Here is a 111,956-nt window from a genome sequence, read left to right on the forward strand (position 1 = left end):
CTCCTATCACTTGATCCGCATCGCCAACGAGCAGAACAAGACGAGTGAGGGCGCGTCGATCTCCTATCTGATGCTGTTCATGGTGATCGTTCTCACCAACCTCTACCTGTACCTCGCAAACCGCCGTACGCAGGGAGCCTAACCCGTGACCGAATCGATATTGGGAAAGCTCGGCTTCCGCAGGGCCAGCGGAGTAGACGAGGCCGGCTGGGGGCGGACGCTCGCCGTGGCCGTCGTCGCCTTTATCTATTTTCTGCCGGTGCTGTTCATCATATTCACCGCCTTCAAACCGCAGGGCGACGCGCTTCTGGTGCCTCCGACGCTGTCGCCCACGTCGCTGTTCGGCTTGATTCCGGATCATTTTGTGTTCAAGCCCACGCTCGAAAATTTTGGGTCCGTCTTTTCTCGCTCGATGACGTCGGGCGGTGCCCCGGAAGCGACAGGATTCGACCGTTATTTCTTCAACTCGATCTTCATCGCCTCGGCTTCGGTGCTGCTGGCGCTGGTCATCGGCACCCTGGCGGCCTTCGGCTTCTCGCGCTATCCGCTGAAAGGCAATGACACCTACCTGTTCATCATCCTGACCACGCGCATGCTGCCGGCGATTGTGGTGATCATTCCGGTGATCCTGATGTTCCGCGTAGTGGGCCTGTCGGGCTCGTATCTCGGCATCATCATGCTCTACACCGCCTTCAACCTGGCCTTCACCATCTGGATGATGAAGAGCTTCTTCGATGAATTGTCGCCAGACGTCGAGGATGCCGCCCGCCTCGACGGATCGTCCGGAATGCGGGTGTTCTTCAAGATTTGCCTGCCCCAGGTCATTGCCGGGCTCGCCGCCACGTTCGTGTTCGGCCTGATCCTCACCTGGAACGAGTTCCTCTTCGCCCTCTTGCTCTCGGGGCCCGACACGAGGACGGTCCCGGTCGCCATGAACCAGGCCGTGTCGTCGGGTGGACGCGGCACCGACTGGACTTTGCTTGCCGCCATCGAAACCCTGTTCCTCGTCCCAGTCTTCCTGGTCACCTTCTTCTTGCAAAACCATCTGTTGCGCGGTGTTACCTTCGGCACGGTGAAGCGCTGAGATGTCAACCATCGAACTCCGCAAAGTCACCAAGCGCTTCGGCTCCTTCACCGCGGTCAAGGACGTTGACCTGTCGGTGGCCGCCGGTGAGGTCGTCTGCCTTCTCGGCCCGTCCGGCTGTGGCAAGACTACGACCTTACGCGTCATCGCCGGGCTGGAAAGCGTCACTGACGGCGAGGTCGTCGTCGCCGGCAAGGTGATGAACAAACTGCCGCCCGAAAAGCGCGACATCGCCATGGTGTTCCAGTTCTACGCGCTCTACCCGTCGGCATCGATCGCCGAGAACATCGCCTTCCCGCTCTATCATGACGGCATTTCCGGGGCTGAGCGGACTGCCCGCGTCAACCGCGTCGCCGCGATCCTTCACTTGGAGCACGTTCTCGACCGGCTGCCGAACCAGATATCCGAGGGCGAAAAGCAGCGCGCCGCCATGGCCCGCGCCATCGTCCGCGACCCCAATTGCTTCCTCTTCGACGAGCCCTTGTCGCGTCTCGATGTCGAACTGCGCCAAACCATGCGTGGCCAGATCAAGGAAGTGCTGCAGGGCCTCTCCAAAGCGACCGTGATCGTGACCCATGACCAGCTCGAAGCGCTCACCATGGCCAACCGCATCGCCATCATGAAGGACGGCCTGATCGAGCAAGTCGGCTCACCGCACGAGGTATTTGCCAAGCCCGCCAATGCTTTCGTGGCGAGCTTCATCGGCACGCCGCAGATGAATCTTCTCGAGGCCGACCTCAAGGCCTTCGCCGATGGCACGGCGGACATGACCGTGGCCGGCATTAGTCTGGCGATCCGCACGGACGCGGCGGTCGCGCGCCTGCAGCCCGGCAAGGTGACGATCGGTGTCCGCCCCCGTGCTTTCACCGTGACCGATACGGGGGACCGTGGCACCATCTCCGCCAGAGCCGAGCTCATCGAGCCCATGGGCGCCGAAACCCTTATTCATGCCCGCACGGCGGCAGGCGCCGACATCCGCGTCGTGGTGACGAGAAGCCAGTGGGTCAAGGTCGGCGAGGCGCTGAATCTACGCCCCGATCCCAGGCAAACCCATGTCTTCGATGGCGCCGGAAAGGCGGTGCGGTCATGAGCGACAGTTCTTCCGGCATGAGCCGCGCCGGCGCGTTCCGCCTCGAGCTCTTCATCATTGGCCTCGGCGTCTTGGCGCTGGTGCTGATCTTTCAACCCTTTTCCATCGGCCTGTACGCGGTCGGCAGCGGTCTCGTGGTGCTTGCCGGGCTCATCAACAACCTGCTGCCGTTGGCCCAGCCGGGCGTCAAGGCGCGCAGTGTGGTGACCGTAGCGCTGGTCGTGGCGCTGGTCTTCTGCATTGCGCTGCTGGTATCGACCACGGCGGCGCATCTCTACGGCGTCTTCTTCCTCAATCCACCGGACCCCAACACTCTCGCCGGCAAGGCGCAGCTCGCCACGCCGCCTTTCTACAAGCAGGCTTTCGTGTGGGAAATCGCCGCCGCGGCGGTGATTCTCGCGCTGATCGTCACCGCTCTCAACAAGACAGCGCGATGATCAGCAGCTGACGCTATCCGGCAGGTCGCGCTCGCGCCCGTCCGCGACGGTCGGTGTGCGTCGCCCTCTCAACTCTCACGCCGTCATCCTCCGGCTTGACCGGAGGACCCGACGCCGAGATCAAGGATCGTGTCGACCGCGCCGCCAAAACACTCAGGATCGAACATCTGCTCGACCGCAAGACCGATCGTCTGTCCGGCGGCGAAATGCAGCGCGTTTCGATCGGCCGCGCCATCGTGCGCAAGCCGCGCGTGTTCCTGATGGACGAACCGCTGTCGGCGCTCGACGCCAAACTGCGCGAGGCGCTACGCACGGAACTGAAGAACCTGCAGATCCAGCTCGGCGCCAACTTCCTGTTCGTCACCCACGACCAGATCGAGGCGATGTCGATGGGCGACAAGGTGGGCGTGCTCAACCATGGCCGCATCATCCAGACCGGCACGCCGCACGAGATCTACAACAATCCGCGCGATACCTACGTGGCCAGCTTCGTCGGCTCGCCGCCGATGAACCTGATCGATGGCAAGCTGGTCAACGGCCGCGCGGTGATGGCGCCGCTGAATTTCGAACTGCCTTTCTCTGGGGGTGCCAAGGCGGGCGGTGCGACCGACGGTCGCCCGCTCGTCTTCGGTATTCGACCTGAGGATGTGTATCTTGAAAGCGGTGCGCCGGTCGAGGCACGCGTCCACGATGTCGAGAACCATGGCGTGGAAAAGATCCTGACTCTGCGGGTCGGCGACACGACGCTGCGCGCCACGGTGCCGGCCAGAACCGATGTCCACATCGAGCAGCCGGTGCGCTTTGCCTGGAATCAGGACAAGGTGGTGCTGTTCGACAAGGGCAGCGGCGTGAGCTTGCGGCACGCCAGCTAGTTGCGGTCGAACGACGGCGCCGCCTGACTATTTCTGGAAGTAGGTCTCGTAAGGCGTATCGTTGATCAGCAGGATCACGCACTCCGTCTCCGAGAGGCAGGCGTCGTCGTGCATCTCGTTGGCCTTCTGGGTCCAGTAGGATCCCGGCGGCAATTCGACCTTCGTCGCTTCGCCGCCGTCCATTTGCCAATGCGCCCACAGTCCCTTGATGACCACCGCGCGATAGTCGGCGGTGTGCGCATGAACCGGCGCGCGCCAGTTGCCGGGAACTTTCAGCAAGGTGCCCGCCGGGCCTTTGGCCCGGTCACCCCACAACGGGCCAAGGCGATGCGGCTGGTCTGGCACTTCGGCGACATAGGGGATCTTGTCGGCCGGGAGATAGCTGTCCTCGAGGGCAAAGGCGCGAGCGGGAAAGACGCAAGACGGCGAGCGCCAGAAACGCGCCGTCTTCGGCGGCCTGGTGGTCGACAATGCCGGTGTGGCCAGCGCCTTCGCCTATTGTGGCGCTGCGACCTTGCTGGCGGCGATCGTTGTGTTCGCGCGCGGCCCTAAGCGCGTCGAATAGCCGATAGCCATCCTTGGCTAAAGCAGCGGGCCCGAGAACTATCAAGGTTTTCGGGGCGTTGCTTTTGTGGTGAGAGGCCACCGTAGGGTCAGACCGCGCGGCCGTCGAAGTCGAAGACCGGCAGGCCGGTGGGATCGAAATCGGCGACGCAGTTGAGGTTGACGTAGGCGCTGCGTTCGCTGCCCTGACTGACATCCTCGGCAAAGGGATGGATGCCGCAGGTCCGGCAGAAGCGATGCGCCATTGCATGATTGCCGAATGTGTAGGTGCCGAGATCGTCGCCCCACGCCAGCACCGTCAGGCTGTCATGCGGGATGGCGGCCAACAGCGCGCCCTTGCGCGAGCAGATCGAACAATTGCACCTCACGGCGCCGGTCAGCTGCGCCTTGAATTCGAACGCAACCTTGCCGCAGTGGCAGCTGCCTTTGTACAGCATCAGTCCCTTCCTATCGCTGGCAGGTGCAAAGGCACGCTGTCCGGGCTATTCCTTCCGCTGACCTAGCGGCCCATATGCCTTAAAGACGCTCCACCTTGACGGAATCCGACATCGACATGCAATCAATCCGCGATCGTCTCGAGATCATCCTGTCACGTCTTGCCAGTTGCGCGGCAGGCGAGAAGGTGTTCACCAAACTCTATGCCGAGGCGGCGCGCGCAGCGGCCGAGGCCACCGATGCGCGCAAGAAGGCCGGCGTATCGCTCGGGCCGCTCGACGGCACCATCGTGTCGATCAAGGATCTGTTCGATGTCGCCGGCGAGCCGACCACGGCCGGGTCGCTGATGCTGAGGGACACCGCGCCCCGTCGGCACGACGCTGCGGTCGTCAGCCGTCTGCGCCAGGCCGGCGCCGTCATCATCGGCAAGACCAACATGACCGAATTCGCCTTCACCGCTATCGGCGACAACATGCACTACGGCACACCGGGCAATGCCGCCGACACCAGCCGCATTCCAGGCGGTTCGTCGTCGGGCGCCGCCGTGTCCGTTGGCGAGGGGACGAGCGACATTTCCATCGGCTCCGACACCGGCGGTTCGGTGCGCATCCCGGCATCGCTGAACGGCGTCGTCGGTTTCAAGCCGACGGCGCGGCGCGTGCCGCTGACTGGTGCCTATCCCCTTTCCGCGACGCTGGATTCGATCGGGCCGCTGGCGCTGAGTGTTGCTGCGTGTGCCCTGGCTGACGCCGCGATGACGGGCGAGCAGATGCCGCAACTGCACCTGCCGTTAGCGCTTGCCGGGCTTCGTGTCGGCATTCCGCGCGGCCTGCTTTTCGAAGACACGGAAACGGAGATTGCCGCCGCGTTCGATCGCAGCCTTGCCGGGATCGAGCAGGCAGGCGCGTGGCTCACGGACATTTCGATCGACGACCTCATTGCCGATCTGCGCCTGGCCACCAAACGCGGCTCGATCGCGGCCATGGAAGGTGCTGAAATCCATGCCGACTGGCTGGCGACGGGCGCATCGGTGCCGGTCGATCCCCATGTCAGCGGGCCGCTGTCGCGGGCGGCGGCCATACCGACGCCGGTTTATATCAGGGCAATGCGTCGTCGCGCGGCACTGTGCATAGCCATGGACGAGCGGTTGGGTTCGGTCGATGTGCTGGCTCTGCCGACCACGCCGGTGACAGCGCCGACTATCGTTTCGATGGCCGAGGATACGGCTCTGCGTGAACGCACCGAAGGTCTGCTGCTGCGCAACACCCAGGTCGCCAACCAGTTCGACCTCTGCGCGATCTCGCTGCCGATGCCCGGCATGACGCTGCCGGCCGGGCTGATGCTGGTGGCGCGCAATGGCCACGACCACCATCTGCTGCGCATCGCGGCTGAAATCGAGCGGCTGCTTGGTCGGTAATAGTCAACCCGACGAGCAGTGCTTGCGTTCGCTGTCCTTGGCGGTGCGCAGGATGCCCGTCGCGAACAATGTCGGCACGTCGTGCTGCTTGCCGTTGAAGCTGTGTGGCCGGTTCTCGATTGTTCCTGTGACAACGAGCTTGCCGGCATAGAGCTTGTCGGAAAGGTCAAGCGCCTTGTCCTGCTGCGGCAAGCCGTCGATGTCGACCCACACACCCTTGACGACCTTTCCGGTGGCGAGGTCGAGCGCGCTGGTAGAAGGGCAGGGCGCCATCACGCAGCGCAGGCCGTTGTCGCAAGGCACGTAGCTGCTTTCGGCCTGAGCCTTGGCTGTCCCTACGCTTGTACCGGCAATCAGAAGAAGAACTCTCACGACGCTCTTGACCATATCGGCGAAGGTCGCCGCCAAATCCGCGAAAATTGAGGCGGCTTGCAGAAACGTCAGTCGGCAGGAAACCGTCTGCGGTAATGCTCGACCACGTCGGGATTGCGCAGATTGACAGGCAGCCGGTTGGCCAGCACCAGCAAGGTCTCGCCGGCCGCGCCCACGCCCATGCGCATCATCGATTGCTCGGTGATCCCCGCCATATGCGGGGTGACGATGACATTGTCGAAACCGAAATAGGGATGGTTTGCCGGCAGCGGCTGGGTGGCAAAGACGTCGAGTGCGGCGCCGCCGATCCGGTCTTGGCGCAAGGCCTCGATCAGCGCCTCGTCATCGATCACCGGCCCGCGCGAAATGTTGATCAAAAGCGCTTCCGGCTTCATGCGGGCAATGCGTTCGCGGCTGATCAGTCCGCGCGTTTCCGGCGTCAGCGGGCAGCAGAGCACGATGATGTCGCTCTGTTCGACCAGCGCATCGATCGACAGGAAGCCGATCCTGTCGGGTGCCGGCTGCATGCTGCGGGTCGTCGCCACGACGTCGAGGCCGAAGCCGTGCGCGGCGATATGGGCGACCGCCTGACCGATGGCGCCGAAGCCGATGATGCCGATGGTCTTGCCGGCAAGCTCGCTGGCATGGCTGGCGTGGTCGCGGCCGGCATTCCAGCCCTTGGCGCGCAAGTCGCGGTCGACCGAACGGAAGCGCCGAAGCAGGGCAAGGGCCGCGAACATCACATATTCGGCGACCGAACGCGCATTGACCGCCGGCACGTTGGCGACCAGCACGCCGGCCGCGGCCGCGGCCTCCATGGGCACCATGTCGAGCCCGGCACCGTGGCGGACCGCTGCTCTGAGTTTCGTGGCGTTTTCGAACAGCGACGGCGGCAGCGGTGCGCGAACGATGATGACGTCGGCATGCTTCGCCTCGGCGGTCAGCGTTGCCGCATCGAGCGCTGAGGCGACGACGAGTTCGCCGGCGCCCGCCAGCATGGCGGAGGCACGCGGGTGCAGCGTGTGCGTCGACAGGATTCTGGGCATGGGGCTCTCGCTAGTCGCAATTCTCAAAGGAAAGCGCCGCGCGCTTTTCCCAGAAAAACCGTTTCACACCTTTCCTGGAATTGCACTAGACCTTCTCAAGTGCCAGGCTTTGCGCTTGCGCCTCCCGGCCCTCGATGATCCCCTTCCAGTAGCTTTCCGCGCCTTGCAGGTGGGCGCTCATCAGCGCCTGGGCGAGATTGCCGTCGCGACGCAGCAGCGCCTCGTAGATCTGGATATGCTCGGCATGCGAGCGCACTGAGCGCTCGGGATCGTTGAAGTAGATCGGCAGCCGCTGCTCGCCCATCAGGTAATAGACACTGCAGATATTGTGGAAGACGCCGTTCTTGGTCGCCCGCACGATTTCGAGGTGGAATTCGCGGTCTTCCTTGGCGAGGCCTTCGCCGGCGGCGATGCACTCCTCCGAGGCTTTCAGGATCTCCCGCAGGCGTTCGAAATTCTCTTCGGTGGCACGCGAACAGGCAAGTTCGGCGGCCTTGATCTCGTGGATCTTGCGCAGTTCGACGGTTTCGTAGATCTGCACCGGATCGAGCGGCAGGCCCGCGCGGGCGAAAAGAGCCAAGGCTTCTACACTGGCCTGCCTGGTGTCGACATAGATGCCGGATTTGGCGCGGCGCTCGACGATGCGCATGGCCTCCAGAATGGCCAGCGCTTCGCGGATCTGGCCGCGGCTGACGACGAAATGCTCCGCCAGTTCGCGCTCCGAAGGCGTGCGGCCGGTCTCCTTGTCCGAATGGGCGAAGAGATAGGCGGCGAGCTCGGCGAGAAGGTTCTTTTCTTTCATCGTCAACCGCGTTGCGCGTGCGCCTCCAGGAACCGCTCCGAAATGGTGAATCCCAGACCCGGCTTTTCAGGGATCGCTATCATACCGTCCCTTGCTTCGACAGTCTCTTCGATAAGATCGTGGATCATCGGGTTGGCGCCGAGCGAATATTCGACGGTAAAACTGGCAGGCGAGGCCGCACAAACATGCAGGCCGGCGAAGAAGCATGGCGCGCCGGCCCACAGATGCGGGGCAAAGCGCAGATTGAAGGCACTGGCGATGGTGCCGATCTTCATCGCCTCGCTGATACCGCCGCAAAAGGCCGGATCCGGCTGGAAGATGTCGGCGGATTTCAGCACCGCGAGATCGCGGAAGGCGTAGCGCGTCGCTTCGCTTTCGCCGGTGGCGATCGGGATCGAGCCCGAGGCGCGCACCTCGGCCATACCAGCCTTGTCGTCGGCGATAACAGGCTCCTCGAACCAGGCGAGGTCGAGATCGCTGGCCAGGCTGATGAAGCGCTTGGCCTCGGCCACCGTATAGGTGCCATGCGCGTCGACCATCAACTCGACGTCAGGACCGAGCGCCTGCCGTGCGGCGCGGACGCGGGCGGCGGAAATGTGCGGGGCGCCGTCCATGGCGCCGACGCGCATCTTCAGCGCCTTGAAGCCGCCTTTGGCGATGTAGGATTTGAGCTGCTCGCCGATAGCCTCGGCGGCAGCCCAGCCGCCGGAGGCGTAGGCCGGCATGCGGTCGAGCTTGCGGCCGCCGATGAGCCGCCACACCGGCTGTCCCAACGACTTGCCCAGAATATCCCAGAGCGCGATATCGACGGCGCTGATTGCCGCAATGCTCATGCCGCGCCGCGCCAGCTGCGGCATGGCATGGCCGGCGCGCGCGGCACTGTCATGGCGCACGCCGTTGTAGAGCATCTCCCAGATCATGCCGATGTCGGCGGGGTCGCGGCCGATCAGCTGCGGCCCGACCTCGTGATTCAGCATGTAGACCAGCGCACCATAGCTGCCGGCGCTGCCGGCGGCGTTCTTGCCCTCGCCCCAGCCGATCAGCCCGTCGTCAGTCTCAATGCGCAGGATGGCGGCGTCGAACGTCGTCACCTGGCCAAAGTCGCTGCGATGCTGCTTCGCGGCCTCAATCGGCACGCGGACCCACCACGCCTGGACCGTTTTGATGCGCATCCCGATCGGCTACTTGATTAGCGGCAGCAGCGTTTCGGCCGTGATGCGCATCTGGTCGGTGTAGAATTTCTCCGTCAGCACGCTGGAGCCGTGATCCTGGATGAACTTCAGCTGTTCGGGAGAAATGTCGACCGGATTGCGCTCGACCATGTCGGGATAGGGCGCGGCTGGTGTGCGGTCGACTGGCGCGACGAATTCGTTCGTCAGCGCGCCGTCATAGCCGACTTCCTTCAGCGTCTGCACGATCCGTGGCCAATCGATCTGGCCAAGGCCGGCGGCAAAGCGGTTGTTGTCGGCGACGTGGAAGTCGAACAGCCGTTTGCCGACCTGACGGATCGCGTCATGGACGTTAAATTCTTCCATATGGATGTGATAGGCGTCGAGGCAGACGCCGCATTCGGGGCTGACCGCATCGGCCAGGGCCAACGCCTGCGCGCCGCGGTTGAACAGATAGGTCTCGAAGCGGTTGAGCGGCTCGACCGCGATCTTGACGCCGACCTTCTTGGCATGGGTGAAGCATTCGCGGGTGGCGTCGACCACCCACTTCCATTCCTCTTCCTCGGTGCCGTCCGGTACCACTTTGCCGACGGTCGCGGGCACCAGCGTTATGATCTCGCCATCAAGTTCGCTGACCATGGTCAGCACGTCCTTGACGTACTGCACCGAGCGTTCGCGCTGGCCCTGGTCCCTGGCGGCAAGGTTGCGTTCGCCCAGCATCAGCGTCACCGACCCCCAGCAGCGGATGCCGTATTCTTTCAGCAGCGCGCGGGTCTCCTTGGTCTTGTATTGCTCGGGCTCGCCGGAAATCTCGATCGACTCGTAGCCGAATTTCTTGATGCGCTTCAGCGTCACCTCCAACGGTTCCGCGCGCATCCAGTTGTGCGTCGAAAGATGCATGGTCTATCCTTCCCAGAATTCGTCTGTGCCAGTTCGCCTGCGATGCGCCCCACAAGGCGCGTCGCGTGTTTCCTCCCCAAGGCGCTCCAGCGTTTTTGCGCAACTGGTTCGACCAATTGGGCCCTAATGGAGGTCTACAGCAATTTTTGTCGCGCGGCAAGAACCGCCGCGATGCGATATCGGCATCTGTGTACCGTATTGATTATGCTGGTATATATCGCCAAAAATGGAATGCCCCGGCAGCTTTGCGCGTGAGTCAAATGGCTTGACCCATTTCCGGTATTTGGTAATACCAGAATGCCATACGAGAATGCACATCACAAGAGACCAAAGAGGCTGGCCCTGCTTTCATCAGGCGCTATGCTTGGTCCTTGGAAAAATGAATTGGGAGGATGCCGATGCCGTCGACAATGAAGGGTCCGGGGCTGTTTCTGGCGCAGTTCGCGGGGGATACCGCGCCGTTCAATTCGCTGGCCTCGATCACCAAATGGGCGGCCGGTCTCGGTTACAAGGGCGTGCAGATCCCGACCTGGGATGCACGCCTGTTCGACCTCAAGAAGGCGGCGTCTTCCAAGACCTATTGCGACGAGGTGAAAGGCGTCTGCACTGATGCCGGCGTCGAGATCACCGAGCTGTCGACGCATCTTCAAGGGCAGCTGGTGGCGGTGCACCCGGCCTATGATGCCCAGTTCGACGGCTTTGCACCGCCTGCGGTGCACAACAACCCCAAGGCCAGGCAGAAATGGGCGGTCGAACAGATGGAGTTCGGCGCCAAGGCCTCGAAGAATCTTGGCCTGAAAACCTCGGTGACGTTTTCCGGCGCTCTGGCCTTCCCGTATCTCTATCCCTGGCCACAGCGGCCGGCCGGGCTGATCGAGGAGGCCTTTGCCGAACTCGGCAAGCGCTGGAAGCCGATCCTCGACGTCTATGACGAGAACGGCGTCGACGTCGGCTATGAGATCCATCCCGGCGAGGACATCTTCGACGGCGCAACCTTCGAGATGTTCCTAGATGCGGTTGGCGGTCACAAGCGCTGCAACATCAACTACGACCCGTCGCATTTCCTTTTGCAGCAGCTCGACTATCTCGAATTCATCGACATCTATCACGAGCGGATCAAGGCCTTCCATGCCAAGGATGCCGAGTTCAATCCGACGGGGCGGCAAGGCGTCTATTCCGGCTATCAGAGCTGGACCAATCGCGCCGGCCGCTTCCGCTCGCTTGGCGACGGGCAGGTCGATTTCGGCGGCATCTTCTCCAAGCTTACCCAGTATGGCTACGATTCCTGGGCGGTGCTGGAATGGGAGTGTTGCCTCAAGCATCCGGAGGACGGCGCGGCCGAAGGCGCGCCCTTCATCCAGCACCACATTATCCGGGTGACGGAAAAGGCCTTTGATGATTTCGCCGGCGGCACCACCGACAAGAAGATGCTGCGCGCCATGATGGGTATTTGACACAAGCAGGAGAAAGACATGGTCGGCGCATCGAAGTCGGAAGCGGGGGGCGGCCCGATCCGCTATGGTATGGTCGGCGGCGGCCAAGGCGCCTTCATCGGCGCGGTGCACCGGATCGCGGCGCGCATGGACAATGACTTCGTGCTGGTGGCCGGCGCCCTGTCGGCCAATCCCGAGCGCGCCAAGGCTTCCGCCGCCGAACTCGGTCTCGACCCGGCGCGCAGCTACGCCTCCTATGCCGAGATGGCCAAGGCCGAGGCCAAGCGCCCGGACGGCATCGAGGCGGTGGCGATCGTCACCCCCAACAATGTGCACGTGCCGGCGGCCAAGGTCTTCCTCGAGGCGGGCATCCACGTCATCTGCGACAAGCCGCTGGCGACGACTTTGGCCGAGGCCAAGAAGCTCGCGGCCGTGGTTGAAAAGACCGGCAAGGTGTTCGTGCTGACGCACAATTACACTGCCTATCCGATGATCCGGCAGGCGCGCGAGATGGTGGCCAAGGGCCAGCTTGGCGACATCCGCATCGTGCAGTCCGAGTACCCGCAGGACTGGCTGACCGAAGATCTTGCCGCCACCGGCCAGAAGCAGGCGGCGTGGCGCTCCGACCCCAAGCAGGCGGGCGCGGGCGGCGCGCTCGGCGACATCGGCACGCACGCCTACAATCTGGCGCGCTTCGTCTCGGGTCTGGAGCTCGGTTCGCTGTCGGCCGATCTCGACGCTTTCGTGCCGGGGCGGCTGCTCGACGACAATGTCAATGTCATGCTGCGCTTCAAGCCGGTCGGCAAGGTGCATCCGGCCAAGGGCATGATCTGGGCGAGCCAGGTGGCGCCGGGCCACGAGAACGGGCTGAAGCTGCGCATCTATGGCTCTAAAGGCGGGCTGGAATGGGTGCAGGCCGATCCGAACTATCTCTGGTACACGCCGTTTGGCCAGCCCAAGCAGCTGCTCACCCGCAACGGCGCCGGCGCGCTGCCGGTTGCGGGACGCGTCAGCCGCGTTCCGTCTGGCCATCCGGAAGGCTATCTCGAAGGCTTCGCCAACATCTACCAGGAGGCGGCGCGCGCGATCCGCGCGGCACGCAAGAAGGGCGGCAAGCCGGGCAAGGACGTGGTGTTCCCGACCATCCAGGACGGCGTCGAAGGTATGGCGTTCATCGAGGCCTGCGTGAAGTCGTCGAAGAAGAACGGGGCGTGGACGAAACTTTAGGTAGCGCCGGCGCCAAGTCTCTTCTCCCTTCGGGGAGAAGGTGGCCGCTAAGCGGCCGAATGAGGGCGCATGGTGCGAGGTGCGAAAGAAACCAGCGCGCCGTCAAATGGGGAGGGGCTGTCGATGAAAATCGGCATGTGCATGTTTTTGTGGACGACTTCCGTGTCTAAGAAACACGAGCCGTTGCTGCGCGACATCAAGGCGACCGGCTTCGACGGCGTCGAGATACCGATCTTCTCAGGCACGCCAGAGGACTACAAGAAGCTTGGCGATTTGCTCGACCGCATCGGGTTGGAGCGCACGGCTGTTACGGCGATGGGCGACCCGGCGATGAATCTGATTTCGCCGGATGCCGCGACCCGCAAGGCCGGCATCGGCTACATGAAATGGGCGATCGATTGCGCCCAGGCGCTCGGCGCGAGTACGCTGAGCGGGCCGCTGCATTCGACGCTCGGCGCCTTCTCCGGCAGCGGGCCGACCGCTGCCGAGAAGAAGCGCTCGATCGCCTCGCAGCGCGCCATTGGCGATCATGCCGGCAAGCGGAACGTTACCATCGGGTTGGAGGCGCTCAACCGTTTCGAGTGCTATCTGCTGAACACGATGGCCGATCTGTCCGAGCACGTCGATGCCATCGACCGGCCGCACATCAAGGCGATGTACGACACCTTCCACGCCAATATCGAGGAAGCCGACCCGATCGGCGCCTATACGAAGCACCGCAGGAATGTCGTGCACATCCACATTTCGGAGAACGATCGCGGCGTGCCGGGACGCGGGAACATTCCGTGGAAAGAGACTTTCGCGGCCATCCGCAAGAGCGGCTATGACGACTGGCTGACGATCGAGGCGTTTGGCAGGTCGCTGAAGGATCTGGCGGCGGCGACCAAGGTGTGGCGGGATTTTTCCGAGACGCCGGAAGCGGTTTATCGCGAGGGATACAGGCATATCAGGGATGGGTGGAAGCGGGCGGCTTAGCCGCTCACTTCCTCATCCACGGGCGGAGCGGGAGCGCAGCGGACGCGGCGCAGACCCGAGGACCCATGCCGCGACTGTCGCGCGCCGCAGCGGTGCAGGTAGGAGATGCGAATGGACGCCTCTTTTGCACCGCTGGATTCTAGCGCAGACGTCACCGAATGAATCCTCGGGTCTGCGCCGCGTCGCTTCGCTCCTTGCTCCGCCCGTGGATGAGGAAGCGACGGGCCTTTTCGCAAATCGCCGAGGTATGCGATCTGCCTTAACTCGGCACTTATCGCTCCACCAAATTTTTCGGATGTCTTACCCCACCTCGATCACAGCCTTGATCAACCCCGATTTCTCATGCGCCCAGCGGGTGAGATCATCCGGCGTGCCGGCCAGCGTGGTGCGGTGGGTGACGAGTTTTGCCAGCGGCACGGCGCCGTTGCGGATCGAGGCGGCGACGTGGTCGAAATCGACTTTCAGCGCGTTGCGGCTGCCGATCAATGTCATTTCGCGCTTGTGGAATTCCGGGTCGGAAAAGACGATGTCGTCCTTGACGACACTGACCAGCACGAGCGTGCCACCATGCGCGACATGGGCGAAGGCCGACTGCACCGAGGCGGTGTTGCCGGTGGCGTCGAAGACGATGTCGAACCCTTCGCCGCCGGTTGCCTCGCGCACCAGTTCGGCTGCCGCTTTTTGTGAGCCGTCGAGCGTGGCGAAGCCGAGTTCGCCTTTTGCAAAATCCAGCCGCTCCGTGCTCATGTCGAGCAGGCTGACATCGAGCCCGGCGATGCGCGCAAACAGCGCTGCGCCAAGGCCGATCGGCCCGGCGCCGATGACCAGCGTGCGGGCGCCTGGTTCGGCGCGGGCACGCCGTACGGCATGCGCGCCGATGGCGAGGAATTCCACCGCCGCCGCGTCGGCCAGAGATAGGCCGTTTGACGGATAAAGATTCTCTGCCGGCACCAGGATCTGCTCGGCCATGGCGCCGTCGCGATGCACGCCAAGCACTTCGATCCTGACGCAGCAATTCGGCTTGCCGTGCCGGCAGGCGATGCATTTTCCGCAAGCGAGATAGGGATTGATGATGACGGGCTCGCCCACGGCAAGGTCGACATCTTCGCCGGTCTCGACGACGGTGCCCGACACTTCGTGGCCCATGATGCGGGGATAGGCGAGGAACGGGTGCTTGCCTTCGAAGATGTGGTAGTCGGTGCCGCAGATGCCGACATGGCTGACGGCGACCAGCGCCCAGCCGGCAAGCGGCGCTCCTGGCGCCGGCCGGTCTTCCAGGACAAGCTCGCCGGGCGAGCGGCAGACAACAGCTTTCATTCGGCAATTCCAGTGTTCAAAAAGGCGCCGGTCCGTTGTTGAGCGGACCGACACGGAAGGTCAGGGAGGATTACTTGCCGCGACGGCGCAGGCCGTCGAAATAGACGATGATGATGATCAACGCTCCGGTGATGATGCGCTGCCAGAACGAGTTGACGTTGAGCAGATTGGCGCCGTTGTTGATGGTGGCCAGGATGAAGGCGCCGAGCAGCGGGCCATGCACCGAGCCGACGGCGCCGAACAGCGAAGTGCCGCCGATCACCGATGAGGCGATCGCCTGCAACTCCCAACCTTCCGCCTGGGTCGGGTTGCCGATGCCGATGCGCGCCGCCAGCAGCACGCCGACGAAGGCCGCGCACAGGCCCGACAGCGTGTAGGCCATGTAGATGGTGCGCTGGACATTGACGCCCGAGAGGCGCGAGGCCTCGGCATTGGATCCCACAGAGAAGAGATAGCGGCCCCAGCGGCTGTGGTGCAGGAAGATGTAGGCCGGGATACCGACCAGGATCACCATCCAGAACAGATTGGGGATGCCGACAAAGGAACTGCGCGAGAAGGCCGTGAAGCTGTCGCTGTTGATGTTGATCGAATTGCCGTTGGTCATCAACAGGCCGATGCCGCGCAACGAGGTCAGCGTCGCCAGCGTGATGATGAAGGGCGGCAGGCCCATCTTGACGATGCCGAAGCCATGGAACAGGCCGATGGCAACGCCGACCAGCAGCGTCACCAGAATGGCGACCCAGATCGGGAAGCCGGCATTGATCATCATGGCGACAATGACGGTGGCGAAGCCGACCACGGCGCCGACCGAGAGGTCGATGCCGCCGGTGATGATGACGAAGGTCTGGCCGACCGCCATGATGGCGATCATCGAGCCCTGCCGCAAAAGATTGGCGATGTTGTTGGAGGAGGCGAAGCTCGGCGTCGCCACCGACAGCACGATCCAGAGCAGAACCAGCAACGCCAGAAGCGTCAGCCCGAACAGGACGTTGTAGTTCCGTTTCGGTTTTTCGATCGCGACGGTTTCGATGCTCATGGTTCCTCCCGTTTCTTGTTTTGTCAGCCGATCGCCTGCGTCAGCACGTCTTCGTGGCTGGCGGCGCGAAAGCCATGGCTGGCGACCAGTTTGCCGCGCCGGAACACGTGCAGCGTATCGGCGAGCTCGTAAACCTCGGGCAGATAGGACGAGATCAGGATGATGCCGGCGCCCTTGGACAACAGTTCCCCGAACAGGCGGTAGATCTCGGCCTTGGTGCCGACATCGACGCCGACCGTAGGCTCGTCGAAGATGAACAGCTTAGCGCCGTGCGCCAGCCATTTGCCGATAACGATCTTCTGCTGGTTGCCGCCGGACAGGCTGGAGGCCAGTGCGCCGCGTGTTGGCGTTTTGATGCGGAGGCCGGCGATCTGGCGATCGGCTTCAGCCTTTTCCTTCGTGTTCGAAATCAGCAGGTTGTTGGAGATGCGCTTGTAGATCGGCAGGTTGAGGTTGAGGCCGACCGGCAGGTTCAGGCACAGGCCCTGGTCGCGGCGGCTTTCTGGCGCCAGCGCCATGCCGAGCTTGATCGCGTCGTGCTCGGAATTGATGTGGACCGGCTTGCCTTGCCAAAGGACCTGTCCGGCCGACTTCTTGTGGCGGCCATAGAGCGTGGTGACGAACTCGCTCCGCCCTGCGCCGATCAGGCCATAGAGCCCGACGATCTCGCCGGCGCGCACCGACATCGAGACATTTTCGAAACCCTTGCCCGACAGGTTTTTCGCTTCAATGATCACGGCACCGGGGGTGAAATGCTCCTTGTGGTAGACTTGCTCGATCGAGCGGTTGATCATCATCTTGACCAGCTCGGCGTCATTGGTCTCGGCAATGTTGCGGGTGCCGACCAGCGTGCCGTCGCGCAGCACCGAGACGCGATCGGCGAGTTCGAACACCTCTTCCATGCGATGGCTGATGTAGATGATGGTGACGCCTTCGCCCTTGAGCCTGCGGATCAGCGTGAACAGCTGGTCGGCTTCCTTGCGGGTGAGATAGGCGGTCGGCTCGTCGAAGATCAGGAATTTGGTGCCGCGCACGGTGGCGCGGGCGGCGGCGATCAGCTGCTGCTGGCCGATGGTGAGGTCACCCAGCATGACATGCGCCGGCAGGTCGAAGCCGAGACCGTCGATGATCTTCTGCGCTTCCTTGACCATGGCGCGCTGCTGCAGGATGCCGAAGCGCGAATTCTCCTCGCCGAGGAACATGTTGGCGGCGACGGTGAGATGGCGACAGAGCACGACCTCCTGATGCACGGCGTTGATGCCCAGCGCCATTGCCTCGTGCGGGGTTGCCAGCGCTGCCGGCTTGCCCTCCCAGATGACATCGCCGGAGGTGCGCGGCATGACGCCGGTCAGAAGCTTGATCAAGGTGGATTTGCCGGCGCCGTTCTCGCCGACGATGGCGTGGATCTCACCTGCCTTGAAGGCAAGGTGAACGGGCTTCAGCGCATGCGTGCCGGGATAGCGCTTTTCCAGCCCGTGCAGTTCGAGGATCGTCCTGCCGGGCGCTAGCGTTGGGGCCGGGTGCAGTTCCTGCGCCATGGGCGTCATGACAATCCTCCCAGATTGGCCTTTACGATTGGCACGTCGCGATGCAGTCAAGCCGCATTGTCGAGGTGATTCAAGCCGGTGGATATTCAAGCTTGTATCCGGTGTTTCCGGGGCGCGAGGCCCCGGAAAGGATTTTTGGTCGACGGGCTCAGAGCTTCGGGTTGAGCAGGGCGTCGATCTTGGGGTCTTTCATGTTTGCCTTGGTCACCAGGTTGGCGCCTGTGTCGACATTGGCCTCGACCTTCTCGCCCTTCGAGGCGGCGAGCGCGGTCTTGATGCCGTCATAGCCCATCCGGTACGGATCCTGGACGACGAGCGCGGAAATGACGCCGTCATTGAGGAACTTGATCAGCTTCTCGTCGCTGTCGAAGCCGACCAGCGCCAGCTTGCCGCCAAGGTTGTTCTCGGCGACTGCCTGACCGACGCCCTGCGCCATGATCAGGTTGGACGCGAAGATGCCCTTGAGGTTCGGGTTGGCGGTGATCAGGTCGGTGGCGATGTTGAGACCGGTCGTTGCCTGGCCGTCGGCATATTTGTCGGCGACGAGCTTCAGCCCCGGATATTTCGCGGCCAGCTGCTCGGTGAAGCCCTGCTTGCGCTGCTCCAGCGAACCGGCGCCCGGCGCGTTGGTGATCAGGGCGACGTCGCCCTCGATCTTGCCGCCATTGGCTTCGCCGATGGCTGCTGCAAGACCGTCAGCGGCTACGCGTCCGCCCTGCACATTGTCGGTGGTCAGGAACGAGGTGAACGCCTTGGAGTCGGCGCCGGAGTCGATGCCGATGACCTTGACCTTGCTGGCCGCTTCATCGATCGGCTTGCCGAGCGCCTTGAATTCGGTCGGCGCGATGACGATCGCGGCCGGGTTGCCGGCGACGGCATTCTCGAGGATCGAAACCTGGCCGTTGACGTCGGTTTCAGCCTGGGCGCCGAGTTCGGGTACGTTGACGCCGAGATCCTTGCCGGCCTTGCGGGCACCGGCCAGGACGATCTGCCAGTAGAAGGATGTGGTGTCCTTGACGATGATCGGAATGGTCACGTCCGCCGCCGAAGCGGGCGCCGTGTGCAGCGTGCCTGCAAGCATCGAGGCGGCAGCAAGTGCCACCAGTGAACGGCGGTTGAGAATGCTGGTCACGAATTTCATTAGGAATCCTCCCTAGATCGCCCGGTGAAGGTTGCGGAAGCTCCATTTGGATAGGCGCGGCCCAAACAGAACTTTATCAATAAAAAACAGTTGCCGCTTTTTGATAGTGCATCGGTCCGGCCGACGCAAGCGGTGTTTCATATCGGCCTGCGCATGGCTTGGCGGGGAAACCTCCCTGCCGATCCTCAGTGCCACGTCCAGACGCTCCCGATCCTCCTTGATCATCATGGAATATTAATTCCACCGTCGAGTCAATATGGAATATTCATTCCTTCTTGAGAGCCGTGATCGTGGCGTTTCGTCAGCCGAGCTCCTGCACGATGGTATAGGGAGCGTAGCGGGCGAATTCCGCTTGCGGCACCTGGACGTCGAACAGGTCGAGGTTGCGCGTCAGGTTGGCGGGCTTGGCCGTTCCGGTCAGCACGCTGGCCACGACAGGCTCCTGCAGCGGAAACTGCAATGCAGCCGCCGCCAGCGGATATCCGCCCTCATCAGCGATTTTCTCCATCGCGCCGACACGCTCGAGTATGTCCTGCGTCGCCGGCAGATAGTCGAAATGCGCACCGTGCACCGGTCCGGTCGCCAGGATGCCGGAGTTGAAGACGCCGCCGATGATGAGCGAAGTCTGTCGCTCACGACACAGCGGCAGCAACTCGGCTTCAGCCGAGCGGTCGAGCAGCGAATAGCGGCTGGCCAGCAGGATGCAGTCGAGCGGTGCTTCGCGCAATACGTCGAGGCAGATCTGCACCTCGTTGACGCCGAGCCCATAGGCGGAAATCACGCCGGACGTTTTAAGCTCTTCCAGCGCCTTCAACCCGCCGTCCACCAGCTGGCGAAAGTGCAGCTTCGTCTTCTCGACGCCATGTGTGTAGGTGCCGATGTCGTGCACAAACAGGATGTCTATCCGGTTCAGCCCGAGCCGCGCATAGGAGAACTCGACCGAGCGCATGATGCCGTCATACGAGTAGTCGTAGTCGAGCGCGAAGGGCAGCGGGTCGACATAGGAATGATCGGGAACCTGGTCTTCCGGCACCGGGCGGAACAGCCGTCCGACCTTGGTCGACAGCACATAGGAATCCCGCGGCTTGTAGCGCAGGAAATCGCCGGTCCGCCGTTCCGACAGGCCGAAGCCATAGAAGGGCGCGGTGTCGAAATAGCGCAGGCCGGCATCCCAGGCTGTCTGCAGCGTCTCCATCGCCGCTTCGCGCGGACAGGCACGGTAGAGCCCGCCGATTGCCGCCCCGCCGAAGCTTATCTCGGTGACCTCGAGCGCAGTCGTGCCGATGCGGCGTTTGTCCATCCACAGCCTCCCCTTGTGAGCCGTCTTTGCAGCCCGCTTTTTTCGTCGGTGGTTACAGCGTCGCGCCGAGGTGCCACGGCACGAACTCGTTGTCGCCGTAGCCGAACGCCTCGCTCTTGGTCTTGCGGCCCGATGCCGTCTCGACGATGAGCTCGAAGAGCTCCCGGCCCATGCCGGCGATGGTCTTTTCACCCGAAGCGATGACGCCGCAATTGACGTCCATGTCCTCTTCCATCTGGTGGTACATGGTCGAGTTGGTGGCGACCTTGATCGACGGCGTGGGCCGGCAGCCGAAGCAGGAGCCGCGGCCGGTGGTGAAGACGATGATGTTGGCGCCGCCCGCCACCTGACCGGTCGCCGAGACCGGGTCGTAACCGGGCGTGTCCATGAACACCAGGCCACTGCCGGTGACCTTTTCGGCATAACCGAAGACGCCGTTGAGCGGAGTCTGGCCGCCTTTGGCCACGGCGCCCAGCGACTTTTCCAGGATGGTGGTCAGGCCACCGCGCTTGTTGCCGGGCGAGGGGTTGTTGTCGATCGAGGCGCCGTGCTTGGCGACATGGTCCTCCCACCATTTGACGAAACCGTCGAGCTTCTTGGCGATCTCCGGCGTTGCCGCGCGATAGGCGAGCAGATGTTCGGCGCCATAGATCTCCGTCGTCTCCGACAGGATACCGATGCCGCCGACGCCGGCCAGGATGTCGACCGCCGCTCCCAGCGCGGGATTGGCGGTGATGCCCGACATGCCGTCGGAACCGCCGCATTGCAGGCCGACGACGATCTCCGAGACCGGGATCGGCTCGCGCTGATACTGGCCGACTTCCTCGGCGATTTCGGCGAGCACGCCCATCGCCTTTGCGACCGATTTGCGCGAACCGCCGGCGTCCTGGATGTTGAAATGGCGTTTTCCCGCCGCCGCACCCTTCTGGCCGTAAAGGGTGAGCTGGTTGACCTCGCAGCCGAGGCCGACCATCAACGCGCCGCCGAAATTCGGATGGCGGGTGTAACCGGCGAGCGTGCGGTGCAGCACCATCATGCCGTCGCCGGTGCCGCTCATGCCGCAGCCCTGGCCATGGACGATCGGGACGAAGCCGTCGATCCCCGGATATTTCGGCAACAGCACGCGGTTGGCCTCGTCGGCAATGGCGTGGCAGACGGTGGCCGAGCAATTGACGCTGGCGATGATGCCGATGAAGTTGCGCGTGCCGGCACGGCCATCGGCGCGACGATAGCCCATGAATGTCCGGGCGCGGTCAGCTTCGGTGGCATGCTCCGCTTCGCTCGGCGGCACGACCGGCAGACGGCCGGACTCGAAGACCAGATTGTGCGAATGGACGTGGTCGCCGGGCGCGATGTCCTGGGTGGCGCGGCCGATGGCCTGGGCATACTTGACCACCGCCTCGCCGGCGGCGATAGGCTTGATCGCCACCTTGTGGCCGGGCTCGATCAAGGCCGTGGCGACGGCGCCGCCGGGCAGAGGGGTGCCGATCTCGATGCGGCCATTGGCGACCGCGACATTGTCGGCGGGGGACAGAAGAATGCTGTTCGAGGCGTTCACGGGCAGTTTCCTGGGTCTGTTCCTGGGGATGCGCGGATTGACACGCGTCTGTTTACATATAATGTCTTTTATCGTGAAAAAACATTTGTGCGTCAATTGTTTTTTCAGGAGGAGACCATGCGTCCGATGGACGCTTGGCTTGTGGGGAGCGGCGTCTGACACGCAGAGCGTTTTGCTTTGCCGGGTGAGCGCCAGGACATATGTGATATCGCGCTTCAAGCCAGCCACAGCAAGCGCCGGCGCGCAACGGGGCAGGGATGTCGAAGAGCAACAACGTCTACAAGGACGCTTACAACAGGGGTCTGCGGCTGCTCGATGAAACGCAGAGCCTGCCGTCGGAGCCGGAACTGGGCACTTTGCTCGGCGTCAGCCGGACCACCGTGCGCACCATTCTGGCGCGCATGGAAGAGACCGGGCTGATCGCGTGGAACAAACGCAGCAAGACAGTGCTCAGGGCGCCGAAGCCGGATGATTTCTTCCCCGAGGAGGAGACAGACACACTGGCCCAGATCATCGAGCGGTCGTTTATGCGCAGATTGCTGGCTGGCGGCGCCGAGGCCGGCATGCAGATCAACGAGCTCGAACTGGCGCGCGAGATCGGCGTCGGCACCACCAGCGTGCGCGAGTTCCTCATCCGCTTCTCCCGCTTCGGCCTGATCGAGAAGCGGCGCAACAGCCACTGGGTGCTGAAGGGGTTTACGCGAGCCTTCGCGCTCGAACTCACTGAAATCCGCGAGATGTTCGAGATACGCTCGGCGGCGGCCTTTGCCGCCTTGCCTGGGGATAGTCCGGTCTGGGCGGATCTCGACCGGCTGGAAGACGAGCACCGGCTTCTGGCCAGCGAAATCGCCATCCGCTTCAACGAATTCTCGGAGCTAGACGAGCGCTTCCACCGGCTGATCCACCGGGCGTCGCACAACCGCTTCATCGTCGATTTCTACGACGTCATCGCCATGATCTTTCACTACCACTACCAGTGGAACAAGGCGCAGGAGCGCGAGCGCAACGAAGTCGCGGTGAGCGAGCATCTCGCCTACATCGCGGCGCTGAAATCGCGCGATCTCGGCAAGGTCGACGCCGCCTGCCGCAAGCATCTGAAGTCGGCACGCCACACGCTGTTGACGTCGATCCCGGAAATCGGCGGCCGCCCGGCTTCCTGAGCGCGACGTCCGAAGGGACGTTATGCGCACAAGATCTCTGCCTCATGCCGTTATCCCAAACCGCTGCGCACTTTTGTGCGACATGGATCGAACGCGCCGCGTTGCCGCAGCGATGATTTGGCGATTTTCCGCCGACATGCCGCGTGCTAGATATCCACGCGTTGCTGCGTGAAGAGGCAGGTCTTTGGACTTCCGGCGTAAGAGATGGAGCATGACGGCCGCCTTTGTCGCGGCCTGTGTGCTGCTGCTCCAGTCGACGCTCGGCGTGCTTGCTTTCGGCATTGCGCCGGATGCCTCGCAACTCGACGCTTTCGGCAACGTCATCTGCAGCCATGATGGGGCGGTCCAGCTTCCCGGCGGCGATCCGCACCAGCAGCATATGCCCGCGTGCTGCATGCTCGGCTGCAGCATGGCCTCCGTCGCCTATGCGCCGCCAGCAGGCGTCGGCGTGGCGCCGGTGAGCCTGTCTTTTGAAACAGTCGCGTTTCTCCCGCCGGCAGTCAGGCATCCCGACGTCACGCGTGAGCGCTCTCCGGCCAATCCGCGCGCGCCGCCGCTTGCGGGCTGAAAAACCGCCGCTCGCTTCGCGTAACCTGCGCAGGCGATAATCATCCAATGATAAACACGTTCGCAGCCGGACAAAGGCGCGACCTCATATTCATGGAGCCTACCCATGTTCCTTTTTCTTCGTGCCGGCGCGTTGCGCCGCAGTGCCCCTTTCTCCATCACTATCGAGCAGCGTCTCGGCAGCGCCCTCTTCGCCTTTGCACTGTTGTTCGCCGGCCCCCATTCCGTCCTTGCGCATGAGTTCAAGGCCGGTGACATCGAGATCGAGCATCCCTGGTCGCGCGCCACGCCGGCCGGCGCCAAGGTTGCCGGCGGCTATTTCACCATCGTCAACAAGGGCAGCGCAGCGGACCGGCTGCTGTCGATTTCCTCCGACATTTCGGGGAAGGCCGAACTGCATGAAATGGGGGTGAAGGATGGCGTCATGACCATGCGCCCGGTCAGTGGCGGCCTGGACATTCCGGCGGGCGGCAAGATCACGCTGGGTCCCGGCGCCTACCACGTGATGTTCATGGATTTGAAGCAGCCCCCTAAAGAAGGCCAGATGTTTGCCGCTAAGCTGACTTTCGAGAGGGCCGGAACCGTGACCGTCGAGTTTGCCGTGCAAGCCATAGGCAGCGCGCCACCCCTGGAAGACAACGACTGACCAATTATTGCCAATCAATTTTTTCGAGAGGGACCCATCATGAACAAGCATCATTTGCCGGCCGCTGCATTCCTCGTCCTGGGGACAAGTGCCGCCTTCGCCCATATCACGCTCGAAACACAGGAGGTTGCGGTCGGTTCGACCTACAAGGCCGTGCTGCGCGTGCCGCATGGCTGCGACGGCAAGGCGACGATTGCCGTGCGCGTGCAGATCCCGGAAGGGGTGATCGGGGTGAAGCCGATGCCCAAGCCCGGCTGGACGCTGCAGGTCAAGAAAGGCAAGTACGAGAAATCCTACCAGCTCTATGGCGAGGCGGTGACCTCGGGCGTCAAGGAAGTCGACTGGAGCGGCGGCAGCCTGCCGGATGAATTTTATGACGAGTTCGTCTTCCGCGGCACGTTGGCCGCCGATCTGCCGGCCGGGCAAAAACTCTATTTTCCGGTGGTGCAGGAATGCGATGGGGCCACCACGCGTTGGATAGAGATTCCGGCGGCTGGTCAGGATGAGGATGCGCTGGAAGATCCGGCGCCCGGCCTCAACCTGCTGCCGAAGAAATGATGCATTGGCGGCGCGCTGCTTCGAAGCGGCGCGCCACTGTTTTGGTGGATGGCATGAACGTGGCCTGTTTTCAGCGGATAGAACGGACAGCCGGCAGGTGCTTCGGCCTGCTGGCCGCGATCCTGCTGCTTGCCGTCCTTGCCACGCCAAACCAGGCCTTTGCCCATGCGGCGCTGATCAAGGCCGAGCCTGCCGACGGCGCGGTTCTGGAGCGAGCGCCGACGCAATTTTCGCTGACCTTCAGCGAGCCTGTGTCGCCGCTGGTGCTGACCTTGGTGCGGCCCGACGGTACGCCTGTCGCTTTGACCTCGTTTCGGTTGAGCGACCAAACGGTTGAGATCGACAATCCACAAAAGCTCGGGCCGGGCACCCATGTCTTGAGCTGGCGGGTGATTTCCGCCGATGGCCATCCGGTCGGCGGCTCGGTGCTGTTTTCCGTTGGCGCGCCAAGTGCGGCGCCGGCGGTGGGGGAAGCTGTCGATATAGATTTGCGGTCAGCGATCTGGACCGGCAAGGTTCTTCTCTACATCGGGCTTTTCCTCGGCATTGGCGGCGCCTTCGCGCTGACATGGCTGGCGCAAGGCCAGCGCTCAGGCCAGCGCTTCGTCATTGCCGCCATCCTGTGCGGGCTGGTCGCAGCACCCCTGTCGCTCGGGTTCCAGGGGCTGGACGCGCTGGGCGCGCCACTCGCCCGGCTGGCGCAACCGGTGGTCTGGCGGACGGCGCTTGGCACCAGCTTCGGCTGGACGGTGCTGATTTCGCTGGCGGCGCTCGGGCTTGGCCTGCTGTCGTTGGTCGGATCGCGTGCTGGCGCCAGGCCGTTGGCGCTCGCCGGGCTGGCCGGTGTGGGTGCAGCCCTTGCCGCCAGCGGCCATGCCAGTGCAGCCGAACCGCAATGGCTGACGCGGCCTATGGTGTTCCTGCATGGCGCCGGCATCGCTTTCTGGGCTGGAGCATTGCTGCCGCTCGGCCTGGCGTTGAGCAGCCAATCGGTGGAAACCGGGGCGTTCCTGCGGCGGTTTTCGCGCGCGATAATGCCCGTGGTGGTAGTGCTTGCCGCCGCCGGTGTGGTGCTCGCCATCATCCAGGTGCAGACACCGGCGGCACTGGTCAACACCGCCTATGGCCGGCTGCTGCTGATCAAGCTGGCGCTGCTGGTGTTTCTGTTCACGCTGGCGGCGGTCAATCGATGGCGGCTCACCGCCTTGGCCGAGGCCGGAGCGACGGAAGTGCGGCGACGGCTTAGCCGCTCGATCTCAGTCGAAATGCTGATCGTGCTCCTGATCTTCGGCGTTGCCGCCGGCTGGCGCTTCACGCCGCCGCCACGGGCCCTGGCAATCGCCGCGGCACAACCGACGTCGACCCATATCCACACTATGAAGGCGATGGCCGACATCGACATCACGCCCGGCCATACCGGGGAGGTCACCGCCTCCATCGTCATCATGGATGGCGATTTCGGCCCGCTCGACGCCAAGGAAGTGACGCTGGTGCTGTCCAAGCCCGATTCGGGGATCGAGCCGATCAAGCGTCCGGCGACCAAGCCAGGCGACGGCACCTGGCGGGTCGATAATCTCGTCATTCCGATTCCAGGCCGCTGGACGGCGCGGCTCGATATTCTGGTTTCGGATTTCGAAGTGATAAAGATCGAAGCGCCGATCGATATCCGCGCCGAGTGATATTCAGCCCGCCCGCGAAGGACGCTCAGCCGAGTTCCTGGGCTAACCCGATGAGATGCCCTTCCGGCCCGCGGATGTAGCAGAGCCGATACACGTCCTCGTAACGGACGACTTCACCGACCAGCTGCGCGCCACGCTTGCGGAGCCTTTCAAGCGTGTCGTCGATGTCGTCCACGGTAAACATGACTCGCAGGTAGCCCAAGGCATTGACCGGGGCGTTGCGGTGATCGGCAACGACAGGCGGCGTGAGGAAGCGGGAGAGCTCGAGCCGGCTATGACCGTCCGGTGTGCGCATCATGGCAATCTCGACGTGCTGATCGCCGAGCCCGGTGACACGTCCGGCCCACTCGCCTTCGATCGTCGCCCGCCCTTCCAGTTCGAGGCCGAGCTCGCGAAAGAAAGCAACTGTCTCGTCGAGGTCCTCGACGACGATTCCGACATTGTCCATCCGTTTGACTGCCATATGTCCAACCTATCGCCATATGTTCGATCGGCAAGGCGTCGCCTGGTCACCAACTGACCCTTCTTGACTCGGTCTGACACAACGCAGACGCAACACAATTCGGCGAGGCGGTTGACGTGGCGCGAAAGGCCCGTCAATCATCTCGCCGAAAAGTGGGCATCCCGAAAAACGCGGCCTCAACAAAATCCGAAAGCAGGGAAGAAACGATGGAAAAAGCCGAAATAGGCCTGATCGGCCTTGGCACAATGGGCTCCAACCTCGCGCTCAACATTGCCGAGCACGGGCACCGCATCGCCGTCTTCAACCGCACCAAGGCGCGCACCGATGCCTTCCTCGAAGGCGCCGGTTCGCTCAGGGACATGGTGGTGCCCTGCTACAGCCTGGAGGAACTGGCAGCTGCGATCAAGCCGCCACGCCCGGTCATCATCATGGTGCTGGCCGGCAAGCCGGTCGACGAACAGATCGAAGCGCTGCGCGGCGTGTTGTCTGACAACGATATCGTCATCGATGCCGGCAACGCCAATTTCCGCGATACGATGCGGCGCTTTTCGGAACTGTCGGGCTCAGGTCTCACCTTCATCGGCATGGGCGTATCCGGCGGCGAGGAAGGCGCGCGCCATGGACCGTCGATCATGGTCGGCGGCACCGAAGACTCCTGGAAGCGCGTCGAACGCGTGCTGACCGCGATCTCGGCCAAGTTCAAGGATGAACCGTGCGCTGCCTGGCTTGGCACAGACGGCGCCGGGCATTTCGTGAAAACCATCCACAACGGCATCGAATATGCCGACATGCAGATGATCGCCGAGATCTACGGCATCCTGCGTGACGGTCTCGGCATGGGGCCGAAGGAGATCGGCAAGGTCTTCGAGGACTGGAACAAGGGCCGGCTCGATTCGTATCTGATCGAGATCACCGCCAAGGTGCTGGCCGCCGACGATGCAAAGACCGGCAAGCCGGTGGTTGACATCATCCTCGACCGTGCCGGCCAGAAGGGCACCGGCAAATGGTCTGTCATCGAGGCGCAGCAGCTCGGCATTCCGGCGACGGCCATCGAGGCGGCGGTGGCGGCCCGCGTGCTGTCCTCGATCAAGGATGAGCGGCAGGCGGCCGAAAAAGCCTATGGCAATATCGGCGTCACCAAGATCTCTGGCGACAAGGCGGCACTTCTGAAAGACCTGGAGCTGGCGCTGCTCGCCGGCAAGATCGCCGCCTATGCACAAGGTTTCGCGGTGATGAGCGCCGCCTCGAAGGAGTTCAACTGGAACTTGCCGATGCCGACCATCGCCAAGATCTGGCGTGCCGGCTGTATTATCCGCTCGCAGATGCTCGACACCATGGCGGAAGCCTTCGGCTCGGGCGGCGCGTCCACCAACCTTTTGATGGCGCCGGCTTTCACCACCATGATGCAGGAGGCGCATCCGTCGCTTAGGCGCACCGTTGCCAAGGCATCAGAAGCAGGCTCGCCGGTGCCTGCACTGGCGTCGGCACTTGCCTATTTCGACAGCTACCGCCAGGGCCGCGGCACCTCGAACCTGATCCAGGCGCAGCGCGACTTCTTCGGCGCGCATGGCTTCGAGCGCATCGGCGAGCAGGGCGCTTTCCATGGGCCATGGGGAAGTGGAGCGGCCGGATAGGGTCAGGTGAGGCGGACCTCTCAGGTCGTGCCAGTCAGCCCTGATACGCGACGACGTCGCCTGGCTTGACCACAGTCTGCAAAGAGCCAGGTGCCGCGCCGCCTATCCAGCCCAGCACGGCGCGGGCAAGCTCGGTGCCGGCGAGGCGGAAATCTTCGTTGACGATCAGCAACTCCCGGCGGAACAGATGCAGCAGTTCCGACGATTGCTTGGACACGACATCGACGTCGCGGCCGAGTTTCAGGCCGGCATCCTCGATGCCGGCGACGATGGCCAGCGTTGCTGCGGCGGCGCTGCTGACGAAACCGTCCGGCCTGACGTCGCGGCGCATCAACTGCGCGGTCCGCGTCCTGATCTGATCGATCGACTGGTCGATCGAAACAGCGTTGAACGGCACTTCGCTGGCGTCGACCTCGCTCAGTGCGTCGGCAAAGCCATTGACCGTGTGGTCGTAATAGGTGAGCCCGACCGGCGGCGCTACCAGCGCCAGCCGGCGCCGGCCGACGCTGGCCAGATGGCGCACCGCTTCGGCGGCGAAGGCGTAATTGTCGAAGTCGTGATAGGGGTGGACAAGCCCCATATCGGTGCGGCCATGTGTGGCAAAGGGTATGCCACGCTCCAGCATGTAGCGGGCGCGCGGATCGTTGGGCTGCGTGCGTGAGATGATGACGCCATCGGCCGAGCCGGACTCGACCAGATACTTTACCGGGTCCAGCGGATCCTGCGAGCGCGAGTAGGGCGTGACGATCAGGTGATAGGGTGTGTCGGCAATGACCTCCGAGACGCCGTAGATGATGTCCGAGACAAAGCTCATGATCTCGCGCTCGGTATTGAGCACGAGGCTGATAACATTGGTCTTGCCGGTCCGCAGGCGCACGCCGGCGCGGTTCGGCCGGTAGCCGATCTGCCTCGCGACGAGTTGAACCCGCCGCCTGGTCTCGGCGCCGATCTCGGGTGCATCCTTGAGCGCGCGCGAGACGGTGGTGACGCCGAGCCCGGTCATGAAGGCAAGCGTCTTCAGCGTCGGCCGCTCATGCGCCGACGCCTCGTCGTCCTTGTCCGTCTGGTCCCTGTCCATTCGTCCCGCCCCGTCAGGCGCATAGCAGCCGCCGGACCAGCCGACAATCGCTTCGATGACGATGTGGCACGGTTCTTCGCAGTCAGGCCTCAATATACTGAAACGTTACAGATTTCCAACATCGCAGCGCGTGGGCCTCTCAAGCCATGGTTTTGGCAGGGTTTTGGCGGCCAGAAACGTAGCGCGACAATCAGGTTCGAGACGGTTTTCTTGCGCTGCAGCATGATTTTGCAGCGCAGCACCCGGTTTTGCGCGCAGTTTGCCGGTTCGCACGCAACGAATTTGTTCGCGCCTCGAAAAAACATTCGAGCGCGTTTATCTCAGGGGTTGCACGCACCGCATAATTGCCGTATCGAAAATCTGTAACGTTTCAGATTCTGGGAGGAACCGAAATGCGCTATAGACTTTTGACCGCTGCCCTTGCCGCGACGGCCGCGCTTCAGCTTGCCGGCCCGGCGGCCGCCACCGACCTGGAAGTGACCCATTGGTGGACATCGGGCGGCGAGGCGGCGGCGGTTGCGGAATTCGCGAAGGCTTTTGACGCGACCGGCAATCACTGGGTCGACGGCGCCATTGCCGGATCCGGCGGCACGGCACGGCCGATCATGATCAGCCGCATCACCGGCGGCGATCCGATGGGCGCCACCCAGTTCAATCACGGCCGGCAGGCCGAAGAACTGGTGCAGGCCGGCCTGATGCGCGACCTCACCGATGTCGCCACCAAGGGCAAGTGGACGGAAATCGTGCGGCCGAAGAGCCTGCTCGACAGCTGCACCATCGACGGCAAGATCTATTGCGTGCCGGTCAATATCCACTCCTGGCAGTGGTTGTGGCTGTCGAACGAAGCCTTCGAGAAGGCCGGCGTGCCGCTGCCGAAGGACTGGAATGAATTCGTGGCGGCAGCGCCCGCCCTGGAAAAGGCGGGCATCATCCCGCTCGCTGTCGGCGGACAGGCCTGGCAATCTTCCGGCGCCTTCGACGTGCTGCTGGCGGCGGTCGGCGGCACCGACGCGTTCCTTAAGGTCTACAAGGACAAGGATGCCAAGTTCGCCGCCGGGCCCGAGATCGCCAAGGTCTTCAAGGCCGCCGACGATGCCCGCAAGATGGCGAAGAACACCAATGTGCAGGACTGGAACCAGGCAACCAATCTCGTCATCACCGGCAAGGCCGGTGGCCAGATCATGGGTGACTGGGCGCAAGGCGAGTTCCAGGTTGCCGGCAAGGTCGCCGGCAAGGACTATGCCTGCCTGCCGGGCCTCGGTCTGAACGAAGTTATCGCCACCGGCGGCGACGCCTTCTATTTCCCGCTGCTCAAGGATGCCGACAAGTCCAAGGCGCAGGAGGTGTTGGCAGAGACGCTGCTCGACCCTAAGACTCAGGTCGCCTTCAATCTCAAGAAGGGCTCGCTGCCGGTGCGCGGTGACGTCGATCTCAATGCGGCGAACGACTGCATGAAGAAGGGTCTGGCCATCCTCGCCAAGGGCGCCGTCATCCCGTGGACGGACCAACTGCTTTCGCAGGATACCCAGAAGCAGAAGGAAGATCTCTTCGCCGAATTCTTCGCCAAGCCGGACCTGACCATCGAAGACGCGCAGAAGCGCTTCGCCGACCTCATCGCTTCGGCAGACTGACGTTGGAGGCAATACACCTCGCTCCCGGCCTTGCGAAAGCAGGGCCGGGATCGCACCGCCCTTACCCAGCCGGCTGACGAGATGAGCAAGAGCGAACGCCCCAACCCGCTGTTCCGCAACATCAATGCGAAGGTCGCCTCGATCCCGATGATCCTCACCGCGTCGGTGGTTTTCGTCGGCGGCACCGTCTGGACGGTGTTCTATTCCTTTACCAATTCGAAGCTGCTGCCACGGCTGAATTTCGCCGGGCTCGACCAGTATTACCGGCTTTGGGCGACGCCGCGCTGGCTGATCTCGATCGAGAACCTTTTGATCTACGGCGCGATCTCGCTGGTGTTCTCACTGGTCATCGGCTTCCTGCTTGCAGCGCTTCTCGACCAGAAGATCCGTTTCGAGGACACGTTCCGCACCATCTTCCTCTATCCGTTCGCGCTTTCCTTCATCGTCACCGGCCTGGTCTGGCAGTGGCTGCTCAATCCGGATTTCGGCATCCAGCATGTGGTGCGGGACCTCGGCTGGACGAGCTTCAACTTCGACCCGCTCTACAATTCCAGCATCGTCATCTACGGCATTTCGATTGCGGCGCTGTGGCAAGGCACCGGGCTCATCATGTGCTTGATGCTGGCCGGCCTGCGCGGCATCGACGAGGACATCTGGAAGGCGGCGCGGGTAGACGGGATCCCGATGTGGAAGACCTATCTGTTCATCGTCATCCCGATGATGCGGCCGGTTTTCATCACCACGCTGGTCATCATCGCGTCGGGCATCGTCAAGGTCTACGACCTCGTTGTCGCCCAGACCAGCGGCGGCCCCGGAATCGCCTCCGAAGTGCCGGCCAAATATGTCTATGACTACATGTTCTTCGCACAGAATCTTGGCCAGGGCTTTGCCGCCTCGACCATGATGCTGCTCTCGGTGGTGATCGTCGTCGTGCCGTGGGCCTACCTTGAATTTGGAGGCAGGAAGCGTGGCTGACCCGGCCGTCCCTTTGCCCGCCAGCGCGGGTGCCGCCGAGCGCGAAGCCTCCGGGCCGCGCGGGCCGAAGCCGCGGCATGTCTTCTCGCGCCGCAATATCTTCCTCTATGGCACGCTGATCGTTGTGGCGGTCTACTATCTGCTGCCGCTCTACGTGATGGTCGTAACCTCGCTCAAGGGCATGCCCGAGATACGGATGGGCAATATCTTCTCGCCGCCGCTCGAAATCACGTTCGAACCGTGGGTGAAGGCGTGGGCGACCGCCTGCACCGGCCTCAATTGCGACGGGCTTTCGCGGGGCTTCTGGAATTCGGTGCGCATCACTGTGCCGTCAGTGCTGCTGTCGATCGCGATCGCCTCGGTGAACGGCTATGCGCTGGCCAACTGGCGCTTCAAGGGCGCCGACACATTCTTCGTCATCCTGATCGTCGGCGCCTTCATCCCTTATCAGGTGATGATCTATCCGATCGTCATCATCCTGCGCGAGATCGGCCTCTACGGCAGCCTCAGCGGCCTGGTGATCGTCCATTCCATATTCGGCATGCCGATCCTCACGCTTTTGTTCCGCAACTATTTTGCCTCGATGCCGGAAGAGCTGTTCAGGGCGGCACGGGTCGACGGCGCCGGCTTCTGGGGCATCTTCCTGCGGATCATGGCGCCGATGTCGCTGCCGATCTTCGTCGTCGCCATCATCCTGCAGGTGACCGGCATCTGGAACGACTTCCTGTTCGGCGTCGTCTACACCCGCCCCGACACCTATCCGATGACGGTGCAGCTCAACAACATCGTCAATTCGGTGCAAGGCGTGAAGGAGTACAACGTCAACATGGCCGCCACCATCCTGACCGGCCTTGTGCCACTCATCGTATACTTCATTTCCGGCAAGCTTTTCGTGCGCGGCATCGCCGCCGGTGCGGTGAAAGGGTGATGGCGATGACGGCAGCCAACGGCACCAGCGTTTCGATCCAGGACCTGTCCCTAAATTTCGGCTCTGTATCGGTGCTGCAGACCCTCAATCTCGAGGTCGCAGAGGGCGAGTTCATCGTGCTGCTCGGTCCCTCGGGCTGCGGCAAGTCGACCTTGCTCAACTGCATCGCCGGGCTGCTCGATATTTCCGAAGGCCGCATCTTCATCAAGGGCAAGAACGTCACCTGGGAGGAGCCCAAGGATCGCGGCATCGGCATGGTGTTCCAGTCCTATGCGCTTTATCCGCAAATGACGGTGGAGAAGAACCTGTCGTTCGGCCTGCGCGTTGCCGGCGTGCCCAGGGATGAGATCGCCAAGCGCATCGCACGCGCCGCCGAGATCCTGCAGATCGAGCCGCTTTTGCAGCGCAAGCCCGCGGCCTTGTCCGGCGGCCAACGCCAGCGCGTGGCGATCGGGCGGGCGCTGGTGCGCGACGTCGATGTCTTCCTGTTCGACGAGCCACTATCCAATCTCGACGCCAAGCTGCGCTCGGAACTGCGCGTCGAAATCAAGCTTCTGCATCGCAAGCTGCAGAACACCATGATCTACGTCACCCACGACCAGATCGAGGCGATGACGCTGGCCGACCGTATCGCGGTCATGCGCGGCGGCGTCATCCAGCAGCTCGACGCGCCGCAGACGATCTACAACCGGCCGGTCAACCGTTTTGTCGCGGGCTTCCTCGGCTCGCCGGCGATGAATTTCCTCGAAGGGGAGCTGGAAGCCGGTGCTGCTCCGGCGTTCAGGACCGACGGTGTTTCGGTGCCGCTCGACCGCTATACCTTTGACGGCACGGAGCGCCCGGCCGGCGCTTGCGTGCTGGGCATCCGGCCTGAACACATCGCTTTCGGTGACGCTGCAAAGTCGATGCCGTTTTCCGCCGGCGGTTCGGTCGAGATCGTTGAGCCGATGGGTTCCGACACGCTGGTGTGGACCAAGCTTGCCGGCCGCAACTTCTCCTTCCGCGTCGAAGCGGAACGGACGCTGCGCAGCGGCGATCCGATCCAGTTCGGTTTCGATCCGGCGCGCGCCTCGCTGTTCGACGCTGCGACCGGCAATCGCCTGTGACCCTCTAGAATCATCCGCAAACCATCCTCCCAAGAACGACCGAAACGATCCCCCGAAAACATCCCCAAGCCTTAACCACCCAAGAAACGGACAGAGACGATGAACTGGTCATTCCAACTCTACAGCGCCCGCAATTTCCAGCCGTGGGACGGCATCCTGAAAATGCTCGGCAAGCTCGGCTACAAGGAAGTCGAAGGTTTCGGCGGCGTCTATGACGACCCCACGGCGTTCCGCGCCGAACTCGACAAGAACGGGCTTTCGATGCCGACCGGACATTTCTCGATCGATGCGCTGGAGAATGATTTCGACGGGGTACGCAAAACAGCCGACGCACTCGGCATCACGCTCGTCATCTGTCCCTATCTGCTGGCCGAGCAGCGGCCGGCCGACGCTGCCGGCTGGCGCGGCTTTGGCGAGCGTCTGGCCAAGGTCGGCGAGACCGCAAAAAAAGCCGGCTACGGCTTTGCCTGGCACAACCATGATTTCGAGTTCAAGACACTCGCCGACGGCTCGGTGCCGCAGGATCACATCCTGTCGGCTGCGCCCGACATCGGCTGGGAGATGGACGTCGCCTGGGTAGTCCGCGGTGGCGTTGATCCGCTGCCGTGGATCGAAAAGCACGGCAAGCGCATCAGCGCCGTCCATGTCAAGGACATGGCCAAGTCAGGCGAAGGCCTTGACGAGGACGGCTGGGCGGATGTCGGCCACGGCACCATCGACTGGGCCGGCCTGATCAAGACACTTCGGGCGAAGAGCGCGGCCAAATATTACGTCATGGAACAGGACAACCCCAACGATATCGAGCGCTTCGCCAGCCGCTCGCTCGCATCCGTCAAGGCTTACTAGGAACAATCATCATGGCAAAGAAACTGGGTATCGGCGTCATCGGCTGCGGCAACATCTCGAAAGCGTATTTCTCGCTGGCGCCGCTGTTTCGCGGCATTGAGATGCGCGCCTGCGCCGACATCAACATGGACGCGGCCAAGGCACGGGCGAAGGAGTTCAAGCTGCGCGCCGAGACCGTCGAAGAACTGCTCAAGGATGACGAGATCGACATCGTCGTCAACCTCACCATCCCGGCGGTGCACTACGGGGTGTCGAAGCAGATCCTCGATGCCGGCAAGCACGTCTATTCGGAAAAGCCGTTCGTGCTGTCGGTCAAGGAAGGCCTCGACCTCAAGAGCCGGGCCGAGAAGAAAGGGCTGCGCATCGGTTCGGCTCCGGACACTTTCCTCGGCGGCGCGCACCAGCTGGTGCGCAACCTCATCGACACCGGCGCGCTCGGCAAGATCACCAGCGGCACCTGTCATGTGATGGGCCACGGCATGGAGCACTGGCACCCCAATCCCGATTTCTTCTTCCAGCCGGGCGCCGGGCCGGTGCTCGACATCGGGCCCTACTACATCACCAACCTGATCCAGCTGATCGGGCCGGTGAAGCAGGTGGCGGCCTTCGCGACGACGCCTGCCAAGGAACGCACGATCTCGTCGAAACCGCGCGCGGGCGAAAAAATCCCGGTGAACACGCCGACGACGATCCACGGCCTGCTGGAGTTCGAGAACGGCGCCGTGATCACGCTCAACACCAGCTGGGACGTCTGGGCGCATGGTCACGCGCCGATGGAACTCTATGGCGAGACGGGCACGGTGTTCGTGCCGGATCCGAATTTCTTCGGTGGCGACGTGCGCATAACCAAGGCGGCAAAACCGGTGAAGAAACTGCCGAAATGGCAGCATCCGTTCGGCGTGCCCAACGAAATGCACGGCCAGGGCATGATGGCCAACTACCGCACCGCAGGCCTTGCCGACATGGCGCTGGCGATCGCCGAGGGCCGGCCGCATCGTTGCTCGATGGAGCTCGCGCTGCATGCCGTCGATGTCATGACCGGCCTGTTGCGGTCGGGCGAGACCGGCAAGTTCGTCGCCATGCAGACCAGCTGCGAGCGGCCGGCTGCACTCGGCGTCAAGGACGCAAAAGGACTGTTGGCGAAGCAGAAATGAGGTAGAAGGGTGTGGGGGCGCGCGCGCCGACACCCATACAATCCAGGATCTGTACCCATGCGCTGGCAGCCGGCTGAACACCGCTATGAGAAAATGCTCTACAACAGATGTGGGCGATCCGGCCTGAAACTGCCGGCGATCTCGCTCGGCCTGTGGCACAATTTCGGCAACGACACGCCGCACAACACCAAGCAGGCGATCGCGCGCAAGGCCTTCGATCTCGGCATCACCCATTTCGATCTCGCCAACAATTACGGCCCGCCGCCCGGCTCGGCCGAGATCGCCTTCGGCGAGATATTGCGCACCGACTTCGCCGGCTATCGGGACGAGCTGATCATCTCGACCAAGGCGGGCTATGAGATGTGGGCAGGGCCTTATGGCGAATGGGGCAGCCGCAAATATGTGCTGGCGAGCCTCGACCAGAGCCTGAAGCGGATGGGGCTCGACTATGTCGACATCTTCTATTCGCACCGCTTCGATCCGGATACGCCGCTTGAGGAAACGATGGGCGCTCTCGACCATGCGGTGCGTTCCGGCAAGGCGCTCTATGCCGGCATCTCGTCCTACAATTCGCAGCGCACGCGCGAGGCCGCCGACATATTGAAGCAGCTCGGTACGCCCTGCATCATCCATCAGCCGAGCTATTCGATGCTCAACCGCTGGGTCGAAGAGGACGGACTGCTCGATACGCTGGAAGGGCTCGGTGTCGGATCGATCGTGTTCTCGCCGCTGGCGCAAGGCATGCTGACCGACAAATATCTCGGCGGCATCCCCGAGGGTAGCCGCGCCAGCCAAGGCAAGTCGCTGCGGCCCGCCTTCATCAACGAAAAGACCATCGCTAACATCCAGGCGCTGAACGCGATCGCCGGCAAGCGTGGCCAGACGCTGGCGCAGATGGCGCTAGCCTGGGTGCTGCGCAAGGGCCGGGTCACCTCGGCGCTGATCGGCGCCAGCCGGCCCGAACAGGTCGAGGACTGCGTCGGCGCGCTCAAGGTGCTCGAGTTCAGCGATGCCGAGCTCGCCGAAATCGACACTTACGCACGCGAGTCCGACATCAATCTGTGGGCGGCGTCGGCCGAGCGCAAAGGCCCGCCGCGGAAGTAAGCGGAACAGCCGGCACCGGACATGAATCAAAACGGCGGGAAAGATCCCGCCGTTTTGCGTTTATCAAGCTTCGGGCCCGTTCAGGGCTTCTTGGCCGTGCCGAGACCGGCCTTGGGCGCCGCCGCGGCTGCGGGAGCCGGGGTCTTCATCTTGGCTTCGATCCAACCCGTATAGTTGGCCAATCGCGTGTAGATGCCATAGGCATTCTTGTGGCCGCAAGCGGCGGTGCCGTCGGACGGACCTTCGCCCCAGGAGACGACGCCGACCTGGACCGGACCGTTGGCGCCGGTCATGAACAGCGGACCGCCGCTGTCGCCGTTGCAGGCGTCGCGTTCGCCGCTGTCGGTGCCGGCGCAGATCATGTTCTTGGTCAGCGGATCCGACATATCGGCGGCGATCGCATTGGCGGCGGCATCGATGCCCTTTTCCGAATAACGCATCCGATGCGAGAGATCGCCAAGTGCCGCCTTCAGGTCATGCGCATAGATCGACTTGATGCCGCTGTTGCAGGCAGCGCTCGGCTCGAGATCGAGATCGGCCACCATCAGCGCGGTCGGGAAGGTGCCGTCCTGCATCTTGCCCCAGCCGATGACCGTGGTCTTGCCGCTGTCTGGCGTCGGCTCATTGGTGATCTTGATGACCGGCGCATCGGCGGGCTCCGCCAGCCGGAGCAGGCCGAGATCATTGTCCAGCGTCTGTTCGCTGTAGCCCTCGTTGACGATGACCTCGACCACCTTGTAGCGCTTGCCTTCGGTAAGATCGGTGGCGCCGGTCAGCACGGTCACCGTGTCGGGCGAAATCGGCCGGCCCTTGTCGTTGAGGCAGTGCGCCGCCGTCAGCACCCATTGCGGAGCAATCAGGCTGCCGCCGCAGAATTGCGCGTTCGGCTGCGAGGCCGGGCTGGGGTCCAGCCGGGCGCTGGTCAGCAGCGCCACCTGGAACGGATAGGCCCCTTTGTCGGCTTCCTTGCCGCCATAGACGCGGTCGGCCCCGTCGGGATTCTCGGCCTTGGCCTTGTCCCGGGATTCGGCGACGCGCTGCATCGGCGAGACCGCCGCTTCCGGCCTGGCGGCGTCGTCGGCTGCATAGAGCGCGTTGACGGCGGGGAAAGCGGCCGCGATGCCCAGCAGCGATGCAGCGGCAAGCGGCCTGAACCGATGGATAATGTTCACCTTGAAACCCTCCTGAGATGAAAAATGCCGAGCCATGCCGCCATGACGCATAACCAACAGAAGCGGTACCGGTACCTCGATCGCCTTCTGCCAGAACGAACGACATCCGCGCGGTCATAAAACCGAAATACGACTTTTGCTAATCGTGCCCCATCGGGCAGAGCCCACCCAAACCCTATAGCCCCCCACGGGCTACGTGGAAGCGATTTGTCATTGCCAATGTTGGATTATTTTAGGCAGTATATCGACGCGGGTGCGTTTGGCGGAGGGCTTTAACGAGGCCGCCCGGACCGATGATCCGATACGGGCGGGTAACCAAACTAATTTTTTAACTCCACCACGATCTCGACAATATTTCTGTATTTTGCTCCACTCCTTGCTGACTTTTGGGAGAGTCTCACCATGACGAAACTGACAAGCACTATCATTGCGTCCGCACTGCTATCCACCGCACTGTGGACGATGCCTGCCTTCGCCGCCGATCCCGGCTCAGCGAATGCCGGCAATGGCGAAAGCATGCGCGATCTCGGAACGGGCGACTACCAGCCCGGCCGTGCAAAGCCGATCGCGCCGCCGAAACTGACCGAAGATGAAGCCAGCCGGGCAGCGCCGCTGACCGACGAGGGCACGGCGGTCAAATCCTATGGCATCGTCGGACGTTCCGCCGATGGCAAGGACATCAAGATCGATGCCGGCGAGACGCTGAAGGACCTTGTCATCAAGGAACTGAATGCGCCCGCTAACGCACCAGCGGCCAACAAGACCGGGCTGACGGGCGGCGACGAAGCCGGCCGCCAGGTGTTCGGGGCCGACGACCGCGAGCAGATCAAGAACACCAAGACGTACCCGTTCACCGCGATCGGCTATATCGAAGGCAAAGCCAAGAGCGGTTACGGCAGCTGCTCGGGAACCCTGATCGGTCCGCGCACGGTGCTCACCGCGGCGCATTGCCTCTACAGCAATGAAGACAAGGCTTGGCTCGACGACGTCATCTTCGTGCCGTCGCTCAACGGCAACACCGCCGACGATGCACCGTTTGGCGCTTTCAGCTACGAGAGCGTCTATATCTTGCAGGGCTTCATCGACAATTATCAGGGTTACTACGGCTCGGTCATTCCGTGGGATCTCGGCATCATCACGCTGAAGCAGGATGTCGGCACCAATCTCGGCTGGCTGGGTTATGCCAACTATGAGAACCTCGGCGATTTCACCGCAAACATCGTTGGCTACCCCGGCGACAAGCCGATGGGAACGATGTGGAAGGCGACCTGCGAAGTGAAAGCCGAAAACGTCGGCGCGGAGTATTTCCAGTACGACTGCGACACCTATCCGGGGTCGAGCGGCAGCTCGGTCTACGCCTACGACAATGGCGCCAAGCAGCGCGTCGTCACCGGCGTGAACGTGGCCGAAAGCCCCAACGCCAACACTGCGGTGCGCCTGAACGCCGCCAACGTGGCGTGGATCAACAGCCTGTACAAATAAGGCTGAATGATCTTTCGCCGGCAAACAGCGGCGATAACCAGCACTACCAAACCGGCGGCGGGACGTTCCTGCCGCCGGTTTTTTTTGTATCGAAACACCTCTCTTGCACTGTGTTGCAGCGGTGCTTACGCTAGGCGATCCAAGGGGTTGGGTAAGATGGCGCGGGCAAGAATGATCTTCGGGGTCAAAGCGATGGCGGCTGCATCCATGCTGGCCGCACTGACATGCTTTTCCGCTATGGCCGATCAAGGCGGTGCCGCACCCGATGGCGCCTGGGCCGAGCGGGTGCAAATCCTCTATCAAAGCGAAACACGTTCGGTGCTGCGCAAGAATGTACGGGTCTGGGATTCCCACCCGGAATTGGGTCTTGATTTCACCTGGGAGCCGGCAGCCGGCGTGTCGCCGGACCGCACCGTCGCAGCCGACGGCACCGTCAACGGCAAGGGCAGGCTGGTCTGGCGCGTACGCGGCTCGGCGAGCTACGACCCCAAGACGATCTATTCCAGCTATTTCGGCGAGATCAGGAATGGCCGCCCCGAAGGACAAGGCCGGCTGGAGCTGCGTTCGGGCGAGATTCTCGACGGCCATTGGGTCGCCGGCCAGCTCGACGGCCATGCGATCCATGTCGATGCCGACGGCAATCGCTATGAAGGGCAATTCAGGGCCGGTGTGCCGAATGGCGAGGGCAGGCTGGAGACGAAGACAGGCAAGATATTCGTCGGCTCTTTTGCCGATGGGCTGAAGGATGGCAAGGGCCGCACCCGGTTGCCCGGCGGCACCGTCTACTGGTCGCAATGGGCGATGGGCAAGGAGATCGGCGGTGCGCGCCCCGACGTGCTGGCCGATGCCAGAGTGGGCGGGTTGCTCAAGGCGCAGACCGGCGGCGGTTCCGCCGACAAGGTCGAGATCGGCATTGCCGTCGACCAGCGCATGACGCAGCAGGCCGACATGCAGTACCAGCATCTGGTGCGCGACGAAGACATCGCGATCTATCCGGTGTCGGACCAGTACAATGATGCCTGGAACGGCACCGGAGAGATTCGTACCGGCAATGTCTATGAAGGCATGGACTGGGAGACGGCGCCGGCCTTCGCCGAAGTCGACCTCAAGACCACCGACCAGTCGAGGGTCAAGATCGACAGCCTGGAAATGAAGGTGGCCGCGAGCGAGGCCTACCGCAAGCCGATGCTGTCGATCAGCGAGCATTATGGCTGCGTCGGCTTCCGCCCCGACTTCTCGATCGTCAACAATGGCTGGGGCGACGTGAAAGACATGAAGATGTCGATCCAGTTCACCAGGACCGACGAGGAGGACAACGCGACCGGCGAGCCGAGCCGCACGTTCACGAAGGACATCGGCACTTTCGGCGACGGCGTCGACGTCTCGATCAAGAACGTGCTGATTGAAGCCGGCGTCGACACAACCACGCTCGAGACCGAGCGCTTCACTTGCCCGTCAAGGGACAGCCTGGATGTCTGCCGCGCCCAGGTGGCCAACAAGGTCAAGTTCGGCGACGTTGCCGATTACATCAGCGGCAGCGTCGAGAAAATGAGCGTGATCGGGATTGGCAAGCTCGATTATTCCTGGGCGGACGAACAGGGCGCTATCTACCAACAGAGCGAGCCGTTTCGCGTCATCGTCTCGCTGGTCAGCATCGAGGTTCCAGAATCGCTCGCCGAATGCGGCGATGGCGGCGGCGCGTCGCCCGAAGCGCTGCGCTACCAGAACATCGAATTTCCGATCGGCAAGACCGATTACAGCATCCCCATGCCGGTGCGCGGCAATAAGCATCTCAGCGCCTACACGGCACGGCTGAAAATGTGGTCGTCAATGTCGTCGATCCATCGCTTCAGCATCGCCGCCCATTTCGCCGATGGCAGCACACGGGAGAGCAAGCCGGCCACGTTCTTCTATTTCAGGCCGAAGCAGTCGCTGTTTGAAACCAGCACCAAGCCGGCGGTCTGCTATCTGCCGGAAGATATGCAAGGCTGTTGAGGTCCTGTCACGTCCTTTCGGGAATCGCGTTATTTCGAGCCCATCTCGAAATAATTGGGCAGCGGGATCAGCCTGGCAAAGATCGTGCCCTGGCTGAACACCCTGAGTTCCAGCATCGACCCGGACGATCGTTCGGCCTTCTGGTCGAACAGGAAATTGCCGAGCGAATAGATCTCCGCAACATCGCCGCCGCCGAGCGGAAGGATCGCCTCGCTCGATACATGCGGATGGCCGCCGACGATTGCCGTGACGCCGCGCAGCCGCATCTGGTCGGCAAGCATCTCCTCGCGCGGCGACGGCTCCGTCTTGTACTCGCGGCCCCAATGGACGAAGGCAATCACCGGCCGCTCGGCATTGTCGTGCAGCAGCCGGTCGAGCAAAGCAGGCGTCAGAAGGTCGGTGTTCCTGGAGCCGTTGGTATCAATGTCGGTCAGCCCGACCAGGTCGAGATCGGCAAGCGCCAGCGTCTCGCCCTGGCCGAAATGGGCGATGCCGGCGGCGTCCAGAGCGGCCAGCGTCTCGGCATAGCCTGACGGGCCGAGGTCATAGGCGTGATTGTTGGCAAGGCTGACAGCGGCGACATGCAATTTCTTCAGCATGCCGATGGCGAGATCGGTTGGCATCGCCAGCGTCATGTCGTCGATCGCTTCAGGGACGTTGGGCAGGATGACGCCTTCGAGATTGACGATCAGCGGCCGCGAGCGGGTCAGGGCCAGCACGCTGTCGACGATCTTCTCGGCAACACCGTCGCGGACCAGGATCCTCATCATGGCGCGACCGAAATTCACGTCGCCGGCGAAATAATAGAGCTTGTCGTCGGGACGGGCAGGATTGTTCAAGCCGGGGCCGAAGGCGCCGAACAGCGCCACGACATAGCTGGTGGTGCGCTCGACATAGTCGCCCGAATGCGCCTGCGAGTTCTCGTTGGCGACGACCAGGGGCGCAGCACCGAACAGTTCGCGCTGCAGCCTGGTCTGGATATAGAGCGCACCGACCGAATCGGCGTGATCCGGCTGGCGCAGCGCCGCGATGCCGTCGAGCGAACCGGCGGCGAGCATGTTCAGCGTCTGCTGGTCGAAACGCCTGGCTTCGTGCTGCGGCAGATAATGCGAGAAATCGGTGGATTCGACGATCAGCGTGTCCTTGTCGACGATCGCTTTCAGCGCCTGCGCCAGCCGGTCCCAGTCGCCGCGCTTCGCCTTGACCGACATCGCCACCGGCACGATGGTTGCCTCGGGAAAATAATGGTGCAGGAAGGGCAGCATGGCTTGAACGCCGTGCTCCTTGGCGAAGAGGCAGGAGTCCTCGACCATGTCGCTGTTCGCCTGGAGAAGGTGCAGGGCTGCCGTGTCGGCCAGGACCGGGCCAAGCACGGTGTCGAAGCCGCGCGTCGTGGTGGCGAAGAGTTTCTGCGTCTCGTGGAAATGGTCCGGCGACAGGATGACGATGCGCTTGTAGCGGAAGCCGGACGCGGCGTGGAAACCGAGTGCGACGAGATCTGCGACGAGCAGGTGGTGGGGGACTGTGATGCCGGTGAGGCGTTGGTTGGACGGCTCGATTCTGGCGACGGCGGCGATGGCGTCGGTGAAGAGTGTGGGGTCGGAGTAGAAGGACGGGAAGTTTGTGTCGCCGGGCGGGCAGGTGATGGGGGCGGCAGACGCTTGAAGCACTGAGAGGATAAGCAAGGCGGTGGCAAAGACCAGAATGCTGGTCCGTGCCCAGGCACCCCCCGCTGTCCTGCCGGACATCTCCCCCGCAAGGGGGGAGATTGGATGTCGCCTCGACTTTCGCCAATCATCAACCTTGAAAATAGATCTCCAACAATGAAGAGACCGATCTCCCCCCTTGAGGGGGAGATGTCCGGCAGGCGAGAGGGGGGTGCCTGGGTGCCGACCTCTCACGGCTCAGCCAGCACAATGTTCTCCACGCCGCCGACATAGTAGAACGGCTTCTGCTTGGACGCGGTCAGCCGCAGTACTTCGCGCGATATGTAGTCGGCGAGGCCGAACAGCGTCACGCCGCCGTCGGAGGTCTTGGCCCGGCCGCGCAGGCCTTCGAGGATCGAATAGGTGAAGACGCCATGGCCGAGGTCGGGCAGTTCGGCGGCGGTGTTGTTGGCAGCGGTGGCCGAGAAGACGACGATGCGTGCGTCCTGCGCGTCTTTTTCCAAGCGCGGGTTGAAGGCGTTGGCGGCGTGGCAGGTGTCGAGCAGCATGAAGCGCATGCCCTTGGCCCGCTCAACCGATTTCTGGATGTCGCCCCAGTCGACCAGCGAGGAGCGCTTCCAGCGGTCGGGATCCTGTTTGCGGCCGTCCGTGGGGATGAAATAATAGTCTTCGTCGATGTTGATGCCGTGACCGGCGACGAAAATGATGGTGGTGTCGTTCTCGCCGGGTCTGTCGAGGAAATCGGCGAGCTGGTCGTCGATGGTGTCGGAATCCGGCTCCAGGATGCTGTCGGCGCTGGCGACCTTGAACACGTCCTTGCCGGCATCGGGCGCCTCATCCAGCGCTTCGCGGTTGACCAGAACCAGCGTCTCCATCGCCGAGAACAAGGGCGCGGATTTCTGCGAGATCACCTTGAGGAATTCGGTAGCGTCGTCGACGGGATAGCGCAGATCGCAGGCGTGGCCGGCGCATGCATCGGTGAGGAAGGGATATTTGTCGACGCCGATCACGGCGACGTAGAGCTTGCCCTTGTTGGCGGGCTTTTCGGTTTTCCTGCCAAGTGCTGTGACACTGCGCTCGGTCAGATAGCCGAACTCGTTGGTGCCGGTGATGCGAATGGTATTTTCGCCATTCTCGACCGGCACTTCGACGATGATGCTCTTGCCGCCATCGGCCGAGCGTGCGGTGACATCGCCGACATTGCGGCTGTTCGACAGGATCGAAAATCCGGCGACATCGGCGCCGGCTTCCTGCACGCCCGAAATCTCGACGGCGACATAGCCCTCGCGGACGTTGCTCTGGTCGGCGGCAAGCTTGATGCCGAATTCCGGCGATTTGCGCTCGAGCAGCTTTTCCAGCTCGCGGTCGACGCCGGGGCGCATTTCCTGGACCGCCTGTTCGGCGCTGCGCAGGATGATGGCCCGGCGCACCATTTCCGGGCTCCAGAGATATTTCTTCAGCTGGCCGGCGCTGATGAAACGCCCTTCGTGGTCGCGACCCTGATTGACGTGCCAGCCTATCAACTTGTCGCCGTCGGCGGAGGAATAATAGTAGCCCTGCGGCATCCAGGCGATCCATTCGGAACCGGCGAAGAACATCGACACGATCAGTTTGTGGCTCTTCAAATTCCACAACCGCACGGTCTGGTCGGCGCTGCCGGTGACCAACAGCCCTTCCTTCTCGGCGGCAACCATGGCGTTGATCTCGCCGGTGTGGCCGGTGAATTCACCCGATACATCGGCGGTCGCGGTTTTGTATTCCAACAGCGTGCCGTCGCTGCCGCCGGTGATCAGGCCAAGCCCATTGCCGATCAGCGTGTAAGCCGAATGGACGAAGCCATCGGTGGCGGCATTCTCGATGCTGTGCATCACCTTTCCGCCGCTCGCGATTTCGAGCACGGCATTCTCCAGGCCGTCCTTGCCGCCGGGGGCAGCACGGAGCGACCACTCACCCTGTGCGAGTGCCGCGCGGGCATAGGCGCCCTGTTCCGCCAACGCCACCGGGTCTTCGAAGAACCGCTCGGCCGTCGGTAGTGCCAGTACCTTGTCCAGCGTGCCCTGCAGCTCGGGACAGGACACGCGTTCAGGGCAGGGGTTGGTGTTGCCCCAAGCGATGGAGCTGCTCGCCGCATCGATCCCGATCGCCGTCACCGGTTCGCCGACCCCTTGCAGCAGCGCCTTGCGCTCGCCGGTCATGGGGTTCCAGACCTGGATGGCGTTGCGGGTGCCGCCGGCTGTCGCCACCAGCGAGCCGTCGGCATTGCCGGCGCCAGCAAAGACCGTGCCGTCATGGCCGTTATAGTCGAGCAGTTGCTCGCCGCTGTCGGTATTCCAGACCACCGAGCGATGCTTGTCGGCGCAGTGGTAGCTGCAGGCCGCGACAAGCCGCGAACCCGTGGCGAAGCTCAGAGCGCCGATCTGGAAATCCTGCTTCGGCATGGCGCGGACGAATTTGCCCGTGCTGGCCTGCCAGAGCTGGACGTCGCCGTCCTTGCTGCCGGTGGCAAACAGGCTGCCATCCAATGACACGGCGAGTGCGGCGACGCCGACATCGCGCAGCGGTTCGGCCTCGGCGGGCAAGGCGATCTCCTCAGCCTTGGCGACATCCCAGAGCCTTATGCCATTGTCGGTGGTCGCTGCCGCCAGCCGGGTTCCCGCAGCGGCGAAGGCGAGCTTTTCCACACGCCAGGAATCGGCATCGAGTTTTTCCGCCAGCGTCCAGCCCGACGCGGATTTGTCGTCCGCCCGCCAGAGGTAGACGAAACCATCGCCACCGCCGGCGGCGAGCGTGTTTCCGTGGGGTGAAAAGGCGACATCATAGATGGCATAGTCGGCGGCCTTGAGCACGGTTTTGATCTTGCCGGTGGCGAAATCGAACAGCCTGATATCGCCATAAGGGGGCTTGTCGCCGATGCCGGCGCCGAAATAACCGCCGGCGGCGATCGTCTTGCCGTCCGGCGACACGGCAATCGCAAAGACCTTGCCGTCATTGCCATTGCCAAGATAGCCGCGAATGGTGCGGAGCGTCACCCCGCTCTGCCAGTCCCAGATGCGGATGGTCTTGTCGTCAGATGCGGAGACCAGTTCCTCGCCGTCCGGCGTGAAGGCAAGGTCGGTGACCCTGGCGCTGTGGCCGCCGGTGTTGAGATCGAGATGGAAATCGAGGTCCTCGGCACGGGCGACCGACGCCAGCGCCAGAAGACCGAGCATGACCAGCCACCGGAAAGCACGCAGGGCATGGGAGCTGACCGGCACCTTGTTGCGCCGCTATTTGGAGTCGGCGGACGGCGGCGACCCGTGACGCACATAATTCTCGATCGCCTGGGCATAATTGGCGGAACCGGCCTTGCGTTCTTTTTCGATGTAGCCGGCAAAATAGCTCCAGAACGACACCGCATAGTCGCGGAAATAGGCATCGGCGACATCGCGCGAACAGAGCTTGCCCTCGACGCAGATGGAGAGACGATTGAGGAAATAGACGATGCGGTCGAAATTGTCGTTGAAATCGGCGATCGGCATGGTGCCGCCGCCGGCAGTCATCGCCTCGATGCCGATGCGTTGCCGGAAAACCTGTTCCTCGGTTGGCGACGGCGTGGCGCTGAGCAGATTGTCGTATTTGGCGTTGAGCGACGAGAGGCGCTCCTTGAGCGCGCGCTGCGCCTGCTGAAAATCCTTGCTTTCCCAAAGCTCGACCAGCGACATCGTCTGCTCGACGCGCTTCTGTTCCTGGTTTGCGAGAAACTGGAAGACCGAGAAGGCCAAGGTGAAGACGATCGCCAGGCGCACGGCGAGACCCGACCAGGCGTAGATCAGCATGCGCCAGTCGCGGTCGGTGAAGGGGTTGGCTTCCTTCTTGATCTCGTGACTGCTCGGCCACGGAAAGCCTTCGGTGGTTTCGGGCAAGGTCGCCGGCTTCTTGGCCGGCGGAGGCGCCGATGTGGCCGGCGATTTCTGCGTTGCAGCGCCCCCCGGCTTTTTCATCCGCAGCTGTCCAGTTGGATGATGGCGGTGGGATCGAGCACGATGCCGGGTGTCTCCAGCTTCTTTTTCAGGCAATCGAGCTGCGTGCGCGAAATCATGAACTGCACGTCCGGTTCGGCAGCCGCCTTGCTGGGTGACGGCAAGGGCTCGACCACGCCGCGCGAGGCGCAGCTGGAGAGATCGACGACAACGGCCGTGTTGCCGGTCTTGGCGATCTGGTCGTACTGGTCGAGAAAGCAGGTGGCGAGCTCGGAATTGGTGACGATCTGCTTGGCGCACAGGCCGCAATTCTCGTCCGCCGAGGCGCTGGCAACCAGCAACAGGCTGCCGGCAAGGCCGACCGTCGCTGCACGCCAGGAGAGCACGGGGATAGTCACTGATGTCCTCATCTGTTGCATCCAGCCGCGGCGCATAGAGGTGTCGCGAGCCGGGAATGTTCATATATCACGCCTACAAGAGCCGGCGAAGCAATGTCAGGTCAGGCGCGGGGCACCGTCTCCATCGGGAAGATCATCACCGCGCCTTTGGGACCGCTCTTGTCGGCAAGCCGCATCACGGAGCGCGTTGCCGGTGCCATGCCGATGTCGGCCAGCATGTCGGAAAAACCAGGCGTTCCCGATGCGGCACGCGTCACGGCGCGCACGCCTTCCTGGGCAAGAAAGCTCAGATCCTCTTTCTCGCTTTGCGGCGGCGCCTCGGTCAGCACGGCAATCATGCGCTCCATGCCGAAGCTGGTGTCGGTGAAGGCGAGCAGCCCTTCCTTCAGGCCCTGGTCGGCCTGCTGGTTGATCGGCGCCAGCCGCTCGGCGACGATGTGGGCGATCGAATAGTCGCTGCCGATATACAGCACGTTGATGTCGACGAACTCGTCGGACCCGTTCTTGGCCGCAATGTGTACCTGATCGCCCGGCGAAACGCGCGGCACCGTTGACGATTCGATCGGCTCCAGCGCATCGCTGTCCTGGCGCTTGATCAGGAACTGGACGCTGACCTCGTCCGGCCGGTAGTCGGACGCCGCGGCGAGCCGCGACAGGCCGGTGGCGCGGAAGATCGTGGTCAGGGTCTTGGCTGTGTTTTCCGCAAGCTTGTCGCGGCCATCCTGATGGATGACGATGCGCGGCGGCTTGCTGCCGTCCTTCAGGCTGATGTCGCCGGACGCCGGCAGGAACCACAGCGCCGGTTCGTCGCTGGCGTTGGCGGCAGCGCCGTCCATGGATTTTTCGCGCAGCACCGCAAGCCGCAGATCGGCGCTCTTGCCAGGCTCGACCAGCGCGATGTGGAAGCCGGACTTCGGCTTCGCCACCAATTCGTCCAGAACCGAATTGACCAGCTCGGTTTCTTTTTCGAGCCCTGCGGTCGGCGCCGGCTTTGCCACCAGCAGCTTGTAGTCGACGGCGAGTTCGGCAACGCGCGCATAGGCGCCGGCGGGCACCGCCGTCGGCGCAAGCGCCGGCTTGCCGTCGAATTCGACCGGTGCGAGCTGGCTTTCGAGGTTTTTTGCCGATTTCACTTCGAGATAGCCGACGGCGTCGGAGAGCTTCGACAGCGCCGAAGGCAAAATGGCGAGCTTGCTGCCGGGGGTCAGACCCTGCAGCAGCCCGGCGCCGATCGCGACATCGCCGTCCTTGACGGCAATCGGCCATTGCATGACGGCGTCGGTCTTGTCGGTGCCGAACACGCGGGCGTCCAGTTCGCCCTCGAACAGGGGCGTCGGCCTTGTGCGGCCGTCGGCCGAATATTGCTGCAGCACGGCCTGGCCGAGCTGGCGATAGGTGACGTTGGGGTTCTCGGCCAATTTCGACAGGATGGTGAAGGTGAACAGGCCGAAGCGCGGCGCGTCGGGCGTGCCCTTGGGCAGCGGCATTTCCGGCGTCGTCTCGACCGTCTGCGCGGCATAGAAGGCGACCAGCTTGCCCCTGGCGATCGGCTCTGCGCCGGTCGGCGTCAGGTTGAAGGCCGGCTTGCGGCCGCCATTCTCGTCGAAACCGCGCGATGCGCTTGCCGAGATGTCGTCATAGGCCTTCACCGCGGCTGCTCTCGCCGCGTCGTCGCCGCCGACGAGGTCGGCGAACTCGACCTTGCGCTCCAGTTCGTCATCGACTTCCGCGGCGCGCGTCGCGGTGCCGGAATGGCAGCAGTCGAACACCACCCAGACAAAGGCGCCCTTGTCGCGGATGGCGTCGAGTGCGGCGCCGACCTCGTTGTCGACCAGCGCGTTCGGCACGCCCTCTTCGCGGTTGATCCATTTGTCGATATCGGACGGCAGGAAAATCTCGTCGAGGCCGTCGGTCTCGTCACCGGCCTTGGCTTGCGGCTGCTGGGCGCCGTGGCCCGACAGATGCAGATAGACGAAATCGTCGCGTTGCACCTTGCCGGCGAGGTCGGCAAGAGCGGCCTTGATCGCCGCATGCGTCGGCGGGCCGTTGGCGCCTTCGACGTCCTTGGCGAGCAGGATCACGTTCTCGGCCGAGAACTTCACCGGATCGGGCGTGTTCTTCAGGAGATAGTCGCGCACTAGGCCGGCATCGTTCTTCGGCCCGATCAGCCAGTTCTTCTGCGGCAGGTTCGGATAGTCGGTGCAGGCAACCAGCAGCGCGTGATAGGTGCGCGAGGCGGCGAGGGCGCGGAACGAGACCGTACCGGCAGCCACAAGCGCCGACGTGCCGACGAGCAGCGTCCGTCGTGTCAGTTTGATCATAATTGCTTCCCCAAGCCCGATCGAATTTGCAAGTGCGGCACCTTTCGTCGCGAATTTTGTCAGTATTTTGAATGTGGTCGGTGCCGTCAATCGGCGGTGGTGGTCATGGTGTCGATGGCGATAACGGAAACAGTGGCAAAAAGCCCGCTTCATCGCTATCTCAAGGGAATTGAGACCGTCGCATGGCAGAAATGATTTGCGAGCGGCGCTGGATCAAACAGATAGAACATGATGTCGTCCGAGAACCGCTCCACACTTTTCGGCATCATGCTCTAAACGATCGGAAAACGGGATCATGGCGGCAAGGGATGTGCTGACGAAGAATCAGCTGAGCGTGCTCGAAAAGCTCGAGGCCGCCAGCGGACCGCTCAGCGCCTATACGCTTCTCGACCAGCTGCGCGAGCGCGGTTTCCGCGCGCCGCTACAGGTTTACCGGGCGCTCGACAGCCTGGTGAAGTCAGGCTTCGTGCACCGGTTGGAAAGCCTCAACTCCTTCGTCGCCTGCGCCGAACCGCACGACCATACGCATTCGATGACAGCCTTCGCTATCTGCGACACATGCGGGCAGGTGATGGAGATGTCCGACCATGACGTCGACCATCGGCTGGACGAATGGGTGCGCTCGACCGGGTTTGCTGCGAAGAAGGCGGTGATCGAGTTTCGAGGGACGTGTGCCAAGTGCCTGGCTGAGGCTGCCTAACGTTTCGACGCTGGCGGGACAGCACCCCCCTCTGTCCTGCCGGACATCTCCCCCGCAAGGGGGGAGATTGGCAGTTCAAGCGCTGCGCCCATTGCAGCAACGTCGGAGATTGGCGAAACCGGAAGTGGCGGCTGATCTCCCCCCTTGCGGGGGAGATGCCCGGCAGGGCAGAGGGGGGTGTGAAGGATCGCGGCGTATCCGGCGCTAATGCGCCTCGTCCCAGTTGTTCGCTGCGCGGGCATCGACATGCAGCGGCACCGACATCGAGATGGCCGGCATCGGCGCGTTCTCCATCACCCTGCGCACCACGGGGATCGTCGCCTCGACTTCCGCTTCAACCGTCTCGAAGATCAATTCGTCATGCACCTGCAAGAGCATGCGGGCGGACAGGCCGGTCTTTTCCAGCGCCTCGTCCATATGCACCATGGCGCGGCGGATGATATCGGCAGCGGTGCCTTGCAGCCTGGCGTTGATCGAGGCGCGCTCGTTGAAGGCACGGATCGACGGGTTTGACGACCGGATCTCAGGATAGTGGATGCGGCGGCCGAAGATGGTTTCGACGAAGCCATGCTCGCGGGCATAGGCTTTTGTTGCCTCGATATAGTCGCGGATGCCGGGGAAACGCTCGAAGTATTTCTTGATGTAGGCGCCGGCCTCCTCGCGCGGGATCGACAGCTGGTTGGCCAGCCCAAAGGCCGAGATGCCGTAGATGATGCCGAAATTGATCGCCTTGGCGCGGCGGCGCACTTCGGAAGGCATGCCTTCGACCGGCACGTTGAACATTTCCGAGGCGGTGATGGCGTGGATGTCGGCGCCATTGGCGAAGGCCTGCTTCAACTGCGGGATCTCGGCGACGTGGGCAAGCACGCGCAGTTCGATCTGGCTGTAGTCGGCCGAGACCAGTTTCTGGCCCTTGTCGGCGATGAAGGCCGTCCTGATCTTGCGTCCCTCCGCGGTGCGCACCGGGATGTTCTGCAGATTGGGATCGGAGGAGGACAGCCGGCCCGTCGTCGTTGCGGCCAGCGCATACGATGTGTGCACGCGCCTGGTGTCGGGATGGATGAAGCCGGGCAGCGCGTCGGTGTAGGTCGATTTCAGCTTGGTCAGCTGGCGCCAGTCGACGATCTTGCGCGGCAGTTCGTGGCCTTCGGCGGCGAGGTCTTCCAGAAGCTGCGCGGAGGTCGACCATTGCCCGGTCTTGGTCTTGGAGCCGCCGGGCAGGCCCATGCGGCCGAACAGGATGTCGCCGAGTTGCTTTGGCGACCCGATGTTGATGCGCTCGCCGACAAGGCCGTAGATCTCCTCCTCCAGCCGTGCAGCGCCTTGCGCCAGCTCGCCGGAGAGCCGCGACAGGATCTGGCGGTCGACCGAGATGCCGCGCTGTTCCATCCGCGCCAGCACCGGCACCAGCGGCCGTTCCAGCCGCTCATAGACCGAAACCAGGCCCTTGGCGGCAAGTCGCGGCTTCAGCACCTGCCATAGCCGCAGCGCTACGTCGGCATGGCCGGCGGCGTAGGCGGTCGCCCGGTCGATGTCGACCTGCTCGAACCCGACCGAGCTTCTGCCGGAACCGGCGAGATCCTTGAGCGGCGTCGTGGCATGGCCGAGCCATTTGTCGGCAAGCGAGGACAAAGTGTGGTGGCCGGTGCCGGCGTCGAGCACATAGGAAATCAACATCGTGTCGTCGAAGGGTGCGATATCGATGCCGTGGCGGCTCATGACGACGATGTCGTATTTGGCGTCCTGGGCGATCTTGAGCACCGATTTGTCTTCCAGCAACGGCTTCAGCAGCGCCAGCGCCTCGCGGACCGGAATCTGGTTCTCCAGCGTGCCGCCGCCGAGCAGGTCGCCAGCGCCGCTCTTGTGGGCGAGCGGCACATAGGCGGCGCGGCCGGGGCCGATCGCCAGGGAGAAACCGATGAGGTCGGCCAGCATCGGATCGGAAGACGTGGTTTCGGTGTCGAAGGCGACGGTTCCGGTCTCCTTGGCTTGGGCCAGCCAGGTCTTGAGCGTTGCCGTGTCGCGGATGGCGACATAGGCGGCAGGATCGATTTTGGCCGCGGCGGCCGTTTCCAGGCGAAGTGCGGCAAGCAGCGAAGGCGCGTCCCCGGCCCTTGCGGTTTCGGATTTGGCTTCATCCTGTGTTGCCGCAGGCACCGGTGTGCCGGAGCCGACATCGGGGCCGTGCGCGGTGTCGGCGCGCTCGACGGTGACGGCGACAGCCTGCACATCGCCGGCTTCGGTGCTGGTCGCCTCGGCCACACGGCGGGTCAGCGAGGTGAATTCCATGGTTTTGAGAAAGCCGATCAGCTTCGGCCCATCCGGCGCATGCAGCACGAAATCGTCGAGCCCGTCGGTCACCGGCACGTCGTTCTTCAGCGTCACCAGCTGGCGCGATATGCGCGCCTTGTCGGCATTGGCGATGATGGATTCGCGCCTCTTGTCCTGCTTGATCTCGCTGGCCCGGGCGAGCAGCCCGTCAAGGTCGCCGAACTGTTCCAGAAGCTGCGCCGCCGTTTTCGGCCCGATGCCGGGTACGCCCGGCACATTGTCGACGGAGTCGCCGGTCAGCGCCTGCAGGTCTATCATCTTTTCCGGCGGCACGCCCCATTTCTCGATGACTTCGGGGATGCCGATCTGGCGGTCCTTCATCGGGTCGTACATGCCGACCGTGGGTCCGACCAGCTGCATCAGATCCTTGTCAGAGGAGATGATAGTGGTGTCGCCGCCGGCCTCGCACGCCAGCCTGGCATAAGTGGCGATGAGGTCGTCGGCCTCGTAGCCTTCGATCTCGATGCAAGGCAGGTTGAAGGCCACGGTTGCCTGGCGGATCAGACCGAATTGCGGGATCAGGTCTTCGGGCGGTGCGTTGCGGTTGGCCTTGTATTCCGGGTAAAGATCATTGCGGAAGGTTTTCGACGAATAATCGAAAATGACCGCTAAATGCGTCGGCACGATGCCTACATCGGTGTTGCGGGCGTCCTGCATCAGCTTCCACAACATGTTGCAGAAGCCGGAGACCGCGCCGACCGGCAGCCCATCGGATTTGCGGGTCAGCGGCGGCAGCGCATGATAGGCGCGAAAGATGTAGCCGGAGCCGTCGATAAGGAAGAGATGGTCGCCTTTTTTCATGCCGGCAGGGATAGCGCGGCAGGACGGCGCGGTCCATGGCAAAGGCGGGCTTCCAACAGGTGTTGCGGCGACATGCTGACAGAGCCTGCCTGCCGATAGGTCCTGCTGCTGTTTGCCTCGGCGCTCACGGCTATGTTACAAAAGTGTAATTTTTGTGCCCTTGAAACGCCACGATCCGAGACACAAATAAAGGTCATCGGCAGTTTTCGCCGAGTCCGGAGCAAGGCCCGTCCCCCGCCTATCCCGGACAATTGCGGCAGCCTATCCCCCCTCTCCGGGCTGCCGCATCGTTTCGAGTAAAAGACCGCCGTGGTTCCCCTCCACCACGGCGGTTCTTTTTTGCCTTCTGACAAGTGTTTACGGTCCGTGGTCCAACGATCGCGGGCTTTTCGTTTTGATGCGCTGCCTTTACGGTCCCGGCACCGAAAAGAAAGGCCCGCAGTAATGTCCACCATTTCCTCCGTCCTCGACCGTCTCGACAAAAATCTCGACCAGAGCCTGGAGCGCCTGTTCGGCCTGCTCCGCATCAAGTCGATCTCCACCGAATCAGACTATGCCGCCGACTGCCGCAAGGCCGCCGAATGGCTGGTGGCGGACCTCAAGCTGATCGGCTTCGACGCTTCGGTGCGCGACACGCCGGGACACCCGATGGTGGTTGCGCACCATGAAGGCCCCGCCGGTTCGCCGCATGTGCTGTTTTACGGCCATTACGACGTGCAGCCGGTCGATCCGATCGAGCTTTGGGAGAACGACCCGTTTGCGCCGGCGGTCAATGAGATCGAGCCCGGTCACAAGGTAATCACCGGCCGTGGCTCGGCCGACGACAAGGGGCAGCTGATGACCTTCGTCGAGGCCTGCCGCGCCTGGAAGCAGGTGCATGGCAATCTGCCCTGCCGCATCACCATCCTGTTCGAGGGCGAGGAGGAGTCCGGTTCGCCGTCGCTCAAGCCGTTCCTCGAGGCCAATGCCGAGGAACTCAAGGCCGATTTCGCTCTGGTCTGCGACACCGGCATGTGGGACCGCGAAACGCCGTCGATCTGCGTTTCGCTGCGCGGAATGGTCGGCGAGGAGGTCACGGTCAAGGCTGCCGATCGCGACCTGCATTCGGGCCTCTATGGCGGCGCCGCCGCCAACCCGATCCGCATCCTGGCGAAAATCCTCGCCGACATCCATGACGAGAACGGCCACATCACCATTCCCGGCTTCTATGACGGGGTCGAGGAAACGCCGTCGCAGATCCTGAAATCATGGGAAACTCTGGGCGAGACCGCCGAAACCTTCCTCGGACCGATCGGCCTCTCGATCCCGTCGGGCGAAAAAGGCCGCTCGGTGATGGAACTGACCTGGGCGCGGCCGACGGCCGAGTTCAACGGCATCATCGGCGGCTATACCGGCAAGGGGTTCAAGACGGTGATCGCGGCGGAAGCGTCGTCCAAAATCTCCTTCCGCCTCGTCCACAAGCAGGACCCCGAGAAGATCCGCGCCGCTTTCCGGAAATTCGTCAAGGCGCGCATTCCCGGGGACTGTTCGGTCGAATTCCACCCGCATGGCGGCGGGCCGGCAATTCAGCTTTCCTACGACTCGCCATTCCTGGCCAAGGCCAAGACTGCGCTGTCGGATGAATGGCCGAAGCCAGCGGTGACGACGGGCAGCGGCGGCTCGATACCGGTGGTCGGCGACTTCCAGACCTATCTCGGCATGGAATCGCTGCTGGTCGGGTTCGGCCTCGACGACGACCGCATCCACTCGCCCAACGAGAAATACGAGCTGACCTCCTTCCACAAGGGCCAGCGCTCCTGGGCGCGCATTCTCGATGCGCTGACGCGCTGAGGAGGCTGGGAAGTTTTCTTGTTGATTTTTCAGCGGATCGCGGCGAGGACGAGTTACGCCGCGATCCGGAGAAAACCATGCCCGACATCCGCTTCCACAAGAACGATCTGCCCGACCTCGCCCACTACAATGTCGACGCGGTGGCCATCGATACCGAGACGCTGGGGTTGAACCCGCACCGCGACCGGCTGTGCGTGGTGCAGATCTCGCCCGGCGATGGCTCGGCCGACGTGATCCAGATCGCGCCCGGCCAGAAGAAAGCGCCGAACCTCGTCAGCCTGCTCCGCAACCGCGGCATATCGAAACTGTTCCACTACGGCCGTTTCGACCTCGCCGTGCTCTACAACGCCTTCGGCGTCATGCCGGAGCCGGTGTTCTGCACCAAGATCGCCTCGCGGCTGACCCGCACTTATACCGACCGGCACGGCTTGAAGGACATCTGCTTCGAACTGCTTGGCGTCGGCCTGTCGAAGGCGCAGCAATCGTCGGACTGGGCGGCCGAGACCCTGTCGCCCGAACAGCTCGAATATGCCGCTTCCGACGTTCTCTATCTGCACCGTCTGCGCGAGGTGCTGGCTGGACGCCTGGCGCGGGACGGGCGCACCAAGGAAGCCGACGCCTGCTTCCGCTTCCTGCCGACGCGTGCCAAGCTCGATTTGATGGGTTGGGACGAAGAGGATATTTTTGCCCACAGCTGATGGCCTTCGGATAACGCTTCCGGCAGCCTTGCAACCAGACACGCGTCGTGGCGTTCTGTCGACTCAATGAGGGGGATGACGTGGCAGACCGCAAACCGATAGCGACCGCCCCGACGGATGGATCCAAGGTCACTGTTCTGTGGAAGGACGGCGCCGGCGTCGTCAGCGAATCCGTCGGGCAATATCGCGACGGCGCCTGGTGGGTCTACACCGACAGCGATACCCAGAAAAAGGTCGACCCGACCGGCTGGCGGCCAGTCTCCAGCGACGATGACGACGATCAATGAGCGCCGCTGGCGGGTGCAACTGCTTTCGCATACCCTGAAGTCGTTGATATCGAGGCCGATTCGGGGCCTTCCGCTCCGTAGCCTCTCTTCCTGGAGGAACGCGTCATGGGCATCGAAAGCCTTCTCATCTTCATCATAATCGGCGCCATTGCCGGCTGGCTCGCCGGCCTCATCGTCTCGGGCTTCGGCTTCGGCCTCATCGGCAACATCATCGTCGGGGTTATCGGCGCCCTGATCGCCGGCTGGCTGTTTCCAAGGCTCGGCTTCGCTATCGGCGGCGGCATTCTGGCTGCCATCATCAACGCAACGATCGGCGCCGTCATCCTGCTGGTGCTGGTCAAGGTTCTGAAGCGAGCTTGACGCTCTAAGTTTTCATTCAACGCAATTCCTCAGGAGAAAGCCTGTGCTTTCCTGGAATTGCTGCCAAAGGAGCGCGCCGTGAAACAGAACACTCTCTATCTCCTTGTCGGCGCGCTCGTTGTCGTGGTCATCGCGCTCGGTGCATATGTCTATCACGAACAGACCAAGCCCAAGGGCGTAGAACTGAAGATCGACGACAAGGGCATCTCGATCCAGCAGAATTGAAATATTCGGGTAGCCAGGGCCTCTGCCTTTTGCGGCAGACAGGCCGCGAGGATGCGGCTTTCGGACCCAGTTGGCGGCAGCGGATTTAGAAATTCTTAAGGAATTTCAGAAGGGTGCATAAACCCTGCTTTAACGCGCCCTTAACACTAAGCCGTTGAATTTGTTTGAAGTCGTTACCGTTGGTTCCGATCGTTCGGGGCGTTGGGGAGAGAAATGCAATGGAAAACTACAATCCAATGGAATCCGCGATGGAGCGCGCTGTGCGAAATGAACTCAAGAGCGAGGCGAGCTATTCGCGACCAACCGAGGGGCGGGATTGTCGTGTTGGCACAACCAAAACTTACGTTGAGACTTTGAACGGGATAACTGTAGGGTCATTCGGTGCGAGGTTCCGAGCAGCTGAAACCACCCCTTTTACGTCGCCAGCGTGAAGAACATCGATTGGTCTTTGTTCCTTAAGCAGAACGTTTGGGGATATGAGCCATTCCCATGCTTGACGTGGACTACCAACGACCGAGATTACCTCAGCGATGCCAGGAACGGGCCGTCCATCAGCAAACTGCCTTAAAGGGAATACGGGCTTGCTGCTGCTCCTGGTATTTAGAGCGACGGCTTCATTTCGTTTCTGCCAACGATATAATGTGGAGCGCGGAATTCCGAAGAAACGCTCGATCTCCGTTGGGCCAGCCACCGGGCCGGCCCAATCGTCCGCCAGTTTCAGAGTTGCTGTCTGTTCGGAACGGCTGGCTTTGAGACGAACGAGGCGCCTAGAAACTTGTCCCAAGGCGATCTGTGTCAACTCGGTCGCAAACTCAGTCGCGTAATTCGGAACGTCTTCCTCAATGGTTTTGAAGGCCCTCTGAATAGCGTCTGGCTGACATACTATCTGGGATACGATGATGGCCGCTATCTCAGCCGCAGCCCTCATCGCCGGCAGGCGAATCTTCGGTCCATCCGTTTGGAGCACGCTTTCAATGGCTAGATAGAGGGTCTCCTGCAGGCCTTCGCGGCTTTCAAGCTTTTCCCTGTGCCGCAGTTTGGAAAAACGTCTTCTGGTTGTCATTGCGCTCTCGATTCTGTTGTTAGGCAAGGCATCCCACCGCCATACAAAGATCATAAAAGCGGGCCGAGCAACGCCAATTCGTTACCAAATTGTTGCTCGCAGGGCGAAAACGTGACGTTTCTGCAACACGCGCCGCGGATAGCGGTAAGAGGCGTCCTTCGAATTGACGATCTGGGTTGATCATCAAAACCTCATGGATAATGTTGACTTCGAAGGAGCGGCGCGGTGCGCACTTTTTCGGTAGTGGGGATGGGGCAGGGAACGCTGTCCTTCAGCAAAGAATACCCAGACCCGTTTTTTAACTTTTGACTGGAGGTCAGAAAATGAACATTAAGAGCCTTCTTCTCGGCTCCGCTGCGGCCCTGATCGCAGTTTCCGGTGCGCGCGCCGCCGACGCCGTCGTCGTCGCCGAGCCGGAACCGGCTGAATACGTCAAGATTTGCGACGTTTACGGCTCGGGCTACTTCTACATCCCCGGCACCGAAACCTGCCTGCGCATCGGCGGCTATGTCCGTTACGACATCGGCGTGGGTGATGTCGGTTCGTTCGACGGTGCGACGTCCGCCGACGTTGAGGACGGCGGCAGCAATGACACCTACTTCAAGAAGGCCCGCTTCTCGCTGAAGACCTGGACCGGCCAGGAAACCGAGCTCGGCACCTTGAAGACCTACACCGAGACCCGCTTCAACTTCCAGAACAACAACCGTGATGCGGGCGCGCTTGGTGACGTAAATCCTGCCGGCAACACCGGTGCTTCGCTGAACTTCGCCTGGATCCAGCTTGGTGGCCTGCGCGTCGGTAAGGACGAATCGGCGTTCAACACGTTCATCGGCTACGCCGGCAACGTCATCCAGGATACGCTCGTTCCCTACGGTGATTTCGACACCAACGTCATCCAGTACTACTTCGACGCAGGCAACGGCTTCTCGGCCGTGATCTCGCTCGAAGAAGGTTCGGGCGGCGGCACGGTAGACCTTGCCGGCAACGGCGTCTACGGCGTGGGCACTATCGACAGCTACGTTCCGCATGTCGTCGGCGGTCTGAAGTACACGCAGGGCTGGGGCGCCATCACCGGCGTGCTCGCTTATGACAGCAACTATGAAGAAGTCTCCGGCAAGGTTCGTTTGGACATCACCCCGATGCAGAACCTGTCGCTCTTCATCATGGGCGGCTACGGCACCGACGACAACCTGACGGATACCACCTATGCGTTCCCGGCCGGCGGCCGCGGCTTCTACAAGCCGTGGGATGGCAACTGGGCAGTCTGGGGCGGTGGCACTTACACCATCAACGAGAAGACCTCGTTCAACGCCCAGGTCTCGTATGACGAAGGTAAGAACCTCGGCATCGCCGCGAACATTGCCTACGACGTTGTCCCGGGCTTCACGGTCACGGCCGAAGTCGACTACGTCAATGCAGGCAGCATCGGTGAAGACGGTGGCACCCTGAACCACAACTGGACCGGTATCACTGATGGCGACGACGCCATCGGCGGCATGCTCCGCTTCCAGCGCTCGTTCTGATAGCGCGCTTGATTGGAAAATGGAACCCGGCGGGCAACCGCCGGGTTTTCATTTTGTCAGACCTTACCCACGTCCCATTGGGTGCAGAAGTCGCTGTAGCTTGCGGCGTTATGGAGAGGTGGCCGAGTGGTCGAAGGCGCTCCCCTGCTAAGGGAGTAGAGGTCAAAAGCTTCTCGTGGGTTCGAATCCCATCCTCTCCGCCAATTGCCCTTCTGAGAGACGTTTTGTCCGGGCTAATGCCCGGTCTCGCGCACCTCTCGCCGCAGCATCCCTCTAAGAGCAGTTCGAAGAGGCTTTCGACCTCGCCAGCGATTTCATGAGGGGCGATGCCGGCCTTCTCTGCCGCTGTTATCAACTGGATGGCCTTGGCTTCCCACGGGCTCGCTGAACTGAATACGCCCGCCGGGCGCGATATAGCGCGGCCTCGTTCAGTCAGCCAAGCCGGCGTCGCGGTGCACGATAGCACCGAGAATCGCGGCGTACACGCTGCCGACTTCCTCTGCGCAGGATATGCCCAGCTTGTCCGCGCGGTCTTCCTTCGCTTGCTCGGCCAGGTCGCTGATGCCAAGCGCGATTGTCTGCTGCGGATGGAAGGACGCTGACTGTAAAAGCCGGCCCAACCTTTCGGCGGGCGGGCTTGCACTGTCGGAACTGGAGAGTGTCATGTCGACAGCCCCGACAGGTCGGAAAGGGGTCGCTGGTTAACGGCGCGAGATCAGCAGGCAAGCCGGCGCAGGTCACGATCATAGGTATCTTCGTTGCTAAGCACTTCGACGCAGCGCTTCTTCATCCGAGTGACCTGGGCGTTCGACATATCGCCGACAACGCTAGCCAGATTCGGGTTGCTCGGAGCGGTCGGGTTGCTGGGGTTGGCGGCTGGATTGGTTCCAACGCCGACATTTACTTCGGTACCGACCCCGGTGACGACACCGTCATTGGCGCCGCCGGTGCCGATGGAAGCAGTCGCTCCGCCATGACTGCCGCTTTTGGTGCGATGTCTTTCACCAACTGAGAAGACCAAACTGACGGAACTTTTGCCGTGGAATCGTGTTCGTTCGAGCATGACGAGAATAGCCGACCTCGGACCGCCTAAGCCCGGTAAGCCACATGATCCTCACTTGCAAGAGCATTTCCATGTCTGCCCCATCTGCGGCCAGCAGGTCGACCGGCGCGACTTCCGCCAGGTCATGTGGCACCAGCAACCAGATCACGAGCCCCTGGAGTTCGACCAATGAGCGCCAGCCGCCCGCGGCTCATTGATTGCCGCGTCGATGCGTTTGCCGAAAATGTCGGCCATAGAACGTGAATAGGTGGCGGTGAGGTGGTCACCGTCACGCCAGACATATACGTTGCCGATAACAGCGGCGCAGATGTTGCCTGGGCATACGATGTCGCTGAAGTCGACGAGGGGCACATGCGGGTAGTGGCGCTGAGCAACGACCAGCGGATCACGATCACGCTCCGATTTATATGGAACGGAGCAGCGGCGGTCCCGAGCCATGCATCGCTCCGGGTTCGTTCCCCAAGCTGGTGTGTCGGCTATTACCACCACCTTAATGCCCAATGCCTCGATGTTGCGCCATAGCTGCACCAACGTATCGCTCACGGGCACCTGGCTTCCGTCGTCGGGATAAGCACGTAAAACGTCTCTCTGCCCGAAAATGATGATGTCTGGCCTTTGTTGTTGAATAATTCTCAGCATATGCTGACCCCAGGTCAGGCAATCTGGAAACGGACGGTCGCTGTCAGACACCATGATCATGGCCGGGAACAGCGGGCAACCGGGCTTGGTAAAACTCTCCCCATTCCACCCTCGATCCGACGCGGTCACCTGAAACGCCGGAAGCCAGTGTTCTGCGTGCGAATCGCCAACCAGGAACACCTTGAGCCGCCCATTTGGATCGCCAACCTGGCAACCGACAGGTTCGCTGTTTTCGCGAGGCGGGCGGCAGCTGTCCGTTTGTGGCTTATCCTGCTTTATTGTCGGTAGCGCAGGAGCATAGGCCGCTACGGTCGGCACCGGCTTGTTCGAGAACAATGACCTAGCCCCTGGATAGTCGTCGGGGTTGTTCGAGATCAACGCTTCTTGCCGGGCAATTTCTATCGAGACAGCGCAAAATGCGATTAGAGGCACCAGGGGAACCGGGGCGAAAACGGCCAGCCACTCGACCAGTCTGGGGCGTGATGGCAACGATGCGCGGGAGCGGAAACGGTCCTCGACCTGAACCTTTGTGACGGCGGCCAGACCGGCGCTTGCCGTAAGGATGGCCACGCCTCCCCAAAGGCCGATCGTGTCGCCACTTTGCTGTGTGAAAAAAACGATGATTGCCCAATGCCAAAGATAGAGCGAGTAAGAGATGTCGCCGAGGAATTGGAACGGTCGTGCCTTGAGCAAAGCAAAGGCGCTGAACGACGACTGGCTTTGACCAGAGACGATGACGAACGCGGTCCCAACGGTCGGGAACAGGGCCGCGTAGCCGGGGAAGGGTGTCTTGGCCGAGAACAGAAAGGCGGCTGCGAGAATCGAGCCGACGCCGGCAAACCCAAGCAACCGCCGCGCTCGTTCCCCGATCCATGTGTCGGCTGACCTCGGCACGATGAGACACAGCAGAGCGCCGAGGGCCAGCTCCCAGATGCGGGTGTGGGTGACAAAATACGCCCGCGCCGGGTCGACAAGCGTGAGCCATACTGAGGCGGCAAGGGAAAGGATGAAGATTGCGCCTAGCACGGCGACCAGCAAGGGCCGCCAAGGCCTGCGGACCTTTCGTGAAAGCCACAGGACGCCGATGATCAGCCCCGGCCAGACAACGTAGAACTGTTCTTCGATCGACAGCGACCAGTAATGTTGGACCGGGCTCGGCGCGCTCGTCATCGCCAGGTAATCAATCGCCTTCGCTGCGAGCCGCCAGTTCTCCAATTGGAAGGCGCTGTGCACCAGTTCATTGGTGCCGTCCCTCCACAGCGCAGAGGGTAGATAGAGCGGGGTCGCCAAGCCCACCAGCAGAAGCACAAGCATCGCGGCAGGCAAGAGGCGCCGCGCCCGGCGAATATAGAAACCAAGTAGGCCAATTCTTCCGGTGTCCTCCACCTCCCGCAGCAAGACGCCGGTGATCAAGAACCCAGAAATGACAAAAAACACGTCAACGCCGACATAGCCGCCGGGACTAGCCAGGGCCAGACGTGGAACACAGCGACTGAGGAGACAGCGATAGCACGCAGCCCCTGAATCTCAGGCCGGAAATTGGACTTGCTCAAATACTTTCTGCCGGTTGCTGCTAGGCTCGCGCTTATACAGAATGAAACGAATGGAACAAGTAGCCCTCAATAACAAGCTCAGCACTCAATTTGGCATCGGCTGGGACCAGAAAAGCGAAAAGCCCCGGACACGGTGAGGCGCCGGGGCGAAATCGGATAGTTGGTTTCATATCGTCGTCAGGGCGGTGGCACCCGATGCTCGGCCCGGTCCAGCCGTTCGAGGATATCGCGGATCACATCCCGTTGGTTGTAGACGCTGGCGGTCGCGGCCTTGATCTCATCGATCTGACGTTGCTCGTCAGCGAAGCGTTGGTCGAAATTCGCCCAGACCCGCTCATGCTCGGCGCGAGGCACCAGGCTGGCGCGTATGTCGGCTATGTCGGCTACTGTCCGGGTTCGGTCTTCCTGCCCTCTGTCGGTGCGCCATTTCATCTCGGCTTGCGTCACCATCTTGTCGGCGATCACGGTCAACGCGTCCTTCACGTCGCTGACGTTTTCGCGAATGGGCGACAGGGCTTGCGTGCCGGCCGCTACCAGGATCGTGAACGCAACGCCTACCGCCGTCAGCAGGACCGGCCATTGTGTCTTGCTCGAGCCGCGCAGCTCGCTTGCAAGCGAATTGACCAGGCTCTCGATATTCCGAAAGCCGGTGTTCATGTTGGAGCGGAGGTCTACGATGTCGCGGCCTTGGTTCTCCACCCGCTCGCTTATCCGGGCGTATTGGGTTGCCGGGTCGAAAGTGCCGTTGGTCTGGTTTGCCATGTCAATATCCGCCATCGCCTCGACGCCTAATGTGTTTGCTATTTCAATTCAGCCCGGCGCGCAGCGCTCGCCTTGGTGTGCACGTCGCATTCCCCGCGCGTGTAGAGATTCACAGCGCAGCCCGGCGCCATGGTGCGATCGATCTTGTTCTGGTCGGCCACGGTCTTGCCCTGTGCCCCGGCGAGGCTGTTACCGAGGGCCAAGCGTAGCGCTGGCACACCGCTGACGCCCGAAGTCGTACACGCCGCCAGCGTCAAGACACTCATCGAGAGACATGCGCGCATCAATGCCTTCGTGGATCGCATCGGTGTTGTCCTTTTCGATTTTGGCGCGCAGTTCGTCGGCGCCCTGGTGTTTGATGAATTCGTAGACGCCGAGCGCGGCCCCGCTGACGACCAAGGCGACGGCCGCCCAAGCCATGACGGCGGCGAGCGGGCGAGGAACGCCAACAGCGCCGGCAATGAGACCGATGAGCCAGGTCACAGGAAGATGTACCAGACAGCCGCGGCGCCGACCGGAACGCCCATCAGGAAGCCGGCGATCGCCGGCAACGCCTTGGTGAGCCAGATTTCAAACAGCTCTCGCATGATTAAAATCCTGCCGTGCCGAGGGCTTCAGCGAGGTGCTTTGCCTTCCGGTTGGTCCACCAACGATAGGCGCCGCCACCGATGACCAGCAGCGCGCTGACGAGAGCGAGAACGACGACAATCTTGGTGATCCACTCGCTGGCATAGGAGAGCGGCGAGAGCTGGTCCCGAAGGCCTTCCAGAACGCCGGTGACGCCGAGGCCGCTGCCGCCGGCGCCAATGGCGGCGTCTGCCGGTGCGGTCGATGGAGCGGTCTTGGCGTCTTCGGCAAATGCCTTGGCGTCGGCGCCGTCAACAAAGTTCGCAGCTTGCGGAGTTTCGCCGGTCGCCCAGGAGATGCCGATCGCGCGGACTTCGCGAACACGCGCGCTCCAGCCTTTGCCGAAAACAGCGAACGTGCTGAGATGGCGCAGGAAGTTCATGCGCGCGTCACAGATTCTGTCGATCAACGCGTCGTTGTCATTGACCGCTTTCAGCGCTGTCAGGGTGCCGATCCCCATCACGCCATCAATCCGGCCAGTGTAGAGAGGCCGTAGCGCCTGCTGAAGGAACATGATCGACCGGCCGGGACCTGAGTTCACCGCGCCGTCGAAGAGCACGTAATCGACGCCGTCGGGCAGCTGATCGCCCTTCACGGCGTCCCAATACTGCCGATCGTAAATTTCGTTGAGTTCGTCGGTCGAGATGCTCTTGACCGACCGCGTGGCCTGCCCCTTGCCCTTCCGATAGGCGTCATAGACCCGCTGGGTGACGCCCTTCATGGTCGGGCCGCCAGGGTCTCTCTTGTTGTTCGAATACCCGCCTTCGTGCGCGAGCACCTTGGCAAGTGATTCCTTTTCACGTGAAATAGCCATGTTAAACCTTTGGGTTATGTTGAAATGCTTTCAGGTGCGCCGAATGGCGCAGGGGCGGGGAAGGATGTCGTTTTTCTCAAAGTGGTTTAGAGACGCACGCGGGAAGCTTCCGGCCCATGTCTCCGTCGGGCGGCACACCTACGGCGTGACTTGGCGAAAAGTGCTTTTTCCAACCAGCGAAGCGCCGCTCAAGGTCGGAAGCTTCTGTTCGGTCGCCGGCCAAGTTCTTTTCATGTGCACCGGTCAGCATCAGACACAGAGTGCGACCTCATTCCCGATCTATAGTCGGCTCCTCGACCAGGCCGGGCCCGTACCCAACGGGGGTAAGGCCGGCGGTATCTCTGTCGGGAATGATGTGTGGATTGGGCACGGTGCCATCATCTTGCCTGGTGTCTCGATCGGAGACGGAGCAATAGTAGGCGCCGGTTCGGTGGTCACCAAAGACGTGCCGCCTTATGCGATTGTCGCGGGCAATGCTGCTCGACTGATACGCTATCGCTTCGCCGAGGACGTCATTGCGAAAATGCTCAGCATTCGCTGGTGGGAGTGGAGTGACGAAAAGGTCAAGCAGGAAGCGGCGTCATTGTTAGGGCCGATCGAAGCGTTCGTCGCGCAGCACTCGGGCGGCCGATGACGGACATATTCGGCTACATCGCCTATGGCGAAAACCATTTTTACCATCAAGGCGCTCTGCTGAGCGCGTTGAAGCTGTTGCATCATTGCCCGAGAGCCAGGATCATAGTTGCAACCGACCGGCCCAACTTGTTCGGCGGCTATCCGGTCGAGACGCTACTTCTCACCAGTGAGCAGAAACAGGCCTGGTCGTTCAATGCCCGTTACCATTTCGGCATCAAAGCGAGGGCGATGATCGAACTTCTGAAAATGGCAGATCGGCTAATTTTCATGGACACCGACCATTACGCGACAGCAGACCTTTCTCGCGGATTTGAGACCATCACACCCAAGCACTCCGTAATGCGGCGCCAGGAGAAGCCGCACAAATGGACCCCTATCTTGGAAGGAAAGGACCTTCGTATCGGCGACTACGTGATGACGGGCCGAGAGCCTATGTGGCAAAGCGGCATCCTCGGCGTGCACCGCGCCAATCTTTCTGCCCTCGTCGATGCTTATCCGCCGATGCTTGCCGTTCACGAGATATCCAAGATCGACGCTGCTGAACAGTTCTGCATAGGCATCGCGTTATCCTTGAGGGAGCGGACGATCAGCGAGCATCAGCTCCAGATTGCGGACTACAACACCAGAGGCAAGAAGGCCTTTGCAGCGCCTCGTGTCCATCGGTTCTTCGCTGCCTACGGTGCCGAGCCGATTTCAAGACAAATCCGGGAAGCTGGCCGATATCGTTTGCGCCGAACGCTGATAGATATCATTCGCCAAAAACTTACGACGTGAGAATGACGGCTGGATCGAGACCAAGGGCACGAACCAGGCCGATCGCATCAGGGTCATCGCAGTAAACTTCCGGGCGATCGGGTGCGAACCAGCGTGCGAAATAGACCGGGTTGCCAATTAGCATGGCATACGCCTGAGGCATCTTGCCCGCATCTATGATGCGAGCTTGCACAACAGATTTCAGAATCAAACGGCGCAAGGCTGGCTGCTCGCTCCAAGCGTTGCCGTTCCAGATTTGGCGCGCGTCGCCGGGCGCCTCGGGCACCTCTATGCCATTTTCAGGCAGCACGACGCCTTCACCGTCGAAGCCGCCGAGATAGACGCCATCGGCGTCGACGAAAAATTTGGTCATATCTACCGGTCCCTTACCCAGAAATTGTGATTGATGTATGTGTTGGCCAAGCACGCTCTTTTTTGCGATGAGGCGAAGATGTTCTATTTGGGGTTGGCGATCGGCTTTGCGTTGGGCGTCGTCGCTATGTCAGCTGTCGTTTACTATTGGACGCACCACGATGATTTTGAGATCAGGCGAGGGGAAACGCGGTAGGCGCATGCCTTCTCGGCACCGATTTAGACGGGCAGATTTGACCGAATGAACTCATGCTTCTTTTTGGCCGCTGACGCGGAATATTTCCCGTACGCCTGCCTTGCAGCGCGTCGGATCACAGACGTTTCGACGCCGATCGATGGCTACCTTCTTTATACCGGAGTTCGCCAAGAGGATCTCGGTATCGGCCAGCGTATATTGAGCGGCCGCGTCGAATTGGTTGATGTCGCCGCCTTCATCGCGAATGCTCGATTTGAGGCCGCAAGCCACAGCATAGCAGCCTACGTTCGCCTCTTCTCCGATCGGTTGCCTGTTTTCACGGGCTACGATCGCATCGCATATTCAGATTCTGACGTCCTTTTCAACCGCGACATCAACGATCTGGTTGGGCAGCAATTGCGCGCCCCACTACTCGCCGCTCATGACGATTACATGTATTTCCGGCCATCATATCGCGAAAAGCTGGGCCTGCAGCCCGGCGCGCCATACTTCAATTCCGGCGTCGTCGTCATGGACATGAACTCGATTCGGGCTGACGACCTATTGGGGCTAACCCGCAAGACGGCCGTTCTCGGAAAACTGAACGATCAGAACGCGCTGAACATCGTCTTCGAGGGCAAGTGGCAGACAATGCACCCGAACTGGAACCTGCAATCACTCGGCACAAGGGAATTCCGGTTCGCCCATGCCTATGCCCGCCATTTCGCCGGCGGCAAGCCTTGGGGCAATCAGGTGGGTGTCGAACTTGAAGCCCTCAAAGTTTGGCGCGATCTGGCGAAGGACACGCCTTGGGCAGAACCTTTCAAGCAACTGATCCCATTTGAGCGAGGTGTCATCAAAAGGTTCAAGCGCCGATTTGATGGTCTGACGGCCATGGTATCGAGCAAAGAATACTATCAGCGACGCGCTCGCTACGATGGACGGAAGACGCATGCTTTATATTCAGCGCAAGCTGATGCTGGGGAAATGGCGATCAGTTTTCCGGAGGTTGTCGGCGGCTTCGCCTAGGCCCATGCCCTCACGACAATTTTCCAACTGCTGGCTGTGGCCACAAAACCAGTACCACCGCCTTTGCTGATGTAATCGAAAACGGTGTTACCTATCCTGACGTTGATGTTCGTAGCATCCGGCCAAATACCATGCCCCTTGTTACCGGCACCGTTGCTCATGAACAGCGGAATTTCGTCACCGATAGCCCAGCCGTTATCTGCTGTGGAGCATTGTGCAAACATTCCATACAGTTTTGGCTTGACACCAAGACCGTGCGCGAGTGTCAGAAGCCCCCCTAGCGTGTAGGTCTGCTGCGCGCTCTCATAGGCTGTTTGCAATTTAGCGCCGGCGATCTGAAGGTATCGCGCATCCTGTTCGGCCTGAGACCACTGGATTTTGTACCAAGCACCCCAGACGCCGCCATTCTGGTGGCGCCGCCAGATTGTCGTGTTGGCTGCTGCTGCCGTGGTGAAGTCATAGACTGTCTGCGTCCTGTATCCGGCAGCACCGTGCGCTTCGACCGTGCCGATGTTCCACCCGGTGTTTGCCGCAGGGGCGTTGGCCGCCCCACTGCCCATATACCAGCCGTTGTCGAGCGCCGTGTTCCAATCGGCAATGGTCTTGGCCACCACGGCCAGGCGCGTCGGGAGGTTGGCGTCGGAGATTACGGCGATCGGCTGGCCTGAGGCGCGGACGTAAGACCGAATGCGCCAGTTGCCGCCACCGAGGGACTGCGCCACGGCGGTATCACCGGCAGCGGCAACGATGTTGGCGGCGCCCGGCAGGATGAGCGTGGCGGCATTGTGGGTAAGCGTCGCCGCTCCGGAGAAGGTCAGGAAACGCAAGACGCCGCTGGGCAGCGCGCCCAAAGCGGTGATCACCGCCGCGCCCGACACAGTGACGGAGACACCGGTTGCCGCGGCCAGATCAGTCGTTGCGGCTGATGCGATGACACTGCTGGTCGTGTGCAGAGCATCATTGCCACCAACCGCCGTGCTCGCGCCCGTGCCGCCCATCGTGATCGGGCGCGGCGTGTTCATTATCGACAGGAGATCGGCCAAGAAGGCATTGTATTTCCCGCTCTCGATCGTTGTGTTCGGAATCGCCGTTGTGTTCGGCGGCCATGACGTGACGCCGGCTCCATTCATAGGCATTGGCAGCACCTTTTAATTTTGGGGGATTGGTTTATGTTCCGCGCGCATGCGCGTCAGAATTCTTCAGGTCATCGCTGCTGTGATCACGATTGGCGTCATGGTCGTGCTGCACGACGTGCTTGGAGGGTTTCTCCGAAGCGTCGAGCCCCAATTCGTCATCGGTCTTGCCGTTGGCGTTATGGGAACGACAGCGGTTTTCGTTGCGCTATTGGTGTGGGAGCGCCGAACGCTGACCTTGCGAGAGGAGCAGCGCGCGAGAGACTTTATCGACCTCTGACGCATTTACACGCGAGCCACGGCCGGCACGAAGAAGCGTTTCAAGCACTTCCGGATCGTTACTGGTGAGGATCTTGGCCATAGCCCTGCGCGTGGCTTCGTTCTTGATGCCGCTGAGTGCTTCAACGACCGCGTCAACGCCTTTCATGGCCGTGGCCCGGGCCGCCCCCGCTACCCCGCCTGCCATGAAAGCCTGAGGGACACCAAAGGCCTCGGCGCCGGAGCCGGTGAGTTCCTGCTGTGAAGCCTGGCGGGCTGCGGTGAGAGAATTCCGCGTCACAATATCGGTTGTGTCTGCGAAATGCTTCTCGCGATCGAGAAGACCGATGATGCGGTCGGCTCGGTCCTTGCCGAAAAGCGTTGCAAGACGACTGCGGTTCCAATCGCCTTCGCCCTTGATGAGGCGCTGAAGGGCAACGCGGTCATTTGCGTTTGTCCCCACGATGCGCTCAATCTCGGCACGCGCGCCCTCGCGCAGCCGCATAGGGACAGCAGACGGGCCGATCTGCATGCCTTGCGGCAACGCACCTTCCTGCACTTCTTGGGCGAGCTCGGCGGGCCTCGGCGCTTCCCGGCCGCTGGACAGCACCTGTTGACCGCGTCCGACCGCCTCCCGCTGGCGGGCCAGCTCGGCAAATTTGCTGTCGACTTCTTTGATGCCGGGCACGGAAGCGCGCAACTCGTCATCAACAGCCTGTCTGGCCGTCTGAAGCGCGTTGCGGGCGTTCGTTTCCACCGTCGTTTCCAGCATGCCATCAATAGCCTTGCGGGTTTCAAGCAACGTTACGGGATTGCTTTCCAGTTCTTGGGTGCCGGTGCGGTTCAGCATCGTGCGGACACGCTGTAGACCGCGCTGCGCCTCGCCGCGAAGGGTCTGGATTTCCCGATCAAGATAGGTGGCGATGGGTCGCGTATTGACCGGCGAAGCGTTGGCAAAGGCCACCCGATATTCCGGTGACAGGTTGGCCTGGTTCACGTCGATGCCGGCATTGATGCGCGATGGGATAGGGGCTGGGCCAAGTTCCTGGTCGATCGTGCTGGTGATGCGCTGGTTTGCACCGGCATTGCGCGCGTCGACGGCCCCGCGAACAATGGCTTTGCCTTCTCCGGGCAACGCTGCCAAGCCGCCGGCCTGCGATCGAAGATTTTCGCCCAGATCCATGATCATTCCGCCGGGGCCGAGCTTGTCCATCTGACCCAGCGCGCCGGCATCGAGCGCGTCGCGCCCTGCCGCCCTTGACAGCATCGCCGCGGCAACCTTGTCGATGCCAAGTTCCTTGGCTGCACCGCCGAGGTTCCAGCCATCGGCAACATACTTGACGCCTCGGCCGACGAGAGGGCCGATAGCCGGGGCGAGCACACCGAGGCCGGCTCCAGTAACCGTGCCAATGCCTGTTGCCGCAGGATCTCCTCCAGAACGGACTGCCGCATCGGTTCCGTTGATAAGTCCGCCGGTCAAAGCACTGGCGCCGAAGCGCAACGGCGCCGACGCCACGCCAATACCGAAGGCCCCAGGCGCTGCCGCCATCGCCGGGATAGTGCCCGCGACAGCGCCCGTGACTTGTGACGCCTTGTCGAGGTTCGGGTTCATCGACTTTTCAGCGACGGTGCCCGCTTGGATGCGCTTCAGAACTTGGTCATAGGTCTCGTCAGACGCTCCTGCGATTGTCGCAGCAGCTGCACGATCGACGCCGCCCCGGATCATTGGGCCCAAGATCGGGATGCCCTCCAGAATCCCGCCCGAGGTGGTGCGCATTTTGCTCAGAGCATCGTCGCCCTCGATCCTGTCGGTGAGCGCATTGTAGCCAGGTGGTGCGAAGGCAGGAACGCGGTTCGGCTGCAACGTCTCTTGATCGACCCCGGCAATCGCGCGCTTTTGCTCGGGTGACAGCGCATGCATCTGTTGGGCGAGCCCAATGCCCGCTTGAGCGCGGGCATCCGGACCTGAGGATGCGCCCGCCTGTCCGAGGGCGCTCAGCGCGGTCTTTTCGTCGGGCGCATCGACTTCGTAGGTCTTGCCGTCCGCGCCTTGAATTTCGAATGTCGCCATTATGGTTTCACCCTGATCCGAACACCGTTGCCGACATCTTTCCAGCCATCCGGATTTGGCGATGCTGCTGGAGCGTTCGGCTCGGCCGTCGTCCGGTCGACCGAAGCCTTGATGCCTTCCAGCATGCGCTTCAGCTCTTTGACGCTGTTGGCCGCCCTGTCACCCGCCCCGCCAGTAGCTGCGGTGTAGACCTGGCTCGGAAGGTTCCATGCCCCGCCGACCTTGGTCAGGTCGACAACCGGGTCGTAGATCATGTTTTCCATCAACTGGAGATCAGGCCCATTGAGGACACCCAGATTGAAGAGTTCCTTCATCTGCAACATGATACCCTGGCGGACGGTGTTCAGATTGTCCTTGGACGCGCCGGGCATTGCCTGGATGCCGGTCTTGGCGACCAGCTCCGAATAGCGGTCGAGTTCGCCGGTGATGGCATCGAACGCTTGGTTGACCGAGGAAACCCGGTTCCGCTGTGTTTCTGTCGGCTTCATTGTGCCGGGGATGACGGCTCCTGCAGAAGGAGCGGCCGAAGGCGGCGCAACGACGGCGGGAGCCGGTGCCCCAGCAGCAGGAGGCGCTACCTGAGCGGGCGAAGTCACTCCTGGCGCGGCTGGCGCGGCAGGCACGGCACCACCACCGGGAGCCTGTAGCCATGCCGGAAGGTTGGGCGGCACCTGAATAGGCACCATGCCATCAGGCGTCTGCACCATCTGCGTCTTTGGCTGCGAAATGATGGCGTAGGCAGTCGCATATTCTCGCGAAGCGGGATCGGCGGTCGAGAGGATGTTCCAAGCCTGGGCATCGAGGCCGTTGCCCTCGAACTTCGTCGGGCCGCCGCCTGAAATGCTTTTCGTCTCGCCGCTGGCCGCATCGAACAGGGTGTCGTCGTCCAGCTTCTGCCACTGCTTCGGCGGAACGGCCAGAGACTTGCGCGCAGCCTGAATTTGCAGCTGCCGCAAAGGATCGGCCTCCTGCATTTTCTGCTGGAGCATCATATTGGCCATCGCCTTTTGCTCGGGCGATGCCCACGGGTCAGCGGCAACCTGCATGATCTGCTGAATAGACGGACCGCCCTGACCGGGCTGGATAGCGCCGCCAGTGCCGCCAGCCTCTACCGGGATGCTGGACAGGTCTTCCTGCGGAGACATCGCCTGAGCGACCTTCTGGACGCCGGGAGAGGCTGCTGCGGCCTGCTGAGGCTGCTGAGCGCCCGCGAGTGCCGCAACGACCGGCGACGGGGCTGCCGCTGCTGGTGCGGGCTGCAGCGCCGCGCTGAGGGCCTGCACGACGCCACCGCGACCGCTCAGCGGTTCCGGGCTCATCGTTGTTGACAGCACGCGCTGGCCGGCCGGCGTGGTCGCGGCAGGCTCACCGGGGCCGGGATTGGGCAACGGCGAATTGGCATTGACTGGAATCCAGCCCTGATCACCGGTCGCGCCGGCCATGCCAGTTGTCTCGACAAACTGATAGGTCTTGCCGTCGGCGCCGCGGCGAACTTCACCAGCTGTGCCAGATCCTTGCGGAGCGCCTGGATAAGTCGGACGCGTTGCGGGTGCCATCGGGTCATTAGGATCGAGCGGAGGGAGGCCGCTGGGATCATACGCAGGAGCCGTGGTGCCGGGTGCCATGGCGGTGAGGGGGGCTGCGGCTGGTGTCATGCCAGCGGAGGGATCGAGCGAGGCAACCTGAACCGGGTCTTGTGACTGCTCCTGGGCAACCTGCGTGGCTTGCGCTGGAGTCGCGCCAGCGCCAAGTGCGCGCTGATAGCTTGCCACAAAGCGATCGGTCGTCGTGCCCTGTTCAATGCCGCTTGGAAGGCTGGTCCAGGTGCCAGATAGTGTTTTTCCTACCGTCGCGATCTGGGCCGGATCACCGGACTGAAGGACCGTTGCGAGGTCCTGTCCCGTCTTGGCCTTGTAGGTTTTCGCAGCGAGGTTCCACGCCGCCTTGTCCTGGTTGGCGGGCGAGAAGTCGGGCAGGCCGAGTTCCTTCGCCTCTTCGTCCCACGTCGGGCCGAGAAACTGATATTTCCCGGCTGCTGAAGACGTGCGACCGGCGTTCGGCCCGGTCTGGATGCGGTTCGCCTGGTTGGGGTGGCGAGAGAAGTCGCTAAATTTGCCGCCGCCATACATGACGTCGTAGCGGCCGCCGCTTTCCGGGCCTGCGAGCGTGTTCAGAAACGCTTTCTGGTAGGGCGCGGCATCAGCCCATGCCAGTTGGTCGCCATGATAGTCTGCTGTGCCGCCAGAAGAGGCCGGCGCCGGAGCGCCCGGAGCCGCAGGGAAGGTGCCGGCGTTGATCATGCCGCCGAAAGCATCGGTCGCGTGGGCTTGTCCAGCGGTCTCTGCCGCGTCGGCGCGCCTGTTGAGCACATTCTGCACGATGCCATCGCCGAGCGCATTCAAGCCCTCGCCGATGTTCTGCGGCGCGCGCTGAGAAGACATCAGCGCTTGGACAATTGCCCGCTTCTTGGCGACGGACGCAGGCGTCTCGCCCTTCTCGGCATCGAAGATGAATGACAACGCCATGTCTCAGGCCCCCAGCGACAGAGCTTTGCCGTAGTCGACCTGGCGATAACCGTCAGGCCGGCGCGAAACAGCATCGGGTCGGACCTTCTCGACTTCGCTGGCCATGAGCCCAAGCCGCATCGGAGCGCCCTTCGCCTCGCCTTTGTAGTGGAACTTCCACAGCCCCATTTCCGGGGTGATTTCGGCGAGCCGTTCCTTGTCCTTTTTCGCGTCGTCGTCGGATAGTCCGATGAGCTTGCTGCCGAGACCAAAAAGACCACCGACCAAGCTTCCGGTCTGCGCGTTTTTTGCATTCACTGCGTCGACGCGCTGCTGGTAATTCTGATTGATCAGCCCGGCGTTGTCGGTTGTCGGAATGGTGCTGCCGGTATAGCCGGCGGCCTGTGGCGAACTGACCTGCGATCCCGAAAGCAGCGCCGTGATTTCGTTGATCGGTTGGTTGCGGATTGCCTGCCCCTCCGCGAACGCCTGCCCATGCCCCGAAAGGATCAACTGGTTGTTGGCGTCGTTGACGTTCTGGCCCTGCTGGGCCATCGCACGGTCATAGGCGGCCGAGCCAAGTTTGATGCCCTGATTTGAAAGCTTCGTTGCCAAAGCATCCTGCTGCTGAGCAAGGATTGGATCCAGGCGCGCTTTCCCGAGCTGCAGCAGTCGCGCCTCCGTGGCATCGTTCGAGCCGTCGAAGGGCTTGGCCATATAGTCATTCAGGAATGACGACTGGTTGTTGGCAAGGGTGCCGAGGTTCAGCTGGGCCTTGTCGGTTTGATCCTTGATCGCCTGCTGCGCAGCGGAAAGCGTAGTCGTCGCGGTGCGCGTCGGGATTTGATAGGTCTTGCCCGTATAGGGGTCAGTGATCGATTGCGTGCCGCTGTTCGTATAGGTGATCGTGCCATCAGGCCCGACCTGATTGGCATTGTTCAAATATGAGTTGGCAATAGCGGTCGAGATGTTCGTACCGGTCGACGCCGCGGAAGTTTCCTTGGGATCTGGCGGCTTAGGTGCTGAGGCTTTACCCATTTGTCTTCCTCGTAAAACGGCCGTTGCGCCAGTCTTCTTCAGTGAGCGTGAAAACGTAGCCGTCTTCGTCGCGGCCGCGCATGCGCTTGATCAGGTAAGGGGTGAAGCCGAAGGCTTTCGCGATCCGAACCATGCGCTCGTTCTTTGCGGAAACCTGCAGAACGACCATCTGGCAACCGATCTGGTCGAACGGATACGAAAACATGATGTGGCGGACATCCGCCGTCAGCCATCGCGGCGTTTTCGAAGCGCTCGAAATCTGGATCAGGCCCGGTCCTGGTTGCCAGTCGTGAAACACCATGCCAGCAACAAGTTCGCCGGTCTCATCGTCACCAACGCCAATCGCCTTGCAGTTGCCAAATCCGGCCTCGCAGCCTGGCGTCATGCCGGCAACGAACCTCGCCACCACCGGGTCATTGCCGAAGATGAGCTTCAAACGACGACGCCCCCGACCTCATAGGTCATGTCGATCGCCACCAGCTCGGCGTCAGGCGCTGGAGTGATACCGCATGTCACCTGCACCTGAGGAGCGATGACGAAACCAGTCAGACCCACGGATACCCATTTGGTCGAAACCATCTTCGTCGCGCTGGCGTCCCATTTGGCGATATCCCAGAGGCCGCTATCCCATTCGTCAAAGAGGGTGTCGTCGGCAACTGAAGCCGGCGCCGAGGGCAGCGAGACCTGATAGTCCTTTGAGACAGATAGCTTGGTGACGAACTTGCGGCTGGCCAGAAAGACCGTCCGCGCCATGTGGACAATCTTGCTCCGGGCCGGCGACTTCATATGATCGAACAAGCCAACATACGTGCAGACGTAAGGGGCACCGTCGTCGCTGCCGCTGACCTCACACTGCATGATCTTGCCGTCTGACGTCCCGAAATAGGCCCAGCCGTCATGCAGGACTAGGCATCGCGTATCCCAGCCTGTGTAGTCTGCCCATGCACCGGTTTGCAGGTTGACGACGAAGCACCTCGCATCCTGTCCGACATCCGCCGGCAGCGAGACCATTGCCATATTGAACAGCGGCCACTTCAGGATTTCCCAAGGCAGGTTGGCGCGAGCCGCAGCTTCCCTGCGCCAGTCCGGCTCGATGTTGCGCGAAACGCTGATCATCGAAAGCGCCGCACGGTCTTTCTGGATGGCTTGGGAAATCGGAATGATGCCATCATCCATGCCGATCAGCAGTTCGCCACCGGCTTGCATCACTGCGCGCTTGCCGCGCGGCGGCGACATGTCATAGCGGCCTACGAGCGACCAGTCATTCGGATCGGCCGGGTTTGCACCCTCGTAGACCGCTACCTCGCCCTTGGTCGAAACGAATACGCATTTGTCGTCGACACCGTCGCCGGCATCAAGTGACCAGGTGCCGCCAAAAAGCAGCGATCCGCCCTTCTGGAAGACACCGGCTAGTGAGAGATCGACGGCGGCGCCGGCAATGGTATCGACTGGTAGAAACCACGCCGTAAGGCTGTTTTTTTGGATAAAGAATTCGCGGTTGCGATAGGTCCAGACGTGCGAGAGCTTGTTCGTGGCAATGGTGCCCAGCGCGGCCACCGTGGTCCATGCCGTGCCGTCGAATTGGCGCATGCTGTCCGTGCCGTTCACGGCCGACAGATAGTCGCCGCCAGCGGTCTCGAACTGCACATAGGAGAAATAACCGCTGGTCAGCCCGGAGACCACGGGAGCCGGCGCTACATTGGGGTTGGCAGGGTTCGTGACATCGAAAATCTTCGTGCCATCCGCCGCGAACATGAACCGGCCCGGCGACGCGTCATAGGACATCATGCTGACCACTGCGATAGTGCCGATCGTCGCCTTCTTCTTCTCGCCGCCACGCAATCGGATGCCGGTTGTCGTCGGAAACCAGTTCTCGAGGACGCGGGCACCCTGCGGCTTCGATGCAGCGAGATTTTCATTCGAAATCTTGCCCCGGATCGGTGCTGGAAATGTAAGCGTGCTGTGCCGCTGCTGCGATTGGGCAGCAACAGGAACGCGCCTGAAGCCGGCCCTCATGGCGTGATTACTCCCGGGAAGGCAAAGTCGGCGTCAATCGTCGAGCGGCGCCGACCGACGGCCAGGATGTTGGAGCCCTTGTCGGCACCGGCTGACACCGCGATGGCATCCTCGTAGGTCGCCATGTCCTCGGAATAGGACTGCCCCTTGTTGGCCTTCCATTGCCAAATCATGCCGAGCTTCAAAACGCGCTCATCGAGGCGGAACACGTCATCGTCAGCCGTGAAAGCTGCTTTTGTCACGCCGTCCTTGTCCTTGATGATTTTGTTCGTCAGATAGTAGAATTGCGCCGTGGCAAGGTTGGGGATCGCGGGTTTGATCTGGATCTGATCGCCGATCATCGTCCAGGCGCCGACGAGGATCTGAAAATTCTGCACCGCCAGGCCCAGCCACTCGTCACTGTCGGGATAGTGCGTGAGCGATGTATATGGGCTTGCTGATGGCCAGACGCGCGCTTTCTTCAGCATGCGCTGATAATCGGCCGGGAGATTGAGGCCGGTCGAAACGCCGTCGCCGGTGAGCGTGGCAAGCGTCTTGAGTTTGGTCCAGTCCCGTGTGTCGAATGCGATCCTCTGCGCCATCTCGTTGGCGAGCGACTGCAATTCGATATGCTCGCGGTCGGTCGACGAAAAGACGGCGGTCGGCACGGTCAAGCCGATGACCGTGCAGACATCCTTGATGACGCTGAGGATCGTCATTGCGATCAGTCCACCATCGCCAGTTCCTTGGCCGCAGCGACCAAGGTGTCGTGGTTCGGATTGCCGCGCGGGCGCGAGCCCGTTTCCTTGGCGATGTAGACCTTCAGAGCTTCATCATCCATCGCCTCGATTTCGGCAGCGGTTGGCGGCGTGGTCGGCTCGGTCTCTTCGTCGCCGTCCTCGTCCTCGCTGGTTTCCTCGTCCTCGTCGCCGGGTTCATCGTCGGCGGTGGTATCTTTGGCCGTCGCGGTGGCGCCCTCCAGTGGCTTTCCCGCTTGCATGAACTCCTCGCGCAGCCGGCGTTCATCCGCCAACTGCTGGGTCAGGGCCGCGACCTGAGCCGCAAGGTTGACGATGTCGGCGCTGCCGGCCGCATTGTCGAGATAAGCCTGCGCCTGGTTCTTCAGCTCGCGTCCGCCCATGCCGAGCTGCTTCAGCGGGGTGCCGTCCAGCGAAGCAAGCTGCTCGACTGTGTGGACGCCGAGAGCCTTCAGTTCGCGGCGCTTGCCTTCCTTCAGGAACGGCGCTTCGGACAGCGGCGTGCCGGAGAGCGGCTGAGAGGTTCCGTCTTTGAAGGCGAGATATTGCTTGTTGTAGAGCTGCGCATACGTGACGAGACCGCCGCCGGCCGCGATGCTCTCGCGCGTGGCGTTCGGTTCGGCATCATGTGCCGGATAGGTCGCCTTGGTCTGGCGGTTTGCCGGGAATGAAAGGTCGCAGACCTCCATATCGGTGAAGATCGGCCGGCCGGCGGACCTGCTGGCCTGTTCGTTGGGGATGACGTGATTTCGAAAAACGACGTTGACGATGTTCTGGTTCGCACTCATGGCGAAACTCCTGTCTGAGAGGGTGCAAAGAAAAACGGGAGCCGAAGCCCCCGTTTCAGTGTCCTGTTGGAATTGGCCCGTTTACGCGGCCAGAGCGTCGTCGACGTACGGTCGATCGATCTCGAACTCTGCGAGACCGGCAGACGGTACGCCGACCGCAGAAGCGCCCTTGGCGTTTTTGACGCGGTCGCCAGCGACAACAGCATCGTCGACGCTGCCGGCGGTCGCCGTGGCGTAGACGTTGGCATTGTCGAGGAAGCCGACCAGAGCCTTGCCGATCGCCTTGCCCTTGATCTGATACCAACCGAACTGGCTGGCGACATTCGCGGACATGGCGACTGCAACGGAACCGATCATGTCGAGGCCGAGGAGCACCGTCGACCAGTCGTCAGGATTGTAGAGCACCCACGAGCCGACACCGGTGGTGGCGACGCCGGCGAGATAGATGAACTCGCCGACGCCGTAGACCGGATCTTGCGCCTGGATGATCTGACCAAGCCAAGGGCCAGGAGTGGAGCGCCCGGCCGCCGTAGAGGCCGGGAGCGTTGCGGCGATCGGCGGAAGGCCGAGATGCGGAGTGTGAGGAACGTAAGCCATTTTTCTGGATCCTCTCCTTTACGCGGCCGGGTTGCTGTCGATGAGCTTCCACTGGAACAGCGGATTGTTCATCGTCAGTTCGCCCATGAAGCCGATGTACTGGACATTCGCGTCCTGATTGATCGGCATCATGGATTTGCCGATCTTGTTGAAGTTGCGTTCCGGGTGGTAGCGGAGCCAGAGCGTGTCGGTGTCCAGACCATAGGTCGTGTTCGCCGGCATGTTGGAGCCGATGCCGCCTTCCTGGACGATTTCAGCAGAGCGACCGGCGCCGAAGTATTTCAACGACGTGAAGCCGAGCTTGCCGAGCCCAGAAACATCGTTGACGCGCTGGATTGCCACGGTGGCCGCGTCATAGGCCGCGTAATGCTCCGGCGACATCAGCAGGAGATCGGCGGCCCTGGTGCCACGCGAGCGCTGCGTCATGATCGAGTTGAGCATCGGGCGAATGGTGGTCGCCGTGACCTGCGTTCCGATAGCCGGGAAGGCAGAGTTCGCGTCGAACACCGAAGTGCGCCAAATCGCGTTGGCGCCGCGGTCGATTCCGGCATAGACGCCGGAGTTGACCACAGTCGGAACCGCGAGCTGGAGGCCGCCAAGTTCTTTGCCGCCGAAGCGAGTGCCGTTGCCGTGGAGCGAGATATCGACCTCGTCCTGCAGCTCACCTTCCGCAGCCTCGATATGAGACTCCAGAATGTCCATGATCTGGTTTTCGCCCTCGTTGTTGAGGATGTCCTCGTTCGCGAGAGTGACGGCGACGGCGCACATTTTCGGCGAGTATTCGGCGTCGTTGAACAACTCGGCCGGAACCGGGTTGAGGAAGTCGAAGCCGTTATACCAGACCGCCGAACCCGTCTTGGTATAGAGCAGGCGCTGGCGGATCTTCGGGCCGGAGTATTCCTTGAACTTGCCCTTGCGCTTCAGCACGTTGAGCAAGGCGTTGGAATTGGAGACCAGGTCCTGGTAGCCCGAGGCTCGATCCTCAAGCGCCAGAGACAAAATCTCCTGGTTCTTTTCTACGGAAGTAAGAGCCATGTCGGCCCTCCTTTATGACGGGGATCACCCGGCCTGAGCGACAGCTCGGCGGAGCGAATCCTTGATTGAGGTTGAAGCCCGCTTCGTTGCCGGGTCTGAGCCAGCCGAGGGCGCGCCTGTGATGGATTTCTGGCCCTTCAGGGTCTGAGCCTGGGGGTTTTGAGCGGTGCGCGTCTGAGGCGCTGCTGAAACTGTGGCGGTCGATGAGGCCGGGTCGGGATTGAGCATTTCCGCAAGCTTGTAAGCTTCGGCCAGATCGGCGGTTTTGCCCGATTTCAGGAAAAAGGCGATGTCTTCGGCCAGGGCCTCGAACCGTGGATTGTCTGCCGCGAACTTCTGCACCTGCGCATCGATCGTTGCGACGTGCTGCTGTTGCATCGTGTTGGTGACGCCGCCTACGCTATGCTTCAGCGTCTCGATCTCGCGCTTGAGCTGCTGGATCGTCGCGTCATTCTGGCCCTGCACCTCGTCGGGCTTCTGGCCCATGACATGTGCAGCGAGCTGGCGAAGCGAGATGCCGGCATAGTCGCAGACGGCTTCAATGCCCTTCAGCGGGTCCGAGAGTAGCGTCCGCTCCAGATTGGTGTAGCGCGTCATCGCATCGCGCATCGTGGTGTTGTTCTTGGTGGCCAGTTCGTGGAAGTCCCGGACCTTCTCGAATTCCTCCGCTGGCACGCGGTGCTTTTCGATGCCGGCTTCAAGCTCGCGGATCGAGCGGTGAACGGCTGCCTTGACCGGGTCGGGAGCCTTTTCCCATTCGGCCATCGCAGCGGCATCGCTCTTGAAGCGCGCTGGCGCCTCGGCATGGCTGGTTTGCGCCTTGCCGGGCTCGGTCCTGGCTGTCTCTGCCGGCTTGGCAGGCTGCTGAGTCGTGTTCGCGTCCTTGGTAGGCTTCGGATCGGGAAGCGTCTTGTCGGTCTTGTCAGCAGCCTTCTCGGCCGGCTTGGGCTGGGCCTCCACTGGTTTCTTGCCGGTGTCGGTCCCTTCGGCCTTGGCTTTCTCATCGACCTTTTCGGCCGCTGCCTTCAGCGCTTCGCGAGCGGTCGGGGCCTTCTTCGCTTCCGGTTCCGGCTTGGGCTCGGCGGTGTTTGGTTCGGTGCTGATCGGAGTCGGCGTCTGCACGTCGTCGGCAACAGTCGAGATTTCGGCGGGCGCCGAAGCGCCTCCGTTCAAGTCTTCCATGGGATTGCTCCGTCTGAGGGATTGCTGGTTACTGGTAGTCCTGGCGCATTAATTCCAGCGCCTGGTCGATGTGCTCGCGCGTGATGCCGCGCAGCAATTTCTCTTCCATCTTCGCCCCGATGTCGTTCGGATGATCAGGGACAGCGCGCCCTCAAGCATGGCGACACACAAGACAGCCTGCTGGCCAATATCGAGGCGACTGGCTTTGAATGATGCCTCGATCGCGTTGGCGAGGCCGGCGCTGATCACGGCGCTCGGACCCGTTCCCCGCTGTCAAATCGGGCTTTTGCTTTCAGCACCGTTTCCTTGATCGACTTGCGGTCGACCTTCGGACGCTTGCGGGGCCGTAGCCGTGCCGGATCATTGCCAACTTCCTCCAGGCCGGCGGCGCGGTAGGTCGCGCGCAGTGCCGATTTCGAGGTGTAGACCTTGCCGTCGTGCATCGACTGCACTTCGGACATGGTGTCCGAATTGATCATTGGCGCCGATAGATGCGAGCGCTTCGGCTTGGCGGTATCCACCTTGCGAAAAACCTGCCGGCCGTCGCCGAGATTGATCCACGTGTAAGCCATTACAGGCCGCTAGCCCGCTTCAGCGTCGTTGCGACCCCCGGGTTGACGTTGGTCAGCGCCAGCTTGTGAGCATCAAAGGCGCCGGCGTTGATCTGCTTGGCAATTTCCTTCGCCTGCTCGCCCGGAATCCCGACGGCCATAAGCCGGTCGACGTTGCCATTGGTGAGGCCCGCGTTCATCTGGCGGGCAACCTCGATTGCCACCGGATAGCTCATGCCGCCCCGGCAGAGTTCATCAGCACTGACTGGCATGGCGTTGTCCTTTTCAAAGTTGAGCAGCAGCTGGCTGAGGCGCGGCGTTCTTCTGCGCTTGGCCGAGCACCTGAAGGCGCAGCTTTTCGATTTCGAGCTGACCCTTCTGCATGTCCTGCTCGTGCTTCTGAGCTGCGGCGGCCGAGTTGGCCTCGATCTCGCGGATGCGGATATCGGCCTCGCGCTGCTTTTGCGCGGCATCGGCGTTGATCCGGGCGATATCGGCCTCCGCCTTGGTCCTTGCGATTTCCGCGTCGCTTTGTGACTTGGCCATTGCGGCGTCAGACTTGGCCTTTTCCACCGCTATCTTGCCTTCGTTGGCCTTGGCGTCAGCTTCCGCCTTGCCGGCGCTGGGATCTGGCCTAGGCTGGGAACCCATCGCCTTCATTTGCTCGGCGAACTGGTCGATCGTCGCATCCATGCTGCGACCGGGGCGGAACGGCGCCATGGCGAATTTCAGCACCTCGGCAGCAAAGGGAGCCGTCTCAGGTTGCGCCTGCACCATCGGGCCAAGCTGGGCGAGCGTACCAGCAAGCGCCGTCAGGAACTCGCTGCGGCGCTGCTTCTCGGCGTTCTCGTCGGGCTGGATGGTGCTGTCTGTCTCGATGTCGAGACTGAACGGCCGGATTTTCTGGTCGTGCAGGAAGTCCATCACCTGGTCGATGGTGACGGTCTTTTTCAGCTCCTCGATCTGATTGGCGATCTGGGCAATCTGGCCCTGAGCCTGCTGCATGATCTGCTGCGCGGCTTCCGGGTTCTGCTTCGCCATCGCGGCGACTTCAGGATCGCTCGACGCGCCCTGCAATTCCTTCTCGATGCTCTTGGCCTGGGCCTCCAGCGGCTTTACCTGTTTGGCGATATCGGCATCGCTCGGCAGTTCCATCTGGCTCATTTCCAGCAGCGTCTTCGACTGGAAATTCTCTGCCATCACCTCGGCGATGATGCGCGCCGCGTCGCGAGCGATGCGCACCAGCTCGTTCTGCCGGTCGCGGATGCGAACAGAGCCGTATTGCGTCTTGATCTGCTGCGCGCCGAGCGTCTCGTTCGGGTTGCTCTCGCCCCGCATTATGTCGGACAGGCCGCTGATCTGGTAAATGTCCTCGATAAGCTGCTTGCGAAGCGCGATCAGCTGCGTGATGGTCGACGCCACCATGTCGGTCGGCAGCCAGACAATCGTGTCCTTGGCCGATCCATTGCCGAAAGCAGCCCAATTGCTGACCGGAACCATGATCTGGCGCGGATCGCGCGCCTTAACGGCGGCCTCGATCGCATCACCAATTTCGCCGGCGCCGGCCGGATAGAAACCACGCACCTGAAGCGCTTCAGTCAATGCCGAAATGCGGTTGGTGATGTCGTTGATTTCCTCGATCTGGTCTTTGTAGAAGACGTAATCGGGGACCGGGATAAGGCTCTCCGGCTGCAACGTGCCATAGGCCGGCTGCGGACACGGGAAGAAGTTCTCCAGCGTCAGGTGCGGCGCGCCCTCGTCCAGCACGACATCAACGCCTGGTGACAGCCACACCACCTTGTTTTCAGACTTCGACCACAGTTCCCAGACCCGCGCCTTCAGCTTGCCGTCGGTGTTGTTCTTGTCGTCCTTGCGCTTGGTGAACTCGGCATCCTGATAGGCGTTGCCCGACGTCGCCTTGAAGCGCTTGCGCATCTCTTTGCGCGTCATCCATGCGCCGCCGGCGACCCAGTCCACCTCTTTCCAGTTGCGGGCGGGATCATGCACGAAGTCGCGACGGTTCTTGTGCTCGATGCAGACGGTTTCGGTATAGCCGTTCTCTCGGCTCTTGGTCTCATACCGGATCCACATGCAGCCGCGCGCAATCGTAGCCAGGTCGTCGCGCACCAGGCGCATCACGCCGTCAATGTTCTGCCTATCGAACGTAACTGCCGTCGAGCGCTCGACAAGCTCCGATGCCGTGCGCGGGAGCGGTCGCCTATCCTGAAAGCGCGGCGCCACAACCGGAACCGGAGGACGGGAATACATGGAAGGCTTCAGGACTTCGATATTGGCCCAGAAGATTTGAAACTCGCGGTCGCGGGTGACGTTCGCCAGGCGCTCCAGATCGGCATACCGCTTCTGGATGTTGGTGCAGCGCGTCTGATAGTCGGCAAAGCCGGCCTTCTCCTGATCCGTGATCAGCTTCAGCCAGCCCTTCGAGGCCTTCGGCTTCAGCGACGGGTCGACCGCATCATCTGCGGTGCTGTCGATCTCGTCTTCAGTGTCGTTGATCATATGCGAATCCTTCGACGCCCGTTGCCGTCGTCAGGCACGCCGGGAAGCTGGACATGGCCCTGTGGCACCTTGGGAGCCGGCGTCTTGGTCTTGGCTACCCATGGCCGCGACATGCACGCGTAGCGCGTCTCGTCGGCGGCGTGGTCTTCCTGGTCGCTATTGAGGTCTTCCGGGTTCGCCTCGTCGTGCTGCAGCGCCGGCAGTGTCCGAATCGTGTGGATGCAGGTTTCGAAGAAGAACAGCATCGCCCGGCCGTCCTCGTCGCCAGTCAGTCGACCGCGCAACTGATCCCAGCCGCCCATTGCGCCGCGTCCAGCCGTTCGCTTGTTGTCCGCGCGCCGGAAGGTCGATCCGTTAGCGTTCGTCCCGTTCGCCATGCGCTCGGCGAGAGATGGTCCGCCGTCCTGGCTGAAGGCAGCAGGGTCAAGCACGCCGTAGCTGATCGTGTCGTCATAGTCGCGCTGCCGGACACCGGCGCCGACGGCTTCGGCGTGCAGCTTCAGACCTGTGTTAGGCAGATAGCGGCCCGATTTATCGATCTTCACGCCATACCACTCACGGTATTTTACGAGCGCTCCGCGTGGAATGACGATGCCCGGCGCGCCAGCCACGCCAGACGGCACGATCGTGTCGTCGGACGCCACCGCATACCAACCGAATGAGAACGGCTTGGCGCTGCCCCAGTCGCCCGCCCTGAAGCGTGTCCAGTGGTCTGGAATGGCGAACGGTTTGACGACATGCCGGCGGCGTTCGAAGTTTTCGAAATAGGCGCCCTCGACCACATCCCAATCGCCAAAGCGCATTGCGCGCACCAGGCTTTCCGAGCCGAGACCCATCAGCCGGCTTTCATAGCCGGGATCGTTGTCGTTCATCGACGGATTGTCTTCGAGCTGGGCAGGGATGAACTGCCGCTGCATGCCGCCTTCGCTGATTTCGGCCTTGTACACCTTCAGCGGCAGCGCGCCGTCAATGAACGTTGCCTTGACGAACTGATGACCAATGCCGCCCGGATTGGCGCCACACAGGATGCGCGGGAACCGGCCGGCGTATTGCGGTGGAACCTTGATCCCGACCATGCGCACGCGGTTGCGGAGGAACCGGTAAATCACTTCGGTGAAGTGGGTGAGCTCGTCGATCAGCAGCACATGGATTTCAGCGCCCTGATATTTGAAACGGTCCTTCTCGTCCTTGCAGTGGCAAAGGTAGATCCTCGATCCGTTCCAGAACCGAATTTCATCCTCGACGATGGTGACGAACCCGCATTCCACCCAGCCGGCGAGCATCTGGCGAAAGCCTTGCGGGCCTTCCATGTGGTTCTTGATCAGGTCGTCGCGGATGCGGCGGAAGAGGTAGACCTGAAGGCCTGGGATTTCGGCGCACCACGTGATTGCGGCCGCGCGCATCAGGTGCGACTTGCCACCACCAGCAGCACCGCCATAGAGCGCTTCGGTTGCTTCCGTCTCGAATGCCAGCGCCTGCTTGTCGTGCAGGTCGAGATTGATTTCAGCTGCGGCTGCGGAGGCGGACATTGACCACGGGGACGAGCGCAGCGCCGTCCTTGCCAGTGAGCTCGACGCGTTCCTTGAACATGCCGAGATGCTTGCCCAGGTCGACCAGCGCCGATTTCTTGTCGTGCATCTTGATCTTGATACCGGTTTGGGTGAGCGAAACCTCGGACACCGCTGCGGCCGTGTCGTCGTCAATCTTGTCGCTGCCGACCAACTCGACCGGATAGATGCCGAGACCATTCGGCTTGGCGTTTTCCGATTCCGTGTCGATCGGGCTGCGGCCCCACTGCACCGCCTTGCGAATATCGGAAAAGGCAATCTTCGCCAGCTCGGCCACGATGCGTTCCTGCGTGACGCCGAGCTTCTGAGCGATGGCCGCCTGGCGGGCTGCGATGGCCTCGCCAACCATAACATTCGATAATAGGCGCGATCCTTGCACCTGGGCTGTCAATTCGCTGTAGCCGGCCCGCTTTGCCGCCTGTGTGGCGTTCAGGTCGATCATGAATTCTTCGACGAAGCGCGCTTGCTTCGGGGTCAGCTCTGTTGCGGGCATTGAGGCACCTTGCGGTCTGAGCGCATGCGGAATTATACGTTTGAACCTTGCGACTGAAATGGTTCGTTGGGGCTCGTGTTTGGGAGTGGCGACCGTGGACGAGAGTACAAATGGTGTTCGTGTCGAAAGGATCGACGGCCAATGGGCGGTGCAGATCTTTGAGAACGGCGAAACCACCCAGCATCTTTTCGAGAACGAAGAATTTGCCAGGAATTTTGCGGCCGGTCAGCGGATAAGGCTTAACCCGCCGGGGATCGAGCCAACGCTCACTTGAGACGGTCAGGCTGCAAGAAGAGCGATCCGCGTCTCTGGAGGAGCTTCCTGCTTCGCTGCTCAACAAAAAACCCGCCTGACTTAGGCGGGTTTCGGCGCAAATCGTCACCGTGGCCAAATATCTACCATACGTGACGGCACGTTTCAACTGTTGTGACGCGTTGCTGACTGCGACCCGTAGTGGAAAACGAGGCGTTCCAGACCCATGCGCAAAAGCTGGGCGGGAATGTCTCGGACCACGTTCTCCCGCTGCGCCACTTCCTTGATTGACATCCCGAGACCGCATACCGCATCGATTACAGCCAGTATCTCGGGATAGACCAGAGCTTGCCGCGCCCGCGCCATGACAGCATGGTTGTCGATCAGCTTGGCCGGGACACTCGCTCCGGACCGCCCTCCGTCCACGCGCTCGCCCATGCCCATGGTCTTCAGGCCCTCGCGCGTGGCCAGTTCGAAGTCAGCGCGATAGCGAGTACCGGCCTCCCGCTGCTTGTACGTCAGGCTCGAGATGCCCTTGAGGGGATCGACCTTGCGAACCCGGGCTATGCCACCCGTGCTGATATAGCCGCCATTGCTGACATCGTAGACCCGACGCGCTTCTGCCGTCCCGGCGATAAGCCGATCGCGCCCGTAATCATCCGTCTGGACAGCGAAGTCATGGCCGAGGTCGCGACGGATTTTCACCTGTTCGGCCTCACCCTTGCGCATCTTTGGCGCGGTCGGCTTGGTTTTCTTTGCTGCTTTCGTCATACGAAACTCCGTTGGGGTGCGCCGCGCCGTCAATTCGCCGCGGCGCGCCGTTTCAGGCGACCAAGCGCATCACCTGTCGCTTCTTCTTTGTCTTGCGGTACCAGATTGATCCGAGCGCCTTCCATTCCGACGTGCGATGGGTCTTCGCCATTAGTTTCGCTTCGTCTTCGGCCGACAGGTACAGATCGCCTATCGTTTTCGACAGATCATCGGGATCGAGCTTTATCGACATCTCACTGTCGGTCATGACGTACTCGGCAGCCTTGATGTGAGTTGCGGTGATGGGTGCCAAATGAGCCTTGGCCAAGACCTCAAGGATGATCCGCGCTCCCAGTGGTTCACGACGGGCGACGAGGCCCCTGATGGCCGAAATCGCAATCGTATCGCCAGGCTGATATTTGCCCGACTTGGGCAGATTCTTAAGAACTTTGACCCCGGCCCGCTGACAGGTACGGTCAACGTCCACAGCGTCCTCAAAACCCGCTAAGACCGCAGAGTGATGGAGATGCAGTGCGGTAACTCCAAGCCGCTGAGTGTTTTGACCGACGAATGCCGCTGCCTGGGTCTGGGTGTCGGGCGCGTCGACGATCATCACCGGGATAAGATCGATATGAGGATTACTCGCAGCTGCAATTGCAGTGTGCTGCCCGTCAAGCACCTTCAAGATAGTTTTGCCGCCATGCTCGGCGTAGGCACAGATCGGCGGCTTATATTTCGTCCAGCAAAACCTCTCGATGATTTGCCGGATTTGTCTGTGGCCTTTTTCGCCAATAGCACGCTGGTACTCATGGTCGACGAATAGGGCCGACGGATCTACGCGCTCGCAGATCGGCTCACCTGTGCTGGGCTTACGTGGATTGAGGCCGGTTGTTGAGATCGCGGCAATACCATTGAGAAGTTCCACAGAGTTTTTCCTGTTACGCAGCTCAACCTGAGCGGGGACGCCTCTGCATGAGTGCGCGGCTGCTTGGTTGCAGGCCTCGCTGTGGACAACGACCAAGCGCGCCGGGCTTTCCCCGACATTCTCGGTGTCTGCCCACCGGTAGCCGAAAGATTGGTGAACGAACGCTTGCGAACCGCTCAATTTTCGTTCCCTTCGCTTGCCGCTAGATATTCCGCTGGACTGATGTGGCGGACGGGCGATGCCGCGCCAAATGTCCCGAGCTGCGCATCCCGATAATTGCGCTTTCCCTTCGGGTCGAAGTCAGTCGCCGCTATTGTCCGCAGCCATTTCGGAGCCTTTGCTGCAGCGCGCTTCCGCCGCTCTTTCGTCCGCCGTTTCTTAGCGGCCTGTTTCTTCTCCTGCCGGGTCTGCTTCGGAAGGGTGGGAAACGGGTTTTCCTGCAACCCGTTTTCTGCCGGCCCGCTCGACAGGATCTTGTTCGAGATCCAGTCAGCCCGCTTTTCGGCTGGCGATATGGGCGAGCCCTCGATGCGATCAGCCGCGCGCCAGGCTTCCGCGTTGGTCGGAAACGGTCCCGCCAAGGTTTCGCCGCGAGAAACCACAATCCAGCCCCCGCCCGAAGCTTCAATCACGGTCATGGCAACGCCCTTTGTTGTCGTTCGAAAGTGTCAGGCCTCGGGGAAATTCGCGGCGCCGGTAATCAACCTCGTCAATGATCCGCCGCAGATCCGCCCTATTGGCGTTGCCGATCGCTATCCACCGCTCCAGGACGGGTTTCATTGCCAACCAAGTCTTGTCTGGCAACTCGCACCAGATGCCGATTACAGCGGCGCGGGCCGCGAGATTGATGCTCGTGTGGACAAGCAACGCCTGTTCAACAGACCACGGAAGCCGCTCGGATTTTTCCTTATTCGGCATCTTCAAACCTCCCGTTCTGGATGTTGAAGTTGATCTTCAGCTTGCAGGGATGGCCCAGCTCGTCGAAGCGGGTCTTCTTGTGGAAGATCACCGCATCGGTGCAGCGTTGGCCCTCGTCGAACATCTTCGGGCGGTGCACGACCAAGCCCTGGTCAACGCGGTTGTCCCAATGCTTTGAGCCGGCTATGTCGTCGAGCTCCGGGGGCGAACCTTTGCGCGGCCCGTCCATTTTCGCCGGATGGGCCAACACTTGGACGTGACAGCCCATGTCCTGCGAAAATTTGTAGATCGCCGTCAGGCAGCGGCCGATGTATTCGGTTTCTGTTTCCCGAGCCTCGCGCTGGCTTTCCAGTCGGTTCCATGGGTCGAGCTGCACCACTGATGCGCCGTGCCTGACCACCGCGGCCTCTGCCGTTTCAAGTAGCCAGCCTAGCGTTGGCGTCTGCTCCGGGTGCTGCATGAACAGGTAGTGGTCGTTTATCCACTGGTCCGAGTACCGGATTTCTTCCGGCGTCATTTCTCGCTCCAGACGGCCTGCATGCAGCGTCCGCAGGATGCGCCGGTAGTGTGGCTTGGCCCGCGTCTCAAACGTGGCCGTGGCGATGACCAGCCCGTATTTGTCGGCGATGTCGGCCCAAACCTGCGCCATCACTGCCGTCTTGCCGTGGCCAGGGTGACCGGTGACCACTGACATGGTGCCGGGCGCGAAAAGGATCTTGCCGCGCCAGGCCGGCATGCGGGGAACCTCCCAAGCTCGGATCGGCGCCATCTCCGGCAGTTCCGCGAGCCTGTAGAGACCGCCGACCGGCCACGGCAACGCACCATTGGTGACCAGGTCTTTCAGCGCTTCGATGCCATCAGCGCGCAACATGTCGTTGGCGTCTTTGATACCTTCGGGCCAGTCGATGAACCAGAACTTGGCGGCGCCGAGCAGATGGGCCATGTCCGTCCGGAGCGAAAGCCCGGTGTCGTCCATGTCCCCGCACCAGATAAAACGCTTGTGCTTGCCGAGGCCGCGCGCCAGAGCCTGTTCGACGTACTCATAGCCGGCGGGCTCCGCTGGCTTGTCGTCCGCGCCTTCCTTCTTCTCCCGGCCGCCGTTTGGCACAGACAGAATCCGGCCGATCGGTAAACCGGCCTCGACCATGGCGGCCAAGTCCCATTCGCCTTCGACCATGTAGACATCGCCGGGGGGCGCGGCCAACACGCGGTCGAGATTGTAGAAGCAAAGCTTGCCGCCCTTCTCGCCGATGAAATCCTTCTCTGGGAAGGCGCAGGCCTTGTAGTTCACCCGCTTGCCGCTGAGCGTGTAGGGGAAGAAAACGGCCTCGCTTTTGCGTTCAAGACGGCGAGGAAAGTAGACCGTTCCTGAGGCGGCGCCGAGCTGCGCCAAAGTCGTCGCGCTTATGCCCCGGACCGTCTTTGCGTAGTCCTTTGCCGCCGCCGAAAGCTTGCCCTGTTCGAACGCCACCGTTGAAACCGCAGTGGTGGCAGAAGTAGGTTGCTCCGTCTCCGTCGATCCTGACAGCAAGGCATTTGTCCTTTTTCTTCCGGCGATGCGGGGAACAAGACGGGCAGGTAGTCCGCTGCTCGCCATCGCGATCATTGATGAAAATTCCGAGTTCGCTCAGCTCATGCATCAGTTGCCGACCTGTTGCTTGGTGTCGTCGTAGAGGCCGCCAGCGAAGCGCCAGTACGTGCCTTCCCGCTCGACCGGGTAACCCTGGCAGCGCGCGTCTGTGATCCATGCCGGTAATTGGGGATCGACCTTTGCCGGCGCCGGGGGGCGGTATTGTTTCAGCACTCCGCCGAGATAGGCCTTTGGCTTTTTGGCGCTCGCGGCTCGACCAGCGATGTCAATCAACTGATCGAAGTCGCCGCCAAGATGCTCGCCGATCTGAAACAGCATCCCGCGCGGCACTCCGGCTTTCTGCCATCCGGGCAGGGCGGCATAAAACTTCTCTTCGGCCGACCCGTGCCAATCCGGCCCGCCCTCGCGGTCATTCTTGTTTTCTGCCGGGTTGGGTTGGACGGCTTGAGGGGGAACTTTGTCGACCACAGCCGAAGGCGCGTTGTTCTTCTTTTTAATGCCTTCAATGCCTTTAATGTCTTCTTGTTTGTCTCGGGGTTGTCTCGCGGTCGTCTCGCTTGGTGTCTCCCTAGCTGTCTCGGCTGGAAGGCTGACGCGCTGATAAGTGTCGTATTTACAGATAGTTATGACGCTCTGCCCTGTCTCGACGGAGATGCTGATCATTGTCTCGGTTTTTAGACGCTTTAGAAAGCGGTCGACACTGGACCGGTGCCATTGCCAGCAGATCGGCCATGAACCTGACCGATGACGCGAGCTGGCCGCGCTTCAATGCTACCATGCCGTCCTTGACCCGAACGCGCCGCGCTTTCCATGCCGCCTCGCGGATCAGCCAAACCCATGCCTCGCGCTCGGTGAACGGTTCCGCCGCGAAAAAATGATGTTCGAAGATGTCGCGAGACACCGCGAAAACGCCGCTGGTCATTGCGCCGCCGTCATGCCGATGCTCGCACCAAATCAACTGACGGCAGTTCCGGCGGGTACAGGTCGGGACGGAGGCGGCCACGATGGATGCCTGTCAGCCGCTCGACTGCAATCACGCGGTCGTGCGGGATCTGCTTCCACTGGCTTACGGCCTGCGGCGTGATATCCAGCATCTCGGCAAGCTTCTTGGCCTGGCCGATTGCTTCAACGGCCAGTTCGAGGCCGCTCTTTCCGTCCGGATCACTCATGAAGTTCTGCACCCCTGGCTTGATTTGCGAAGTGAAATTCAAGCACGGCTTAACCATAAGTTCAAGTGAAGCTTGCTTGAATTAATCAAGTCTGGCTTTAGTCTCTTGAATTGAAACGGAGGATTTTTTCATGACCTTGGGGGAAACCATCAAAGCCGCGCGCAAGGCGAAGGATTTGACGCTGGCCTCGGTCGCCAATTCCATGGGCGTAAGTCTTCAGGCTGTATCCCAATGGGAAAGTGACACCACCACGCCGACTGGAGGCAGATTGATCAAGCTCAGCAATTTGCTGGGTATCGATCTAGCCCCAGCTGGTGGCCGGCGCGAGTTGCTCCCTTTCAAAGCGGAAGGCAAGGTTTTCGCCGCGCCGCTGATCAGCCGCGTGACAGCAGGCTCTTGGTCACCAGTCATTGCCGAGCAGCCACTGCCCCCAGATACCCAAGCTTTTGAAATCCATTGGGAGCCGGCCGGATACGCCTTTTCTTTGGAAATCGATGGCGACAGCATGCTTCCCGAATTTCAGAGCGGCGACGTGATTATAGTCGACACCGGCCTTCGGCCTCTGCCTGGCGATTGCGTGGTGGCCGCCATTGAGAGTGAGGAAGAGGCAACTTTCAAGAAGTACCGCCCGCGCGGCTTGGACGACAACGGCCAGCCGATCATCGAACTTTACCCGCTCAACCCCGACTATCCTACGCTGACCATCTCAGCCAAGAATCCTGGCCGCATTGTCGGCACAATGAACGAGCATCGAAGGTTCCGGCGCCGAACAAGGTGAAGCGGAACTTGAAAAGGTGTTAAGCGTGGCTTGACTATATGGTTAAGCGGTGCTTGAATAGTATCCATCGCATCCGATGGAGCTTTCAATGAACCCCACCCCCTTATCAAGCCTTATGCATACTGACGCTGACCTGATCGCCCTTGGCGTCGAATTCCGCAAGGCCTGGGCGGACGAGCGCGCCGCCTTCAGCGATTCAGGAGAGGACTTCGACAAAGACCCCTCTATTGCGGCCGCATCCCATCGATGCTCGGAGCTCTCCGACCGAATCCTGACGCTCACGCCCGAGACCATGGATGGGGCGCGGGTCGCCGCGATGGTTTGGGGCTGGTGCCACTATCTCAACAGTCAGCCCGGCGTTTACGACGGCGGCGAATTCAGCAACGCGGCCGACACCCGCGCCGTCCACAAGGTGCTAACGTTTCTGCTGAAGGATTGCGCGGCGTGAGCTATTCGCCGCTTTCATCGTCTTGGGCTGCCTTAGCGGCGGCAGCGTCGCGTTCGAGCTTGGCCAACCGTTTTAGTCGGCGCCGTTCGGTATTTTCCGCCGCGACCGAGACAACGATTCTTGCGTCGTCGATACCGGCATCTTGTGCGGGTTCGAGGCTATTTGCGGCGCGCTCGCGCTCCGCAAGCCGTTCGACCCGTTCAGCGGCGCGAATGCTTTCGATGCTTTCTTTCAGCGTCTTCGACAGGTCGGAAAAGAATGTGCCGATAGATACGTCGATGGCAGGCGTCCCAAACGGCAACGCCTCCAAGCGGATCGTGATCGACGGCGGATGCTTGGGGCCGAGAAAGGACTGTTCCAGCCGAGCGACGATTTCAGCGGTGGTGCTGCGGTTGTTGCGTTCGGCGCGCTCCTCCAGGCGCTCTTTCAAGTTCGCCGGTAGCCGGATGTTTATCTGGGGATCTTCGCGCGCCATAGGCTGGGGATATATAGCACGGTGCTATTGCTCGCAACCTAGCACGGTGCTATATTCCGTCTTGGTTAACGGAAAGGAAAGGACATGAGTCGGGCGGACCCGAAATTTCTGGTGAGACTGCCGGCAGACGTAAAGGCATTCATCGCCACGCAGGCCGCGCGGAACGGAAGTTCTCAAAATTCTGAAATCGTGCGGTGCATCCGTAACCGCATGGACGAAACGAAAACGACGACCAGCGAGCCGGCAAGCTCAATCTGATCGTCGTTCGAAATGAAACCGCCTTGCACGGCGGCTCCCCACGATCACCGACAAAGGATATTGAAGATGACCAAGGCGTTACATAACACCGCATCGGCGAAAATTCAAACTGGTCGCCCCGCTGCGAAGATAGCGCATGAGGCTGACACCCTGTCGTTTATGCACCGCAAAGGCCGCGATGCCGGCGGTGGCATCTGCTACTGGAATGTCGACGCAACCGGCCATTTCGGCAAGGACTGCGACAAAGGCCACGAACTGGCGCGCGAATATCTCGACTTCATCGGCCGTCACCCGACCAACGGCGCAACCACACTTCTCGGCTGCATCGTCAACGATATGTGCCGACTCCGGCAGGAAGAACGCTTGCCGTCCCGCAACCATCTGACCGGCGTCGAGATCGGTTTCCTGGGCGAGGTCAACCGCTACGCGATGGCGACAATGGTTGCCGTGGTCAAAACCATGGGCAAGTCGGAAGGCGGTGCGGAATGAGCCGCCCAGCGCACCCGCTCGGCTTCAAAACCGACCATCTCTCGCTCAAGCAACTGTCGGCACTCGTCGAGACGCTGACCACTGTCGCCCAAGTTCTCAGCGGTCTTCAGGAGCAGCCTCGTTTCAACGGCCCGGATGACGGTCAACCGTACAACGAAGCTGGCGAGATACTAGAGTTCCTCCGCAACAATATCGGCTGCGAGATCGACGACATACGCGAGGCCGTGTTGCAAAGGCCAGTCAGCACCCGAGACGAAGGCGAACTTAAGTTTGGGATCATAGTCGGCCAGTATGACGGGGGCACCGACAGCCCTGCATCGGTTGTCGCGGAGTTGGCCAAGATTGCCGGGGACATCGATTGGCAGCTTACCCGGGAAGGTGGCAAATGAGCCGCTTCATCGATCACAGAGACATGTCTGCAGATCTGATAATGTCTTGCTGCATCCAAGCGGCTGCAATCGTCCGGGTTTGCGGTGCAGCGGCCTGGGCGATCCAGGAAGGCGGCCATGTGAATATGGCAACCAGCATCGTTGATGCTCTTGCCGCCGCCGACGAACTCCTTGGACCCGTTACCGATGCGCTTGAGGGCCATGAAGGTCCGAAGGCAGGTGCGAAGTGATCCAAGTCGTCAGCATTACGAGCAAGATCAAGACCGCTGGCGCGCGGCTGGCCTGGGCGAGAACTCAGGCCGGTATCCACACCGTCAGCGGCGGCGCCGAAGCGCTGAAAGTGCCGCCCGGCACATATGCGGGCCACGAGAGCGGAAACCGCGCTTTCGACTATGAAGTCGCCCGCCTGTATGCGGCTGGCTATGGCGTCCGGTGGGAATGGTTGCTCAGCGGGGAGGGCGATCCACTAGGAGGCGGCCGGGTTGTCCCGCTCTCAGCGATCGACCAGCTTCACCAAGTGCGAGACGAACTGCGCACCATTTGGTTGGCCCTGGGCAACACGTCAGATCTGGATGATGACGGCACATTGACGCCGATACGCGAAGCGCTGAACGGCTCAACCAATCGGCTCGAAAACGCTTGCCAATCGATGGAGCGCGCCGGATGAACGGCGATTTCAGCAATTTTTCGAAAGCACAGCAACATTGTGACAACGCCGGCCTGTGGTTCTGGACCTGCGCGAGGGCGGGCAGATGACCCGCGCCGGGGCAACCCTCGACGATCTGCCCATGTTCGCATCGGACGAGCAGATCGCAGAGGCCATCGTCGGGAAGGATAAAGCAGGCAAATGGATGCGCGAGCGCCTGCCGACCCTTGCCAACAAGCCCGGTTTCCCGGCTATTGATGAATTTCACGGAGGGCGCCCGGTCGCCTTGGTGCAGCGGTTCTATGAAAATTACCTTGGAACCGGCTCGACCACGGCAACAGCGCCACCCGGCAAAGCGGACGCAAGCCAATGGAAAACGAAGACGCGACAAAGGCCCCAGGTCTGAAATGGATCAAGCGCGCTGGCGGCAGAGTGCCGCACTGGGTTGCCGACGAAAATGACGTAAAGAACGGCTACATCCCGAAAACGGTGAACCTCTACTATCTGGCCGATCAGCCGGAGATGCTGAAGGCGAAATGCCATTCGCTCCAAGCCGAGATGCTTCTATGGCGCACCGGCTACCGTGCCGACCCTCTGAAGTTCGACGGAACGATCAAGTCGCTCCTGACCATCTACGAGACGCACAAGCGCAGCCCATACCGGAAGCTGAAACCCGGTTCGCTGCGGCCCTATAACCACTATCTGAAGAACCTGAAGGGCCACATAGGCAGCGTCCGGCTTGACGAAACAACCGGCGTTGACCTCATCGACTGGCATGACGTTTGGTCGGAGAACGGGCGTTATCTCGCCGCTGCGTCGACCGCGCGCGCCGTTCTTTTCGCTGCAGTCAGCTTCGGCATCATGATGCGCTTGCCCGGCTGTTCGGAATTGTCGGTCGTCATGCGCGAGACTGCAAAGAGGCTCCCGCACCCCAAGCCCCGCAAACAGTCCGCCACCGCCACCCAGATCATCGCGGCGCGCGCGGCAGCGCATCAGGCCGGCCGGCCTTCGTCGGCGCTCGCCTATGCCTTGTGCTTCGAGACGGTGCTTCGGTTGTGGGACGTGATCGGCCAGTGGTGGCCGATGGACATGGGCGGAATTTCCGAAGTGCTTGACGCCGACCGGGATCTGAAATGGTTTGGCCTTCGCTGGGAAGACATCGACGCCGACATGGTGCTGCACTACACGCCATCCAAGACCGCCGATAGCACAGGCATCAGCATTTCCTATTCGCTGAGGAAGGCGCCGATGGTCATGGAAGAGCTGCAGCACTGGCCGATCGAGAAGCGCAAGGGGCCGATCATCGTGGCCGAGGAAAACGGCTTGCCCTGGCGCGCCACGATTTTCGCGCAGCGCTGGTCGGTCGACCGCAAGGTGGCAGGTCTTCCGGTGACCCTTTGGGCGCGAGACTTGCGGGCTTCAGGCATCACCGAGGGCAGGGCATCCGATGCCAGTCTGGACGATGCCAGCAAGGTCGCCGGGCATAGCGCAACCACCACCACCAAGCAGTATGATCGCGCCGTGTTGGAGGCTGCGGACCGCTTTGCTGACGCGCGCGTCAAGCGACGTGAACAGAGCGGTAACGGCGGCGGTAACGCGCGGTAACGGATTAAGAATTTCGTAAGGAGTTTCAACGGCCTGCACGAGCCCTGCTTTAACGCGCCCTTAAACCGCCGCATCTACCCTCCAACCCGAGCGCCATTGACACCGGGAAGACAGCGCAACGCATGGCGAACCGCAGAGACAGTCGCATCGAACCCAGCTTCGAGGGATCGCCAAAGACGAAATCCGCGGCCGGTTTCTCGGTGAACGAGGAGGATCGCGTCGTGCCGGGCAATCGCAAATCCTCCACGGCGCGCAAAACCTCCAGAGCAAAATCATCCTCACGCGGCCGGCGCGGCAAACCCCGGCGCGGGCTGTTCGGCGTGATGGCGCGGATGTTCTACTGGTGCTTCGTGCTCTGCATCTGGGGCGGCATCGCGGTGGCCGGCATTGTCGTCTATTACGGCGCCAAGATGCCGGCGGCCACCACCTGGTCGATCCCCGACCGCGCGCCCAACATCAAGATCGTCTCGGTCGACGGGCAACTGCTTGCCAACCGCGGCATGAGCGGCGGGGAGGCGGTCGGCCTGCACGAAATGTCGCCCTACATTCCGGAAGCCGTCATCGCCATCGAGGATCGCCGCTTTTATTCGCATTTCGGCATCGACCCGATCGGCCTATCGCGCGCCATGGTGACCAACGTTCTGGGCCGGCGTTTCTCGCAGGGCGGCTCGACGCTGACCCAGCAGCTGGCCAAGAACCTGTTCCTGAAGCCCGACCGCACGCTGGAGCGCAAGGTGCAGGAAGTGCTGCTGTCGCTCTGGCTGGAGCACAAGCATACCAAGGACCAGATCCTCGAAATGTACCTCAACCGGGTTTATTTCGGCTCCGGCGCCTATGGCGTCGAGGCGGCCTCGCGTCGCTATTTCGGCAAGAGCGCGCGCGATGTCACTCTGTCGGAGGCGGCCCTTCTCGCCGGCCTCTTGAAGGCGCCGTCGCGACTGTCGCCGGCGCGGGATCCGAAGGCGGCGGAGGAGCGCTCGCAACTGGTGCTGGCCGCCATGCGCGACGAAGGCAAGATCAGCGCCAAGGAACTGGCCTCGGCGATGAGCGCGCCGGCAACGCGCGCGCCATCCTATTGGACCGGCTCGGAAAACTATGTCGCCGACACCATCATGGAAGAATTGCCCGATTTGATCGGCGACGTGCGCAGCGACATCGTCGTCGACACCACCGTCGACCTCAACCTGCAGAAGCTCGCCGAACAGTCGATCCGCCGGCTGATCGACGAGAGCGGCAAGAAGCTCAATGTCAGCCAAGGCGCGCTGGTCTCGATCGACAATTCCGGCGCCGTGCGCGCCATGGTCGGCGGCTACGACTATTCGACCAGCCAGTTCGACCGCGCCTCCGAAGCACGCCGCCAGCCGGGCTCGGCGTTCAAGCCGTTCGTCTATATGGCCGCGCTGGAAGCCGGCCGCACGCCCGACAGCGTGCGCAACGACGCACCGATCAAGATCGGCAAGTGGACACCGGACAATTACGGCGGCAAGTATTTCGGCAAGGTGACGTTGGCGACCGCTTTGGCGAAGTCGCTGAATTCCGTCGCGGCGCAGCTGACCATGGAGGTCGGCCCCGACGCGGTGGTCGAGGCGGCGCACCGCATGGGCATCCAATCCGATCTGATCGCCAACACCTCGATCGCGCTCGGCACTTCGGAAGTGACGCCGCTGGAGCTGACATCGGCCTATGTGCCGTTCGCCAATGGCGGCTACAAGCCCGACATCCATTTCATCCGCCGCATCACCACGACCGAAGGCAAGGTGCTCTATGACGACAATGGCGGCAGCGCGCCGCGCGTCGTCAAGCAGAACATTGTCGGCATGATGAACTCGATGATGACCGGCACGGTCGAGATCGGCACGGCCAGGAAGGCGGCCTTCGCCTGGCCGTCGGCCGGCAAGACCGGAACCAGCCAGAATTCGCGCGACGCCTGGTTCGTCGGCTACACCGCAAACCTCACCACCGGCGTGTGGTTCGGCAATGATGACGGCACGCCGATGAAGAAGGTCACCGGTGGCGCGCTGCCGGCACAGGCCTGGCACGAGTTCATGGTGGCCGCGCATGAAGGTGTGCCGGTCCGGCCGCTGCCCGGCACCTGGAAGTCGACGCCGCCCGACACCATCGTGCCAGACGATATTCCGTCAGTCGATAACAATCAGGCGGCGCCGTTGCCTGCCGTGGCCGTCAGCCGTTCTGAGCCTGCTGCCGCGCCGGCACCTGCTGCTGTACCCGCACAAGCACCGGTCCGCCGTCCGGCCGAAACCGTCGATGCCGACGGTTTCGACATGCCGGGCGACGGCGGCACCACGGCCTCGATCAAGCATCCGGTACCGCCGGGCAGCGTCGGCGGCCCGACCAAGAAGCGGAAAACCTCAATCCTGGATATTCTCGGCGGCGGCTGAGCGGCTCGTCATTCTAGCTTCGAATCAAATGCGAGCTGGCAATCCGTTCCTCATATGAGAGCTGCGGTGACAATTCGGCCTCTCGCCACCTTCGCGGCATTCGGCTACATCTCCGGCCGGAGTGACAGACATGGCTGAGACCGACATCAGAAAAACCATCGTGCTGACCGGAGCCAGCCGCGGCATCGGCCATGCCACGGTCAAGCGCTTTTCGCGTGAGGGCTGGCGGGTCATCACCTGTTCGCGCCAGGCTTTTGCCGAGGATTGCCCGTGGCCGGCCGGCCCGGAGGACCACATCAAGGTCGATCTCGCCGACCAGGAGGATGTCGGCATCGCCGTCTCGGAGATCCGTCACCGGCTGGAAGCGCATGGCGGGCAATTACACGCGCTGGTCAACAATGCCGGCATTTCGCCGAAGCTCAAGGACGGCAACAGCCGCATGGATTCGATCGACACGCCGATGCATGTCTGGCGCGATGTGTTCCAGGTAAATTTCTTCGCGCCGATCATGCTCGCGCGTGGTCTCTTCAAGGAGCTTGCGGCAGCAAAAGGTTCGATCGTCAACGTCACCTCGATCGCCGGCACGCGCGTGCATCCTTTCGCCGGCACCGCCTATGCGACCTCGAAGGCGGCACTCGGCTCGCTGACGCGCGAGATGGCGCATGATTTCGGCCCGCACGGCATCCGCGTCAATGCGATTGCGCCGGGCGAGATCGACACCGCGATCCTGTCGCCTGGCACCGACAAGATCGTCGAGACGATCCCACTCAGGCGCCTTGGCGCCACCTCGGAAGTCGCCGACATCATCTTCTTCCTGTGCTCGCAGCAGGCGTCCTATGTGACGGGCTCGGAAATCCACATCAATGGCGGCCAGCACGTCTGAGCGCTGACAGACTGCTCATTCGGCGATGGTGAGAACAGCCTTGCCGCTGAAGCTGCGCTGTCGCAGGGCGTCCAGAGCCTGGGCGATGTCTGTCCACGGCACGGTCATGGACACGCGGGTTTCCAGCCGGCCAGCCGCGACCAGAGCGAGCAGCGAGGCGATGTCCGCGCCAATGGCTGGACCGGATGTGTAGTAGGCGAAAGTCTGAAGCCTCGCTCCCTCATGGCCTGGAACGAATTGTCTGAAACCAACCGGCGTGAGTTCGCCGCTGCTCGAACCGAACATGACGATGGTGCCGCCGGGGGCGACGCGTTCGATGGCATGGGCGAGGCTTTGGCCGCCGACCGACTCGGTGATCAGAGAGAATGGCCCTTCGGCCAGTTCGATCGACTCGACGACTTCGTGAGCACCAAGACCGCGGAGATCCTCGGCGTGCCGGGCGGCGGCGATTGCAGTCACCGCGGCGCCTTGCTCGCGGGCGATCTGGATCTGGAAACCGCCGACCGCGCCGCTGGCGCCGGTGATCAACACCTGCTGTCCCGCGAGGTCGCCGCCATGGCGCAAGACCCTGAGCGCCGTCGTGCCCGCGACCGGAAGCGTGGCGGCGGACCCGAAGCTGACCTCGTCCGGGATGACTGCGAGACGGTCGGTCGGAACGGCGACCCGTTCGGCCCAGCCGGCCTCGTCCACCAAAGCCACAACCCGGGCGCCGACGGCAGGCCCGGAGCCATCGGCTGCCGCCCGCTTGATTACTCCAACCACGTCCTGGCCAGGTATCCAGCCTTCCGGGCGTATGGTGAGCAGGCGCAATTCACCGCGGTTCAACGAGGTTGCGTGGACGCAGACAAGCGCTTCGTTGGGGAGGGGCCGAGGGTCCTCGACCTCGGCGAGACTGATCCGGGTGATGCTCTCGGGAGAGATGACAAGCGCGCGCATGGGAAGCCTTCCTGCCGTTGTGACATGCCAGCCACGAACCAGAGTCTATCGACTCCCCGCATCAAAGAATTTAGCTATCACGGCGAATAGTCGCTAAAAGCCATCAATCATGAGACAGCCGCTCCGCTACCCCTGGGTCAATTTCGATGTCGATGATGTGCAGGCACCTGCGATTGCCGTGCGCGTCGACGTTACCGAAACCAAAGCGGAAGTGGCTGCCCATTGGCATCGGAAGGGCCAGCTCGTCTTCGCGCTCGGCGGTGGCGTCACCTGCCGCGTCCAAAGCGGTCTGTGGATGGTGCCGCCGCATTGCGGGGTGTGGATTCCCGGTGGCATGGGACACAGCAATATCGCCACCGCCAATGCGCGGATTTTCTTCGTCTATATCGAGCCGGGAGCCGCCGATCTGCCGGACCGCTGCTGCACGCTGTCGATCTCGCCATTGTTGCGCGAACTGATCATCGAGCTGGCCGATCGCGTGGAGGAGGATGAGGCGAGGGACGTGCTGCTGACCACGATCCTGCTCTCCGAACTGCCGCGCATGCCGGTCCAGCAGCTGCATCTGCCGATCTCCGCCGAGCCGCGCTTGCGGCGGATCGCCGATGCGTTGGCGCAAGACCCTGCCGACCGCAGCACGCTTGCAGAGTGGGCCAGTCGCGTCGCGCTCTCAGAAAGCAGTCTCGCCCGTCTTGTGGTGAAGCAGACCGGACTGAGCTTCGGCCGCTGGCGCCAGCAATTGCATCTGATCGTCGCCATAAGGGAGCTGGCCTCGGTTGCCAGCGTGCAGCAGGTTTCAGGCGATCTTGGCTATGGCTCCGTCACCGCCTTCATCACCATGTTCAAGAAGGCGCTTGGCAAGCCGCCGGCAAAGTATCTCGCCAGCGTCGCGCACAATGGCGGCTCCGCCTTCGTTGGATGATCGATGCGCCTGTGGCAAGCTCAGGCCGGGGAGGGCTCAATGGCTTCGGGGCGCGGCATCGGCTTTTGCTCCAGCACTTCTTGCACGATGCCGCGGGCGATCTCGCGTTCGCCCATGATGACGGTGTCGGCGCCGAGGCCTTTGAGATGCTCGACCTCGGCATCGGAATGGGCCCTCGCTATGACGTTGATGCCGGGATTCGCGGCGCGTGCCCTGAGCACGATCTGCCCGGCCTCGAACGCGTTGGGGATGGCAAGGATCAAGCGTTTGGCCCCCTGCGGATTGGCGGCGGCAAACACGCCCCCATTGGCCGCGTTGCCGGAGACGATTTCGGCGCCGTCGTCTCTCAGCCTCGCCAGCGTCTTGTCGGCGTCCTCGATGACCAGGAAGGGCAGCGATGCCTGTTTCAGCGCCGCGCCGACCAGGCTGCCGACGCGGCCGTAGCCGATCAGGATGGTGTGGCCCGAAAGCGTTGTGCGTGGCGGTGGGCCATTCTCTTTTGCCGCGGCGGCCACCGAGGCCACTTGTCCGGGCTGCGTCGCCGGGCCGACCGGCTTGGCCTCTTCCGGTGGTGCTGCCTTGGCGGCGCGCGCGTCCAGCCACGGCTTCATCCAGTCGAGGGCAAGGAACATCAGCGGATTGACCAGGATCGACAGGATGGCGCCTGCCAGGATCAGGTCGCGTCCCTGTTCGGGCAACAGTTTCAGCCCGACGCCGAGCTCGGCCAGGATGAACGAAAACTCCCCGATCTGCGCGAGGCTGGCCGAGATCATCAAGGCGGTTCCCAGCGGATAGCGGAAGGCGATGACGATGACGAAGGCGGCCAGCGACTTGCCGATGACGATGATGGCCAGCGTCGCCAGGATCGGCCAGCCATTGCTCATCAGGCTGAACGGATCGAACAGCATGCCGACCGAGACGAAGAACAGCACCGAGAAGGCGTCGCGCAGCGGCAGTGATTCCTCCGCCGCGCGGTGGCTGAGCTCGGATTCGCTCATGATCATGCCGGCGAAGAAGGCACCGAGCGCCAGCGAGACGCCGAACAGTTTGGCGGCGCCGAAGGCGACGCCGAGCGCGATCGCCAGCACCGCCAGCCGGAACAGTTCGCGCGAGCCGGTATGGGCGACGTAATGCAGGATCCACGGAATGACGCGGCGGCCAACCACCAGCATGACGATGACGAAGGCGACGACCTTGGCCAGCGTGAGGCCGACGACGCCCCAGATGCCGAAGCTGGCCGGCAGCGACAAAAGGCTCGCATGGTCATCGACCTGCGGCTGGCCGCCGAGCACGCCGGCCAACGCCGGCAAAAGCACCAGCGCCAGCACCATGGCGAGGTCCTCGACGATCAGCCAGCCGACGGCGATGCGGCCGCGCTCGGTCTCGATCAGCCGTCGCTCCTGCAACGCGCGCAACAGCACCACTGTGGACGCGACGGAAAGCGCCAGGCCGAAGACGAGGCCTGCGCCCATCGACCAGCCGAGCATCCAGGCAAGGCCGGCGCCCAGCGCGGTGGCAAAGCCGATCTGGACGATGGCGCCGGGTACGGCGATGGCGCGGACGGAGAGAAGATCCTTCAGCGAGAAATGCAGGCCGACGCCGAACATAAGCAGGATGACGCCGATTTCGGCCAGCTCATTGGCAAGACCGGCATCGGCGACGAAACCCGGCGTGTTCGGTCCAACCAGCACGCCGGCGACGAGATAGCCGACCAGCGGCGGGATGCGAAAACGGTTGGCGAGCGCCCCGAAGATGAATGCCAGCCCCAGACCGGCGACGATGGTGGCGATAAGGGGCGTGTCATGCGGCATTGTCTATGGAGCGCCTTTCGGGAAATGTCGGGTGTGCGCCGCCCGCAGCCGCCGCCTTTGCAATATGGTGGAGGGGGTGCGGGCGACGCAACCCGCGAGACGTAAATTGGTGGCCAGAGGCGCCGAAAAACGAAAGGCGCGCGCAGCGAAAACGCTGCGCGCGCGAATGATCTATGAGATAGCGTCAGGCTGCCTGCTGCAGCATGGCCTCGATGTCGATCAGCGGGCGGTTGGTCAGTGTCTTTGGGATCTCCGCCTGCACCTTGTCGGTGACTTCCTTGTGCAATTTCTTGCGCATGGTGCCGAGCACCAGCGGCGGCGCGACCAGCACGATGTCGTCGAAGATGCCGTGATGGGCGAGCTTGTAGAGCCGGTCCGCGATCTCTTCGGCAAAGCGTTCCTTGCCCTGCCGGTGCCAGTCGGTTTCCTCAACCGCGCTGCGATGCACGGAGGGGCCGTCATTGTAGCGGCCGGGACTGTCGCTGCCTTGTTCGCGCGTTGCCGGATTGTCCTGTTTCATCTCCTGGAAGAGCTGCAGGTTCGGATAGAGATTGTCGCCCTCGTTCTTCAGGAACAGCGCTTTCTCGCCATCGGCCACCATGACCAGAAGGCCATGTTTCAGGTTGATCTTGCTCATTTGCGGGCTCCTGTTTGAAGGTTCAAATCCAGCCGACGATTGTCTGTTACGGCAGGGGCAGAACGCGTGGCGAAGCGGGAACGTTCCACTTCGTTCGCCGAGATCGCACGCAGCCATATCGAGCCCGATCTATCGTCTATCGGAGCAATGTCCGAGGTGACGGCTTTAATCTACTAGATTGGTAGAATTTAGAAAAAATAATTTTGCAGCTTGGCCGGCTCCCGGATAAAAGAGCCGCAGAACAAAGCCTGCGGCAGCAGCTTGAATCCGCCTGATATGCGGATGTGGAATATTTTTCTCTTGGCCGTTTGGCTTGCGGAAAACCGATTGCCTCCCGTCAGGGGATGCGCGAGTGGGTTCCTTCAGCTTTTTCGCGTCCGCGCCTAAAACTGCCGAATTGTTCCGGAATCTGTTCGTCATGCCGCACGCCAATCCCAAGCTCACCGCGTTCCCGGTCTTCATGCGAGTCGAAGGCGAAGCCGTGGCCATCGTCGGCGGCGGAGGCGAAGCGTTGGCCAAGGCGCGGCTGCTTGATCAGTCAAGCGCTGTGCTTCGCATCATTGCCGATGTTGCCGACGCCGAATTGCTGAGCTTCATCGCCACGACCGGCGCCATCCGTATCGACGCCCCCTACGACGCCGCGCATCTCGAAGGCGCGGTCCTGGTGTTTGCCGCCAGCGGCGACGAGACGCTCGACCGCCGCGTCGCCCACGATGCGCGCCGCCTTGGCATTCCGGTCAATGCCGTCGACCGGCCGGAGCTATGCGATTTCTTCACCCCGGCGCTGGTCAACCGCGCCCCGGTCGCCATCGCCATCGGCACGGAAGGCGCGGGTCCGGTGCTGGCGCAGATGCTGCGCAGCCGCATCGACCGCATGCTGTCGCCGTCGCTCGGGCCGCTGGCAGCGCTTGCCGCCTCGTTCCGGGGTGCCGCCGAAAAGCTGCTGCCGAAAGGCAACGCCCGCCGCCAGTTCTGGAGCAGTTTTTTCCAGGGTGCACCGGCGCGCGCCGTCGAAGCCGGCGAGCTTTCGCAGGCGCATGACGCCGCCGCCGATCTGTTGCTGTCGAAGGCTCCGGCTTCGGGCCATATCGCGTTGGTTGGCGCCGGGCCAGGTGCTGAGGATCTTCTGACGCTGCGCGCGCATCGGCTTTTGATGGAAGCCGACGTCATCGTCTATGACGCGCTGGTGCCGGAGGCGATCGTCGCCATGGGCCGCCGCGACGCCGAGCGGCTGCCGGTCGGAAAACGCAAGGGATGCCACACCAAGAGCCAGGCCGAGATCAATGCGCTGCTGGTCGATCTCGGCAGGCAGGGCAAGCGCGTCGTGCGGCTGAAGTCGGGCGACCCGCTGGTGTTCGGCCGCGCCGGCGAGGAGATGGCCGCACTGCGCGATGCCGGCATCGCCTATGATGTAGTTCCCGGGGTCACCGCCGCCTTTGCCGCCGCCGCCGATTTCGAGCTGCCGCTGACGCTGCGCGGCGTCTCCTCGTCGATGGTGTTCACCACCGGCCATGATCTGAAGGGCAATTCGCTGCCGGATTGGGCCAAGCTCGCCATTTCCGGCGCCACCGTCGCCGTCTATATGGGCCGCTCGGTCGCCGCCGAAGTCGCCGGACGGCTGATCGAGGCCGGCCTGTCGCCGGACACGGCGGTTGCCGTGGTCGAGAATGCCAGCTTGCAGAACCGCCGCCGTTTCCACGGCACGCTGGCCGATTTGCCGTCGCTGGAAGAGCGCGCCGACCTGGCCGGTCCTGTGATGACCATCATCGGCGACGCGGTTGCCGGCGCCAACTTTGAACGTTCCGAGCCGCTTGCGGCACATAACTATGAGGGCGCCGCCAACGCGGCCGACGCAGAGGTCGAGCCATGAAGATACTGACCGCAAACCGCCTCTCCGACGGCATCGCCGTCTGGTACGCCGATGGCGGTTGGGCCGAGACGGTCGACCATGCCGACCTTGCCCATGACCAAGCGGCAGAGGACAGGCTGGAAGCAATCGGCGCCAAGGCCAACGCCAACAATCAGGTTGTCGACGTCAATCTGATCGACGCTGAAGTCGTCAATGGCGTCGTCGTGCCGGTGCGGCTGCGCGAAAAGATCCGCGCCGCCGGCCCGACCATCCGGGAAGATCTGGGCAAGCAGGCTGCGCGGGCAGCTTAACAAAATACGGGCGGACGCGCCCTGAAAGACGAAACATGTACCGCTACGATGAGTTCGACCACGATTTTGTCCAGGCCCGCGTCGCCGAGTTCAGCGACCAGGTCGAACGCCGGCTGTCCGGCGAGATCACCGAGGATCAGTTCCGGCCGCTGCGGCTAATGAACGGCGTCTACCTGCAGCTGCACGCCTACATGCTGCGCATCGCGGTGCCCTATGGCACGCTGAACAGCGCGCAACTGCGCATGCTCGGCCACATCGCGCGCAAATACGACAAGGGCTACGGCCACTTCACCACGCGCCAGAACATCCAGTTCAACTGGCCGGCGCTGTCCGACATTCCGGCGATCCTGGCCGATCTCGCCAGCGTCGAGATGCATGCCATCCAGACCAGCGGCAATTGCATCCGCAACGTCACCGCCGATCACTTTGCCGGCGCCGCCGCCGACGAGGTCGCTGATCCGCGCCCCTATGCCGAGATCCTGCGGCAATGGTCGTCTGTGCATCCGGAATTCTCGTTCCTGCCGCGCAAGTTCAAGATCGCGGTGACCGGGGCCGAGCGCGACCGCGCCGCCATCCAGACGCATGATATCGGTCTGCATCTGAAGAAGAACGCCGCCGGCGAGCTCGGCTTTGCCGTCTATGTCGGTGGCGGCCAGGGCCGCACGCCGATGGTGGCGCGCAAGATCCGCGACTTCCTGCCGGAAGCCGACCTGCTGTCCTACTGCACGGCGATCCTGCGCGTGTACAACCTCTATGGCCGCCGCGACAACAAGTACAAGGCGCGCATCAAGATCCTCGTCCACGAGACCGGCGTCGAGGAAATCACCCGCCAGGTCGAGGCCGAATGGCAGGAGCTGAAGGACGCCGAGCTGAAGCTGCCGGAAGCCGACATCCGTGCCATCGACGCCTATTTCGCGCCGCCGGCACTGACCGCCCGGCCGGAAGGCGACGCGGCGATCAAGCTGGCGCGGCTCGATTCCAAAAGCTTCTCGGATTGGCTCGACCAGAATGTCGTGACCCATCGCCATCCCGACTATGCCGCGGTGACGATTTCGCTGAAAGGTATCGGCGAGGTGCCGGGCGATGCCACCGACAGCCAGATGGAAGCGGTCGCCGACATCGCCGAGAAATACGCTTTCGACGAATTGCGCGTCAGCCATGAGCAGAACCTGATCCTGCCGCATGTGGCGCGCGCCGATTTGAAAGCGGTCTACGACGCTTTGGTCGACATTGGCCTCGCGACGGCCAATTCCAACCTGATCAGCGATATCATCGCGTGCCCTGGCCTCGACTATTGCGCGCTGGCGACGGCGCGCTCGATCCCGATCGCGCAGGAGATTTCGCTTCGCTTCGCCTCGCTCGAGCGGCAGCGTGAGATCGGCGAATTGAAGCTCAAGATTTCCGGCTGCATCAATGCCTGCGGCCACCACCATGTCGGCCATATCGGTATCCTCGGCGTCGAGAAGAAGGGCTCCGAGCTCTACCAGGTGACGCTTGGCGGATCGGCCGACGAGAACACCTCGGTTGGCGAAATCATCGGCCGCGGCTTCTCTTCGGAAGAGATCACCGACGCCATCGAGCAGATCGTCGACACCTATCTCGGCCTTCGGCTCGGTCCCAGTGAACGTTTTATCGACGCCTACCGCCGTGTCGGTCCCGCGCCGTTCAAGGAGGCGCTCTATGCTGGCGAAACCAAGGCCGCTTGACCGCATCGTCGACGTCGACGACAGCATCGCCGCCAAAGCGGCGGGCTTCGACGCGCTGTATGGACATCTGAGCCCGCTCGACATCATCGAACGCGCGGCGAGCGAATTGTTTCATGACGAGATCGCCGCCGTGTCGTCCTTCGGCGCGGATTCCGCCGTCCTGCTGCATATGATCGCCAAGGTCGACCGCACGCTGCCGGTCATCTTCCTGGACACCGGCAAGCATTTCGAAGAGACGCTGGGCTATCGCGATGCGCTGGTCGCCGATTTCGGGCTGACCAACATCAGGGTGATCAAGCCCGAAGACGCAGCGCTCGAACGGGTCGATCCGACCGGCAATCTGCACCAGAGCAACACCGATGCCTGCTGCGACGTGCGCAAGGTCGAGCCGCTGGCGCGCGGCGTCGCCCCCTTCCGGGCCTGGCTGACCGGCCGCAAGCGCTTCCAGGCGGCGACGCGAGCCGCGCTGCCGGTGTTCGAGGCGGTCGGCCCGCGCGTACGCGTCAATCCGCTGGCGCACTGGACGACATCCGACCAGGCCGACTACATGCGCGCGCATGCGCTGCGCGAAAATCCGCTGGTTGCGTACGGCTATCTGTCGATCGGCTGCTTCCCATGCACGCAGCCGGTGCAGCCGGGCGAGGATGCGCGAAGCGGACGCTGGGCCGGTCATGCCAAGACCGAGTGCGGCATCCATCTGTCGGGACTGGAAGTGTCGCTGACCGACGCATCCCTTTAAGCTATGGTGATATTCAGGTGAGGCTGGCCTGCAGCGGCGGCTTCCGCTCGGAGGCCGCCGGTTTCGTGTGGACCGGCTTTCGCGGACTTTCGATTTTTAGGGCTTTAGGAATTTTCTATGACTGAACAGACCACAGCGGAGACCCGCCTCTGGACCCCGACGGGTTTTCGCGAAGACGAGTGGACACATGCCGAAAGTGCGGATGCACTGGCGGGCAATGGCCGCTTCATCCTGCCGTTGCAGGCATTTCTCGGCCTCGATGCCGAGGTGCGGCGCTCGGCCAAGGAGCGGCTGGGCGTCGCATTGCTGCCGGGCGACCAGCTGGAAAAGATCGTGGATCTGCTCGACCAGCTGTCGCTGGTGGCGCTGGCCTTCCCGGCCTTCAGCGACGGCCGCTCGTTTTCCAAGGGCGAATTGCTGCGCAGCCGCTACGATTTCGAGGGCGCGGTCCGCGCCACGGGCCAGGTGCTCGTCGACCAGCTGCCGCATATGCTGCGCCTCGGCTTCGACGAGTTCGAGATCTCCAACCCGGTTCTGCTGAAGCGCCTCGAAGAAGGCCGCACAGGCGGGCTGGGCCTTTACTATCAGCCGACCGAAGCGTCGGAGCCGAAGGGGCCGAAATACTCCTGGCGGCGCGTTCGCAACAGCTGACGCGACGGTAATTCCGCCTGTCTTTACAGACTGTGATCGGGCCTTCTCCTGGCTGTCCGGACGGAAATATCCGCCGGGCGCGAGGGAGGAATCGGCGCTCATCGGCGGCAACACCAATGCACCGTCCATCATGATCGCCGAAAAGGCGCCTGACATGATCAGGGCTGCAAGGTCTGGATGCGCGAGGAGCGCAAGGCTGCCTGAGCCGGTTTTTGGGAGATGCCGCCGCGCCTTCGGTGCGGCGGTTTTTTTCTTTGTCTTACGGAATTCCCAAGCGAAAGCCCGGAAAACCGCCTCACACTTTGCTGGAATTGCTTTTAGGCCAAGGCCCGCGCTTCGCGAAACGAGACCAGCTTGCGGCGGTTCTCGTCCCACAACGCAAGCTTGACGCAGCGCAGGCTGTCGAGGAGCGTGACGCGGCCGATGCCGCGCAGTTCGGGATAGTCGCGCAGCACTTCCTGCAGCCGGTAGCCCGGCACCTTGGCCGAGAGATGGTGCACGTGATGGACGCCGATATTGCCGGTGAACCAGTTCAGCACCGGCGGCAAATCGTAATAGGACGAGCCGTGCAGGGCGGCACGCTGGAATTCCCACTCTTCGTCCTTCGCCCATTCCGTCTCCTCGAACTGGTGCTGGACGTAGAACAGCCAGATTCCGGCCGATCCGGCCAGGATCACGATCGGCAAATGGACGATCAGGAAAGCGCCGGGGCCGACCAGCCAGATAAGCAGCGCTGCCGCGACCGCGATGCCGAGATTGGTGGTCATCGACGACACCCAGGGCGTCAGGCCGCCGCGCATCATGCCGACCGGCAGCCTCTGCTCGAAGATGAACAGCCAGATCGGGCCAAGGCCGAACATCACCAGGGGATGGCGGTAGAGACGATAGGCAAGGCGTCCCCGCCAAGACAGCTGCCGGTATTCAGCAACCGTCAACGTCCTGATATCGCCCATGCCGCGCTCGTCAAGATTGCCGGCGCTGGCGTGATGGGTGGCGTGCGCGCGCCGCCAGCAATCGTAAGGGGTCAGCGTCAGCACGCCGAGCGCGCGGCCGATCCAGTCGTCGGCAGTGCGGTTGGCGAAGAAGGAGCCGTGGCCGCAATCGTGCTGGATCATGAAGATCCGCACCAGAAAACCGGCGGCGGGAAGGATCAGGATCAAGCCCCACCAGTGGCCATAGGAATAGGCTGCCGAAGACAGCGCCCACAGCGTAACGAAAGGAATAAGGGTGATGGCGAGTTCAAGAGTGCTGCGTCGCCGGTCGGGCTTCTTGTAGCGCGCCAGGATCTTCAACCAGGCGCGCTTGCTGTTGGCGGCCGTCTCGGGGGAAATCATGTTCATCAGGAAGCATAGGCGGGGCGTCCCGCTGCCGCAAGGAAAAGCTCACGCAAAATTACTGCGCGTAATTGTCGCGCGATAGCATCGCTATTGACGGCGTTGGCCGCCGGC

At 62.2% G+C, this 111,956-nt stretch carries 115 protein-coding genes and 1 tRNA gene (2 of these 116 cut by a window edge); 53 read left to right on the plus strand and 63 right to left on the minus strand.

Translation table 11 applies throughout. The features are described 5' to 3' along the window. The 5 genes in view from NKI05_RS12985 to NKI05_RS13005 are tightly spaced (at most 53 nt apart) and all read left to right on the plus strand, a layout consistent with a single transcriptional unit that may run on beyond the window. Positions 1-142: the end of a carbohydrate ABC transporter permease gene (locus NKI05_RS12985; RefSeq protein WP_023835039.1), read on the plus strand. Its footprint begins 920 nt before the window's first position; the window shows 142 of its 1,062 coding nt (coding positions 921-1,062); its start codon lies beyond the left edge, outside the window; its stop codon occupies positions 140-142. A 3-nt stretch (positions 143-145) separates the two neighbouring features. Beyond that, positions 146-1,084 (plus strand): carbohydrate ABC transporter permease, encoded by a 939-nt coding sequence (locus NKI05_RS12990; RefSeq protein WP_023728572.1) that lies wholly within the window; start codon positions 146-148, stop codon positions 1,082-1,084. Between the two features lies 1 nt (position 1,085). Then, positions 1,086-2,174 carry an ABC transporter ATP-binding protein gene (locus tag NKI05_RS12995; RefSeq protein WP_023733630.1) on the plus strand — a complete coding sequence of 363 codons (1,089 nt, stop codon included), beginning with the start codon at positions 1,086-1,088 and terminating at the stop codon, positions 2,172-2,174. After that, on the plus strand, positions 2,171-2,611 hold the full coding sequence (locus tag NKI05_RS13000) for a hypothetical protein (RefSeq protein WP_352792413.1): 441 nt from the start codon (positions 2,171-2,173) through the stop codon (positions 2,609-2,611). Before NKI05_RS12995 ends, NKI05_RS13000 begins: the two co-directional genes overlap by 4 nt. A gap of 53 nt (positions 2,612-2,664) precedes the next feature. Further along, positions 2,665-3,483, plus strand: a complete 819-nt coding sequence (locus NKI05_RS13005) for an ABC transporter ATP-binding protein (protein WP_081727371.1) — start codon at positions 2,665-2,667, stop codon at positions 3,481-3,483. Positions 3,484-3,510: 27 nt separating this feature from the next. Here NKI05_RS13005 and NKI05_RS13010 read toward each other — a convergent pair whose 3' ends face one another. Then, complete coding sequence (locus NKI05_RS13010) at positions 3,511-3,954, minus strand: DUF4437 domain-containing protein (RefSeq protein WP_050594098.1); 444 nt, start codon at positions 3,952-3,954, stop codon at positions 3,511-3,513. Positions 3,955-4,136: 182 nt separating this feature from the next. Continuing rightward, positions 4,137-4,484 (minus strand): GFA family protein, encoded by a 348-nt coding sequence (locus NKI05_RS13015; RefSeq protein WP_023815725.1) that lies wholly within the window; start codon positions 4,482-4,484, stop codon positions 4,137-4,139. 116 nt (positions 4,485-4,600) lie between these two features. Here NKI05_RS13015 and NKI05_RS13020 point away from each other — a divergent pair, with 116 nt between their 5' ends. Then, complete coding sequence (locus tag NKI05_RS13020) at positions 4,601-5,899, plus strand: amidase (RefSeq protein WP_023815726.1); 1,299 nt, start codon at positions 4,601-4,603, stop codon at positions 5,897-5,899. 3 nt (positions 5,900-5,902) lie between these two features. On the opposite strand, the gene NKI05_RS13025 is transcribed toward NKI05_RS13020, so the two are convergent. The 5 genes from NKI05_RS13025 to NKI05_RS13045 form a co-directional block, all read right to left on the minus strand. Next, positions 5,903-6,271: a hypothetical protein gene (locus tag NKI05_RS13025; protein WP_245261902.1), complete on the minus strand. Its 369-nt coding sequence runs from the start codon at positions 6,269-6,271 to the stop codon at positions 5,903-5,905. Between the two features lie 68 nt (positions 6,272-6,339). Further along, positions 6,340-7,317: an NAD(P)-dependent oxidoreductase gene (locus NKI05_RS13030; protein WP_023815728.1), complete on the minus strand. Its 978-nt coding sequence runs from the start codon at positions 7,315-7,317 to the stop codon at positions 6,340-6,342. 85 nt (positions 7,318-7,402) lie between these two features. Continuing rightward, positions 7,403-8,119, minus strand: a complete 717-nt coding sequence (locus tag NKI05_RS13035) for a FadR/GntR family transcriptional regulator (RefSeq protein ID WP_023686625.1) — start codon at positions 8,117-8,119, stop codon at positions 7,403-7,405. 2 nt (positions 8,120-8,121) lie between these two features. Then, the gene (locus NKI05_RS13040; protein WP_023686624.1) at positions 8,122-9,291 is read right to left on the minus strand and encodes a mandelate racemase/muconate lactonizing enzyme family protein; all 1,170 of its coding nucleotides are present in this window, start codon (positions 9,289-9,291) and stop codon (positions 8,122-8,124) included. 9 nt (positions 9,292-9,300) lie between these two features. Next, positions 9,301-10,188 carry a sugar phosphate isomerase/epimerase family protein gene (locus NKI05_RS13045; RefSeq protein ID WP_023692016.1) on the minus strand — a complete coding sequence of 296 codons (888 nt, stop codon included), beginning with the start codon at positions 10,186-10,188 and terminating at the stop codon, positions 9,301-9,303. A gap of 398 nt (positions 10,189-10,586) precedes the next feature. On the opposite strand from NKI05_RS13045, the gene NKI05_RS13050 reads away from it, so the two are divergent. The 3 genes from NKI05_RS13050 (at position 10,587) to NKI05_RS13060 (ending at position 13,823) form a co-directional block, all read left to right on the plus strand. After that, on the plus strand, positions 10,587-11,642 hold the full coding sequence (locus NKI05_RS13050) for a sugar phosphate isomerase/epimerase family protein (RefSeq protein WP_023683011.1): 1,056 nt from the start codon (positions 10,587-10,589) through the stop codon (positions 11,640-11,642). A gap of 18 nt (positions 11,643-11,660) precedes the next feature. After that, positions 11,661-12,848 (plus strand): Gfo/Idh/MocA family protein, encoded by a 1,188-nt coding sequence (locus NKI05_RS13055; RefSeq protein ID WP_023815729.1) that lies wholly within the window; start codon positions 11,661-11,663, stop codon positions 12,846-12,848. A gap of 123 nt (positions 12,849-12,971) precedes the next feature. Continuing rightward, positions 12,972-13,823 (plus strand): sugar phosphate isomerase/epimerase family protein, encoded by an 852-nt coding sequence (locus NKI05_RS13060; protein ID WP_023737513.1) that lies wholly within the window; start codon positions 12,972-12,974, stop codon positions 13,821-13,823. A 300-nt stretch (positions 13,824-14,123) separates the two neighbouring features. Here NKI05_RS13060 and NKI05_RS13065 read toward each other — a convergent pair whose 3' ends face one another. From NKI05_RS13065 to NKI05_RS13095, 7 genes are all read right to left on the minus strand, one after another. Then, on the minus strand, positions 14,124-15,140 hold the full coding sequence (locus NKI05_RS13065; protein WP_023815730.1) for a zinc-binding alcohol dehydrogenase family protein: 1,017 nt from the start codon (positions 15,138-15,140) through the stop codon (positions 14,124-14,126). Between the two features lie 70 nt (positions 15,141-15,210). Continuing rightward, entirely contained in the window at positions 15,211-16,176 is a 966-nt protein-coding gene (locus NKI05_RS13070; protein ID WP_023683015.1) for an ABC transporter permease, read from the minus strand. Positions 16,177-16,199: 23 nt separating this feature from the next. Further along, positions 16,200-17,723 (minus strand): sugar ABC transporter ATP-binding protein, encoded by a 1,524-nt coding sequence (locus tag NKI05_RS13075; RefSeq protein ID WP_023815731.1) that lies wholly within the window; start codon positions 17,721-17,723, stop codon positions 16,200-16,202. A gap of 148 nt (positions 17,724-17,871) precedes the next feature. Then, on the minus strand, positions 17,872-18,864 hold the full coding sequence (locus NKI05_RS13080) for an ABC transporter substrate-binding protein (RefSeq protein WP_023728566.1): 993 nt from the start codon (positions 18,862-18,864) through the stop codon (positions 17,872-17,874). A 12-nt stretch (positions 18,865-18,876) separates the two neighbouring features. After that, positions 18,877-19,092: a hypothetical protein gene (locus NKI05_RS13085; RefSeq protein WP_023669815.1), complete on the minus strand. Its 216-nt coding sequence runs from the start codon at positions 19,090-19,092 to the stop codon at positions 18,877-18,879. Between the two features lie 73 nt (positions 19,093-19,165). After that, complete coding sequence (locus NKI05_RS13090; protein ID WP_352757843.1) at positions 19,166-20,164, minus strand: aldo/keto reductase; 999 nt, start codon at positions 20,162-20,164, stop codon at positions 19,166-19,168. A 52-nt stretch (positions 20,165-20,216) separates the two neighbouring features. After that, positions 20,217-21,722 carry a UxaA family hydrolase gene (locus NKI05_RS13095; protein WP_023728563.1) on the minus strand — a complete coding sequence of 502 codons (1,506 nt, stop codon included), beginning with the start codon at positions 21,720-21,722 and terminating at the stop codon, positions 20,217-20,219. Between the two features lie 257 nt (positions 21,723-21,979). Here NKI05_RS13095 and NKI05_RS13100 point away from each other — a divergent pair, with 257 nt between their 5' ends. The 5 genes from NKI05_RS13100 (at position 21,980) to NKI05_RS13120 (ending at position 26,332) form a co-directional block, all read left to right on the plus strand. Then, positions 21,980-22,882 carry a GntR family transcriptional regulator gene (locus tag NKI05_RS13100; protein WP_023815733.1) on the plus strand — a complete coding sequence of 301 codons (903 nt, stop codon included), beginning with the start codon at positions 21,980-21,982 and terminating at the stop codon, positions 22,880-22,882. 211 nt (positions 22,883-23,093) lie between these two features. Continuing rightward, positions 23,094-23,450, plus strand: coding sequence for a DUF2946 family protein (locus tag NKI05_RS13105; RefSeq protein ID WP_023686614.1), 357 nt, complete (start codon positions 23,094-23,096; stop codon positions 23,448-23,450). Positions 23,451-23,555: 105 nt separating this feature from the next. Beyond that, positions 23,556-24,095 carry a copper chaperone PCu(A)C gene (locus NKI05_RS13110; protein WP_023815734.1) on the plus strand — a complete coding sequence of 180 codons (540 nt, stop codon included), beginning with the start codon at positions 23,556-23,558 and terminating at the stop codon, positions 24,093-24,095. 39 nt (positions 24,096-24,134) lie between these two features. Then, positions 24,135-24,653, plus strand: a complete 519-nt coding sequence (locus NKI05_RS13115; RefSeq protein WP_023686612.1) for a YcnI family copper-binding membrane protein — start codon at positions 24,135-24,137, stop codon at positions 24,651-24,653. Between the two features lie 53 nt (positions 24,654-24,706). Beyond that, positions 24,707-26,332: a copper resistance CopC/CopD family protein gene (locus NKI05_RS13120; protein ID WP_023815735.1), complete on the plus strand. Its 1,626-nt coding sequence runs from the start codon at positions 24,707-24,709 to the stop codon at positions 26,330-26,332. Between the two features lie 25 nt (positions 26,333-26,357). Here the strand turns inward: NKI05_RS13120 and NKI05_RS13125 are convergent, their stop codons facing one another. Further along, positions 26,358-26,795 (minus strand): VOC family protein, encoded by a 438-nt coding sequence (locus tag NKI05_RS13125; protein WP_023733615.1) that lies wholly within the window; start codon positions 26,793-26,795, stop codon positions 26,358-26,360. 206 nt (positions 26,796-27,001) lie between these two features. On the opposite strand from NKI05_RS13125, the gene gnd reads away from it, so the two are divergent. Next, positions 27,002-28,429: an NADP-dependent phosphogluconate dehydrogenase gene (gnd, locus tag NKI05_RS13130; RefSeq protein WP_023714135.1), complete on the plus strand. Its 1,428-nt coding sequence runs from the start codon at positions 27,002-27,004 to the stop codon at positions 28,427-28,429. A gap of 34 nt (positions 28,430-28,463) precedes the next feature. Here gnd and NKI05_RS13135 read toward each other — a convergent pair whose 3' ends face one another. Beyond that, the gene (locus NKI05_RS13135; protein WP_023700133.1) at positions 28,464-29,507 is read right to left on the minus strand and encodes a LacI family transcriptional regulator; all 1,044 of its coding nucleotides are present in this window, start codon (positions 29,505-29,507) and stop codon (positions 28,464-28,466) included. A 392-nt stretch (positions 29,508-29,899) separates the two neighbouring features. Between NKI05_RS13135 and NKI05_RS13140 the strand changes: the two genes are divergently transcribed. From NKI05_RS13140 to mgrA, 7 genes are all read left to right on the plus strand, one after another. Beyond that, positions 29,900-31,138, plus strand: a complete 1,239-nt coding sequence (locus tag NKI05_RS13140; RefSeq protein WP_023683028.1) for an ABC transporter substrate-binding protein — start codon at positions 29,900-29,902, stop codon at positions 31,136-31,138. A gap of 81 nt (positions 31,139-31,219) precedes the next feature. Beyond that, entirely contained in the window at positions 31,220-32,113 is an 894-nt protein-coding gene (locus NKI05_RS13145) for a carbohydrate ABC transporter permease (RefSeq protein WP_023683029.1), read from the plus strand. Next, complete coding sequence (locus NKI05_RS13150; RefSeq protein WP_023669802.1) at positions 32,106-33,041, plus strand: carbohydrate ABC transporter permease; 936 nt, start codon at positions 32,106-32,108, stop codon at positions 33,039-33,041. The genes NKI05_RS13145 and NKI05_RS13150 overlap by 8 nt, the downstream gene beginning before the upstream one ends. A gap of 5 nt (positions 33,042-33,046) precedes the next feature. After that, entirely contained in the window at positions 33,047-34,147 is a 1,101-nt protein-coding gene (locus NKI05_RS13155; protein WP_023686606.1) for an ABC transporter ATP-binding protein, read from the plus strand. Between the two features lie 99 nt (positions 34,148-34,246). After that, on the plus strand, positions 34,247-34,993 hold the full coding sequence (locus tag NKI05_RS13160; RefSeq protein WP_023669800.1) for a sugar phosphate isomerase/epimerase family protein: 747 nt from the start codon (positions 34,247-34,249) through the stop codon (positions 34,991-34,993). A gap of 11 nt (positions 34,994-35,004) precedes the next feature. Beyond that, the gene (locus NKI05_RS13165; protein ID WP_023669799.1) at positions 35,005-36,147 is read left to right on the plus strand and encodes a Gfo/Idh/MocA family protein; all 1,143 of its coding nucleotides are present in this window, start codon (positions 35,005-35,007) and stop codon (positions 36,145-36,147) included. A 57-nt stretch (positions 36,148-36,204) separates the two neighbouring features. Next, the gene (gene mgrA, locus NKI05_RS13170; RefSeq protein WP_023669798.1) at positions 36,205-37,251 is read left to right on the plus strand and encodes an L-glyceraldehyde 3-phosphate reductase; all 1,047 of its coding nucleotides are present in this window, start codon (positions 36,205-36,207) and stop codon (positions 37,249-37,251) included. Positions 37,252-37,331: 80 nt separating this feature from the next. Here the strand turns inward: mgrA and NKI05_RS13175 are convergent, their stop codons facing one another. Next, positions 37,332-38,423 carry a S1 family serine peptidase gene (locus NKI05_RS13175; RefSeq protein ID WP_023713445.1) on the minus strand — a complete coding sequence of 364 codons (1,092 nt, stop codon included), beginning with the start codon at positions 38,421-38,423 and terminating at the stop codon, positions 37,332-37,334. A gap of 402 nt (positions 38,424-38,825) precedes the next feature. Between NKI05_RS13175 and NKI05_RS13180 the strand changes: the two genes are divergently transcribed. Both NKI05_RS13180 and NKI05_RS13185 read left to right on the plus strand, forming a co-directional pair. After that, on the plus strand, positions 38,826-39,905 hold the full coding sequence (locus NKI05_RS13180) for a trypsin-like serine peptidase (protein WP_023686603.1): 1,080 nt from the start codon (positions 38,826-38,828) through the stop codon (positions 39,903-39,905). Positions 39,906-40,097: 192 nt separating this feature from the next. After that, positions 40,098-41,900 carry an MORN repeat-containing protein gene (locus tag NKI05_RS13185; RefSeq protein ID WP_352792415.1) on the plus strand — a complete coding sequence of 601 codons (1,803 nt, stop codon included), beginning with the start codon at positions 40,098-40,100 and terminating at the stop codon, positions 41,898-41,900. 29 nt (positions 41,901-41,929) lie between these two features. On the opposite strand, the gene amrB is transcribed toward NKI05_RS13185, so the two are convergent. The 5 genes from amrB to NKI05_RS13210 all read right to left on the minus strand — a co-directional run bounded on the left by amrB (position 41,930) and on the right by NKI05_RS13210 (position 50,245). Continuing rightward, complete coding sequence (gene amrB / locus NKI05_RS13190) at positions 41,930-43,648, minus strand: AmmeMemoRadiSam system protein B (protein WP_050594099.1); 1,719 nt, start codon at positions 43,646-43,648, stop codon at positions 41,930-41,932. A 149-nt stretch (positions 43,649-43,797) separates the two neighbouring features. Beyond that, on the minus strand, positions 43,798-46,776 hold the full coding sequence (locus NKI05_RS13195) for a hypothetical protein (RefSeq protein ID WP_352788370.1): 2,979 nt from the start codon (positions 46,774-46,776) through the stop codon (positions 43,798-43,800). 57 nt (positions 46,777-46,833) lie between these two features. After that, positions 46,834-47,547: a DUF4760 domain-containing protein gene (locus tag NKI05_RS13200; protein ID WP_023815740.1), complete on the minus strand. Its 714-nt coding sequence runs from the start codon at positions 47,545-47,547 to the stop codon at positions 46,834-46,836. After that, positions 47,544-47,936: a hypothetical protein gene (locus NKI05_RS13205; RefSeq protein ID WP_027049727.1), complete on the minus strand. Its 393-nt coding sequence runs from the start codon at positions 47,934-47,936 to the stop codon at positions 47,544-47,546. Before NKI05_RS13205 ends, NKI05_RS13200 begins: the two co-directional genes overlap by 4 nt. Before the next feature lie 89 nt (positions 47,937-48,025). Beyond that, positions 48,026-50,245 (minus strand): caspase family protein, encoded by a 2,220-nt coding sequence (locus NKI05_RS13210; protein WP_023815741.1) that lies wholly within the window; start codon positions 50,243-50,245, stop codon positions 48,026-48,028. Positions 50,246-50,540: 295 nt separating this feature from the next. Here NKI05_RS13210 and NKI05_RS13215 point away from each other — a divergent pair, with 295 nt between their 5' ends. Continuing rightward, positions 50,541-50,945 (plus strand): Fur family transcriptional regulator, encoded by a 405-nt coding sequence (locus tag NKI05_RS13215; RefSeq protein ID WP_023669789.1) that lies wholly within the window; start codon positions 50,541-50,543, stop codon positions 50,943-50,945. Between the two features lie 204 nt (positions 50,946-51,149). Here NKI05_RS13215 and polA read toward each other — a convergent pair whose 3' ends face one another. Next, positions 51,150-54,077 (minus strand): DNA polymerase I, encoded by a 2,928-nt coding sequence (gene polA, locus NKI05_RS13220; protein ID WP_023814766.1) that lies wholly within the window; start codon positions 54,075-54,077, stop codon positions 51,150-51,152. A gap of 444 nt (positions 54,078-54,521) precedes the next feature. On the opposite strand from polA, the gene NKI05_RS13225 reads away from it, so the two are divergent. The 5 genes from NKI05_RS13225 (at position 54,522) to NKI05_RS13245 (ending at position 57,477) form a co-directional block, all read left to right on the plus strand. Continuing rightward, entirely contained in the window at positions 54,522-55,907 is a 1,386-nt protein-coding gene (locus NKI05_RS13225) for a M20/M25/M40 family metallo-hydrolase (RefSeq protein WP_023814765.1), read from the plus strand. Positions 55,908-55,984: 77 nt separating this feature from the next. Continuing rightward, the gene (locus NKI05_RS13230) at positions 55,985-56,605 is read left to right on the plus strand and encodes a ribonuclease D (RefSeq protein WP_023698188.1); all 621 of its coding nucleotides are present in this window, start codon (positions 55,985-55,987) and stop codon (positions 56,603-56,605) included. A gap of 80 nt (positions 56,606-56,685) precedes the next feature. Next, positions 56,686-56,892: a hypothetical protein gene (locus NKI05_RS13235; protein ID WP_352792416.1), complete on the plus strand. Its 207-nt coding sequence runs from the start codon at positions 56,686-56,688 to the stop codon at positions 56,890-56,892. 105 nt (positions 56,893-56,997) lie between these two features. Next, entirely contained in the window at positions 56,998-57,252 is a 255-nt protein-coding gene (locus tag NKI05_RS13240) for a GlsB/YeaQ/YmgE family stress response membrane protein (protein ID WP_023814764.1), read from the plus strand. Positions 57,253-57,330: 78 nt separating this feature from the next. Next, positions 57,331-57,477, plus strand: a complete 147-nt coding sequence (locus NKI05_RS13245) for a hypothetical protein (RefSeq protein ID WP_023686592.1) — start codon at positions 57,331-57,333, stop codon at positions 57,475-57,477. Positions 57,478-57,817: 340 nt separating this feature from the next. Here NKI05_RS13245 and NKI05_RS13250 read toward each other — a convergent pair whose 3' ends face one another. After that, complete coding sequence (locus tag NKI05_RS13250) at positions 57,818-58,540, minus strand: antitoxin Xre/MbcA/ParS-like domain-containing protein (protein ID WP_023814763.1); 723 nt, start codon at positions 58,538-58,540, stop codon at positions 57,818-57,820. Positions 58,541-58,863: 323 nt separating this feature from the next. Here NKI05_RS13250 and NKI05_RS13255 point away from each other — a divergent pair, with 323 nt between their 5' ends. Together NKI05_RS13255 and NKI05_RS13260 are read left to right on the plus strand one after the other, a co-directional pair. Continuing rightward, positions 58,864-60,063 carry a porin gene (locus tag NKI05_RS13255; protein ID WP_352792417.1) on the plus strand — a complete coding sequence of 400 codons (1,200 nt, stop codon included), beginning with the start codon at positions 58,864-58,866 and terminating at the stop codon, positions 60,061-60,063. Between the two features lie 112 nt (positions 60,064-60,175). Next, positions 60,176-60,266: transfer RNA gene (locus NKI05_RS13260), tRNA-Ser, on the plus strand. 225 nt (positions 60,267-60,491) lie between these two features. Here the strand turns inward: NKI05_RS13260 and NKI05_RS13265 are convergent. The 7 genes from NKI05_RS13265 to NKI05_RS13295 all read right to left on the minus strand — a co-directional run bounded on the left by NKI05_RS13265 (position 60,492) and on the right by NKI05_RS13295 (position 65,521). Next, a complete protein-coding gene (locus tag NKI05_RS13265) occupies positions 60,492-60,728 on the minus strand; it encodes a hypothetical protein (protein WP_352792418.1) in 237 nt (78 codons plus the stop codon). A 50-nt stretch (positions 60,729-60,778) separates the two neighbouring features. Beyond that, positions 60,779-61,126 carry a hypothetical protein gene (locus tag NKI05_RS13270; RefSeq protein WP_352792419.1) on the minus strand — a complete coding sequence of 116 codons (348 nt, stop codon included), beginning with the start codon at positions 61,124-61,126 and terminating at the stop codon, positions 60,779-60,781. A 144-nt stretch (positions 61,127-61,270) separates the two neighbouring features. Further along, complete coding sequence (locus tag NKI05_RS13275) at positions 61,271-63,241, minus strand: acyltransferase family protein (RefSeq protein ID WP_352792480.1); 1,971 nt, start codon at positions 63,239-63,241, stop codon at positions 61,271-61,273. A 254-nt stretch (positions 63,242-63,495) separates the two neighbouring features. Continuing rightward, positions 63,496-64,080 (minus strand): hypothetical protein, encoded by a 585-nt coding sequence (locus NKI05_RS13280; protein WP_352792420.1) that lies wholly within the window; start codon positions 64,078-64,080, stop codon positions 63,496-63,498. A 38-nt stretch (positions 64,081-64,118) separates the two neighbouring features. Further along, positions 64,119-64,241 (minus strand): hypothetical protein, encoded by a 123-nt coding sequence (locus NKI05_RS13285; RefSeq protein ID WP_352792421.1) that lies wholly within the window; start codon positions 64,239-64,241, stop codon positions 64,119-64,121. A 28-nt stretch (positions 64,242-64,269) separates the two neighbouring features. Next, on the minus strand, positions 64,270-64,563 hold the full coding sequence (locus tag NKI05_RS13290; protein ID WP_352792422.1) for a hypothetical protein: 294 nt from the start codon (positions 64,561-64,563) through the stop codon (positions 64,270-64,272). A gap of 106 nt (positions 64,564-64,669) precedes the next feature. Next, a complete protein-coding gene (locus tag NKI05_RS13295) occupies positions 64,670-65,521 on the minus strand; it encodes a glycoside hydrolase family 108 protein (protein ID WP_352792423.1) in 852 nt (283 codons plus the stop codon). Between the two features lie 64 nt (positions 65,522-65,585). On the opposite strand from NKI05_RS13295, the gene NKI05_RS13300 reads away from it, so the two are divergent. Both NKI05_RS13300 and NKI05_RS13305 read left to right on the plus strand, forming a co-directional pair. Beyond that, complete coding sequence (locus NKI05_RS13300; protein WP_352792424.1) at positions 65,586-66,155, plus strand: CatB-related O-acetyltransferase; 570 nt, start codon at positions 65,586-65,588, stop codon at positions 66,153-66,155. Then, positions 66,152-66,931: a hypothetical protein gene (locus tag NKI05_RS13305; RefSeq protein WP_352792425.1), complete on the plus strand. Its 780-nt coding sequence runs from the start codon at positions 66,152-66,154 to the stop codon at positions 66,929-66,931. Before NKI05_RS13300 ends, NKI05_RS13305 begins: the two co-directional genes overlap by 4 nt. On the opposite strand, the gene NKI05_RS13310 is transcribed toward NKI05_RS13305, so the two are convergent. Further along, complete coding sequence (locus NKI05_RS13310) at positions 66,921-67,283, minus strand: hypothetical protein (protein WP_352792426.1); 363 nt, start codon at positions 67,281-67,283, stop codon at positions 66,921-66,923. The genes NKI05_RS13305 and NKI05_RS13310 overlap by 11 nt on opposite strands. A gap of 240 nt (positions 67,284-67,523) precedes the next feature. Between NKI05_RS13310 and NKI05_RS13315 the strand changes: the two genes are divergently transcribed. Then, positions 67,524-68,486 (plus strand): glycosyltransferase family 8 protein, encoded by a 963-nt coding sequence (locus NKI05_RS13315; RefSeq protein WP_023695655.1) that lies wholly within the window; start codon positions 67,524-67,526, stop codon positions 68,484-68,486. Here the strand turns inward: NKI05_RS13315 and NKI05_RS13320 are convergent. From NKI05_RS13320 to NKI05_RS13395, 16 genes are all read right to left on the minus strand, one after another. Continuing rightward, positions 68,483-69,622: a pyocin knob domain-containing protein gene (locus NKI05_RS13320; protein WP_352792427.1), complete on the minus strand. Its 1,140-nt coding sequence runs from the start codon at positions 69,620-69,622 to the stop codon at positions 68,483-68,485. The genes NKI05_RS13315 and NKI05_RS13320 overlap by 4 nt on opposite strands. A gap of 205 nt (positions 69,623-69,827) precedes the next feature. Further along, positions 69,828-71,948, minus strand: a complete 2,121-nt coding sequence (locus NKI05_RS13325; RefSeq protein WP_352792428.1) for a hypothetical protein — start codon at positions 71,946-71,948, stop codon at positions 69,828-69,830. Beyond that, on the minus strand, positions 71,948-74,473 hold the full coding sequence (locus NKI05_RS13330) for a glycoside hydrolase family 24 protein (protein WP_352792429.1): 2,526 nt from the start codon (positions 74,471-74,473) through the stop codon (positions 71,948-71,950). The genes NKI05_RS13325 and NKI05_RS13330 overlap by 1 nt, the downstream gene beginning before the upstream one ends. A 3-nt stretch (positions 74,474-74,476) precedes the next feature. After that, on the minus strand, positions 74,477-75,490 hold the full coding sequence (locus NKI05_RS13335) for a hypothetical protein (protein ID WP_352792430.1): 1,014 nt from the start codon (positions 75,488-75,490) through the stop codon (positions 74,477-74,479). After that, a complete protein-coding gene (locus NKI05_RS13340) occupies positions 75,483-75,926 on the minus strand; it encodes a GNAT family protein (RefSeq protein ID WP_352792431.1) in 444 nt (147 codons plus the stop codon). The genes NKI05_RS13335 and NKI05_RS13340 overlap by 8 nt, the downstream gene beginning before the upstream one ends. Further along, on the minus strand, positions 75,923-77,332 hold the full coding sequence (locus NKI05_RS13345) for a hypothetical protein (RefSeq protein WP_352792432.1): 1,410 nt from the start codon (positions 77,330-77,332) through the stop codon (positions 75,923-75,925). Before NKI05_RS13345 ends, NKI05_RS13340 begins: the two co-directional genes overlap by 4 nt. A gap of 170 nt (positions 77,333-77,502) precedes the next feature. Then, on the minus strand, positions 77,503-78,204 hold the full coding sequence (locus NKI05_RS13350) for a phage adaptor protein (RefSeq protein ID WP_352792433.1): 702 nt from the start codon (positions 78,202-78,204) through the stop codon (positions 77,503-77,505). Between the two features lie 5 nt (positions 78,205-78,209). Continuing rightward, on the minus strand, positions 78,210-79,031 hold the full coding sequence (locus NKI05_RS13355; protein WP_352792434.1) for a hypothetical protein: 822 nt from the start codon (positions 79,029-79,031) through the stop codon (positions 78,210-78,212). An 81-nt stretch (positions 79,032-79,112) separates the two neighbouring features. Further along, positions 79,113-79,628: a hypothetical protein gene (locus NKI05_RS13360; protein ID WP_352792435.1), complete on the minus strand. Its 516-nt coding sequence runs from the start codon at positions 79,626-79,628 to the stop codon at positions 79,113-79,115. 18 nt (positions 79,629-79,646) lie between these two features. Further along, positions 79,647-80,663, minus strand: a complete 1,017-nt coding sequence (locus tag NKI05_RS13365; protein ID WP_352792436.1) for a phage major capsid protein — start codon at positions 80,661-80,663, stop codon at positions 79,647-79,649. Between the two features lie 24 nt (positions 80,664-80,687). Further along, positions 80,688-81,845 (minus strand): hypothetical protein, encoded by a 1,158-nt coding sequence (locus tag NKI05_RS13370; RefSeq protein ID WP_352792437.1) that lies wholly within the window; start codon positions 81,843-81,845, stop codon positions 80,688-80,690. Positions 81,846-82,090: 245 nt separating this feature from the next. After that, positions 82,091-82,417, minus strand: a complete 327-nt coding sequence (locus NKI05_RS13375; protein ID WP_352792439.1) for a hypothetical protein — start codon at positions 82,415-82,417, stop codon at positions 82,091-82,093. Next, a complete protein-coding gene (locus NKI05_RS13380; RefSeq protein WP_156932552.1) occupies positions 82,417-82,668 on the minus strand; it encodes a hypothetical protein in 252 nt (83 codons plus the stop codon). The genes NKI05_RS13375 and NKI05_RS13380 overlap by 1 nt, the downstream gene beginning before the upstream one ends. Before the next feature lie 13 nt (positions 82,669-82,681). Further along, positions 82,682-84,913 (minus strand): hypothetical protein, encoded by a 2,232-nt coding sequence (locus NKI05_RS13385; protein ID WP_352792440.1) that lies wholly within the window; start codon positions 84,911-84,913, stop codon positions 82,682-82,684. Continuing rightward, complete coding sequence (locus NKI05_RS13390; protein ID WP_352792441.1) at positions 84,910-86,442, minus strand: terminase large subunit domain-containing protein; 1,533 nt, start codon at positions 86,440-86,442, stop codon at positions 84,910-84,912. The genes NKI05_RS13385 and NKI05_RS13390 overlap by 4 nt, the downstream gene beginning before the upstream one ends. Beyond that, positions 86,417-86,974 (minus strand): terminase small subunit, encoded by a 558-nt coding sequence (locus tag NKI05_RS13395; protein WP_352792442.1) that lies wholly within the window; start codon positions 86,972-86,974, stop codon positions 86,417-86,419. The genes NKI05_RS13390 and NKI05_RS13395 overlap by 26 nt, the downstream gene beginning before the upstream one ends. Before the next feature lie 94 nt (positions 86,975-87,068). Between NKI05_RS13395 and NKI05_RS13400 the strand changes: the two genes are divergently transcribed. Next, positions 87,069-87,248: a hypothetical protein gene (locus NKI05_RS13400; protein ID WP_352792443.1), complete on the plus strand. Its 180-nt coding sequence runs from the start codon at positions 87,069-87,071 to the stop codon at positions 87,246-87,248. Between the two features lie 143 nt (positions 87,249-87,391). Here the strand turns inward: NKI05_RS13400 and NKI05_RS13405 are convergent, their stop codons facing one another. The 8 genes from NKI05_RS13405 to NKI05_RS13440 all read right to left on the minus strand — a co-directional run bounded on the left by NKI05_RS13405 (position 87,392) and on the right by NKI05_RS13440 (position 92,621). Next, on the minus strand, positions 87,392-87,997 hold the full coding sequence (locus tag NKI05_RS13405; RefSeq protein WP_352499010.1) for a DUF6456 domain-containing protein: 606 nt from the start codon (positions 87,995-87,997) through the stop codon (positions 87,392-87,394). A gap of 52 nt (positions 87,998-88,049) precedes the next feature. Beyond that, positions 88,050-88,901, minus strand: a complete 852-nt coding sequence (locus NKI05_RS13410; protein WP_352499011.1) for a hypothetical protein — start codon at positions 88,899-88,901, stop codon at positions 88,050-88,052. 176 nt (positions 88,902-89,077) lie between these two features. Continuing rightward, complete coding sequence (locus tag NKI05_RS13415; RefSeq protein WP_352792444.1) at positions 89,078-89,539, minus strand: hypothetical protein; 462 nt, start codon at positions 89,537-89,539, stop codon at positions 89,078-89,080. Beyond that, a complete protein-coding gene (locus NKI05_RS13420) occupies positions 89,526-89,819 on the minus strand; it encodes a hypothetical protein (RefSeq protein ID WP_352792445.1) in 294 nt (97 codons plus the stop codon). Before NKI05_RS13420 ends, NKI05_RS13415 begins: the two co-directional genes overlap by 14 nt. Further along, positions 89,809-91,425: an AAA family ATPase gene (locus NKI05_RS13425; protein WP_352792446.1), complete on the minus strand. Its 1,617-nt coding sequence runs from the start codon at positions 91,423-91,425 to the stop codon at positions 89,809-89,811. Before NKI05_RS13425 ends, NKI05_RS13420 begins: the two co-directional genes overlap by 11 nt. 33 nt (positions 91,426-91,458) lie before the next feature. Then, positions 91,459-92,073 (minus strand): hypothetical protein, encoded by a 615-nt coding sequence (locus tag NKI05_RS13430; protein WP_352792447.1) that lies wholly within the window; start codon positions 92,071-92,073, stop codon positions 91,459-91,461. After that, positions 92,024-92,332: a hypothetical protein gene (locus NKI05_RS13435; RefSeq protein ID WP_352792448.1), complete on the minus strand. Its 309-nt coding sequence runs from the start codon at positions 92,330-92,332 to the stop codon at positions 92,024-92,026. The genes NKI05_RS13430 and NKI05_RS13435 overlap by 50 nt, the downstream gene beginning before the upstream one ends. Before the next feature lie 10 nt (positions 92,333-92,342). Beyond that, on the minus strand, positions 92,343-92,621 hold the full coding sequence (locus tag NKI05_RS13440; protein WP_245260507.1) for a transcriptional regulator: 279 nt from the start codon (positions 92,619-92,621) through the stop codon (positions 92,343-92,345). A gap of 88 nt (positions 92,622-92,709) precedes the next feature. On the opposite strand from NKI05_RS13440, the gene NKI05_RS13445 reads away from it, so the two are divergent. Both NKI05_RS13445 and NKI05_RS13450 read left to right on the plus strand, forming a co-directional pair. Continuing rightward, positions 92,710-93,357: a LexA family protein gene (locus NKI05_RS13445; protein WP_023820555.1), complete on the plus strand. Its 648-nt coding sequence runs from the start codon at positions 92,710-92,712 to the stop codon at positions 93,355-93,357. A gap of 88 nt (positions 93,358-93,445) precedes the next feature. Next, on the plus strand, positions 93,446-93,805 hold the full coding sequence (locus NKI05_RS13450; RefSeq protein ID WP_352792449.1) for a hypothetical protein: 360 nt from the start codon (positions 93,446-93,448) through the stop codon (positions 93,803-93,805). A 1-nt stretch (position 93,806) separates the two neighbouring features. Here NKI05_RS13450 and NKI05_RS13455 read toward each other — a convergent pair whose 3' ends face one another. Next, positions 93,807-94,280 carry an Arc family DNA-binding protein gene (locus NKI05_RS13455; protein ID WP_352792450.1) on the minus strand — a complete coding sequence of 158 codons (474 nt, stop codon included), beginning with the start codon at positions 94,278-94,280 and terminating at the stop codon, positions 93,807-93,809. Between the two features lie 84 nt (positions 94,281-94,364). Between NKI05_RS13455 and NKI05_RS13460 the strand changes: the two genes are divergently transcribed. The 9 genes from NKI05_RS13460 to NKI05_RS13500 all read left to right on the plus strand — a co-directional run bounded on the left by NKI05_RS13460 (position 94,365) and on the right by NKI05_RS13500 (position 100,949). Continuing rightward, a complete protein-coding gene (locus NKI05_RS13460) occupies positions 94,365-94,538 on the plus strand; it encodes an Arc family DNA-binding protein (protein WP_081731199.1) in 174 nt (57 codons plus the stop codon). Positions 94,539-94,598: 60 nt separating this feature from the next. Next, positions 94,599-95,027 carry a hypothetical protein gene (locus tag NKI05_RS13465; RefSeq protein ID WP_352792451.1) on the plus strand — a complete coding sequence of 143 codons (429 nt, stop codon included), beginning with the start codon at positions 94,599-94,601 and terminating at the stop codon, positions 95,025-95,027. Then, positions 95,024-95,416, plus strand: coding sequence for a hypothetical protein (locus NKI05_RS13470; protein ID WP_352499015.1), 393 nt, complete (start codon positions 95,024-95,026; stop codon positions 95,414-95,416). Before NKI05_RS13465 ends, NKI05_RS13470 begins: the two co-directional genes overlap by 4 nt. Then, positions 95,413-95,646, plus strand: a complete 234-nt coding sequence (locus NKI05_RS13475) for a hypothetical protein (protein WP_352792452.1) — start codon at positions 95,413-95,415, stop codon at positions 95,644-95,646. Before NKI05_RS13470 ends, NKI05_RS13475 begins: the two co-directional genes overlap by 4 nt. Then, on the plus strand, positions 95,643-96,083 hold the full coding sequence (locus NKI05_RS13480; RefSeq protein WP_352792453.1) for a helix-turn-helix domain-containing protein: 441 nt from the start codon (positions 95,643-95,645) through the stop codon (positions 96,081-96,083). The genes NKI05_RS13475 and NKI05_RS13480 overlap by 4 nt, the downstream gene beginning before the upstream one ends. A 55-nt stretch (positions 96,084-96,138) precedes the next feature. After that, complete coding sequence (locus tag NKI05_RS13485; RefSeq protein WP_023820563.1) at positions 96,139-96,468, plus strand: hypothetical protein; 330 nt, start codon at positions 96,139-96,141, stop codon at positions 96,466-96,468. Continuing rightward, positions 96,432-97,667 (plus strand): site-specific integrase, encoded by a 1,236-nt coding sequence (locus tag NKI05_RS13490; protein ID WP_023820564.1) that lies wholly within the window; start codon positions 96,432-96,434, stop codon positions 97,665-97,667. The genes NKI05_RS13485 and NKI05_RS13490 overlap by 37 nt, the downstream gene beginning before the upstream one ends. A gap of 122 nt (positions 97,668-97,789) precedes the next feature. Then, entirely contained in the window at positions 97,790-100,066 is a 2,277-nt protein-coding gene (locus NKI05_RS13495; RefSeq protein ID WP_352792454.1) for a transglycosylase domain-containing protein, read from the plus strand. 130 nt (positions 100,067-100,196) lie between these two features. Beyond that, positions 100,197-100,949, plus strand: a complete 753-nt coding sequence (locus NKI05_RS13500) for an SDR family NAD(P)-dependent oxidoreductase (protein WP_023686590.1) — start codon at positions 100,197-100,199, stop codon at positions 100,947-100,949. A 15-nt stretch (positions 100,950-100,964) separates the two neighbouring features. Here the strand turns inward: NKI05_RS13500 and NKI05_RS13505 are convergent, their stop codons facing one another. After that, a complete protein-coding gene (locus NKI05_RS13505) occupies positions 100,965-101,885 on the minus strand; it encodes a zinc-binding dehydrogenase (RefSeq protein WP_023814715.1) in 921 nt (306 codons plus the stop codon). Positions 101,886-101,994: 109 nt separating this feature from the next. On the opposite strand from NKI05_RS13505, the gene NKI05_RS13510 reads away from it, so the two are divergent. Further along, positions 101,995-102,804, plus strand: coding sequence for an AraC family transcriptional regulator (locus NKI05_RS13510; protein WP_352792456.1), 810 nt, complete (start codon positions 101,995-101,997; stop codon positions 102,802-102,804). Positions 102,805-102,824: 20 nt separating this feature from the next. Here NKI05_RS13510 and NKI05_RS13515 read toward each other — a convergent pair whose 3' ends face one another. The 3 genes from NKI05_RS13515 to NKI05_RS13525 all read right to left on the minus strand — a co-directional run bounded on the left by NKI05_RS13515 (position 102,825) and on the right by NKI05_RS13525 (position 105,672). Continuing rightward, the gene (locus NKI05_RS13515; protein WP_023814713.1) at positions 102,825-104,615 is read right to left on the minus strand and encodes a cation:proton antiporter domain-containing protein; all 1,791 of its coding nucleotides are present in this window, start codon (positions 104,613-104,615) and stop codon (positions 102,825-102,827) included. A gap of 184 nt (positions 104,616-104,799) precedes the next feature. Then, the gene (locus NKI05_RS13520; protein WP_023700117.1) at positions 104,800-105,252 is read right to left on the minus strand and encodes a baeRF12 domain-containing protein; all 453 of its coding nucleotides are present in this window, start codon (positions 105,250-105,252) and stop codon (positions 104,800-104,802) included. A gap of 165 nt (positions 105,253-105,417) precedes the next feature. Next, complete coding sequence (locus tag NKI05_RS13525; RefSeq protein ID WP_155929519.1) at positions 105,418-105,672, minus strand: hypothetical protein; 255 nt, start codon at positions 105,670-105,672, stop codon at positions 105,418-105,420. Here NKI05_RS13525 and cysG point away from each other — a divergent pair. The 5 genes from cysG (at position 105,671) to NKI05_RS13550 (ending at position 110,508) form a co-directional block, all read left to right on the plus strand. Continuing rightward, positions 105,671-107,122, plus strand: a complete 1,452-nt coding sequence (gene cysG / locus NKI05_RS13530) for a siroheme synthase CysG (protein WP_023713439.1) — start codon at positions 105,671-105,673, stop codon at positions 107,120-107,122. The two genes, NKI05_RS13525 and cysG, sit on opposite strands and share 2 nt — an antisense overlap. Next, positions 107,119-107,412: a DUF2849 domain-containing protein gene (locus tag NKI05_RS13535; protein WP_023737532.1), complete on the plus strand. Its 294-nt coding sequence runs from the start codon at positions 107,119-107,121 to the stop codon at positions 107,410-107,412. The genes cysG and NKI05_RS13535 overlap by 4 nt, the downstream gene beginning before the upstream one ends. Positions 107,413-107,447: 35 nt before the next feature. Next, positions 107,448-109,118, plus strand: a complete 1,671-nt coding sequence (locus NKI05_RS13540) for a nitrite/sulfite reductase (RefSeq protein ID WP_023683051.1) — start codon at positions 107,448-107,450, stop codon at positions 109,116-109,118. Beyond that, positions 109,093-109,857, plus strand: a complete 765-nt coding sequence (locus NKI05_RS13545) for a phosphoadenylyl-sulfate reductase (RefSeq protein ID WP_023698193.1) — start codon at positions 109,093-109,095, stop codon at positions 109,855-109,857. The genes NKI05_RS13540 and NKI05_RS13545 overlap by 26 nt, the downstream gene beginning before the upstream one ends. Positions 109,858-109,974: 117 nt before the next feature. Next, positions 109,975-110,508, plus strand: a complete 534-nt coding sequence (locus tag NKI05_RS13550; protein WP_023814712.1) for a DUF934 domain-containing protein — start codon at positions 109,975-109,977, stop codon at positions 110,506-110,508. A gap of 317 nt (positions 110,509-110,825) precedes the next feature. On the opposite strand, the gene NKI05_RS13555 is transcribed toward NKI05_RS13550, so the two are convergent. Together NKI05_RS13555 and NKI05_RS13560 are read right to left on the minus strand one after the other, a co-directional pair. Continuing rightward, complete coding sequence (locus NKI05_RS13555; RefSeq protein WP_023669767.1) at positions 110,826-111,848, minus strand: fatty acid desaturase; 1,023 nt, start codon at positions 111,846-111,848, stop codon at positions 110,826-110,828. A gap of 84 nt (positions 111,849-111,932) precedes the next feature. Beyond that, positions 111,933-111,956, minus strand: the final stretch of a protein-coding gene (locus tag NKI05_RS13560) for a hypothetical protein (protein WP_023669766.1). 177 nt of this gene lie beyond the right edge of the window; the window shows 24 of its 201 coding nt (coding positions 178-201); its start codon lies off the right edge, out of view — the gene reads right to left on this strand; its stop codon occupies positions 111,933-111,935.

It is taken from the genome of Mesorhizobium sp. M0771, assembly GCF_040320155.1.
Classification (GTDB): Bacteria; Pseudomonadota; Alphaproteobacteria; order Rhizobiales; family Rhizobiaceae; genus Mesorhizobium.

Excerpts from the sequence above, each read along its gene's own strand:
- NKI05_RS13160 (WP_023669800.1), top strand. The coding sequence starts at position 34,247 with ATGAACTGGTCATTCCAACTCTACAGCGCCCGCAATTTCCAGCCGTGG.
- NKI05_RS13065 (WP_023815730.1), bottom strand. The coding sequence starts at position 15,140 with ATGAAAGCTGTTGTCTGCCGCTCGCCCGGCGAGCTTGTCCTGGAAGAC.
- NKI05_RS13230 (WP_023698188.1), top strand. The coding sequence starts at position 55,985 with ATGCCCGACATCCGCTTCCACAAGAACGATCTGCCCGACCTCGCCCAC.
- NKI05_RS13520 (WP_023700117.1), bottom strand. The coding sequence starts at position 105,252 with ATGAGCAAGATCAACCTGAAACATGGCCTTCTGGTCATGGTGGCCGAT.
- NKI05_RS13280 (WP_352792420.1), bottom strand. The coding sequence starts at position 64,080 with ATGGCAAACCAGACCAACGGCACTTTCGACCCGGCAACCCAATACGCC.
- cysG (WP_023713439.1), top strand. The coding sequence starts at position 105,671 with ATGCCGCACGCCAATCCCAAGCTCACCGCGTTCCCGGTCTTCATGCGA.
- amrB (WP_050594099.1), bottom strand. The coding sequence starts at position 43,648 with ATGTCCGGCAGGACAGCGGGGGGTGCCTGGGCACGGACCAGCATTCTG.
- NKI05_RS13210 (WP_023815741.1), bottom strand. The coding sequence starts at position 50,245 with ATGATCAAACTGACACGACGGACGCTGCTCGTCGGCACGTCGGCGCTT.
- NKI05_RS13460 (WP_081731199.1), top strand. The coding sequence starts at position 94,365 with ATGAGTCGGGCGGACCCGAAATTTCTGGTGAGACTGCCGGCAGACGTA.
- NKI05_RS13255 (WP_352792417.1), top strand. The coding sequence starts at position 58,864 with ATGAACATTAAGAGCCTTCTTCTCGGCTCCGCTGCGGCCCTGATCGCA.
- NKI05_RS13315 (WP_023695655.1), top strand. The coding sequence starts at position 67,524 with ATGAACTCATGCTTCTTTTTGGCCGCTGACGCGGAATATTTCCCGTAC.
- NKI05_RS13470 (WP_352499015.1), top strand. The coding sequence starts at position 95,024 with ATGAGCCGCCCAGCGCACCCGCTCGGCTTCAAAACCGACCATCTCTCG.
- polA (WP_023814766.1), bottom strand. The coding sequence starts at position 54,077 with ATGAAAAAAGGCGACCATCTCTTCCTTATCGACGGCTCCGGCTACATC.
- NKI05_RS13115 (WP_023686612.1), top strand. The coding sequence starts at position 24,135 with ATGAACAAGCATCATTTGCCGGCCGCTGCATTCCTCGTCCTGGGGACA.
- NKI05_RS13165 (WP_023669799.1), top strand. The coding sequence starts at position 35,005 with ATGGCAAAGAAACTGGGTATCGGCGTCATCGGCTGCGGCAACATCTCG.
- NKI05_RS13105 (WP_023686614.1), top strand. The coding sequence starts at position 23,094 with ATGACGGCCGCCTTTGTCGCGGCCTGTGTGCTGCTGCTCCAGTCGACG.
- NKI05_RS13225 (WP_023814765.1), top strand. The coding sequence starts at position 54,522 with ATGTCCACCATTTCCTCCGTCCTCGACCGTCTCGACAAAAATCTCGAC.
- NKI05_RS13240 (WP_023814764.1), top strand. The coding sequence starts at position 56,998 with ATGGGCATCGAAAGCCTTCTCATCTTCATCATAATCGGCGCCATTGCC.
- NKI05_RS13365 (WP_352792436.1), bottom strand. The coding sequence starts at position 80,663 with ATGGCTCTTACTTCCGTAGAAAAGAACCAGGAGATTTTGTCTCTGGCG.
- NKI05_RS13060 (WP_023737513.1), top strand. The coding sequence starts at position 12,972 with ATGAAAATCGGCATGTGCATGTTTTTGTGGACGACTTCCGTGTCTAAG.
- NKI05_RS13310 (WP_352792426.1), bottom strand. The coding sequence starts at position 67,283 with ATGACCAAATTTTTCGTCGACGCCGATGGCGTCTATCTCGGCGGCTTC.
- NKI05_RS13035 (WP_023686625.1), bottom strand. The coding sequence starts at position 8,119 with ATGAAAGAAAAGAACCTTCTCGCCGAGCTCGCCGCCTATCTCTTCGCC.
- NKI05_RS13510 (WP_352792456.1), top strand. The coding sequence starts at position 101,995 with ATGAGACAGCCGCTCCGCTACCCCTGGGTCAATTTCGATGTCGATGAT.
- NKI05_RS13490 (WP_023820564.1), top strand. The coding sequence starts at position 96,432 with ATGGAAAACGAAGACGCGACAAAGGCCCCAGGTCTGAAATGGATCAAG.
- NKI05_RS13325 (WP_352792428.1), bottom strand. The coding sequence starts at position 71,948 with ATGGCGACATTCGAAATTCAAGGCGCGGACGGCAAGACCTACGAAGTC.
- NKI05_RS13195 (WP_352788370.1), bottom strand. The coding sequence starts at position 46,776 with ATGCTCGGTCTTCTGGCGCTGGCGTCGGTCGCCCGTGCCGAGGACCTC.
- NKI05_RS13090 (WP_352757843.1), bottom strand. The coding sequence starts at position 20,164 with ATGGACAAACGCCGCATCGGCACGACTGCGCTCGAGGTCACCGAGATA.
- NKI05_RS13550 (WP_023814712.1), top strand. The coding sequence starts at position 109,975 with ATGACTGAACAGACCACAGCGGAGACCCGCCTCTGGACCCCGACGGGT.
- NKI05_RS13075 (WP_023815731.1), bottom strand. The coding sequence starts at position 17,723 with ATGACGCCCATGGCGCAGGAACTGCACCCGGCCCCAACGCTAGCGCCC.
- NKI05_RS13110 (WP_023815734.1), top strand. The coding sequence starts at position 23,556 with ATGTTCCTTTTTCTTCGTGCCGGCGCGTTGCGCCGCAGTGCCCCTTTC.
- NKI05_RS13360 (WP_352792435.1), bottom strand. The coding sequence starts at position 79,628 with ATGGCTTACGTTCCTCACACTCCGCATCTCGGCCTTCCGCCGATCGCC.
- NKI05_RS13380 (WP_156932552.1), bottom strand. The coding sequence starts at position 82,668 with ATGCCAGTCAGTGCTGATGAACTCTGCCGGGGCGGCATGAGCTATCCG.
- NKI05_RS13450 (WP_352792449.1), top strand. The coding sequence starts at position 93,446 with ATGAACCCCACCCCCTTATCAAGCCTTATGCATACTGACGCTGACCTG.
- NKI05_RS13375 (WP_352792439.1), bottom strand. The coding sequence starts at position 82,417 with ATGGCTTACACGTGGATCAATCTCGGCGACGGCCGGCAGGTTTTTCGC.
- NKI05_RS13215 (WP_023669789.1), top strand. The coding sequence starts at position 50,541 with ATGGCGGCAAGGGATGTGCTGACGAAGAATCAGCTGAGCGTGCTCGAA.
- NKI05_RS13455 (WP_352792450.1), bottom strand. The coding sequence starts at position 94,280 with ATGGCGCGCGAAGATCCCCAGATAAACATCCGGCTACCGGCGAACTTG.
- NKI05_RS13185 (WP_352792415.1), top strand. The coding sequence starts at position 40,098 with ATGGCGGCTGCATCCATGCTGGCCGCACTGACATGCTTTTCCGCTATG.
- NKI05_RS13395 (WP_352792442.1), bottom strand. The coding sequence starts at position 86,974 with ATGCCCGCAACAGAGCTGACCCCGAAGCAAGCGCGCTTCGTCGAAGAA.
- NKI05_RS13350 (WP_352792433.1), bottom strand. The coding sequence starts at position 78,204 with ATGACGATCCTCAGCGTCATCAAGGATGTCTGCACGGTCATCGGCTTG.
- NKI05_RS13305 (WP_352792425.1), top strand. The coding sequence starts at position 66,152 with ATGACGGACATATTCGGCTACATCGCCTATGGCGAAAACCATTTTTAC.
- NKI05_RS13000 (WP_352792413.1), top strand. The coding sequence starts at position 2,171 with ATGAGCGACAGTTCTTCCGGCATGAGCCGCGCCGGCGCGTTCCGCCTC.
- NKI05_RS13050 (WP_023683011.1), top strand. The coding sequence starts at position 10,587 with ATGCCGTCGACAATGAAGGGTCCGGGGCTGTTTCTGGCGCAGTTCGCG.
- NKI05_RS13525 (WP_155929519.1), bottom strand. The coding sequence starts at position 105,672 with ATGACGAACAGATTCCGGAACAATTCGGCAGTTTTAGGCGCGGACGCG.
- NKI05_RS13445 (WP_023820555.1), top strand. The coding sequence starts at position 92,710 with ATGACCTTGGGGGAAACCATCAAAGCCGCGCGCAAGGCGAAGGATTTG.
- NKI05_RS13300 (WP_352792424.1), top strand. The coding sequence starts at position 65,586 with ATGTCGTTTTTCTCAAAGTGGTTTAGAGACGCACGCGGGAAGCTTCCG.
- NKI05_RS13425 (WP_352792446.1), bottom strand. The coding sequence starts at position 91,425 with ATGATCGCGATGGCGAGCAGCGGACTACCTGCCCGTCTTGTTCCCCGC.
- NKI05_RS13030 (WP_023815728.1), bottom strand. The coding sequence starts at position 7,317 with ATGCCCAGAATCCTGTCGACGCACACGCTGCACCCGCGTGCCTCCGCC.
- NKI05_RS13320 (WP_352792427.1), bottom strand. The coding sequence starts at position 69,622 with ATGCCTATGAATGGAGCCGGCGTCACGTCATGGCCGCCGAACACAACG.
- NKI05_RS13475 (WP_352792452.1), top strand. The coding sequence starts at position 95,413 with ATGAGCCGCTTCATCGATCACAGAGACATGTCTGCAGATCTGATAATG.
- NKI05_RS13435 (WP_352792448.1), bottom strand. The coding sequence starts at position 92,332 with ATGACCAGCGGCGTTTTCGCGGTGTCTCGCGACATCTTCGAACATCAT.
- NKI05_RS13405 (WP_352499010.1), bottom strand. The coding sequence starts at position 87,997 with ATGACGAAAGCAGCAAAGAAAACCAAGCCGACCGCGCCAAAGATGCGC.
- mgrA (WP_023669798.1), top strand. The coding sequence starts at position 36,205 with ATGCGCTGGCAGCCGGCTGAACACCGCTATGAGAAAATGCTCTACAAC.
- gnd (WP_023714135.1), top strand. The coding sequence starts at position 27,002 with ATGGAAAAAGCCGAAATAGGCCTGATCGGCCTTGGCACAATGGGCTCC.
- NKI05_RS13505 (WP_023814715.1), bottom strand. The coding sequence starts at position 101,885 with ATGCGCGCGCTTGTCATCTCTCCCGAGAGCATCACCCGGATCAGTCTC.
- NKI05_RS13555 (WP_023669767.1), bottom strand. The coding sequence starts at position 111,848 with ATGAACATGATTTCCCCCGAGACGGCCGCCAACAGCAAGCGCGCCTGG.
- NKI05_RS13330 (WP_352792429.1), bottom strand. The coding sequence starts at position 74,473 with ATGGCGTTGTCATTCATCTTCGATGCCGAGAAGGGCGAGACGCCTGCG.
- NKI05_RS13540 (WP_023683051.1), top strand. The coding sequence starts at position 107,448 with ATGTACCGCTACGATGAGTTCGACCACGATTTTGTCCAGGCCCGCGTC.
- NKI05_RS13045 (WP_023692016.1), bottom strand. The coding sequence starts at position 10,188 with ATGCATCTTTCGACGCACAACTGGATGCGCGCGGAACCGTTGGAGGTG.
- NKI05_RS13355 (WP_352792434.1), bottom strand. The coding sequence starts at position 79,031 with ATGAGTGCGAACCAGAACATCGTCAACGTCGTTTTTCGAAATCACGTC.
- NKI05_RS13120 (WP_023815735.1), top strand. The coding sequence starts at position 24,707 with ATGAACGTGGCCTGTTTTCAGCGGATAGAACGGACAGCCGGCAGGTGC.
- NKI05_RS13430 (WP_352792447.1), bottom strand. The coding sequence starts at position 92,073 with ATGATCAGCATCTCCGTCGAGACAGGGCAGAGCGTCATAACTATCTGT.
- NKI05_RS13515 (WP_023814713.1), bottom strand. The coding sequence starts at position 104,615 with ATGCCGCATGACACGCCCCTTATCGCCACCATCGTCGCCGGTCTGGGG.
- NKI05_RS13270 (WP_352792419.1), bottom strand. The coding sequence starts at position 61,126 with ATGCTCGAACGAACACGATTCCACGGCAAAAGTTCCGTCAGTTTGGTC.
- NKI05_RS13100 (WP_023815733.1), top strand. The coding sequence starts at position 21,980 with ATGTCGAAGAGCAACAACGTCTACAAGGACGCTTACAACAGGGGTCTG.
- NKI05_RS13085 (WP_023669815.1), bottom strand. The coding sequence starts at position 19,092 with ATGATGATCAAGGAGGATCGGGAGCGTCTGGACGTGGCACTGAGGATC.
- NKI05_RS13370 (WP_352792437.1), bottom strand. The coding sequence starts at position 81,845 with ATGGAAGACTTGAACGGAGGCGCTTCGGCGCCCGCCGAAATCTCGACT.
- NKI05_RS13205 (WP_027049727.1), bottom strand. The coding sequence starts at position 47,936 with ATGAGGACATCAGTGACTATCCCCGTGCTCTCCTGGCGTGCAGCGACG.
- NKI05_RS13140 (WP_023683028.1), top strand. The coding sequence starts at position 29,900 with ATGCGCTATAGACTTTTGACCGCTGCCCTTGCCGCGACGGCCGCGCTT.
- NKI05_RS13055 (WP_023815729.1), top strand. The coding sequence starts at position 11,661 with ATGGTCGGCGCATCGAAGTCGGAAGCGGGGGGCGGCCCGATCCGCTAT.
- NKI05_RS13390 (WP_352792441.1), bottom strand. The coding sequence starts at position 86,442 with ATGTCCGCCTCCGCAGCCGCAGCTGAAATCAATCTCGACCTGCACGAC.
- NKI05_RS13015 (WP_023815725.1), bottom strand. The coding sequence starts at position 4,484 with ATGCTGTACAAAGGCAGCTGCCACTGCGGCAAGGTTGCGTTCGAATTC.
- NKI05_RS13295 (WP_352792423.1), bottom strand. The coding sequence starts at position 65,521 with ATGGCTATTTCACGTGAAAAGGAATCACTTGCCAAGGTGCTCGCGCAC.
- NKI05_RS13145 (WP_023683029.1), top strand. The coding sequence starts at position 31,220 with ATGAGCAAGAGCGAACGCCCCAACCCGCTGTTCCGCAACATCAATGCG.
- NKI05_RS13335 (WP_352792430.1), bottom strand. The coding sequence starts at position 75,490 with ATGGGTAAAGCCTCAGCACCTAAGCCGCCAGATCCCAAGGAAACTTCC.
- NKI05_RS13080 (WP_023728566.1), bottom strand. The coding sequence starts at position 18,864 with ATGAAATTCGTGACCAGCATTCTCAACCGCCGTTCACTGGTGGCACTT.
- NKI05_RS13125 (WP_023733615.1), bottom strand. The coding sequence starts at position 26,795 with ATGGCAGTCAAACGGATGGACAATGTCGGAATCGTCGTCGAGGACCTC.
- NKI05_RS13040 (WP_023686624.1), bottom strand. The coding sequence starts at position 9,291 with ATGCGCATCAAAACGGTCCAGGCGTGGTGGGTCCGCGTGCCGATTGAG.
- NKI05_RS13020 (WP_023815726.1), top strand. The coding sequence starts at position 4,601 with ATGCAATCAATCCGCGATCGTCTCGAGATCATCCTGTCACGTCTTGCC.
- NKI05_RS13385 (WP_352792440.1), bottom strand. The coding sequence starts at position 84,913 with ATGATCAACGACACTGAAGACGAGATCGACAGCACCGCAGATGATGCG.
- NKI05_RS13545 (WP_023698193.1), top strand. The coding sequence starts at position 109,093 with ATGCTGGCGAAACCAAGGCCGCTTGACCGCATCGTCGACGTCGACGAC.
- NKI05_RS13135 (WP_023700133.1), bottom strand. The coding sequence starts at position 29,507 with ATGGACAGGGACCAGACGGACAAGGACGACGAGGCGTCGGCGCATGAG.
- NKI05_RS13535 (WP_023737532.1), top strand. The coding sequence starts at position 107,119 with ATGAAGATACTGACCGCAAACCGCCTCTCCGACGGCATCGCCGTCTGG.
- NKI05_RS13070 (WP_023683015.1), bottom strand. The coding sequence starts at position 16,176 with ATGAGCATCGAAACCGTCGCGATCGAAAAACCGAAACGGAACTACAAC.
- NKI05_RS13495 (WP_352792454.1), top strand. The coding sequence starts at position 97,790 with ATGGCGAACCGCAGAGACAGTCGCATCGAACCCAGCTTCGAGGGATCG.
- NKI05_RS13265 (WP_352792418.1), bottom strand. The coding sequence starts at position 60,728 with ATGACACTCTCCAGTTCCGACAGTGCAAGCCCGCCCGCCGAAAGGTTG.
- NKI05_RS13500 (WP_023686590.1), top strand. The coding sequence starts at position 100,197 with ATGGCTGAGACCGACATCAGAAAAACCATCGTGCTGACCGGAGCCAGC.
- NKI05_RS13180 (WP_023686603.1), top strand. The coding sequence starts at position 38,826 with ATGACGAAACTGACAAGCACTATCATTGCGTCCGCACTGCTATCCACC.
- NKI05_RS13200 (WP_023815740.1), bottom strand. The coding sequence starts at position 47,547 with ATGAAAAAGCCGGGGGGCGCTGCAACGCAGAAATCGCCGGCCACATCG.
- NKI05_RS13415 (WP_352792444.1), bottom strand. The coding sequence starts at position 89,539 with ATGACCGTGATTGAAGCTTCGGGCGGGGGCTGGATTGTGGTTTCTCGC.
- NKI05_RS13155 (WP_023686606.1), top strand. The coding sequence starts at position 33,047 with ATGACGGCAGCCAACGGCACCAGCGTTTCGATCCAGGACCTGTCCCTA.
- NKI05_RS13420 (WP_352792445.1), bottom strand. The coding sequence starts at position 89,819 with ATGCCGAATAAGGAAAAATCCGAGCGGCTTCCGTGGTCTGTTGAACAG.
- NKI05_RS13250 (WP_023814763.1), bottom strand. The coding sequence starts at position 58,540 with ATGACAACCAGAAGACGTTTTTCCAAACTGCGGCACAGGGAAAAGCTT.
- NKI05_RS12995 (WP_023733630.1), top strand. The coding sequence starts at position 1,086 with ATGTCAACCATCGAACTCCGCAAAGTCACCAAGCGCTTCGGCTCCTTC.